Annotated in this window: 99 protein-coding genes (1 of these 99 only partly in view); 59 read left to right on the top strand and 40 right to left on the bottom strand. The window is 72.3% G+C overall.

Annotated features, from left to right (window positions below; all coding sequences use genetic code 11):
- The 5 genes from KBY32_RS25045 to KBY32_RS25025 all read right to left on the bottom strand — a co-directional run.
- On the bottom strand, window positions 1-1872 hold the 5' portion of the coding sequence (locus KBY32_RS25045; RefSeq protein WP_210981735.1) for an efflux RND transporter permease subunit. It extends 1263 nt beyond the left edge of the window; the window shows 1872 of its 3135 coding nt (coding positions 1-1872); its start codon is at window positions 1870-1872; the stop codon falls past the left edge of the window.
- A gap of 178 nt (window positions 1873-2050) precedes the next feature.
- Entirely contained in the window at window positions 2051-2728 is a 678-nt protein-coding gene (locus tag KBY32_RS25040; protein ID WP_210981734.1) for a response regulator transcription factor, read from the bottom strand.
- An 82-nt stretch (window positions 2729-2810) separates the two neighbouring features.
- On the bottom strand, window positions 2811-3983 hold the full coding sequence (locus KBY32_RS25035; RefSeq protein WP_210981733.1) for a sensor histidine kinase: 1173 nt from the start codon (window positions 3981-3983) through the stop codon (window positions 2811-2813).
- Window positions 3984-4125: 142 nt separating this feature from the next.
- Complete coding sequence (locus KBY32_RS25030; RefSeq protein WP_055624575.1) at window positions 4126-4404, bottom strand: hypothetical protein; 279 nt, start codon at window positions 4402-4404, stop codon at window positions 4126-4128.
- A 42-nt stretch (window positions 4405-4446) separates the two neighbouring features.
- On the bottom strand, window positions 4447-5232 hold the full coding sequence (locus KBY32_RS25025) for a PspA/IM30 family protein (RefSeq protein WP_079033842.1): 786 nt from the start codon (window positions 5230-5232) through the stop codon (window positions 4447-4449).
- A gap of 342 nt (window positions 5233-5574) precedes the next feature.
- Here KBY32_RS25025 and KBY32_RS25020 point away from each other — a divergent pair, with 342 nt between their 5' ends.
- The 3 genes from KBY32_RS25020 (at window position 5575) to KBY32_RS25010 (ending at window position 8096) form a co-directional block, all read left to right on the top strand.
- The gene (locus KBY32_RS25020) at window positions 5575-6174 is read left to right on the top strand and encodes a DUF3043 domain-containing protein (RefSeq protein ID WP_210981732.1); all 600 of its coding nucleotides are present in this window, start codon (window positions 5575-5577) and stop codon (window positions 6172-6174) included.
- 83 nt (window positions 6175-6257) lie between these two features.
- A complete protein-coding gene (locus tag KBY32_RS25015) occupies window positions 6258-6959 on the top strand; it encodes a bifunctional 2-polyprenyl-6-hydroxyphenol methylase/3-demethylubiquinol 3-O-methyltransferase UbiG (protein ID WP_210981803.1) in 702 nt (233 codons plus the stop codon).
- A 57-nt stretch (window positions 6960-7016) separates the two neighbouring features.
- Window positions 7017-8096, top strand: a complete 1080-nt coding sequence (locus KBY32_RS25010; RefSeq protein ID WP_210981731.1) for a S1C family serine protease — start codon at window positions 7017-7019, stop codon at window positions 8094-8096.
- A gap of 36 nt (window positions 8097-8132) precedes the next feature.
- On the opposite strand, the gene KBY32_RS25005 is transcribed toward KBY32_RS25010, so the two are convergent.
- Complete coding sequence (locus KBY32_RS25005; RefSeq protein WP_210981730.1) at window positions 8133-8372, bottom strand: hypothetical protein; 240 nt, start codon at window positions 8370-8372, stop codon at window positions 8133-8135.
- 112 nt (window positions 8373-8484) lie between these two features.
- On the opposite strand from KBY32_RS25005, the gene KBY32_RS25000 reads away from it, so the two are divergent.
- A complete protein-coding gene (locus KBY32_RS25000; RefSeq protein ID WP_210981729.1) occupies window positions 8485-9696 on the top strand; it encodes a bifunctional adenosylcobinamide kinase/adenosylcobinamide-phosphate guanylyltransferase in 1212 nt (403 codons plus the stop codon).
- Window positions 9697-9783: 87 nt separating this feature from the next.
- On the opposite strand, the gene KBY32_RS24995 is transcribed toward KBY32_RS25000, so the two are convergent.
- Window positions 9784-10590, bottom strand: a complete 807-nt coding sequence (locus KBY32_RS24995) for a class I SAM-dependent methyltransferase (protein ID WP_210981728.1) — start codon at window positions 10588-10590, stop codon at window positions 9784-9786.
- Window positions 10591-10794: 204 nt separating this feature from the next.
- Between KBY32_RS24995 and cobT the strand changes: the two genes are divergently transcribed.
- Together cobT and KBY32_RS24985 are read left to right on the top strand one after the other, a co-directional pair.
- The gene (gene cobT / locus KBY32_RS24990) at window positions 10795-11877 is read left to right on the top strand and encodes a nicotinate-nucleotide--dimethylbenzimidazole phosphoribosyltransferase (protein WP_210981727.1); all 1083 of its coding nucleotides are present in this window, start codon (window positions 10795-10797) and stop codon (window positions 11875-11877) included.
- Window positions 11878-11936: 59 nt separating this feature from the next.
- Window positions 11937-12641 carry a hypothetical protein gene (locus tag KBY32_RS24985; protein WP_210981726.1) on the top strand — a complete coding sequence of 235 codons (705 nt, stop codon included), beginning with the start codon at window positions 11937-11939 and terminating at the stop codon, window positions 12639-12641.
- Here KBY32_RS24985 and KBY32_RS24980 read toward each other — a convergent pair.
- Window positions 12581-13345 (bottom strand): hypothetical protein, encoded by a 765-nt coding sequence (locus tag KBY32_RS24980; RefSeq protein WP_210981725.1) that lies wholly within the window; start codon window positions 13343-13345, stop codon window positions 12581-12583. The genes KBY32_RS24985 and KBY32_RS24980 overlap by 61 nt on opposite strands.
- 73 nt (window positions 13346-13418) lie before the next feature.
- Between KBY32_RS24980 and KBY32_RS24975 the strand changes: the two genes are divergently transcribed.
- A complete protein-coding gene (locus tag KBY32_RS24975; protein WP_210981802.1) occupies window positions 13419-14198 on the top strand; it encodes an adenosylcobinamide-GDP ribazoletransferase in 780 nt (259 codons plus the stop codon).
- A 47-nt stretch (window positions 14199-14245) separates the two neighbouring features.
- Here the strand turns inward: KBY32_RS24975 and KBY32_RS24970 are convergent, their stop codons facing one another.
- Window positions 14246-16279 (bottom strand): hypothetical protein, encoded by a 2034-nt coding sequence (locus KBY32_RS24970; RefSeq protein WP_210981724.1) that lies wholly within the window; start codon window positions 16277-16279, stop codon window positions 14246-14248.
- 353 nt (window positions 16280-16632) lie between these two features.
- Here KBY32_RS24970 and KBY32_RS24965 point away from each other — a divergent pair, with 353 nt between their 5' ends.
- The 7 genes from KBY32_RS24965 to KBY32_RS24935 all read left to right on the top strand — a co-directional run bounded on the left by KBY32_RS24965 (window position 16633) and on the right by KBY32_RS24935 (window position 27214).
- The gene (locus KBY32_RS24965) at window positions 16633-18174 is read left to right on the top strand and encodes a leucyl aminopeptidase (RefSeq protein WP_210981723.1); all 1542 of its coding nucleotides are present in this window, start codon (window positions 16633-16635) and stop codon (window positions 18172-18174) included.
- A gap of 252 nt (window positions 18175-18426) precedes the next feature.
- Entirely contained in the window at window positions 18427-19815 is a 1389-nt protein-coding gene (lpdA, locus tag KBY32_RS24960; RefSeq protein ID WP_055624490.1) for a dihydrolipoyl dehydrogenase, read from the top strand.
- Between the two features lie 76 nt (window positions 19816-19891).
- Window positions 19892-21688, top strand: coding sequence for a 2-oxoglutarate dehydrogenase, E2 component, dihydrolipoamide succinyltransferase (sucB, locus tag KBY32_RS24955; protein ID WP_210981722.1), 1797 nt, complete (start codon window positions 19892-19894; stop codon window positions 21686-21688).
- Between the two features lie 279 nt (window positions 21689-21967).
- Window positions 21968-22591: a GntR family transcriptional regulator gene (locus KBY32_RS24950; protein ID WP_055620584.1), complete on the top strand. Its 624-nt coding sequence runs from the start codon at window positions 21968-21970 to the stop codon at window positions 22589-22591.
- Between the two features lie 261 nt (window positions 22592-22852).
- On the top strand, window positions 22853-25555 hold the full coding sequence (gene aceE / locus KBY32_RS24945) for a pyruvate dehydrogenase (acetyl-transferring), homodimeric type (protein ID WP_210981721.1): 2703 nt from the start codon (window positions 22853-22855) through the stop codon (window positions 25553-25555).
- 90 nt (window positions 25556-25645) lie between these two features.
- Window positions 25646-26623 carry a YafY family protein gene (locus tag KBY32_RS24940; protein WP_210981720.1) on the top strand — a complete coding sequence of 326 codons (978 nt, stop codon included), beginning with the start codon at window positions 25646-25648 and terminating at the stop codon, window positions 26621-26623.
- Between the two features lie 72 nt (window positions 26624-26695).
- Entirely contained in the window at window positions 26696-27214 is a 519-nt protein-coding gene (locus KBY32_RS24935) for a DUF4240 domain-containing protein (protein ID WP_055620587.1), read from the top strand.
- Window positions 27215-27227: 13 nt separating this feature from the next.
- Here the strand turns inward: KBY32_RS24935 and KBY32_RS24930 are convergent, their stop codons facing one another.
- On the bottom strand, window positions 27228-27965 hold the full coding sequence (locus KBY32_RS24930; RefSeq protein ID WP_308293793.1) for a peptidoglycan recognition protein: 738 nt from the start codon (window positions 27963-27965) through the stop codon (window positions 27228-27230).
- Between the two features lie 263 nt (window positions 27966-28228).
- Here KBY32_RS24930 and KBY32_RS24925 point away from each other — a divergent pair, with 263 nt between their 5' ends.
- On the top strand, window positions 28229-29410 hold the full coding sequence (locus tag KBY32_RS24925; protein WP_055620589.1) for a MarP family serine protease: 1182 nt from the start codon (window positions 28229-28231) through the stop codon (window positions 29408-29410).
- Window positions 29411-29422: 12 nt separating this feature from the next.
- On the opposite strand, the gene KBY32_RS24920 is transcribed toward KBY32_RS24925, so the two are convergent.
- On the bottom strand, window positions 29423-29923 hold the full coding sequence (locus KBY32_RS24920; protein ID WP_210981719.1) for a GNAT family N-acetyltransferase: 501 nt from the start codon (window positions 29921-29923) through the stop codon (window positions 29423-29425).
- 52 nt (window positions 29924-29975) lie between these two features.
- On the opposite strand from KBY32_RS24920, the gene KBY32_RS24915 reads away from it, so the two are divergent.
- Entirely contained in the window at window positions 29976-30881 is a 906-nt protein-coding gene (locus KBY32_RS24915) for a TIGR01777 family oxidoreductase (protein ID WP_210981718.1), read from the top strand.
- Between the two features lie 159 nt (window positions 30882-31040).
- Window positions 31041-32414, top strand: a complete 1374-nt coding sequence (locus tag KBY32_RS24910; RefSeq protein ID WP_210981717.1) for an NAD(P)/FAD-dependent oxidoreductase — start codon at window positions 31041-31043, stop codon at window positions 32412-32414.
- A 231-nt stretch (window positions 32415-32645) separates the two neighbouring features.
- On the opposite strand, the gene KBY32_RS24905 is transcribed toward KBY32_RS24910, so the two are convergent.
- Window positions 32646-34082, bottom strand: coding sequence for a regulator (locus KBY32_RS24905; RefSeq protein ID WP_115508973.1), 1437 nt, complete (start codon window positions 34080-34082; stop codon window positions 32646-32648).
- 280 nt (window positions 34083-34362) lie between these two features.
- Between KBY32_RS24905 and lipB the strand changes: the two genes are divergently transcribed.
- From lipB to KBY32_RS24885, 4 genes are all read left to right on the top strand, one after another.
- On the top strand, window positions 34363-35160 hold the full coding sequence (lipB, locus tag KBY32_RS24900; protein WP_210981716.1) for a lipoyl(octanoyl) transferase LipB: 798 nt from the start codon (window positions 34363-34365) through the stop codon (window positions 35158-35160).
- A gap of 105 nt (window positions 35161-35265) precedes the next feature.
- Window positions 35266-36231, top strand: coding sequence for a lipoyl synthase (lipA, locus tag KBY32_RS24895; protein ID WP_108706558.1), 966 nt, complete (start codon window positions 35266-35268; stop codon window positions 36229-36231).
- A 291-nt stretch (window positions 36232-36522) separates the two neighbouring features.
- Window positions 36523-36723 (top strand): hypothetical protein, encoded by a 201-nt coding sequence (locus KBY32_RS24890; protein WP_055620596.1) that lies wholly within the window; start codon window positions 36523-36525, stop codon window positions 36721-36723.
- 48 nt (window positions 36724-36771) lie between these two features.
- Complete coding sequence (locus KBY32_RS24885; RefSeq protein WP_108706560.1) at window positions 36772-37470, top strand: DUF4191 domain-containing protein; 699 nt, start codon at window positions 36772-36774, stop codon at window positions 37468-37470.
- 78 nt (window positions 37471-37548) lie between these two features.
- Here the strand turns inward: KBY32_RS24885 and KBY32_RS24880 are convergent, their stop codons facing one another.
- On the bottom strand, window positions 37549-38016 hold the full coding sequence (locus KBY32_RS24880) for an RDD family protein (RefSeq protein ID WP_210981715.1): 468 nt from the start codon (window positions 38014-38016) through the stop codon (window positions 37549-37551).
- Window positions 38017-38214: 198 nt separating this feature from the next.
- On the opposite strand from KBY32_RS24880, the gene glnA (KBY32_RS24875) reads away from it, so the two are divergent.
- From glnA (KBY32_RS24875) to KBY32_RS24860, 4 genes are all read left to right on the top strand, one after another.
- Window positions 38215-39624 carry a type I glutamate--ammonia ligase gene (gene glnA, locus KBY32_RS24875; protein ID WP_055620599.1) on the top strand — a complete coding sequence of 470 codons (1410 nt, stop codon included), beginning with the start codon at window positions 38215-38217 and terminating at the stop codon, window positions 39622-39624.
- Between the two features lie 111 nt (window positions 39625-39735).
- Entirely contained in the window at window positions 39736-40002 is a 267-nt protein-coding gene (locus tag KBY32_RS24870) for a hypothetical protein (RefSeq protein ID WP_055620614.1), read from the top strand.
- Window positions 40003-40074: 72 nt separating this feature from the next.
- Window positions 40075-40992 (top strand): zinc metalloprotease HtpX, encoded by a 918-nt coding sequence (gene htpX / locus KBY32_RS24865; protein WP_210981714.1) that lies wholly within the window; start codon window positions 40075-40077, stop codon window positions 40990-40992.
- A gap of 2 nt (window positions 40993-40994) precedes the next feature.
- Window positions 40995-41594, top strand: a complete 600-nt coding sequence (locus tag KBY32_RS24860; protein ID WP_210981713.1) for a hypothetical protein — start codon at window positions 40995-40997, stop codon at window positions 41592-41594.
- A 43-nt stretch (window positions 41595-41637) separates the two neighbouring features.
- On the opposite strand, the gene KBY32_RS24855 is transcribed toward KBY32_RS24860, so the two are convergent.
- The gene (locus KBY32_RS24855) at window positions 41638-41922 is read right to left on the bottom strand and encodes a hypothetical protein (protein ID WP_055620617.1); all 285 of its coding nucleotides are present in this window, start codon (window positions 41920-41922) and stop codon (window positions 41638-41640) included.
- Window positions 41923-42149: 227 nt separating this feature from the next.
- Between KBY32_RS24855 and KBY32_RS24850 the strand changes: the two genes are divergently transcribed.
- A complete protein-coding gene (locus tag KBY32_RS24850) occupies window positions 42150-42896 on the top strand; it encodes an alpha/beta hydrolase (protein ID WP_210981712.1) in 747 nt (248 codons plus the stop codon).
- Window positions 42897-42943: 47 nt separating this feature from the next.
- Here the strand turns inward: KBY32_RS24850 and KBY32_RS24845 are convergent, their stop codons facing one another.
- The gene (locus KBY32_RS24845; protein WP_210981711.1) at window positions 42944-44293 is read right to left on the bottom strand and encodes a DUF2252 domain-containing protein; all 1350 of its coding nucleotides are present in this window, start codon (window positions 44291-44293) and stop codon (window positions 42944-42946) included.
- A gap of 275 nt (window positions 44294-44568) precedes the next feature.
- Complete coding sequence (locus KBY32_RS24840) at window positions 44569-44895, bottom strand: hypothetical protein (protein WP_055620620.1); 327 nt, start codon at window positions 44893-44895, stop codon at window positions 44569-44571.
- Window positions 44896-45117: 222 nt separating this feature from the next.
- Between KBY32_RS24840 and KBY32_RS24835 the strand changes: the two genes are divergently transcribed.
- From KBY32_RS24835 to KBY32_RS24810, 6 genes are all read left to right on the top strand, one after another.
- Window positions 45118-45483: an arsenate reductase family protein gene (locus KBY32_RS24835; RefSeq protein WP_115508964.1), complete on the top strand. Its 366-nt coding sequence runs from the start codon at window positions 45118-45120 to the stop codon at window positions 45481-45483.
- Window positions 45484-45615: 132 nt separating this feature from the next.
- A complete protein-coding gene (locus KBY32_RS24830) occupies window positions 45616-46341 on the top strand; it encodes a hypothetical protein (protein ID WP_055620622.1) in 726 nt (241 codons plus the stop codon).
- 313 nt (window positions 46342-46654) lie between these two features.
- Window positions 46655-47683: a glutamine synthetase gene (glnII, locus tag KBY32_RS24825; RefSeq protein ID WP_108706571.1), complete on the top strand. Its 1029-nt coding sequence runs from the start codon at window positions 46655-46657 to the stop codon at window positions 47681-47683.
- A gap of 351 nt (window positions 47684-48034) precedes the next feature.
- Window positions 48035-48589, top strand: coding sequence for a winged helix-turn-helix domain-containing protein (locus tag KBY32_RS24820; RefSeq protein WP_055620624.1), 555 nt, complete (start codon window positions 48035-48037; stop codon window positions 48587-48589).
- Window positions 48590-48660: 71 nt separating this feature from the next.
- Window positions 48661-49680 carry an SDR family oxidoreductase gene (locus KBY32_RS24815; protein WP_210981710.1) on the top strand — a complete coding sequence of 340 codons (1020 nt, stop codon included), beginning with the start codon at window positions 48661-48663 and terminating at the stop codon, window positions 49678-49680.
- A gap of 207 nt (window positions 49681-49887) precedes the next feature.
- Entirely contained in the window at window positions 49888-51426 is a 1539-nt protein-coding gene (locus KBY32_RS24810) for a DUF1996 domain-containing protein (protein ID WP_210981709.1), read from the top strand.
- A gap of 74 nt (window positions 51427-51500) precedes the next feature.
- On the opposite strand, the gene KBY32_RS24805 is transcribed toward KBY32_RS24810, so the two are convergent.
- Entirely contained in the window at window positions 51501-51932 is a 432-nt protein-coding gene (locus KBY32_RS24805; RefSeq protein ID WP_107096694.1) for a hypothetical protein, read from the bottom strand.
- A 120-nt stretch (window positions 51933-52052) separates the two neighbouring features.
- Here KBY32_RS24805 and KBY32_RS24800 point away from each other — a divergent pair, with 120 nt between their 5' ends.
- From KBY32_RS24800 to KBY32_RS24790, 3 genes are all read left to right on the top strand, one after another.
- Window positions 52053-52562, top strand: coding sequence for a tetratricopeptide repeat protein (locus KBY32_RS24800; protein WP_210981708.1), 510 nt, complete (start codon window positions 52053-52055; stop codon window positions 52560-52562).
- A gap of 62 nt (window positions 52563-52624) precedes the next feature.
- The gene (locus KBY32_RS24795) at window positions 52625-54553 is read left to right on the top strand and encodes a hypothetical protein (protein WP_055620628.1); all 1929 of its coding nucleotides are present in this window, start codon (window positions 52625-52627) and stop codon (window positions 54551-54553) included.
- A 90-nt stretch (window positions 54554-54643) separates the two neighbouring features.
- Window positions 54644-55333 carry a TetR/AcrR family transcriptional regulator gene (locus KBY32_RS24790; RefSeq protein ID WP_210981707.1) on the top strand — a complete coding sequence of 230 codons (690 nt, stop codon included), beginning with the start codon at window positions 54644-54646 and terminating at the stop codon, window positions 55331-55333.
- 228 nt (window positions 55334-55561) lie between these two features.
- Here KBY32_RS24790 and KBY32_RS24785 read toward each other — a convergent pair whose 3' ends face one another.
- The 7 genes from KBY32_RS24785 to KBY32_RS24755 all read right to left on the bottom strand — a co-directional run bounded on the left by KBY32_RS24785 (window position 55562) and on the right by KBY32_RS24755 (window position 68205).
- Window positions 55562-55918, bottom strand: a complete 357-nt coding sequence (locus KBY32_RS24785; RefSeq protein WP_210981706.1) for a 5-carboxymethyl-2-hydroxymuconate Delta-isomerase — start codon at window positions 55916-55918, stop codon at window positions 55562-55564.
- Window positions 55919-56011: 93 nt separating this feature from the next.
- Entirely contained in the window at window positions 56012-61411 is a 5400-nt protein-coding gene (gene pulA, locus KBY32_RS24780; RefSeq protein WP_210981705.1) for a pullulanase-type alpha-1,6-glucosidase, read from the bottom strand.
- 115 nt (window positions 61412-61526) lie between these two features.
- The gene (locus KBY32_RS24775; protein ID WP_210981704.1) at window positions 61527-62912 is read right to left on the bottom strand and encodes an alpha-amylase family protein; all 1386 of its coding nucleotides are present in this window, start codon (window positions 62910-62912) and stop codon (window positions 61527-61529) included.
- 137 nt (window positions 62913-63049) lie between these two features.
- On the bottom strand, window positions 63050-64732 hold the full coding sequence (locus tag KBY32_RS24770) for a glycoside hydrolase family 13 protein (protein ID WP_210981703.1): 1683 nt from the start codon (window positions 64730-64732) through the stop codon (window positions 63050-63052).
- Window positions 64733-64892: 160 nt separating this feature from the next.
- Window positions 64893-65804 (bottom strand): sugar ABC transporter permease, encoded by a 912-nt coding sequence (locus KBY32_RS24765; RefSeq protein ID WP_210981702.1) that lies wholly within the window; start codon window positions 65802-65804, stop codon window positions 64893-64895.
- A gap of 14 nt (window positions 65805-65818) precedes the next feature.
- Window positions 65819-66823 (bottom strand): carbohydrate ABC transporter permease, encoded by a 1005-nt coding sequence (locus tag KBY32_RS24760; RefSeq protein ID WP_115508954.1) that lies wholly within the window; start codon window positions 66821-66823, stop codon window positions 65819-65821.
- 110 nt (window positions 66824-66933) lie between these two features.
- Window positions 66934-68205, bottom strand: coding sequence for an extracellular solute-binding protein (locus tag KBY32_RS24755; protein WP_055620636.1), 1272 nt, complete (start codon window positions 68203-68205; stop codon window positions 66934-66936).
- 381 nt (window positions 68206-68586) lie between these two features.
- Here KBY32_RS24755 and KBY32_RS24750 point away from each other — a divergent pair, with 381 nt between their 5' ends.
- Together KBY32_RS24750 and KBY32_RS24745 are read left to right on the top strand one after the other, a co-directional pair.
- Window positions 68587-69621, top strand: coding sequence for a LacI family DNA-binding transcriptional regulator (locus tag KBY32_RS24750; protein ID WP_055620637.1), 1035 nt, complete (start codon window positions 68587-68589; stop codon window positions 69619-69621).
- A 116-nt stretch (window positions 69622-69737) separates the two neighbouring features.
- Window positions 69738-70661, top strand: a complete 924-nt coding sequence (locus KBY32_RS24745; RefSeq protein ID WP_210981701.1) for a phosphatase PAP2 family protein — start codon at window positions 69738-69740, stop codon at window positions 70659-70661.
- Window position 70662: 1 nt separating this feature from the next.
- Here KBY32_RS24745 and KBY32_RS24740 read toward each other — a convergent pair whose 3' ends face one another.
- Window positions 70663-73662, bottom strand: coding sequence for a bifunctional [glutamine synthetase] adenylyltransferase/[glutamine synthetase]-adenylyl-L-tyrosine phosphorylase (locus KBY32_RS24740; protein ID WP_210981700.1), 3000 nt, complete (start codon window positions 73660-73662; stop codon window positions 70663-70665).
- Between the two features lie 235 nt (window positions 73663-73897).
- Here KBY32_RS24740 and KBY32_RS24735 point away from each other — a divergent pair, with 235 nt between their 5' ends.
- The 3 genes from KBY32_RS24735 (at window position 73898) to KBY32_RS24725 (ending at window position 76622) form a co-directional block, all read left to right on the top strand.
- A complete protein-coding gene (locus KBY32_RS24735; protein ID WP_055620640.1) occupies window positions 73898-74347 on the top strand; it encodes a VOC family protein in 450 nt (149 codons plus the stop codon).
- A gap of 134 nt (window positions 74348-74481) precedes the next feature.
- Window positions 74482-75174 (top strand): response regulator transcription factor, encoded by a 693-nt coding sequence (locus KBY32_RS24730; RefSeq protein WP_055620641.1) that lies wholly within the window; start codon window positions 74482-74484, stop codon window positions 75172-75174.
- Complete coding sequence (locus KBY32_RS24725; RefSeq protein ID WP_210981699.1) at window positions 75171-76622, top strand: HAMP domain-containing sensor histidine kinase; 1452 nt, start codon at window positions 75171-75173, stop codon at window positions 76620-76622. Before KBY32_RS24730 ends, KBY32_RS24725 begins: the two co-directional genes overlap by 4 nt.
- Before the next feature lie 71 nt (window positions 76623-76693).
- Here the strand turns inward: KBY32_RS24725 and KBY32_RS24720 are convergent, their stop codons facing one another.
- Both KBY32_RS24720 and glnA (KBY32_RS24715) read right to left on the bottom strand, forming a co-directional pair.
- The gene (locus KBY32_RS24720) at window positions 76694-78844 is read right to left on the bottom strand and encodes an MMPL family transporter (protein WP_210981698.1); all 2151 of its coding nucleotides are present in this window, start codon (window positions 78842-78844) and stop codon (window positions 76694-76696) included.
- Window positions 78845-79011: 167 nt separating this feature from the next.
- Window positions 79012-80373, bottom strand: a complete 1362-nt coding sequence (gene glnA / locus KBY32_RS24715) for a type I glutamate--ammonia ligase (RefSeq protein WP_055620935.1) — start codon at window positions 80371-80373, stop codon at window positions 79012-79014.
- 331 nt (window positions 80374-80704) lie between these two features.
- Between glnA (KBY32_RS24715) and KBY32_RS24710 the strand changes: the two genes are divergently transcribed.
- The gene (locus KBY32_RS24710) at window positions 80705-81898 is read left to right on the top strand and encodes a globin domain-containing protein (RefSeq protein WP_210981697.1); all 1194 of its coding nucleotides are present in this window, start codon (window positions 80705-80707) and stop codon (window positions 81896-81898) included.
- A 13-nt stretch (window positions 81899-81911) separates the two neighbouring features.
- Here the strand turns inward: KBY32_RS24710 and KBY32_RS24705 are convergent, their stop codons facing one another.
- Window positions 81912-82346 carry an Rrf2 family transcriptional regulator gene (locus tag KBY32_RS24705; protein WP_108706596.1) on the bottom strand — a complete coding sequence of 145 codons (435 nt, stop codon included), beginning with the start codon at window positions 82344-82346 and terminating at the stop codon, window positions 81912-81914.
- A 175-nt stretch (window positions 82347-82521) separates the two neighbouring features.
- Here KBY32_RS24705 and KBY32_RS24700 point away from each other — a divergent pair, with 175 nt between their 5' ends.
- Both KBY32_RS24700 and KBY32_RS24695 read left to right on the top strand, forming a co-directional pair.
- On the top strand, window positions 82522-83184 hold the full coding sequence (locus tag KBY32_RS24700; RefSeq protein WP_210981696.1) for a DUF3105 domain-containing protein: 663 nt from the start codon (window positions 82522-82524) through the stop codon (window positions 83182-83184).
- Between the two features lie 17 nt (window positions 83185-83201).
- Window positions 83202-83804 (top strand): DUF305 domain-containing protein, encoded by a 603-nt coding sequence (locus KBY32_RS24695; RefSeq protein WP_210981695.1) that lies wholly within the window; start codon window positions 83202-83204, stop codon window positions 83802-83804.
- A gap of 67 nt (window positions 83805-83871) precedes the next feature.
- On the opposite strand, the gene panB is transcribed toward KBY32_RS24695, so the two are convergent.
- Window positions 83872-84747 carry a 3-methyl-2-oxobutanoate hydroxymethyltransferase gene (panB, locus tag KBY32_RS24690; protein WP_055620652.1) on the bottom strand — a complete coding sequence of 292 codons (876 nt, stop codon included), beginning with the start codon at window positions 84745-84747 and terminating at the stop codon, window positions 83872-83874.
- A 201-nt stretch (window positions 84748-84948) separates the two neighbouring features.
- Here panB and KBY32_RS24685 point away from each other — a divergent pair, with 201 nt between their 5' ends.
- The 5 genes from KBY32_RS24685 to KBY32_RS24665 all read left to right on the top strand — a co-directional run bounded on the left by KBY32_RS24685 (window position 84949) and on the right by KBY32_RS24665 (window position 90421).
- Complete coding sequence (locus KBY32_RS24685; protein ID WP_210981694.1) at window positions 84949-86532, top strand: MFS transporter; 1584 nt, start codon at window positions 84949-84951, stop codon at window positions 86530-86532.
- 83 nt (window positions 86533-86615) lie between these two features.
- A complete protein-coding gene (locus tag KBY32_RS24680) occupies window positions 86616-87245 on the top strand; it encodes a TetR/AcrR family transcriptional regulator (RefSeq protein WP_055620654.1) in 630 nt (209 codons plus the stop codon).
- Window positions 87246-87433: 188 nt separating this feature from the next.
- Window positions 87434-88486 carry an endonuclease/exonuclease/phosphatase family protein gene (locus tag KBY32_RS24675; RefSeq protein WP_210981693.1) on the top strand — a complete coding sequence of 351 codons (1053 nt, stop codon included), beginning with the start codon at window positions 87434-87436 and terminating at the stop codon, window positions 88484-88486.
- An 88-nt stretch (window positions 88487-88574) separates the two neighbouring features.
- A complete protein-coding gene (locus KBY32_RS24670) occupies window positions 88575-89600 on the top strand; it encodes an ATP-binding cassette domain-containing protein (protein WP_055620656.1) in 1026 nt (341 codons plus the stop codon).
- Window positions 89597-90421 (top strand): ABC transporter permease, encoded by an 825-nt coding sequence (locus KBY32_RS24665; RefSeq protein WP_055620657.1) that lies wholly within the window; start codon window positions 89597-89599, stop codon window positions 90419-90421. Before KBY32_RS24670 ends, KBY32_RS24665 begins: the two co-directional genes overlap by 4 nt.
- 20 nt (window positions 90422-90441) lie before the next feature.
- Here KBY32_RS24665 and KBY32_RS24660 read toward each other — a convergent pair whose 3' ends face one another.
- Window positions 90442-93732: a BTAD domain-containing putative transcriptional regulator gene (locus KBY32_RS24660; RefSeq protein ID WP_210981692.1), complete on the bottom strand. Its 3291-nt coding sequence runs from the start codon at window positions 93730-93732 to the stop codon at window positions 90442-90444.
- Between the two features lie 173 nt (window positions 93733-93905).
- Here KBY32_RS24660 and KBY32_RS24655 point away from each other — a divergent pair, with 173 nt between their 5' ends.
- On the top strand, window positions 93906-94706 hold the full coding sequence (locus KBY32_RS24655) for a site-2 protease family protein (protein WP_210981691.1): 801 nt from the start codon (window positions 93906-93908) through the stop codon (window positions 94704-94706).
- Here the strand turns inward: KBY32_RS24655 and KBY32_RS24650 are convergent.
- Window positions 94696-94881, bottom strand: coding sequence for a hypothetical protein (locus KBY32_RS24650; protein WP_055620660.1), 186 nt, complete (start codon window positions 94879-94881; stop codon window positions 94696-94698). The two genes, KBY32_RS24655 and KBY32_RS24650, sit on opposite strands and share 11 nt — an antisense overlap.
- A 52-nt stretch (window positions 94882-94933) precedes the next feature.
- Entirely contained in the window at window positions 94934-95659 is a 726-nt protein-coding gene (gene npdG / locus KBY32_RS24645) for an NADPH-dependent F420 reductase (protein ID WP_108706606.1), read from the bottom strand.
- A gap of 148 nt (window positions 95660-95807) precedes the next feature.
- On the opposite strand from npdG, the gene KBY32_RS24640 reads away from it, so the two are divergent.
- Window positions 95808-96428, top strand: a complete 621-nt coding sequence (locus KBY32_RS24640) for a hypothetical protein (protein WP_210981690.1) — start codon at window positions 95808-95810, stop codon at window positions 96426-96428.
- Between the two features lie 183 nt (window positions 96429-96611).
- Here KBY32_RS24640 and KBY32_RS24635 read toward each other — a convergent pair whose 3' ends face one another.
- The gene (locus KBY32_RS24635) at window positions 96612-96842 is read right to left on the bottom strand and encodes a hypothetical protein (protein WP_055620663.1); all 231 of its coding nucleotides are present in this window, start codon (window positions 96840-96842) and stop codon (window positions 96612-96614) included.
- Window positions 96843-96900: 58 nt separating this feature from the next.
- Between KBY32_RS24635 and map the strand changes: the two genes are divergently transcribed.
- Window positions 96901-97758, top strand: a complete 858-nt coding sequence (map, locus tag KBY32_RS24630; protein ID WP_055620664.1) for a type I methionyl aminopeptidase — start codon at window positions 96901-96903, stop codon at window positions 97756-97758.
- A 119-nt stretch (window positions 97759-97877) separates the two neighbouring features.
- On the top strand, window positions 97878-98525 hold the full coding sequence (locus KBY32_RS24625; protein WP_210981689.1) for a heme oxygenase (biliverdin-producing): 648 nt from the start codon (window positions 97878-97880) through the stop codon (window positions 98523-98525).
- A gap of 6 nt (window positions 98526-98531) precedes the next feature.
- Here the strand turns inward: KBY32_RS24625 and KBY32_RS24620 are convergent, their stop codons facing one another.
- Window positions 98532-99176: a PhzF family phenazine biosynthesis protein gene (locus KBY32_RS24620; RefSeq protein ID WP_210981688.1), complete on the bottom strand. Its 645-nt coding sequence runs from the start codon at window positions 99174-99176 to the stop codon at window positions 98532-98534.
- Between the two features lie 267 nt (window positions 99177-99443).
- Between KBY32_RS24620 and efeO the strand changes: the two genes are divergently transcribed.
- The 4 genes from efeO to KBY32_RS24600 are packed head-to-tail and all read left to right on the top strand — an operon-like array spanning window position 99444 to window position 103697.
- Window positions 99444-100598, top strand: coding sequence for an iron uptake system protein EfeO (gene efeO / locus KBY32_RS24615; protein ID WP_210981687.1), 1155 nt, complete (start codon window positions 99444-99446; stop codon window positions 100596-100598).
- A gap of 10 nt (window positions 100599-100608) precedes the next feature.
- Entirely contained in the window at window positions 100609-101871 is a 1263-nt protein-coding gene (gene efeB / locus KBY32_RS24610) for an iron uptake transporter deferrochelatase/peroxidase subunit (protein WP_210981686.1), read from the top strand.
- 1 nt (window position 101872) lies between these two features.
- Window positions 101873-102745, top strand: coding sequence for an iron uptake transporter permease EfeU (gene efeU / locus KBY32_RS24605; RefSeq protein ID WP_210981685.1), 873 nt, complete (start codon window positions 101873-101875; stop codon window positions 102743-102745).
- The gene (locus KBY32_RS24600) at window positions 102705-103697 is read left to right on the top strand and encodes a hypothetical protein (RefSeq protein WP_210981684.1); all 993 of its coding nucleotides are present in this window, start codon (window positions 102705-102707) and stop codon (window positions 103695-103697) included. The genes efeU and KBY32_RS24600 overlap by 41 nt, the downstream gene beginning before the upstream one ends.
- Window positions 103698-103717: 20 nt before the next feature.
- On the opposite strand, the gene KBY32_RS24595 is transcribed toward KBY32_RS24600, so the two are convergent.
- Entirely contained in the window at window positions 103718-104449 is a 732-nt protein-coding gene (locus tag KBY32_RS24595) for a bifunctional DNA primase/polymerase (protein ID WP_210981683.1), read from the bottom strand.
- A 152-nt stretch (window positions 104450-104601) separates the two neighbouring features.
- Window positions 104602-105237, bottom strand: a complete 636-nt coding sequence (locus tag KBY32_RS24590) for a TetR/AcrR family transcriptional regulator (RefSeq protein WP_210981682.1) — start codon at window positions 105235-105237, stop codon at window positions 104602-104604.
- A gap of 135 nt (window positions 105238-105372) precedes the next feature.
- Between KBY32_RS24590 and KBY32_RS24585 the strand changes: the two genes are divergently transcribed.
- Entirely contained in the window at window positions 105373-105567 is a 195-nt protein-coding gene (locus KBY32_RS24585; protein ID WP_159039062.1) for a DUF6243 family protein, read from the top strand.
- A gap of 50 nt (window positions 105568-105617) precedes the next feature.
- Here the strand turns inward: KBY32_RS24585 and KBY32_RS24580 are convergent, their stop codons facing one another.
- Genes KBY32_RS24580 through KBY32_RS24570 form a run of 3 tightly spaced genes read right to left on the bottom strand, consistent with a single transcriptional unit; the run spans window position 105618 to window position 109128 of the window.
- Window positions 105618-106622: a small ribosomal subunit Rsm22 family protein gene (locus KBY32_RS24580; RefSeq protein ID WP_210981681.1), complete on the bottom strand. Its 1005-nt coding sequence runs from the start codon at window positions 106620-106622 to the stop codon at window positions 105618-105620.
- 32 nt (window positions 106623-106654) lie between these two features.
- Window positions 106655-107770, bottom strand: a complete 1116-nt coding sequence (locus KBY32_RS24575) for a serine hydrolase (RefSeq protein ID WP_247689963.1) — start codon at window positions 107768-107770, stop codon at window positions 106655-106657.
- An 11-nt stretch (window positions 107771-107781) separates the two neighbouring features.
- Window positions 107782-109128 carry a multidrug effflux MFS transporter gene (locus KBY32_RS24570; protein WP_210981680.1) on the bottom strand — a complete coding sequence of 449 codons (1347 nt, stop codon included), beginning with the start codon at window positions 109126-109128 and terminating at the stop codon, window positions 107782-107784.
- Window positions 109129-109216: 88 nt separating this feature from the next.
- On the opposite strand from KBY32_RS24570, the gene KBY32_RS24565 reads away from it, so the two are divergent.
- The gene (locus KBY32_RS24565) at window positions 109217-110251 is read left to right on the top strand and encodes a Gfo/Idh/MocA family protein (protein WP_210981679.1); all 1035 of its coding nucleotides are present in this window, start codon (window positions 109217-109219) and stop codon (window positions 110249-110251) included.
- Here KBY32_RS24565 and KBY32_RS24560 read toward each other — a convergent pair.
- The gene (locus KBY32_RS24560; RefSeq protein ID WP_210981678.1) at window positions 110238-111875 is read right to left on the bottom strand and encodes an alkaline phosphatase; all 1638 of its coding nucleotides are present in this window, start codon (window positions 111873-111875) and stop codon (window positions 110238-110240) included. The two genes, KBY32_RS24565 and KBY32_RS24560, sit on opposite strands and share 14 nt — an antisense overlap.
- A gap of 134 nt (window positions 111876-112009) precedes the next feature.
- Here KBY32_RS24560 and KBY32_RS24555 point away from each other — a divergent pair, with 134 nt between their 5' ends.
- Window positions 112010-112774, top strand: coding sequence for an SDR family oxidoreductase (locus tag KBY32_RS24555; protein ID WP_210981677.1), 765 nt, complete (start codon window positions 112010-112012; stop codon window positions 112772-112774).
- The last annotated feature ends 14 nt before the right edge of the window (window positions 112775-112788 follow it).

The following is a 112788-nucleotide window of genomic DNA, read 5'->3' as shown; positions in this document are numbered from 1 at the left end:
CTGGTACGACGCCTGGTTGGTGTCGGTGCCGCCGCCGAAGGCGGCCATGAAGCCGGACGAGCCGATGGTGACCTGGTAGTCCTTGACGCCCTTCGTGTCCGCGAGCAGCTTCTCGACCTTCTTGGCCTGCGCGTCGGTCGCGGCGAGGCTGGTGCCGGGCTCGAGCTCCTGCTTGACGGTGAGGACCTCCTGCTCGCCCTGGTCGAAGAAGTTCGTCTTCAGCAGCGGCGCCATGCCGAATGTGCCGAACAGGACGGCGACGGCGATGAGCACACTGGTCAGCCGGCGGCGGGTGGCGAAGCGCAGGACGGGCACGTAGATCCGCTGGAGCCGGCTGCGCGCCTCCTTCTCCTCGGCGGCGCGGCGGGCCTCGTCGGCGTCCTCGGGCGTGCCCTTCGGGGCGCGCAGGAACCAGTACGACAGCACCGGCACGACCGTGAGGGACACCAGCAGCGACGCCAGCAGGGCCGCCGTCACCGTCAGGCTGAACGAGCCGAACAGCTCGCCCACCATGCCACCGACCAGGCCGATCGGCAGGAAGACGGCCACCGTGGTGAGCGTCGAGGAGGTCACTGCGCCGGCGACCTCGCGGACCGCCTTGAGGATGGCCTCCTCGCGCTCCTCGCCGTAGCCGAGGTGCCGCTTGATGTTCTCCAGGACCACGATCGAGTCGTCGACGACCCGGCCGATCGCGATGGTCAGCGCGCCGAGCGTCAGCATGTTGAGCGAGAGGTCCCGCGTCCACAGGACGATCAGGGCGAGGACGACCGACAGCGGGATGGACACCGCGGTCACCAGCGTCGAGCGGATCGACGCGAGGAAGACCAGGATGACCAGGACCGCGAAGAGCAGACCGAGCGCACCCTCGGTGGTCAGTCCGTCGATGGACTTCTTCACCGCCGGGCCCTGGTCGCTGACCACGGTGAGCGTGGCGTCCGAGCCGAGGTCCGCGCGCAGCTTCGGCAGCTTGTCCGCCACGGCGTCGGAGATGGCGACGGCGCTGCCGTCACGGTCCATCGTCACGGCGACGGCCAGCGAGGGCTTGCCGTCGGTACGGGTGAGGGAGTCGGCCGGGGCCTGCTCCTGGGCGACGGTCGCCACGTCGGCGAGGCGTACGGGCTTGCCCTTGCCCTGGCCCTTGACCCGCAGGTCCTTGATCTGGTCGAGCGAGGTGAAGCCGCCGCCGACCTGCACGGTGCGGTTGGCGCCGTCCTCGTCGAAGGAGCCGGCGGGCAGGGTGGCGCCGCCGGCCTGGAGGGCCTTGGAGAGGTCCGCCGGGGTGAGCCCGGCCTTGGCGAGCTTGCCGTCGTCGGGGGTGACGGCGACCTGGAGGTCGCGCACTCCGTCGACGGTGACCTGGCCGACGCCGTCGATCTCCTTGAGTGCGGGCACCAGGGTCCGGTCGAGCCGATCGGCCAGGGCCTGCTGGTCCTTGCCGGAGGTGACGGCGAGGACGACGGTCGGGATGTCGTCGGTGGAGCCCGCGATGACCTGCGGGTCGACGGAGTCGGGCAGCTGGACGCGGGCCCGGTTGACGGCCTGCTGGACGTCGGCGACGAGCTGCTGGGTGCCGGGGCCGTAGTCGAAGGACGCCATGATGACGGCGTTGCCCTCGGCGGCGGTGGAGGTGACGCCGGTGATGCCGTCGACGGCTTCGAGGCTGTCCTCGATCGGCTCGACGACCTGCTTCTCGACCACGTCCGGGGACGCGCCCTGGTAGGGGGCGATCACGGACACCATGGGCAGTTCGATGGAGGGCAGCAGCTGCTGCTTGAGCTGGGGTATCGCGATCGCGCCGAAGACCAGCGCGATGATCGAGATCAGGCCGATCAGAGCTCGTTGCGCGAGGCTGAATCGGGACAGCCAGGACATGGGTGGAAGGTCTCTCTCCTGTGGGCGGAAGGCGTGGGCAGGCGGGCGGGCCGCGGTGGCGCGGCACACAGGTGGGCGCCCGCCCCTACACCCTGGGCCATCGCGGAAGCCCGTTCCCTAGCCCCCAGGTCCATTTCTCGCCCGGCGTCTACTCCGGGCGCAGTACACGGGCTGGAGTTCACTCCACCCTCGGACGTACCAGCCCCGACTCGTAGGCGATGACGACGAGCTGGGCCCGGTCGCGGGCGCCCAGCTTGGACATGGCCCGGTTGACGTGGGTCTTCACGGTGAGCGGGCTGACCTCCAGCCGCTCGGCGATCTCGTCGTTGGAGAGTCCGCCGGCGACCTGGACCAGCACCTCGCGCTCGCGGACGGTCAGGGCGTCGAGCCGCTCGCCGCGGGCGGGGTCGCGGCCGTCGCCGTCGCTGTGGGCGAGGAAGCGGGCGATCAGGCTCTTGGTGGCGGCCGGGGACAGCAGGGCCTCGCCGCCCGCGGCGACCCGGATCGCGGCGAGGAGCTCGTCGGGTTCGGAGCCCTTGCCGAGGAACCCGGAGGCGCCGGCCCGCAGCGACTGCACGACGTAGTCGTCGACCTCGAAGGTGGTCAGTATGACGACGCGGACATGGGCGAGGGCCGGGTCGGCGCTGATCATGCGGGTGGCGGCGAGGCCGTCGGTGCCGGGCATCCGGATGTCCATGAGGACGACGTCGGCGCGCTCCTGCTTCGCCAGCCGGACCGCCTCCTCGCCGTCGGAGGCCTCGCCGACGACCTCCATGTCCGGTTCGGAGTCGACCAGCACCCGGAAGGCGCTGCGCAGCAGGGCCTGGTCGTCGGCGAGCAGGACTCGGATCGGCATACGGCTTCCTCGGCGGGCGCTGGGGGGTGGTTCCGGTGTCACGACAACTGCCGGAGGGTCCCGGCGAGTTCCCGTCCGCCTGTCACACGGCGTCCTCCGTGGCCCGGACGCCCGCCCCGACCGGCAGGATCGCGTGGACCCGGAACCCTCCGCCGTAGCGGGGCCCGGTGGTCAGGGTGCCGCGCAGGGCGGAGACGCGTTCGCGCATCCCGAGCAGGCCGTGGCCGCCGCCCGCGGTGCCGTCGTCCTGGCCGGAGCCGTCGTCGAGGACGGTGACCTCGATGTTCGGGCCGACGCGGACGACGCTGACCTCGGCCCGGGCGCCGGACCCGGCGTGCTTCTGCACATTGGTCAGGGCCTCCTGGATGACACGGTAGGCGGCGAGGTCGACGGCGGCGGGGAGCGTGGTGTCCTGGTCGGCGCGGGCGACGTCCACCTGGAGTCCGGCGTTGCGGAAGGTACCGGCGAGGTCGTCGAGGCGGTCCAGGCCGGGCGCCGGTTCGGTGGGGGCCTCCGGGTCGCCGGACTGCCGCAGCAGGCCGACCGTGGCGCGCAGTTCGTCGAGGGCGGAGCGGCTGGCCTCCCGTACGTGGGCGAGGGCCTCCTTGGCCTGGTCGGGCCGCTTGTCCATGACATGGGCGGCGACGCCGGCCTGCACATTGACCAGGGCGATGTGGTGGGCGACGACGTCGTGCAGATCGCGGGCGATGCGCAGGCGCTCCTCGGCGACCCGGCGGCGGGCCTCCTCCTCGCGGGTGCGCTCGGCCCGCTCGGCGCGTTCGCGGATGGCGGTGACCACGGCCCGGCGGCTGCGGACCGCGTCTCCCGCGGTGGCGCCGATGCCGGTCCAGGCGAAGATGGCGAGGTTCTCCTGGGAGTACCAGGGCAGCGGCCCTGCGAGCATCGCGGAGCCGGTCAGGACGGTGACGGTGAGCAGGCCGATCCGCCAGGTCGTGGAGCGGTCGGTGGTGGAGGCGACGGTGTAGAGCGCGACGACCGCGGCCATGGCCACGGGGGCGCGCGGGTCGCCGGTGGCGAACTCCACGAGGGAGAGGCCGCCGGTCACGGCGAGGACCGTGATGGGGGCGCGGCGGCGCAGGACGAGGGCCGCCGCGCCGAGGGTCATCAGCAGCAGGCTGAGGGCGTCCGGGGTGCGCAGTCCCCAGGTGACGCCGTCCTCGCCGTGCGGGTCCACGAACGAGCCGGCCACCATGCAGGTCAGGACGGCGACGGCCAGCGCCGCGTCCAGGGCCATGGGGTGTGCCGTGAGGTGCCGGCGGACACGCTGCCCTGCGGAGCTCGTAACGGGGGCCAACTCGGTCTTCCTCAGGTGGGTGTGCCCAGTGTCCGGTGTCGCGGGTGCGGGCCGGCCACCCCGGTACGGCAGGGGTGACGGGTCAGCCGGGGATCAGTCCGTCGTCGCTGAGCAGCTCCCGGACCTCCTCCAGGGTGGCGTCCGGGGACGGCAGGATCAGGTCCGACGGCTCCAGGGCGTCGTCGGGCAGCGGGGTGCCCCGCCCGCGGACCTCGGCGAGCAGGGCGGTGAGGGTGCGACGGAAACCGGGGCCGTCGCCGCCCTCCATCTCCGCGAGGAGCTCGTCGTCCAGCTTGTTCAGCTCGGGCAGGTGGCTGTCGGAGAGACGCACCTGCCCCTCACCCATGATCCGGACGATCAGGTCGCCCATCTCGGCCTCCTCGGCGTGGACCCCGGCCGTCCGCTACTGCTTGTCGAAGCGCGGGGTGTCCTGCGGCTGCTGCTGGGACTGCTGCTGTCCGGTGCCGCCCTCGATGGCCTGCTGTCCGGCCGAGGAGCCTCCCGCCAGCTCCGCCTTCATACGCTGCAGCTCCAGCTCTACATCCGTACCACCGGAGAGCCGGTCCAGCTCGGCCTGGATGTCGTCCTTGTGCATACCGGACTGGTCGTCCAGGGCGCCGGAGGCCAGCAGCTCGTCGATGGCGCCGGCGCGGGCCTGGAGCTGGGCCGTCTTGTCCTCGGCCCGCTGGATCGCCAGGCCGACGTCGCCCATCTCCTCGGAGATGCCGGAGAACGCCTCGCCGATCCGGGTCTGGGCCTGGGCCGCGGTGTAGGTGGCCTTGATGGTCTCCTTCTTGGTGCGGAAGGCGTCCACCTTGGCCTGGAGCCGCTGGGCCGCGAGGGTGAGCTTCTCCTCCTCGCCCTGCAGGGTCGCGTGCTGGGTCTCCAGGTCCGTCACCTGCTGCTGGAGGGCGGCGCGCCGGGACAGCGCCTCGCGGGCCAGGTCCTCGCGGCCGAGCGCGAGCGCCTTGCGGCCCTGGTCCTCCAGCTTGGACGACTGGGACTGGAGCTGGTTGAGCTGGAGCTCCAGGCGCTTGCGGGAGGTGGCCACGTCGGCCACGCCCCGGCGCACCTTCTGGAGCAGCTCCAGCTGCTTCTGGTACGAGTAATCGAGGGTCTCGCGCGGGTCCTCGGCCCGGTCAAGGGCCTTGTTCGCCTTCGCGCGGAAGATCATCCCCATACGCTTCATGACACCGCTCATGGGCTTCGCGCGCCCCCTTCTGACGGACTCCAGCTCCAGCACCTGCGACAGAACCCACAGTACGGGCCCTGCATCCATTACCGCACTGTTCGGGGACGGATGCGCTCATCCCCAAGGACGACTGCGTACGCCTCCGCTCCGGCGTGAGGAGTAGGTGACCCCCGGGTGTGCCGTGACCGGCCGGCCCGGTGCCGCCGCGGGACTCCCCCCGTGACCGCCGGAGGGACCCGTCCACGACGTCCCCTCTGTCCCCGTACGACGACTGGTGTTGCCGGATCGTTCCCCACGGGGCTGGGGTCCAACCCCGTGCACCCCGTACCCTTGGGTTTTGTGTTCCGTAGCCGTGCCAAGGAAGAGAAGGCCCAGGACGCCGCCAAGGCGCCGGTGACCGACTCCACTCAGACCCGCCATCCCGAGGCCCCCAAGGGCCGCCCCACGCCCAAGCGCAGTTCGGCCCAGTCGCAGCGCCGCAGCGTGGCCAACACGTCGATGTCGCGCAAGGACGCCGCCAAGCGCCAGCGCGAGGAGCGCCGTGCCGCCCTGGAGCGCCAGCGCCAGGCGCTGGCCTCGGGCGACGAGCGTTACCTGCCCGCGCGTGACAAGGGCCCGGTCCGCCGGTTCGCGCGTGACTTCGTCGACTCGCGCTTCAACATCGCGGAGTTCTTCCTCCCGATGGCCGTGGTCATCCTCGTGCTGAGCATGGTGCGGGTGCCCGCGCTGCAGAACATCGCGCTGCTGCTGTGGCTCATCGTGATCGTGCTGATCGTGCTCGACTCGTTCGTCACCGCGTTCCGTCTGAAGAAGCGGCTCGCCGAGCGCTTCCCGAACGAGAGCCGCCGCGGCGCCGTCGCCTACGCGCTGATGCGCTCGCTCCAGATGCGCCGGCTCCGGCTGCCCAAGCCCCAGGTCAAGCGCGGAGAGCGGCCCTGAGCGCTGCCGACTTCTCCGGGGGTGCGGCCGACGCCTGGCTGAGCAAGGTGGGCGGTCTGCGTGAGGTCGTACGGCAGGAGCTGGTGACCCGGCAGCTCGACGAGCAGATAGCGGGCCGGTTCCCGGTCGGGAAGCGGCTGCGCGTCCTCGACGTGGGCATGGGCCAGGGCACGCAGGCGCTGCGGCTGGCCCGCGCCGGTCACCAGGTGACGGGCGTCGAGCGGGACGCGACGATGATCGCGGCGGCCCGCGCCCGGCTGGCCGGTGAGCCCGAGGGCATCCGGGAGCGGGTGCGTCTCGTCCAGAGCGACGGGCGCGACACCGGGGTGCACTTCCTGCCGGGCAGCTTCGACGTCGTGCTGTGCCACGGTGTGCTCATGTACGTCGACGAGCCCGATCCGCTGCTGGCCGGGCTGGCGCGGATGCTGGCGCCCGGCGGCCTGCTGTCGCTGCTCGTGCGCAACGGCGACGCGCTCGCCCTGCGCCCGGGACTGGCCGGCGACTGGGAGACGGCGCTGGCCGCCTTCGACACCAGCGCGTACAGGAACCGCCTCGGCCTGGACGTACGGGCGGACCGGCTGTCCGATCTGACGGCGACGCTCGCCGGGATCGGGGCGCCCCTGCACACCTGGTACGGCGTACGGGTGTGCACGGACACGGCCGCCGACGAGGCGGAGATCCCCGACGACCTCGGCACCCTCCTCGCCGTCGAGGAGCGGGCCGGGAAGACCGACCCGTACCGGGGTGTGGCCGCGCTGCTGCATCTGTGCGGGGTGCGGGGCTGAGCCCGTTCGGGTGCGCTCCACGGGCCGCCTGCGCGGGCCGGGGCGAGACTCGGGGCCATGGATGTTCGCCGTCCCCCCGCCCCGCGGCCGGCCGTCGCGGCGGCCCTGATGCTGAGCGCCGCGCTGCTCCTCGCCGGCTGCTCCGGGCCGTCGTCCCCGCGTGACCCGCGTGCCGCGACGAGCCAGGCCGCCGTGCCCCGGGCGAAGGCGGCCGCCGACGATCTGCAGGACGGCTATCTCCAGGTGATCCGGGACGTCCTGCCGTCGGTCGTGCAGATCCAGGCCGCCCATGACCTCGGGTCCGGGGTGGTCTACGACGACCAGGGGCACATCGTCACCAACGCGCATGTCGTCGGGAACGAGAAGACGTTCCGGGTGACGACCGCGGGCAGCGAGCGCGAGCTCACGGCGCGGCTCGTGGCGTCGTATCCGCCGCAGGACCTCGCCGTCGTCCGGCTGGACGACCCGCCGGACGGGCTGCGCCCGGCCGCGTTCGGGGACTCCTCGAAGGTGCGGGTCGGGCAGATCGTACTGGCGATGGGGTCGCCGCTCGGGCTGTCGTCCAGCGTGACCCAGGGCATCGTCTCGGCGACCGGACGGACCGTCACCGAGGGTGGTGACGACGGCGGGACGGGCGCGACGATCGCCAACATGGTGCAGACGTCGGCGGCCATCAACCCGGGCAACAGCGGCGGCGCCCTGGTGGACCTGGACAGCCGGGTCGTCGGCATCCCGACGCTCGCCGCCGTCGACCCGAACGCGGGCGGCGGCGCGGCGCCGGGCATCGGGTTCGCGATCCCGGCGTCGACGGTGCGGAAGATCGCCGATCAGATCATCGAGAACGGCCGGGTCACCGACTCGGGACGGGCGGCGCTCGGCATCACGGGGCGGACGCTCGTGGACGGGGATCTGGACCCGGTGGGGGTGGTCGTCGTCGAGGTGCAGTCGGGCGGCGCCGCCGACAAGGCCGGGCTCAGACGGGGCGATGTCATCACCCGGCTGGGTGACACGGACATCACCACCATCGCGTCGCTGTCGGAGGCGCTGGCCGCCGACGAGCCGGGGGAACGGACATCGGTGACGTTCCTGCGCGACGGGGACGAGGAGAAGGCGGACGTGACGCTGGGCGAGCAGTGACGGGGGCGGGGGCACACGGCCCCCGCCCCGGTCGCGTCACGCCTCGGCGTCCGCTTCGGCTTCGGCTTCGGCTTCGGCGTGCAGGCTCATCGGCCCGTAGATCTCGGTGGCGTCCTCGAACAGGCGGACCTGGTCCGCGCCGCCCTCCAGGAGCTCCTTCCAGTGCTCCCCGATCCAGGACTCGGCGTCCCCCTGGGTGGTGAACTCCTCGGGCTGCACCGCGGGCTGGACCTCCGCCCCGTCGGCCTTCTCGAACCGCCACGTCCATGCCGCCATCTACGCCTCCAAGGTGTCAGCACGTGCAAAGGGAGAGCCGGAACGAGGTCCGGCTCCTGCGCTGAGCCTAGTCGGCTGCGCGGGACCTGCGCGGACAGGTGAAAATCGGGGCGTGGAACTCACTCTTCTCGGCACCGGCGCCCCCGCGGGACTCCCCCGCCCCGACTGCCCGTGCGCGGCGTGCGCGCGCGCCCGCGGCGACGGCGCGCGCGCCGCCACCGCGCTCCTCGTGGACGGGGCGCTGATGCTCGATCTGACGCCGGGCGCGGCGTTCGCCGCGGCACGGGCCGGGCGGTCGCTGGGGTCCGTACGGCAGGTGCTGCTGACCCATCCGCACAACGGGCCCGCCGTGGAGGTGCCGGCGGGCGTCCCGCAGCCGGGCCGGGTGCCGGACGGGCGGGAGCTGGCGCTGCTGACGGGGCATCGGGTGCGGGCGGTGGCCATGGACGCGCCCGGCACCGGGTACGAGGTCACCGGGCCGGACGGCAAACGCCTGCTGTATCTGCCGCCGGGGGGCGCGCCGGCCGGTCTGGAGGAGGGGTCGGTGGGGCGGTACGACCTGGTGGCCGCCGATGTCGTGGGGCGGCCGGACGCCCTGGCGAAGCTGCGGGCGGTGGGGGCCGTCGGTCCGGGCACGGACGTCCTCGCCGTCCATCTGGACCACGACGTCCCGCCGGGTGACGAGCTGCGCCGGCGGCTCGCGGCGGCGGGTGCGCGGGCGGTGCCGGACGGGACGACGCTGGTGGTGGGGGCGTACGACGACGGGGCGGAGCTGCCCGACGTGCCGCGGCGGACGCTGGTGCTGGGCGGCGCGCGGTCCGGGAAGTCGGTGGAGGCGGAGCGGCGCCTGGAGTCCTTCCCGGACGTGCTGTACGTGGCGACCGGCGGTACGCGGGGCGGGGACACCGAGTGGGCGGAGCGGGTCGCCGCGCACCGGGAGCGGCGGCCGGGGTCGTGGCGGACGACCGAGACCTGCGATCTGGTGCCGCTGCTTGCGGAGGAGGGGGCGCCGCTGCTGGTGGACTGTCTGTCGCTGTGGCTGACGGACGCGATGGACGCGGTGGGGGCGTGGGACGACGCGGTGTGGGCGGACGGTGGGGAGAAGGCCCTGCGGGAGCGCGTGCGCTTGCTTGTCGAGGCGGTGCGGGGGGCGCGGCGGACCGTTGTGGCCGTGTCCAACGAGGTGGGGTCCGGGATTGTGCCGGCCACGGCGTCCGGGCGGCGGTATCGGGATGAACTGGGGCGGTTGAACGCGGCGGTGGCGGGTGAGTGTGAGGAGGTCGTCCTGGTGGTGGCGGGACAGGCGGTGGTGCTGCGCGGCTGAGGGGGTGCCTGGTTCTGTTGGGTGCCGGGTGCGGGTCGTACGTGGCTGGTCGCGCAGTTCCCCGCGCCCCTTCAGGGCGTCTTCAGCTCAGGTCTGGTGTTTGCGGGCGATGATTCTGTAGGCGTTTGTACGGGGGGTGTGGCGGAGGAGCGGGGCCAGGAGGTGGTCCAGGGTCCAGGCCAGGGCCACCAGGGGGGCGCCCAGGCGGTCCAGGGGGGACGGGAGCAGGCGGGAGAGGATCAGGGACGTCGTGGCCGCCAGGTCGTAGGGGAGGTGGGCGGCGCGGTGGTCCGTCGTCACCACCGTGCAGCCGTGGGACTCCAGTGCCTCGCGGAGCGCGTCGGCCGGCAGCAGGTGCAGATGGCCGGGGCGGCTGTGCGGGACCCAGGCCGGGCCGAGGAGCGCGGCGAACAGGCAGCGGGAGTTGGGGAGTTCCAGGATCAGGTGGCCGCCGGGGCGCAGTACGGCGAGGGCGGCGCGGAGTTCGGCGAGCGGGTCGGGGGCATGTTCCAGGTGCCGGAACATGCTGACGACGTCGTAGCGGGCGCGGAGCCGGTCCGTGATCCGGGGGTCCGTCAGATGCCCGACGTGGGCCTCCTCCACGCGTTCGGCGACGCGTGCCTGGAGGACCCGGTGGCTGGGGTCCAAGCCGTCGAACGCCGTGTAGGGGAAGACCTCCTTGGCGGTCTCGGGGAAGCGGCCGTATCCGGTGCCGACGTCGAGCCAGCTCTCCGGCTCGGGGAAGCCGAGCGCCGCACGGGCGGCGGCCCGTAGATGGCGCGGGCCGCGCCGGGTGAGCCCGAGGTGGCGGGGGACGAAGGTGTGCTCCCGGCACGCGGCGAGCGTGAACGCGCAGGCGGTCTCCGGGCGTTCGGCGGGTGCGGTCGCGGTCATGAGGGGCTCCCGGGCGTGGGGCGTACGGCGAGGGCGTACGGCGGAGACGGTGCGAGCATGCCCCGACAATCCACTGCAAAACGGAACGTATGGGATGCCGATGGTGGGTGCAACGACGTCACCCGGTCGTGGTGGGCGCGCGGCGCCGGCGCTGGAGGCGACAGGGCGCCGTTCTGTTCGAGCGGTGGCGGTACTGTTCGGCGAATGAGCTCGCTTCAACTCGACGACTTCAGTGATCTGATCGAGCGCCCCGACGCGGGGGTGCGCCGCGACGCCGAGGCGCGCCGGGAGCGCCAGGCCGTGCCGGCCGGGGCGCTGGGCCGCCTCGACGAGCTCGGCGAATGGCTGGCCGCCGCCCAGGCGGCGGTTCCGGTGCGGCCGGTCGAACGGCCCAAGGCCGTGCTGTTCGCCGGGGACCACGGGGTCGCCGGGCTCGGCGTGTCGGCGCGACCGGCGGGCACCGCCGCGGAGCTGGTGCGGGAGATCCTGGAGGGCGCCCGGCCGGTGTCCGTGCTGGCGCGGCGGCTCGGCGTCCCCGTCCGGGTGGTCGACATGGCGCTGGACTGCGACCCGGACTCGCTCCCGGAGGACGTCGTACGGCACCGGGTGCGGCGCGGCAGCGGCCGTATCGACATCGAGGACGCGCTGACGGCCGAGGAGGCCGAGGCGGCGTTCCGGGCGGGGATGGCGGTCGCCGACGAGGAGGCCGACTCCGGTACGGATCTGGTCGTGCTGGGCGACGTGAGCGTCGGCGGCACCACGGCGGCCGGGGTGCTGGTCGCCGCCCTGTGCGGGACGGACGCCTCGGTGGTCACCGGCCGGGGCGGGGTCGCCATCGACGACCTGGCGTGGATGCGCAAGTGCGCCGCGATCCGGGACGCCCTGCGCCGGGCGCGCCCGGTGCTCGGCGACCAACTGCAACTGCTGGCGACGGTCGGCGGGGCGGATCTCGCCGCGATCACCGGGTTCCTGCTGCAGAGCGCGGTGCGCAAGCTGCCGGTCCTGCTGGACGGCGTCGTGGTCGCCGCGTGCGCGCTGGTGGCGCAGCGGGTCGCGTTCCGGGCGCCGGACTGGTGGCTGGCCGCGCATGTCAGCGGGGAGCCGGGCCAGGCGAAGGCGCTGGACCGGATGGCCCTGGAGCCGCTGCTCGACCACGGCGTCCGGGTCGGCGAGGGCGCCGGCGGGCTGCTGGCACTGCCCCTCGTGCAGGCCGCCGCCGCCCTGGCGGCGGAGCTGCCGGAGACCCCGGCGAAGACGGAGGAGCCGCAGGAGGCCGCCGCCGAGTAGGGCGGCCCCGAGACGGCTGAGCAGGAAGCGGGGCGAACCGGGACATAGGATCACGGTTCGTGGGAGCTGACAGGCTCGGTCGCGCGGCCCGTGCCGAGTGGGGCCCGCTCTGCCGGGCCGTGCGGGCCGGATGGGCGCGGCGGCGCCGGCGGGGTGTGTCCCTGACGCTCGCCGCCGTCGGTCTCACCGCGCTCGTCCAGGTGGTCCAGAACCAGCCCTGGGGCGAGCCGGTCGTCCGGGACCTCGGGGACGTACGGGCCGAGGACCCGCTGTGGCAGGCACTCGCGCGCACTCCGCTGTCGCCGTTCGTGCCCGCGGCCGATCTCCCGGTGTGGGGTGCGCTCGCGCAGATCCTGGTCGTCTTCGGGATCGCCGAGCTGTGCCTGGGGCGGTGGCGGACGGTGGCCGTCGCCTACGCCGCGACGCTCGCCGGGACCCTGTACGCGCGCCTGGGTGTCGCGCTCGGGCCCGACCATCCGCTGGGGCTGCCCGCCTCGGACGCCCGGGTCGTGGACACCGGCCCGTCGGCCGCCGTGGTGGGGCTGGCGGTCTTCGTCGGCTGGCGGCACGGGGCGTATCTGACGGCGGGCGCGGTGGCGGCGGCGATGGTCGTCGAGGTCGTGCTGAAGGACAACCTCGCCGGGCGGGAGCATGTGGTGGCCGTCGTGGCGGCGGCGGTGCTGTGCGCGGTGGCGGCGGTGCGTCAGCGGCGTTCCAGGGCGCGGGCGGGCTCGATGTCGGGGGCGCCGCCGAGCCAGTCCTGAAACTTGCGGCTGGGGACGAGCCAGCGCCGGTCGTGGTGGTAGGAGCGCAGCAGGGACTTGGCGCGGGCGCGCGGCCGGCGGCGGTAGAAGCGTTTCGCCCAGGGGGACGTGGGCCGGGCGAGGCGGATGGCGCCGAACAGGGCGACGAACGGGATCACCACCCCGAAGAGGGCCATCTTGGCCTTGCCCTTGAACAGGGCGAGCAGGGCGATCAGGAAGTTCCCGCCGATGGTGCCGAGGACCGTCCCCCGGCTCTGCAGCTCGTCGTCGTCGAGGCCGTCGACCCCGAACGGCGCGAAGCCGAGCAGCAGCAGGCCGACGAGGGCGACGGTGAGCACGACCACTTCGACGCTCTTGCGGCCCTCCTCGCTCCAGTACACGTCGTCCAGGTGCAGGATCAGTGCGAACTCGTCCATGACCAGGCCCGCGCCCATCCCGAAGATCACGGCGGCGAGGGCCGAGCCGAAGCCGCGCTGCCCGCCCGCGACCGCGCAGAAGCCGCCGATCACCGTCAGGATGATCCCCGGAACGACGTGGTGGATGTGGACGGAGCCGGTGCTGATGTTCCGGAAAGGGCCCTTGCCCGCCCGGATGAGGCGAGTGATCAGCCGGGTGACGAGGAACGTCACCACGAACGCGGTCAGGGCCAGGAGCAGGGGAAGTTTCCCCGGTTCGACGATGTTGGTCTGCCACCAGTCACCCATGTTCCCAGTGTGGTCGGGACGGGGGTGGCCTGCCCGGCGGGACGGACGTCCGGGCTAGTCTGCGGGCGTGTCCATGACCCCGCCGCCCCTGCACGGCCTCCGTTTCGCCTTCGGCACACTGAGCGTGCTCCCGGTGCGGGTGGAGCGCTGGGACCGGGACGCGGCGCGCGGCGGGATGCTGTGCGCCCCGCTCGTCGGGGTGGTGCTGGGCTGCGGCGCGGCCGCAGTCGCCCTGGTGCTGCTGTTCCTGGGCGCCGGTCCCCTCCTCGCGGCGGTCGCGGCGGCCGCCGTCCCGGCCGTCCTCACCCGGGGGCTGCATCTGGACGGGCTCGCCGACACCGCGGACGGGCTCGGCAGCGCCAAGCCCGCCGAGGACGCGCTGCGGATCATGAAGCAGTCGGACGTCGGGCCGTTCGGTGTGATCACGCTGCTGTTCGTCCTGCTCGCGCAGGTCGCCGCGCTGGCGCGGCTGTACGACGACTCGTGGGCCCGGGGGGCTCTGGCCACCGTCGTCGCGGCCGTGGCCGCCCGGCTCACGCTCACCCTCGCCGCCCGCACGGGTGTACCGCCCGCCCGCCCGGAGGGGCTGGGGGCGGCGGTCGCGGGGGTCGTCCCGGTGCGGGCCGCCACCGGCGCCGTACTGGCCGTGACCGCCGTGGCCGTCGCTGCCGGGGCCCTGCTCGGTGCGGACGGTGCCGTACGTACCGCGGTCGCGGTCCTCGCCGGGCTGGGCTGCGCCGAGTTGCTGCTGCGGCACTGCGTCCGGCGCTTCGGCGGGGTCACCGGGGACGTCTTCGGCGGGCTCGCGGAGACGGCGGCCACCACCGCGCTGGTCGTGCTGTCGCTGGGCTGAGCCCGCGGGGACCCGCCGCCCGTCACCGGGTCCCCGCGGGCGGACCGCTACGGCAGCCTCAGCGCCACCGCCGTCTGGAGCAGCTCCGGTGTCGTCCACGCCGAGCGCAGCCCCGCGTACGGGGTGCCGAACACGGCGGTGCCGAGCAGGAGTTGCTTACGGGTGCCCTCCGGCACGGTCACCGGGATCTGCACACCGGAGGGCGCGCTGACGGTGACCTTGGAACCAAGCCGGTACGCGGTGACCCGGTTCTGGGAGAGGGCGCTCTGCCAGGCGTCGCGGCGCTTGAACTCGGTGCCGATGGCGCTCTGGCGGAGGTTCTCCAGCGGGGTGTTGTCCGCGAACAGGGCGCCGTGGTCGGCGAGCACCTTGTCCAGGACCGGGTAGAGGATCCGGTCCTCGGCCAGGTTGGACTGGTGGACGTAGTGCGGACGCGGGTCGTTGGAGATGGCGTGCCCGAGCGCGGCGCGGGCCTCCTGCGGCACGATGTGCTGGGCGTAGCCGGTGGCGACGTCCAGCGGCTCGTCGAGGCAGGTGGAGGCGGGGTTGGACTCGCAGATGCCGCTGCCGCCGTCGGCCTGCGAGGTGTAGATCCAGTTGTACTCGTCGGCCATCTCCTCCGCCGTACCCGTGTTGTAGTACACGTTCATCGGGTAGCGGGGGACGGTGAGGGCGGAGCCGACCGGGCGCTGGGCGGACTCGCGGGAGTTGTCCGAGGCGATCCACTTGACCCCGTTGTCGGCGAGGGCGCCGGCCAGGTTGGGGTTGTCGACGGGCTGCTGCGGCAGGTTCTTCAGGCCCGAGTGCTCGCCGGTGACCAGCTCGGTGCGGTCGAGCGGGAGGCCCTTGGTCACGCCCCAGGTGTGGTTGTCCCGGATCTGGGCGGAGATCTCGGACCGGCTCATGTACCGGATCGAGCCGTCGGCGTTCTTCGCGCAGCTCCACGGCACGGTCGAGGTGTCCTGGACGCAGCCGAGGAAGGGGTGCGTGTAGGTGTGGTTGATCCAGCGGTACTGGTTGCGGTCGGCGAGCAGCCGCGTGGCGAGGGCGTCGGTGCCGCCGTGCTCGGCCTTCCACTCCTCGCCCGAGCCCGCGTTGTAGACCATGTCGAGGCGGAAGCCGCTCTCGCGCTGCCACTGGGCGGCCCGGACCGCGTCCTGCTCGGTCATCCGGATCGGCGGGGCCTCCTCGCCGCCGCCCCCGACGCAGTCGATGTCGCCGGGGGTGCAGTTGCGCTCGGTGTCCCAGCGGGCGTCGGGCGCGAAGACGTCGTCGACGTGCACCGCGAGGTAGTTGCGGGCCTGGCCGAGGTGGACGCCCTGGGTCAGCCACTCCACGATGCCGCGCGCCAGCAGGCGGAACTGCTGCTGGTACTGGTTGTAGGCGAAGGTGACGACGAGCTGGCGGCGCCCGTCGGCGGCGTACTCGCCGACCAGGCTGCCCCGCCCCGGGCCCCCCGGCACCGGGACGTCGACATAGCTGGTGAAGCCGGCCCGGGGCCGGGCGGCGTAGCCGTAACTCTCCGAGATCGACGGGTCGTTGTCCTCGAAGGTGAAGGCGCCGTCGAGATAGCCGAAGGCGCCGGCGCGGCCCTGGGCGGTGACGGCGGCCTCGTGTCCGTCGAGGCTGCCCGCCCAGCCGCCCTCGGTGGTGTAGTCGAGGCCGACGCCCGGGTGGGCCCAGGTGTAGGCGTCCACCTGCGGGATGCCGAAGGTGCGCTCGAAGTCCTCCAGCGCGGTCTGCTCGGCCGAGCCCGCGCCGAAGGGCGCCTCGTGGGGCAGTACGACGCCCTGGTACTTGGCGCGCGGGGTGCCGCCGACGGTGTCGCTGAGGAACGCCGTGGTGACGGCGGGGCGGTTCGTGTCGTTCAGGTCGACGGTGGTGTACGGGATGCCGGTGCTCTTCAGCTGTGCGGTGATGGCCTGGACCGCGCTGCCGCCGTCGTCCACCACCAGCACCTTGAGGTCGACGCGCGGTTCGGCCGCGGCCGAGGCACCGGGCACGCCCACGCCCAGCGCCAGCAGACCGGCGGCCGCCGAGACGGCGGCCGTTTCTCTCCAACGATGCGCTCTCTGCGCCATGGTTGTCCTTCCCCCCAGAGGATCCCCGGGCACGCCGCGTGTGGGAGGCGCGGAGGATCCGTGGAAATCATGCGAAACGGCGAGCGGATCACTCGCCGGAAACCCCACGAGTGTGACTCAGCTCACCGGTGACGGGGATCGGGAAGCGACGCGACGCCACGGAAGGGTGAACGACCGCAGGAATGAGCGAACGCTCACGCGAGCGTAGGCTCAGCCGCAGTGTTCGTGCCGTACCGGGGAAGGCCCCGCTGACACCCGCACCGCCAGGTCGGAACTAGGGTCGGCCCTCGGGCCCGGCCGACCCACACTTTTCGGCCATCGCAACTTCACATCGGAAGCGAGAATTCACCACCGTGACTGCTCTCACTCTCAGCACCGCCGCGGCGCCCGGCCTGCGCGCCGACGCGCTCGTGATCGGTGTCGCCAAGAGCTCCGGCTCCAAGGGCGCGGGCCTGGTCGTCGCCCCCGGCGCCGAGGCCGTGGACCAGGCGTACGACGGCAAGCTGGCCGGCGTCCTGGAGACCCTCGGGGCCTCCGGCTCCGAGGGCGAGGTGACGAAGCTCCCCGCCCCCGCCGGCTTCAAGGCCCCGCTCGTCGTGGCGGTCGGCCTGGGCGCCGAGCCCGACGGCGAGGACGCGGACGCCGGCTTCGACGGCGAGACCCTGCGCAAGGCGGCCGGTGTGGCCGCGCGCGCCCTCGCCGGTTCCAAGAAGGCCGCGTTCGCGCTGCCGCTGGCCGACGCCGGCGACCTCGGCGCGATCGCCGAGGGCGTCCTGCTGGGCGCCTACTCCTTCGACGCCTACAAGGACAACGGCGGGCAGCGCAGGAACGGCAAGGCGCCCCTCGCCGAGGCCGCGCTGCTCGGCGCCAAGCCCCGCGACAAGGCGCACAAGGCCGCCCTCGAGCGCGCCACCGCCGTGTCCGAGGAGCTCAACCGCGCCCGCGACCTCATCAACACCCCGCCGAACGACCTGAACCCCGAGTCGTTCGCCGCGATCGCCACGGCGGCCGCCAAGGAGCACGGCATCAAGGTGCAGGTGCTCGACGAGAAGGCGCTCGCCAAGGGCGGCTACGGCGGCATCCTGGGCGTCGGCGCCGGTTCCGCCGCCGGTCCGCGCCTGGTGAAGCTGACGTACACGCACTCGCGCAACGCCAAGCACCTCGCGCTCGTCGGCAAGGGCATCACCTACGACTCGGGCGGCATCTCGCTGAAGCCGGCCGGTCACAACGAGACGATGAAGTGCGACATGAGCGGTGCCGCCGCCGTGTTCGCCGCCGTCGTCGCCGCCGCGCGGCTCGGCCTGGAGGTCAACGTCACCGGCTGGCTGGCGCTGGCCGAGAACATGCCCTCCGGCTCCGCCACCCGTCCCGGTGACGTGCTGCGCATGTTCAGCGGCAAGACCGTCGAGGTGCTCAACACCGACGCCGAGGGCCGGCTGGTGCTGGCCGACGCGCTGTGGGCGGCCTCCCAGGAGAAGCCGGACGCCATCGTCGACGTGGCGACGCTGACCGGTGCGATGGTGCTGGCGCTCGGCAACCGCACCTTCGGTGTGATGGCCAACGACGACGCGTTCCGCGCGGCGGTCGTGGAGGCCGCGGAGGAGGTCGGCGAGGCGTCCTGGCCGATGCCGCTGCCGGAGCACCTGCGCAAGGGCATGGACTCGCCGACCGCCGACATCGCCAACATGGGCGAGCGGATGGGCGGCGGCCTGGTCGCGGGCCTCTTCCTGCGCGAGTTCGTGGGCGAGGGCATCACCTGGGCGCACCTGGACATCGCGGGCCCGGCGTTCAACGAGAGCGGCCCGTTCGGGTACACCCCCAAGGGCGGTACGGGCTCCGCGGTGCGGACGCTGGTGCGGCTGGCCGAGCTGACGGCCGCCGGCGACCTGGGCTGACACCGGATACGGCCGACGGGGCCTCGCACGCGGGTAGGGCGAGGCCCCGGCGCCGTCCGGTCCCGGCCCGGCGAAGGGCCACGAGTGGGACGTCTCACACACCAGCCCGGCGTCTCGTTCGGTGTGGACAAGTGCGAAGATGGGGCTCGGCAGGACAGGGCCCCACCAAGGGCCGAAAGAACGAGCGGCCGGACACCAGCCGCCGACCGGTCACTGGAGACCGGCGTGGCGCACATGCATGGAGGACGTGACGTGGCGAACGACGCCAGCACCGTTTTCGACCTAGTGATCCTCGGCGGTGGTAGTGGCGGTTACGCCGCGGCCCTGCGCGGAGCGCAGCTGGGCCTGGACGTCGCCCTGATCGAGAAGGACAAGGTCGGCGGCACCTGCCTGCACCGGGGATGCATCCCCACCAAGGCCCTGCTGCACGCGGGCGAGATCGCCGACCAGGCCCGCGAGAGCGCGCAGTTCGGCGTGAAGGCGACCTTCGAGGGCATCGACATCGCCGGGGTCCACAAGTACAAGGACGGCGTGATCTCCGGCCTGTACAAGGGCCTCCAGGGTCTCGTGGCCTCCCGCAAGGTGACGTACATCGAGGGTGAGGGCCGGCTGTCCTCCCCGACCTCCGTCGACGTCGACGGCCGGCGTGTCCAGGGCCGCCACGTCCTGCTCGCGACCGGCTCCGTGCCGAAGTCGCTGCCGGGCCTGGAGATCGACGGCGACCGGATCATCTCCTCGGACCACGCCCTCGTCCTGGACCGCGTGCCCAAGTCCGCGATCATCCTGGGCGGCGGCGTCATCGGCGTCGAGTTCGCCTCGGCGTGGAAGTCGTTCGGCGCCGACGTCACCGTCATCGAGGGCCTCAAGCACCTCGTCCCGGTCGAGGACGAGAACAGCTCCAAGCTCCTGGAGCGCGCCTTCCGCAAGCGCGGCATCAAGTTCAACCTGGGCACCTTCTTCCAGAAGGCCGAGTACACCCAGGACGGCGTCAAGGTCACCCTCGCCGACGGCAAGGAGTTCGAGGCCGAGGTGCTGCTGGTGGCCGTCGGCCGCGGCCCGGTCTCGCAGGGCCTCGGCTACGAGGAGCAGGGCGTCGCGATGGACCGCGGCTACGTCCTCGTCGACGAGTACATGCGCACCAACGTGCCGACCATCTCGGCCGTCGGCGACCTGGTCCCGACCCTCCAGCTCGCGCACGTCGGCTTCGCCGAGGGCATCCTGGTGGCCGAGCGGCTGGCCGGTCTGAAGACCGTCCCGATCGACTACGACGGTGTCCCCCGCGTGACCTACTGCCACCCGGAGGTCGCGTCCGTCGGCATCACCGAGGCCAAGGCCAAGGAGATCTACGGCGCGGACAAGGTCGTCGCGCTGAAGTACAACCTCGCGGGCAACGGCAAGAGCAAGATCCTGAACACCGCGGGCGAGATCAAGCTCGTCCAGGTCAAGGACGGTGCCGTGGTCGGCGTCCACATGGTCGGCGACCGGATGGGCGAGCAGGTCGGCGAGGCCCAGCTCATCTACAACTGGGAGGCGCTGCCGGCCGAGGTCGCCCAGCTCATCCACGCCCACCCGACGCAGAACGAGGCGCTCGGCGAGGCGCACCTGGCCCTGGCGGGCAAGCCGCTGCACGCGCACGACTGACCCTCGGCCGACGAAGCGACTCCGCGTCCCCGCGACGCCCACAGACTTCCGCAATTCGTAAGGAGCAACCGAAACCATGGCGGTTTCCGTAACCCTTCCGGCGCTCGGCGAGAGCGTCACCGAGGGCACCGTCACCCGCTGGCTGAAGGCCGAGGGTGAGCGCGTCGAGGCCGACGAGCCGCTGCTCGAGGTCTCCACCGACAAGGTCGACACCGAGATCCCCTCCCCCGCGTCCGGCGTGCTGTCCTCCATCAAGGTCGCCGAGGACGAGACCGTCGAGGTCGGCGCCGAGCTGGCCGTGATCGACGACGGCACGGGCGCCCCCGCTGCCGCCCCGGCCCCGGCCGCCGAGCCCGAGCCCGCCGCGGCTCCGGAGCCGGCCGCCGCCGCGCCGTCCACCGAGCAGGCCGCCCCGGCGCCCGCTCCGACCGCCGAGGCCACGTCCGGCGGCGGCTCCGCCGAGGGCACGGACGTCGTCCTGCCCGCGCTCGGCGAGTCCGTCACCGAGGGCACCGTCACCCGCTGGCTGAAGTCGGTCGGCGACTCCGTCGAGGCCGACGAGCCGCTGCTCGAGGTCTCCACGGACAAGGTCGACACCGAGATCCCCGCCCCCGCTTCCGGCACCCTGCTGGAGATCGTGGTCGGCGAGGACGAGACGGCCGAGGTCGGCGCCAAGCTCGCCGTCATCGGTGCCGCGGGTGCCGCTCCGGCGGCCGCCCCGGCGCAGGAGGCCCCGGCCCCCGCCGCCGCCCCGGCTCCGGAGCCGGCTCAGCCCGCCGCGCCCGCCCCGGCCCCCGCGGCTCCGGCCGCGCCCGCCGCCGCAGCCCCGGCTCCGGCCCAGCCCGCCGCCCCGGCTCCCGCGCCCGCCGCCCCGGCTCCGGCCCCGGCTGCCCCGGCTCCGGCGAAGGCCGCCCCCGCTCCGGCCGCCCAGGCGACCGACGAGGGCGCCTACGTCACCCCGCTGGTGCGCAAGCTCGCCGCCGAGCACGGCGTCGACCTGGGCTCCGTCAAGGGCACCGGCGTCGGCGGACGTATCCGCAAGCAGGACGTCATCGCCGCCGCCGAGGCCGCGAGGGCCGCCGCCGCAGCCCCGGCTCCGGCCGCCGCCGCGGCCCCGGCCGCCAAGAAGGCGCCCACGCTGGAGGCCTCCCCCCTCCGTGGCCAGACCGTCAAGATGCCGCGCATCCGCAAGGTCATCGGCGACAACATGGTCAAGGCGCTGCACGAGCAGGCGCAGCTGTCCTCGGTCGTCGAGGTCGACGTCACCCGCCTGATGCGCCTGCGCGCCCAGGCCAAGGACTCCTTCGCCGCGCGCGAGGGCGTCAAGCTCTCCCCGATGCCGTTCTTCGTGAAGGCGGCGGCCCAGGCGCTGAAGGCCCACCCGGTCATCAACGCCAAGATCAACGAGGCCGAGGGCACGATCACCTACTTCGACACCGAGAACGTCGGTATCGCGGTGGACTCCGAGAAGGGCCTGATGACCCCGGTCATCAAGCACGCCGGCGACCTCAACATCGCGGGCATCGCCAAGGCCACGGCGGAGCTGGCGGGCAAGGTCCGCGGCAACAAGATCACGCCCGACGAGCTGTCCGGCGCGACCTTCACCATCTCCAACACCGGTTCGCGCGGTGCGCTCTTCGACACGATCATCGTGCCGCCGGGCCAGGTCGCGATCCTCGGCATCGGTGCCACGGTCAAGCGCCCGGCGGTCATCGAGACCGAGGAGGGCACGGTCATCGGCGTCCGCGACATGACGTACCTGACCCTGTCCTACGACCACCGCCTGGTGGACGGCGCCGACGCCGCCCGCTACCTGACGGCGGTCAAGGCGATCCTCGAGGCCGGCGAGTTCGAGGTCGAGCTCGGCCTCTGATCCTCGCTCTTCGGCAGTACGGCGCCCCGCCCGGACCTCTCCGGACGGGGCGCCGCTCTGTACCCGGACGCGAACGCCCCTCCAGGGGCGCGGGGAACCGCGCGACCAGCCCCGACACGCCCGCACCCGCCCGGCGGCACCCGGCACCGAGCTCGTGGGCGCCCCACCCATCACCGCGTGTGCGCCTCGTCTCACCTGCACCAAAGCACCGCCGTCGGTCCTCCCCGCGGAGCGCAACCGCCGTATTGTCTAAACGTCAACGCGCCTTAAGGAGCCCTCATGACCGCCCCCGTCATCCACTCGCTGCGCGAACAGATCCGCGAGCACATCCTCGAGGGGATCATCAGCGGGCGCTGGCAGCCGGGCGAGCGGATCGTCGAGCGGCGTATCGCCACCGAGCTCGAGGTGAGCCAGACCCCGGTCCGGGAGGCGCTGCGCGAGCTGGAGTCGCTGCGGCTGATCGAGTCCGCCCCCAACAAGGGCGTGCGGGTGCGCAATCTGACCGCCGGCGACCTGGAGGAGAGCTATCCGGTCCGCGCCGGCCTGGAGGCCATCGCCGCCGAGCTGGCCGCCGACCGCCTCGCCGAGGACTGCTCCGCGCTCGAGCCGCATGTGGCCGCCCTGTACGAGGCCGACCGGGACGCCGACGGCACCGGGCAGGTGCGGCACACGGTGGGCTTCCACCGCGAGCTGGTGCGGGCCGCGGGCAACTCGGTGCTGCTGCACACCTGGGAGGGCCTGGGCATCGAGGTCTTCACGGCACTGTCCATCCGCTGGCTCGGAACCGTTCAGCAGTCGTACGCGGAGGAGCACGAGGAGCTCGTCCAGGCGTTCCGCCGGCGGGACCCGAGGATCGCGGAACTCGTGAAGGCGCACGTGCTGGGCTGCGCCCCCAGGCCCTGATCGACAGGCGAGCATCACCCCGCTCACCTGCGGAAAGCCTTCGAAAACACGGCACCGCGTGCCATATGCCGAGGCACCGCATGCCTACTTTCCCCGGATCGCGATGTTTTACCCCGGAACCCTTTGATCGATCATCGATCAGGGAGTTATTGTCACCGCTGGACCTCCACCGAGGTCTTCCGCCCTGTCCTGCCAAAGACAAAGGGCAACCCCGAACCCTTGCCGATGAGGGAACCCCCTTCGACTGAGGAAGGCGGCGACATGACCGACCCCAACGCCATCCAGCCGAGCGCGCTCGACCAGCTCCCCGACCGTGACCCGGAGGAGACCGCCGAGTGGCAGGCCTCGCTGGACGCGGTCGCCGAGGCGGCCGGCCCGCACCGTGCGGCGTACCTGATGCGCCGCACCCTGGAGCGGGCCGAGGGCACCGGCATCGCGCTGCCCAAGCTCCTCGAGACGGACTACGTCAACACCATCCCCACCGCCGCCGAGCCGTCCGCGCCCGGTGACGAGGAGATGGAGCGGAAGATCACCGCGTGGAACCGCTGGAACGCGGCCGCGATGGTGACCCGCGGCTCCAAGCACGGCGTGGGCGGTCACATCGCCACCTTCGCCTCCGCCGCGTGGCTCTACGAGACCGGCTTCAACCACTTCTTCAAGGGCAAGGAGGGCGACGGCAGCGGCGACCAGCTCTACATCCAGGGCCACGCCTCGCCGGGCATCTACGCCCGCGCCTTCCTCGACGGCCGTCTCACCGAGCAACACCTGGACAACTTCCGCCAGGAGGCGGGCGGCAACGGCCTGCCGTCGTACCCGCACCCGCGCCGGCTGCCCTGGCTGTGGGAGTTCCCGACCGTCTCCATGGGTCTCGGCCCGCTGTCGGCGATCTACCAGGCCCGCTTCAACCGCTACCTCACGGCCCGCGGCGTCAAGGACGTCTCCGCGTCCCACGTATGGGCCTTCCTCGGCGACGGCGAGATGGACGAGCCGGAGTCGACGGCGGCACTCGCCCTGGCCTCCCGCGAGGGCCTGGACAACCTGACCTTCGTCATCAACTGCAACCTGCAGCGCCTCGACGGCCCGGTCCGCGCCAACTTCAAGATCGTGCAGGAGCTGGAGGCCCAGTTCCGCGGCGCCGGCTGGAACGTGATCAAGACCCTGTGGGGCACTGCCTGGGACGAGCTGTTCCAGCTCGACACCACGGGCGCGCTGGTCCGCCGGCTGCGCGAGGTGCCGGACGCGCAGGTGCAGACGTACCAGACGCGCGACGCCGCCTACATCCGCGAGGACTTCTTCGGCAAGGACCCGGCGCTCGCCGAGATGGCGAAGCTGCTCAGCGACGACAAGATCCTCGAGTGTTTCCACCTCTCCCGCGGTGGCCACGAGGCGCGCAAGGTGTACGCCGCATACAAGGCCGCCGTCGAGTTCAAGGGCGCGCCGACCGTGATCCTGGCCCAGACGGTCAAGGGCCACACCCTCGGCGAGGGCTTCGCGTCGAAGAACGCCAACCACCAGATGAAGAAGCTCTCGGTGGACGAGTTCAAGGCGATGCGCGACCTGCTCGAACTGCCCATCAAGGACAGCGACTTCGCCGACGGCGTGGTGCCCTACGGCCACCCGGGCGCCGACTCCCCCGAGGTCCGCTACCTCCAGGAGCGCCGCGCGGCCCTCGGCGGTCCCGCCCCGGCCCGCCGCGTCCACCCGGTGGCCCCGCTGCCGGCCCCCGCCGACAAGGCGTTCGCCGCCTTCGACAAGGGCTCCGGCTCGCAGAACGTCGCCACCACCATGGCGTTCGTCCGCCTGGTCAAGGACCTGGTCCGCGACAAGGAGACCGGTAGGCGCTGGGTGCCGATCGTCCCCGACGAGGCGCGCACCTTCGGCATGGAGAGCCTCTTCCCGTCCCTCGGCATCTACTCGCCGAAGGGCCAGACGTACGAGCCGGTCGACCGCGACCAGCTGATGTACTACAAGGAGGCGAAGAACGGGCAGATCCTCAACGAGGGGATCACCGAGGCCGGTTCGATGGCCGACTTCATCGCCGCGTCGACGTCGTACGCGACGCACGGCGAGACGATGATCCCGTTCTACATCTTCTACTCGATGTTCGGCTGGCAGCGCACGGCCGACCAGATGTGGCAGCTCGGCGACCAGCTCGGCCGCGGCTTCCTCGTCGGCGCGACGGCCGGCCGCACCACGCTGACCGGTGAGGGCCTGCAGCACGCCGACGGCCACTCCCCCGTCATCGCGGCGACCAACCCGGCGGCGCTGACGTACGACCCGGCCTTCGCCTACGAGGTCGCGGCCATCGTCAAGGACGGTCTGCGCCGGATGTACGGCGAGGCGGCCCCGGGCGAGGACCAGGACGTCTTCTACTACCTGACCGTCTACAACGAGCCGCTGCCGCAGCCCGCGAAGCCCGCGGTGGACGGCGTCGACCAGGGCATCGTCAAGGGCCTGTACCGCTTCAACACGGCGGAGTCGGCCGGTCTGTCCCCGGCGGCGAACGCCCCGCGCATCCAGCTCCTGGGCTCCGGCACCGCCATCCACTGGGCGCTGAAGGCGCAGAGGCTGCTCGCCGAGGAGTGGGGTGTGGCCGCCGACGTGTGGTCCGCGACCTCCTGGACGGAGCTGCGCCGTGACGCGCTGGAGGCCGACGCGGCCCTGCTGCGCGGCGAGGAGCGGGTGCCGTACGTCCGTCAGGCGTTGCAGGGCGCCGAGGGCCCGGTGCTCGCGGTCTCCGACTACATGCGTCAGGTCCCGGACCAGATCGCGCAGTGGGTCGAGCAGGACTGGTCCTCGCTGGGCGCCGACGGCTTCGGTCTGTCCGACACCCGTGACGCGGCCCGCCGCCACTTCGGGGTGGACGCCGAGTCGATCGTCGTCGCTGCCCTGGCCCAGCTCGCCCGGCGCGGCGAGGTCAAGGCCACCGCGGTGAAGGAAGCCCGCGAGAAGTACGGCCTGTAGCCGGGCCGGTGGTGAGCCAAGGGGCACGGCACTCGCCGTGCCCCTTGGCTGTATTCCTCGGCTGTCAGTGGGCCCCGGCATGATGACCGTATGCGTGCCGCTCGACTGATCAAGATGGTGCTGTTGCTCCAGTCCCGGCCCTCCATGACCGCCGGTGAGCTGGCGCGGGAGCTGGAGGTGTCCGAGCGGACGGTCACCCGGGACGCGCAGGCGCTGTCGGAGGCCGGGGTCCCGGTCTACGCCGAGCGGGGCCGGGCCGGCGGGTACCGGCTGGTCGGCGGGTACCGGACGCGGCTGACGGGGCTGGCGCGCGGGGAGGCCGAGGCGCTGTTCCTCAGCGGGGTGCCGGGGGCGCTGCGCGAGATGGGCCTGGAGGACGCCGCGTCGGCCGCGCGGCTGAAGGTGTCGGCGGCCCTGCTGCCGTCGCTGCGGGACGCCTCCCGTACGGCGGCCCAGCGCTTCCATCTGGACGCGCCGAACTGGTTCACCGAGCCGGCGCCCCCGGAGCTGCTGCCGGCGGTCGCGGACGCCGTGTGGGACGACCGCCGGATCGTCGCGCGCTACCGGCGGCGCGGCGACGAGGAGGTCGAGCGGGAGCTGGAACCGTACGGACTCGTGCTGAAGGCCGGTGTCTGGTACCTGTGCGCCCGGGTCCCCGGGGACGGTGCCCACCGGGTGTACCGGATCGAACGGTTCCTCGCGGTCGAGGCCGGTGACGGGCGGTTCGAGCGGGACGAGTCGTTCGATCTGCCCGGGTTCTGGGCGGAGCGGGCCGAGCAGTTCGCGCGGTCGATCCTGCGGACCGAGGTGGTGCTGCGGGTGTCGCCCGAGGGGGCGCGTGCCCTGCGGTTCGCCGTCGGGACGCCGGTCGCGCGGGAGGCGCTGGAGGCGGCGGGCGCCCCGGACGGGGACGGCTGGGTGACGGCGACCGTCCCGGTGGAGTCCGAGGAGGTCGCCCACGGCCAGCTCGCGGCGCTGGGCCCCGAGGTGGAGGTGCTGGCCCCGCGGTCGCTGCGGGAGCGGTTCGCCGCCGACGCGATACGCCTGGCGGCCCTGTACGCCGATTGAGTCACGCGCCCCATAACAATCCGTCGCACTCCACGTGCGCCCCACCGGTCCAGGGCCGATGCTTGACCCGTGATGGACGAGACGGAGTTCTGGGAGCTGGTGGACGCGACCCGTGAGGCCGCCGAGGGCGATCCCGAGGAGCAGGCCGACCTGCTCGTGGACCGGCTGGTCCAGCTGGATCCGGACGCCGTGCTCGACTTCGCCCGCCACTTCGAGGCCCGCTACAACCGTGCCTACACCTGGGATCTGTGGGGCGCCGCCTGGGTCCTGCTCGACGGGGCCAGCGACGACGCCTTCGACTTCTTCCGCTGCTGGCTGATCGGCCAGGGCCGCGAGGTGTACGAGGGCGCGGTGCACGACCCGGACTCCCTGGCCGAGCTGCTGGACGACTTCGACGAGGAGTTCGACGGCGACGGGGAGGAGCTGGGGTACGCCGCCGACGAGGCGTACGAGCAGCTCACCGGTGCCGTCGCCCCCGACCTGGGCCTGCCGCCCGCGCCCCCGGAGCCGTCCGGCACACCCGTGGACTTCGAGGACTCGCGGGCGCTGGCGGAGCGGTTTCCCCGGCTGTGGGAGCGGTTCAAGGGCTGAGCGTGTCCGCGCGCTAGGGGGCCCGGCCCTGGAGGCGGGCCGCCGTGGCCCTGATCTCCGGGAGGAGGGCGCTGAGGGCGGCGCCGGGGCAGCTCGTCGAGTAGCCGTCGTTGTGGCCGGCCACCGCCGGGAGCCTGGCGATGGTGCCGGAGGCGTAGCGGCTGAGGCTGTTGCTGGAGGTCAGCCGCACCTTCGTGCGGGGGTCGGTCCCGGAGAGCCCCAGCTTCCACGCCGCGACCGCGGCGATCGCGTCGGTCATCGCCTGCGGGACGGGTACCCCGTCCGTGAAGGTGCCGAGGGCGGCGACGCCCGCGGTGCGGTGGTTGAAACCCTGGGTGTGGGCGCCGGTGACGGGCCGGTCGGTGCCGCCGGCCCGGCCCTCGTAGATCGTGCCGCAGCGGTCGACGACGAAGTTGTAGCCGAGGTCGTCCCAGTGCCGTCCCCCGGTCTGCCCGGCGTACAGATGCTGGATGATCCGGGGCGAGTCGGCGCAGTCGTAGTCGTTCGGGGAGTCCGTGTGATGGACGAAGACGGCGACGACCTTGTCGTCGTAGCGCGGCGGCGGCTGGGTGTGGAGGGTCTCCTCGTCGAGCCAGACCTCCCGGGGCACGATGGGCGGCCTGGCCGCCTGGTACGAGGCCGGGCGCGCCGCGACGGGCCGCTTCTCCCGCTCGACGCTCTTCTCCACCCCGTCGGCGCACAGTACGAGCGCGAGCCCGGCGGCCACTCCCGGTACGAAACCGAGGGCCACGAGGACTCCCCGTCCCCCGGGGACACCTCGTACCCGTTCCGCCGTGACCCGTCGGATGGCACGCATGGTCCTACTGTCCGACGGATCCGGTCCGCCCGCGATGTGTGGTGTGACACCGGGTGGAACCATCATTCGGGTCCGGGGCGTTCCTCCTGGTGTACGCAGCGTGGCCGAATCCCCGTGACACGCCGCCGCGCGCTGATCAAGAAGCGCCCCGTGCGCGTACTAAGAGGTCCGGTCGAAGGTGAGGGAGAGGCGGCTCAGTGGACCTGCTCGACATCCTGCTGCTGCTCGTGATGGTGGCCTACGCGGCGTCCGGCTACCGGCGCGGGCTGGTGGCGGGCTGTGTCTCGCTGGCCGGCTTCGTGGGCGGCGCGGTGATCGGCGTGTGGCTTCTGCCGTGGGTGATGGACCTCGTCTCGCCGGGCACCACACGGGCGACGGTGGCCGCGGTGCTGACGGTGCTGCTGCCGGCCGTGCTGGTGCACGAGCTGGCGGGTCGGCTGGCCCTGCGGCTGCGCCGGGAGCTGGACCGCGGGCCGCTGCGGGTGGCGGACGGCATCGGCGGGGCGGTGGCCAACTCGGTGGCCGTGCTGATCGTGGCCTGGGTGGCGGCGAGCGTGCTGGCCGCGTCCTCCTCGCCGCTGCTGACGTCGGCGATCCGTGACTCGCGGCTGCTGGGGACCGTGCAGGACGCGATGCCGGACACCACCCCGGCCTGGTTCTCGCGGGCCACCTCCGCGCTGACCGAGGCGGGCTTCCCGCAGGTCTTCAACCCGTTCGAGAACGAGTCGACGGCCGAGGTCGCCAAGCCCACCGGCGACAGCGTCACCCCGGCCGCGACCGAGGCCGCCAAGCGCAGCACCGTCAAGATCGAGGGCACCGCGGGCACCCAGGGCCGCGAGGGCAGCGGCTTCGTGTACGCCCCGCAGCGTGTGATGACCAACGCCCATGTGGTGGCCGGCATCGACCGGCCGGACGTCCGCGTGGGCGGTGTCGGGCCGTCGTACGCCGCCCGGGTGGTGCTCTTCGATCCGCGGCGGGACGTGGCCGTGCTGTACGTGCCCCAGCTGCGCGCCCCGGTGCTGCGCTTCGACGACGCCACGCGCGGCGACTCGGCGGTGGTCGCGGGCTACCCGGAGGACGGCGCGCTGGATCTCCAGGCGGCGACGGTCGCCGGCCGCATACAGGCCACCGGGCAGAACATCTACAACGACGAGACCGTCACCCGCGAGATCTACTCGATCCGCTCGACCGTCCGGCCCGGCAACTCGGGCGGCCCGCTGCTGACCACCGAGGGCCGGGTGTTCGGGGTGGTCTTCGCCCGTTCCACCACCGACGACGAGACGGGTTATGTCCTGACGGCGGACGAGGTCGCCTCGGACGCCCGGCGCGCGGCGACCGCGACGGTCCCGGTGGACACCGGGGACCTGATCACCTCGTGACGCCGGGAGGCCTCACAGAGCACGTCCCATGAGCACGTCGTCGGCGTACCTCCCGTCGATGTGGAACTCCCCGGGCAGGACGCCTTCGACCACGAAGCCCTCGGAGGCGTAGAGCGCGCGGGCGGGGGTGTTGTGGCCGAGGACGCGCAGGGTGATGCGGCGGGCGCCCCGGCGCCGGGCGTCCTCGACGGCCGCCCGCACGAGCGCCCGCCCTACGCCCAGTCCCCTCACCTCGTCCGCGACGGCCAGCCCCTGGATCTGCCGGACGTGCGCGTTGCAGGCGAGCCGGGTCGGCGGGACCACGCGTATGTAGCCGACGGCCCGCCCGTCCAGCTCCGCGACGAGGACGTCCTCGGGGGCGTGGCGCTCGTCGAAGAAGGGCGGGTACGGCGGGCGCGGCCGGGGCAGGACGGCGTGCAGCGGTGACCAGGTGGAGCGGTCGAGCCGGGCCAGTTCCTCGTCGTCCTCGGGCCGGGCGGTACGGAGCACGGGTTGCGGGCGGGTCTCGGACATGACCGCCAGCCTATGAGAGGCATAGGGCCCTGTTCCGGGCAGGATGGTTTGCATGGATCAGTCGAGAATCGTGGTCGCCGGCTCCTCCGGCCTGATCGGCGCCGCCCTGGTGCGCTCGCTCGTCGCGGACGGCCATGAGGTGGTCCGGCTGGTGCGCCGGGCGCCCCGGGCGGCGGACGAGGTCCGCTGGGACCCCGACGGCGGTGAGGTGGCGGCGGCGGTGCTCGCCGGGTGCGACGCGGTGGTCAACCTGGCCGGCGCCAACGTGGGGGCGCGGCGCTGGACGGAGGCGTACAAGGAGAGCCTGCGGCGCGGCCGGGTCCTGGGCACGGAGGCGCTTGCCTCGGCGATGGCGGCGCTGAAGCCCGGTGAGCGGCCGCGGGTCTTCGTGAACGGCAGCGCGATCGGCTACTACGGCGAGACCGGCGAGGAGATCGTCGACGAGTCGAGCCCGCCCGGCGAGGGTTTCCTGCCGGAGCTGTGCGTGGAGTGGGAGGCCGCGGCGGCGCCCGCGCGGGAGGCCGGGGTGCGTACGGTGTTCGTGCGCACCGGCCTGGTGGTGGCCCGCGAGGGAGGGGCGTGGGGGCGGCTGTTCCCCCTGTTCAAGGCGGGCCTGGGCGGGCGGCTTGGGGACGGGCGGCAGTTCTGGTCGTTCGTGTCGCTGCACGACGAGGTGGCCGCGATCCGGTTTCTGCTGGACGCCGAGGAGCTGTCGGGGCCGTTCAATGTGACGGCACCCGAGCCGGTGACGAACCGTGAGATCTCGGCGGCCATGGGGCGGGTGCTGCACCGGCCCACGTTGTTCCAGGTGCCCGCGCCCGTCCTGCGGACCGTCCTCGGGGAGATGGCCGGGGATGTGCTGGGCAGTCAGCGGGTGGTGCCGGCGCGTCTGCTGGAGTCGGGCTTCACCTTCGCGTTCCCGGACGTCGAGGGCGCGATCCGGGCTGCGTTGAACTAGGACCCGGTGTCCGTATGCGACCGCCGTGCGACCGTGCTCTGTCGATGCGCGACTGTCCCTGACCGGTCACGTCCGTAACCTCGTGCCGAACTCGGGTATTTCCTGGGCCAGTTGGGGGCATGACGTCTCCACCGGCCGCGCAACCTCGAGGAGGGGCACGTGCTTGAGCCCGCGAACCAGGCGGACGTCGTCATCGTGGGAGCCGGGGTCGCCGGGCTCGCCGCGGCGCACCGGCTGACCAGCGCAGGAATCACCACCGCGGTCCTGGAGGCGGCCCCCTACCCGGGTGGCCGCATGTCGACCGAGAAGGTCGACGGCTTCCGGCTGGACCGGATCGGGCAGCTTCTGTCGACGTCGTATCCCGAGCTCCGCCGGACACCGGCCCTGGACGCGCTCGCGCTGCGGTCCTTCGCCCCGGGGGTGCTGCTGCACAGCGACGGACGCCGGCACCGCGCCGGCGCACTCACCGGCCCGGCGAGCGCCCGGCGCGCGAGGGGCGCACTCCACGCCGTACGCGCTATGGCGAGCGCCCCCAGGGGTTCCGCCGGACGCGGGGCGCCGGCGGTCCCCCGGGCGCGGGCGGGAGCCCCGCTGGGCACCGCCGTCGACCAGGCACGGCTGGGCGCCGCGCTGGCCCGGCTGGCCTCCGCACCCGTCGAACGGCTGCTCGCCCGCCCCGAGGCCCCGGCCGCACAGGCCCTCGCCGAGCGGGGCATCCCGGCGCGCACGATCGACGGCTTCCTGCGGCCGCTGCTGGCCGCCCTGCTGTACGACCAGGAGCTGACCACCTCCAGCCGGTGCGCGGACCTCGCGCTGCACGCCTTCGCGGGCGGCCGGCTCTGTCTGCCCGAGGGCGGCGCCGAGGCGCTGCCCGAGTTGCTGGCGCGCTCGCTGCCGCCGGGCACCGTGCACACCGGGGTGCGGGTCACCTCGATCGCCACGACGGCCGTGACGACCGCCGAGCACGGCGAGATCCGGTGCCGTGCGGTGCTGCTGGCCACCGACGCGCGGACCGCCGCCGAGCTGCTGCCGGGGCTGCGGGTGCCCGGCTTCCACCCGGTGACGGTCCTCCACCACACGATGGACGAGGCACCGGCGACCGGCGCCTCCCTGCTGCTCGACGCCGACCGGAGCGGTCCGGTGGCGCACACGGCGGTGATCAGCCGCGTCGACCCGAGCCGCGCCCCGGCCGGCCGCGCCCTCGTCACCTCGACGGTCCTCGGCACCCCACCGCCGGACGTCGACACCGCCGTACGCACGCATCTCGCGCGCCTGTACGGCACCTCGACGGCCCGCTGGGAGACGCTGGCCGTGCACCACACCCCCGAGGCCGTGCCCGCGATGACCGCGCCGCACGACCTGCGCCGGCCGGTACGCCTGCTCGCGGGCCTGTACGTGTGCGGCGACCACCGGGACACCAGCACGGTCCAGGGCGCCCTGCACTCGGCCCGCCGCGCCACCACGGCGATCCTGTCGGACCTGGGCGCGGCGGGCTCCCTGCACAGCGCGGAACCCCTGCGGACGGCGGCCTGACCGGCCCGGACGGCCGGGCCGGGCCGCGACCCGCCCGGACGGCCGCCCGACCCGCGCGGTCCCCTTACGGCCGGGCCACTCGGCTCGGTGGAGCCGCCGCCCTGCCTCCGGACAGCCAACTGGGGTGGGCCGCGTCGGCCCCGCAGGCGCCGGCCCAGCCCCCGAACCAGACGCCCCCACGAACCGGCCGCCCGGGCCGGGCGCACCGCCACGAGCTGCCGGGCCGCCCGGTCACAGCAGCGCGGCGACCCTGTCCCGGTAGCCCCGGACGGGGGCCGCGTCGCGGTACGGCTCCAGCCGGCGTTCGAAGTCCCTGACGTACTCGATCGCCCGGACGGACCGCATCTCGGCGGCCTGGCCGGCGGCCTCCGCACCTAGCGCGCACGCCTGGTCGAGTTCGCCGAGGCCGAGGCGGGCGCTGGCCAGGACCAGCCGGCAGAAGAGACGGCTGCGGGCGAAGGCCGGGGCACGGAGTTGCAGGGAGCGCTCGGCGTGCTGGGCCGCGGCCCGGAACTGCTGGAGGTCCCGGTGGCAGTGGCCGAACTCGTCGGCGAGCTGTGCCTCGTCGAAGAAGCGCGCCCAGTGCGGCACGTCGTCGCCGGGCCGGGCGGCCTCCAGGGCGCGTTCGGCCCGGACCAGCGAGGCCGTGCAGGCGCGCACCTCGCCGAGCACGCCGTGCCCGCGCGCCTCGCAGGCGTGCAGCAGGGCGAGGACGGCGGGCGGGGCGCCGGTGCCCACGCCCTGCTGGGCGACGCGCGCGAGCTGGACGGCCTCGCGGCCGTGCCCGAGGTAGACGGCCTGCCGGCTCATGGTCGCGAGGACGTAGGCCCCGAACGCCCGGTCGCCGGCCGCCTGCGCGAGCCGCAGCGCCTGTACGAAGTAGCGCTGCGCGAGGCCGTGCGCGGCGATGTCGAACGACGTCCAGCCCGCGAGCCGGGTGAGGTCGGCGGCGGCGGCGAACAGCCGGCGGCCGGTCTGCTCGCCGTAGGTGCCGCGCAGCATCGGCTCGCACTCGTGCTCCAGGTAGCGCACGAGGGCCTGCCGGGCGTGGCCGCCGCCGTACATGTCGTCCAGGGAGCGGAACAGGTCGCCGACCGAGCGCAGCGCGGCGATGTCGCCGCCGGTGACCTTCTGCCCGGGCCCGCGCTCGGCCTGGCCGCGCTGGCGGGGCACCACCGGCCGGCCGGGGACCGGCACCCGCGGCACCGGCTCGCCGCGCGCGACCTTCTCGTCGGCCCGCCCGATCAGCCAGTCCCGGCTGGGCACGACGAGGCCGGCCGGGGTGAACGCGATCTTGCGCAGCTCGGCATGGCTGCCGGAGTCCTTGCGCCACAGGCCGCTGACGATGTCGACGGCCTCCTCGGGGGTCGCCGCGAACTCCAGCCCGGCGTACACGGGCGCGCAGGCGTCCAGGCCGAGGTCTTGGGCGGTGAGCCGGCGGCCGAGGCGCCGGGTGAAGACCTCGGCGATCAGCGCCGGGGTGGTGCCGCGCGGCTGCTGTCCGCGCAGCCAGCGGGTGACCGATGTCTTGTCGTATCTCAGGTCAAGCCCGTGTTCGAGTCCGAGCTGGTCCACCCGGCGGGCGAGACCCGCGTTGGAGAATCCCGCTTCTGCGATGAGCGCGGCGAGCTGTCGATTGGGAGTGCGCTGCGCGGGTCGTTCCGTCATCTGCGGTGCGGTCTCCTGCCTTTCGGGCGTCGTGTGGCCGTACGGCCGCCGAACGCCCGGAATTGCCGTGAGCAGCCCTTTTGGCCTCTCGAACGGCGCGAATGTAGCGGAGAGTAAACAGCCGATCGCACATTACGCCGCCCATTCATCCGATCGTGTGAGGATTGCGCCAGCGGGCTGACGTGGGCCTCCGGAGCCCACTCGAACGGACCGGTCGTACAGTGGCGTAGGCACGCTTCGTGCCTTACGACTTTCCGGTGCTTCTAGGGAGGCGCTTGCCGTGAGTGAGTTGCGGTTCGTCCGCTTGGGGTTCGGGGCGGATGCCGTCGAGTACCAGGAGGCGTGGGACGAGCAGCGCCGCGTGCACGCGGCCCGGTTCGCCGACGAGATCGACGACACCGTCCTGCTGCTCGAACACCCCCCGGTCTACACGGCGGGCCGGCGCACCGCCGACAACGAGCGCCCGCTCGACGGCACGCCCGTCATCGACGTGGACCGCGGCGGCAAGATCACCTGGCACGGTCCCGGCCAGCTGGTCGGCTACCCCATCCAGAAGCTCCCCCGCCCGGTCGACGTCGTGGCGCACGTACGGCGGCTGGAGGAGGCCCTGATCCGCACCTGCGCGGAGTTCGGCCTGGAGACCACCCGGGTCGAGGGCCGCAGCGGCGTCTGGGTCCTCGGCGACCCGGTCGAGCAGCGCCCCTCCCTCGGAGGGCTCTCCCTGGACTTCGACCCCCGCCTCACGGACGACGAGTTCGACCCGCGGCTCAACGGCCCGGAGTACGCCCCGTCCAACGCCGGCCAGCGCCGCGAGGACCGCAAGATCGCCGCCATCGGCATCCGGGTCGCCAAGGGCGTCACCATGCACGGCTTCGCACTGAACGTGAACCCGGACAACAAGTGGTTCGACAAGATCATCCCGTGTGGCATCCGGGACGCGGGCGTCGCCTCGCTGGCGGCGGAGCTCGGCCGGGACATCACCATCGAGGACGTGCTCCCGGTCGTCGAGCGCCATCTGAAGGACGTCCTGGAGAACGCCGACCTCAGACCCCGCGAGATCGAGAAGGCGACCGTCTGAGACTGGGAATCAGGCCTGCGGTCATGAGGTTGGCCTGACAGCAGAGCCCGGTAAGCACGGGCGTACCCTGGTGTACGCCGAAGAATCGAAGCACAGGGAGCCGACGTGTCCGCAGTCTCACCGGACGGACGCAAGATGCTGCGCCTGGAGGTCCGCAACAGCCAGACCCCCATCGAGCGCAAGCCCGAGTGGATCAAGACCCGGGCGAAAATGGGCCCCGAGTACACGAAGATGCAGAGCCTCGTGAAGAGCGAGGGGCTGCACACGGTCTGCCAGGAAGCCGGCTGCCCGAACATCTACGAGTGCTGGGAGGACCGCGAGGCCACCTTCCTCATCGGCGGCGACCAGTGCACCCGGCGCTGCGACTTCTGCCAGATCGACACCGGCAAGCCCGAGGCGCTCGACCGCGACGAGCCGCGCCGCGTCGGCGAGTCCGTGGTCACCATGGACCTGAACTACGCCACCATCACCGGCGTCGCGCGTGACGACCTCCCCGACGGCGGCGCCTGGCTGTACGCCGAGACGGTCCGCCAGATCCACGAGCAGACCGCCGCCCGCGAGGCCGGCCGCACCAAGGTCGAGCTGCTCGCCCCCGACTTCAACGCGGTCCCGGAGCTGCTGCAGGAGGTCTTCGCCTCCCGCCCCGAGGTCTTCGCGCACAACGTCGAGACGGTGCCGCGCATCTTCAAGCGCATCCGCCCCGGCTTCCGCTACGAGCGCTCCCTCAAGGTCATCACCGACGCCCGCGACTACGGCCTGGTCACCAAGTCGAACCTGATCCTGGGCATGGGCGAGACCCGCGAGGAGGTCAGCGAGGCGCTCAAGCAGCTGCACGACGCCGGCTGCGAGCTGATCACCATCACGCAGTACCTGCGCCCGAGCGTGCGCCACCACCCCGTGGAGCGCTGGGTCAAGCCGCAGGAGTTCGTGGAGCTTAAGGAGGAGGCCGAGGAGATCGGCTTCTCCGGTGTGATGTCGGGCCCGCTGGTGCGCTCCTCGTACCGGGCCGGCCGCCTCTACCAGATGGCCGTCGAGAAGCGCGGCGCGTACGTCGCCTCCCAGGCCGTCTGACGGCACGGGTCGTCGGATGGCCCAGGCCGCCCGATGGCACGGAGTGTCACTGTGCGCATGTGAATCCGCGCACAGGTGAACGCTCCCCGACTTCGTCCTTCCGACGCGGTCCGGTACGTCGTCGCAGATCGCGACCAGGTCCGGACCGCGTTCGGTCGTTCCGGCCCCCCATTCGGCCTTCATCGGTGTTTGACCGGTCGGTCACGCCCTGGTAACACCAATCAGTGACCCTGGTTGCACACGCTGTGCACCGCTCACCGGAGCATTCATTCCCGAGGGGGGACCTCTGCCATGCAGGCCGCGCCCGTTCGCGCCACCGCCATCCCGTCGTTCACCGATGCACTGCGTGCCGTCGAGTCGCTGCTGATGGGCAGCGGCCAGCGCACGGCCCGTCGCAACGCCTGGACCTCCGTCCTGGAGGACCGCCGCCGCGCGAAGGACCGCGTCGAGGCGGAGCGCGTCCTGGAGCGGACCCCCGCTCCCCGCCTCTGAGGACACGCGCCGTCGAAGGCGCTCCCGCGGCCACGTAGACTTCGTGGCATGGCGAGGAAGGACACGGCAGCGGACGCTGCGAACCCCGGGCGACTCAAGCAGATCGCTCTGACCTACAAGATGACCCGCAGGGCCGACAAGAAGATCGGTCTTGTACTCGCGGCTGTCGGAATCGTCACCTTCGGTGTCTTCCTCGCGATCGGTTTCTTGATCGGGCACCCCATCTATCTCGGCATCCTGGGCCTCCTGCTCGCCTTCCTCGCGACGGCGATCGTGTTCGGGCGCCGGGCCGAGCGGGCGGCCTTCGGCCAGATGGAGGGCCAGCCGGGCGCTGCGGCGGCCGTCCTGGACAACATCGGACGGGGGTGGACGACGACCCCCGCGGTGGCGATGAACCGCAGCCAGGACGTGGTCCACCGGGCCGTCGGCAAGGCCGGCATCGTGCTGGTCGCCGAGGGCAACCCGAACCGGGTGAAGAGCCTGCTGGCCGCCGAGAAGCGCAAGATGAACCGCATCGTCGCGGACGTCCCGGTGCACGACCTGCTGGTCGGCACGGGCGAGGGCCAGGTCGAGCTGAAGAAGCTGCGGACCACGATGCTCAAGCTGCCCCGCGTGCTCACCGGCCCCCAGGTGACGGCCACCAACGACCGGCTGCGCGCCATGGGCGACCTGATGAGCAACATGCCGCTGCCGAAGGGCCCGATGCCCAAGGGCATGAAGCTGCCGAAGGGCAACTTCCGCCGCTGATCCCTGAACGACGAAGGGGCGCCCGGATCGATTCCGGGCGCCCCTTCGTCGTACGCGGACGTTTATGAAGGCCGCACGCTAGAGGCGGACCTCGACGGTGCCCGCCAGCCGGTCGTGCAGCCCGCGCCCGTCGCGGTCCCAGATCAGGGCCGGGAGGGCGAGGCAGAGCAGGGCGGTGCGCGCCAGGGCCCGCAGCGGGTTGACGGTGCCGCTGTCGAGGGCGACCACACGCAGGCCGAAGAGGCGCTTGCCGGCGGTGGAGCCGAGGGTGCCGACCGTGAGCACGCCCATCACGAAGAAGACGAGCAGAGCCCAGTTGCCGGTCGCCTGGCCGTAGCCATCGGTGAGAAGGCCGTATGCGATCAGGACGCACAGCCCCCAGTCCACGGCCAGGGCGCCGAGCCGCCGTCCGGGGCGGGCGATGGAGCCCGGGCCGTCCTGTGGAAGGCCGAGTTGCTCCCCCCTGTATCCGAAGTCGACACCGGCTTCCTCGGCGGCCGCGCGGGGGCCGGAGAGCCAGGATCCGATTGCTTGCCTCTTGTCCACGTCACCACGGTACTGGGCCCGTTCTGGGATGTGGACAGGTGGGGTGAGAAGGGGGATGTCCGGTTAACGTGTGCGAAACAAATGGGTCACGCCCGAGAAATCACCCATCCCTAGGGTCGAGTGCAGCGTGTGCCACCCGCACTGGCCGCACGAACGATCTACCACCCCGGCGGGACGGTCGGGAGTAGGAGGAGCTGGATGTTCCAGAACGCCGACGAGGCCAAGAAGTTCATCGCGGACGAGGACGTCAAGTTCATCGACGTCCGATTCTGCGACCTGCCGGGCGTCATGCAGCACTTCTCGCTGCCCGTCGAGGCGTTCGACCCCGACGAGGAGCTGGCGTTCGACGGTTCGTCGATCCGCGGCTTCCAGGCCATCCACGAGTCCGACATGGCGCTGCGCGCCGACCTGTCGACCGCGCGGGTGGACCCCTTCCGCCGCGACAAGACCCTCAACATCAACTTCTTCATCCACGACCCGATCACGGGCGAGCAGTACTCCCGTGACCCGCGCAACGTGGCGAAGAAGGCCGAGGCCTACCTGGCGTCGACGGGTATCGCCGACACCGCGTTCTTCGGCCCCGAGGCGGAGTTCTACGTCTTCGACAGCGTGCGTTTCCGCACGTCGGAGAACGAGTCCTTCTACCACATCGACTCCGAGGCGGGCGCCTGGAACACCGGCGCCATCGAGGACAACCGCGGCTACAAGGTCCGCTACAAGGGCGGCTACTTCCCGGTCCCGCCGGTCGACCACTTCGCCGACCTGCGCGCCGAGATCTCCCTGGAGCTGGCCAAGGCCGGCCTGCAGGTCGAGCGCCAGCACCACGAGGTGGGCACCGCCGGCCAGGCCGAGATCAACTACAAGTTCAACACGCTGCTCGCCGCGGCCGACGACCTGCAGCTCTTCAAGTACATCGTGAAGAACGTGGCCTGGCGCAACGGCAAGACCGCGACCTTCATGCCGAAGCCGATCTTCGGTGACAACGGCTCGGGCATGCACGTGCACCAGTCCCTGTGGCAGGGCGGCTCCCCGCTCTTCTACGACGAGGCCGGCTACGCGGGCCTGTCGGACATGGCGCGCTACTACATCGGCGGCATCCTCAAGCACGCCCCGTCGCTGCTCGCCTTCACCAACCCGACGGTGAACTCGTACCACCGCCTGGTCCCGGGCTTCGAGGCGCCGATCAACCTGGTGTACTCGCAGCGCAACCGCTCCGCCGCGATGCGCATCCCGATCACGGGCTCCAACCCGAAGGCCAAGCGCGTCGAGTTCCGCGCGCCCGACTCCTCCGGCAACCCGTACCTGGCCTTCTCGGCCCTGCTCCTCGCGGGCCTCGACGGCATCAAGAACAAGATCGAGCCGGCCGAGCCGATCGACAAGGACCTCTACGAGCTGGCTCCCGAGGAGCACGCCAACGTGGCCCAGGTCCCGACCTCGCTCCCGGCCGTCCTGGACTCGCTCGAGGCCGACCACGAGTTCCTGCTCCAGGGTGACGTCTTCACCCCGGACCTGATCGAGACGTGGATCGACTTCAAGCGCACCAACGAGATCGCCCCGCTCCAGCTCCGCCCGCACCCGCACGAGTTCGAGCTGTACTTCGACGTGTGATCGAGCCTGGGCTCGGTGACTGAACGCCCGCGCCCCCGCCGTCCCGATGGACGGTGGGGGCGCGGGCGTGTGTTCTATTCTGGGGGGTGGGATCGCACGGGGGTGGAGGCCATGGCTGATTCGCAGCAGGACGATCACGAGCGGGAGTTCGACATCCGGTGGGCCGACGCCGCCGAGCACAAGGAGCCGTCGGCGCGGGCCCGGATGCTCGCCGCGCGGTGGAAGCACGATCCGCCCGGTCCGGTGCCGTTCCGGCCGGAACCTGATCATGTGGCCCGGCGGCACCGCCGTTCCGGCTGGGTGTCCACGGTCGTCGTCCTCGGCAGCGTCGCCGCCGTCATCCTGCTGCTCGGCTACTTCCGGTTCACGGCGCCGTAGCGGCTGCGCGGGGCCCGAACGGGCGGTGCACACTGGCAGGGGGACGAGTGCCTGAGTGCGGGATGGTGCACCATGCGAAGCCGCTTCCGCAGTGACCGGCGGTTGACCGCCCGGATGGGCGTCACGCTGTTTCTGCTCGGGTTGCTGTACGTGGCGTTCGTCGCCGCGCTGATCGTGCTGCTGAAGTCCTGGGTGCTGGTGGTGGTGATCGCCGCCGCGATGCTGGGTGCCCAGTACTGGTTCTCCGACCGGGTCGCGTTGTTCGCGATGCGCGGGCGGCCCGTGGAGCGCGAGGAGTACCCCGGGCTGCACGGTGTCGTCGACCGGCTGTGCGCCATGGCCGACATGCCGAAGCCGGTGGTCGCGGTGTCCGACATGGAGATGCCCAACGCCTTCGCGACCGGCCGCAACGCCGATCACGCCGTGGTCTGTGTGACGACGGGGCTGCTGCGCCGGCTGGAGCGGGACGAGCTGGAGGGCGTGCTCGCGCACGAGCTGGCGCATGTCGCGCACAAGGACGTTGCGGTGATCACCATCGCCTCGTTCCTCGGGGTGATCGCCGGGCTGGTCGTGCGGTTCGCCTTCTACTCGCAGCTCTTCGGGGGCGGGCGCCGCGACCAGAACACCGCGGTCGTCCTCGCCGCCGTCATGGGTGTGTCGGCCGCCGTGTACGCGCTCAGCTTTCTGCTGATCCGGGCCCTGTCCCGGTACCGCGAGCTGGCCGCCGACCGGGCCGCGGCCCTGCTGACGGGACGGCCCTCGGTGCTGGCCTCCGCGCTGACCAAGGTCTCCGGGGACCTCGCCCGCATCCCGACGAAGGACCTGCGGACGGCCCAGGCGTTCAACGCCTTCTACTTCACCCCGGCACTGGGCCGGGAGCCCAGTCTGGCGAGGATCCTCTCCACCCACCCGAGCCTGGAGCAGCGGCTCGAACAGCTGGGGCGGATCTCCGCCGAGCTGGGTGAGCCGGCGGCTCCCGGAGGCGCGTGACCATGGGGCTGCTGGACATCCTGCTGGGCCGCAGCAAGCCGGCGGCACCCGATCTCGACCAGCTGTTCGGGCTGCCGTCGGCGGCCGTGACGCTGGAGGCGGCGACCGGCTTCCGGCCGACCGGCAGCGGCGCGGTGTGCTTCGCGACGGTGGAGGGCCCGGCGTTCACGCAGACGCACCGGGAGGTGCGGGCGCTGCTGGACGCGGACGCCGGGCGGGAGGGGCCTCCGGTGGAGCTGACCCGGGACGACTACGGCTACTCGTGGCTGGTCTCGCGCCGCTCCCCCGACGAGCTGCCGGACCTGGTCAACGATCTGCACGCGGTGAACAGCGCGATGGAGGCCGACGGGTTCGGCCCGCAGCTGCTGTGCTCACTGGTGGGCTTCGAGGGGACGGAGGGAGACGGCGACCGGAGTCGCCGTCTCGCCCTCGTCTATCTGTACAAGCGCGGCACCTTCTACCCGTTCGCCCCGCTGCCCGGCAGGCCGGAGCGGCGGGACAACGCGCTGGAGCTGCGGGTGAAGGCCGCCCTGACGGGCGACCTGCGGATGGAGGAGGACCTCGGCCGCTGGTTCCCGGTCTGGGGCGCCCCCGGGCTGTGAACGGGGGCGCCCCGACCGGCCGCGGTCACCACCGCGGGTGGTCTCAGTTGGCCTTCTCGCGCGCCTGACGGCGGGCCTCGAAGGGGCGCTCGCGACGGTAGCGGCGCTCCCACTTGGCCTGGGTGTCACGGCGCTCGCGGTAGCTGCGGTAGTCGGCCGGTGCGCTGCCGCCGGCCGCGCCTCCCCCGGCTCCGCCGCTCGGGGCGGAGGAGCCACGCCCGTACTGGACGTAGAGGAAGAGCACGGCGACCGCGGCCAGCCAGTAGACGTGGTTTCCGAATCCGAGGATCACCAGGACGACGGTCCCGGACATGACGATGGTGCCCATCACGGGCCTCCGTGGGCGTGGGTGGATCTGAGCGGTGATCGGCGGGGCGCTGGGGAGGGCGGCCGTCCGTCGGTGCCGTAGAGAGTAGCCCCGAGTCCCCGGACGGGCGCCCGTCCTGCGGGAAACGGCGAAGGCTGCTCCGTTACGCGTGTCCAGGGTAGGGATCCGGTCACAGGCCGTGCACGTCCTTTTCCCGGGGGCGCGTGCGCCGTGAATGAATGGGGCGCATGACCGAGCTCTCCTCCTTCACATGCGCCCATGACGGTGAACGGCTCAGCGGGGTGTACGGCGGTCCCGTCGCCGGCCCCGGGGTGCCGGCGGTCGTGCTGCTGCACGGCGCGGGTCCCGGCACCAAGGAGCGGCTGCTGCCGCTGCTCGCGGACGTCGCCGCCCGGGGCTGTCACGGCCTGGCCTTCGAGTTCTCGGGGCACGGCGAAAGCACCGGTGAGCAGAAGGAGTTGAGCCTGCGCCGGCGTCTGGAGCAGGCGGTCGCCGTGATCGACGCGCGGGTCCCGGCGGACGCGCCGCTGGTCGTGGTCGGGTTCAGCATGAGCGGGCAGACCGCCGCGGACGTCGTCGCGCACTACGGGGAGCGGGTGGCGGCGGTGGGGCTGTGCGCGCCCGCGGTGTACGCCGCCGAGGCGTGGGACGTGCCGTTCGGCTCGGGGGACGGGCGGTTCAGCGAGATCATCCGCAGGCCCGGCGGCTGGCGCGGGGCGCCCGCGCTCGACGTGCTGCGGGCGTACGCCGGACGGGCCGTGCTCGCGGTCCCGGAGACGGACACGGTGATTCCGGCGGAGGTGACGGGGGCGGTACGGGATGCGCTGAGCGCCCGTGCCCGGTTCACCCGGTTCGACGTACGGGGCGCGGAGCACATGCTGGGGCTGTGGTTCGAGACGCACGCGGAGGACCGCCGGACGTTCGTGGACGCCCTCCTGGACGACTGGCCGGTCCCGGCGGGGCCGCACGCCTGAGGCGCCGCCCGGCCGCCCGGCGTACCGATCGACCGTTCGGCGGGGGGTCATACGCCCGGCGCCGCCGCGACCACCCCCGCCGCGATCGCCGCGCCCAGCGTGGTGTGGTCGGTGACGGTCTGGTCGGCGTAGGCGACGGCGAAGTCGGTCACCGCGCGGTCGAAGGTGTCGGAGCCGCCGAGGTAGGCCGCGATGGCGATGCGGTCGCCGGAGCGGGCGTGGGCGCGGGCCAGGGCGGTGCCGCACAGCCGGGCGTAGGCCAGCAGGTCCCCCGGGCTCATGCCGGCCACGTCCGCGGAGCCCTTCATGTCCCGCAGCTGCCGCCAGTAGAAGGCGCGTCCCTGCGGCCCCGACATCCAGCCGAGGAAGATGTCGCTCGCGGCCTGCAGCAGCCGTTGCCCGGCGACGACCCGGTGTCCCGGATGGGTGTACGGGCCGCCCGGCAGATGCTCCTCCAGGACCGACTGCCGGGCCTCCTTGATCTGGAGGAAGAGCGGGTCGTCGGCGTCCCGTCCGGTGAGCAGCACGATGAAGCAGCGCAGTCCGACACTGCCGACGCCGACGACCTTGCGGGCTGCGTCGACGAACCGGTAGCGGTCCAGGAGCAGCCGGCGCTCCTCGGAGAGGGTCGAGCGGTAGTCGCTGAAGACCTTGCGCAGGGAGGCCATGTCGGCGACGCCGGCGGGCTCGAGGAGCGGCGGGTCGTGGATGATGCGCCGGCGTCCGTCGACGACCTCGGTGAGCTTGCCGTAGGCGCGCAGGCTGGTGCGCCTACGGGCGCGGCCGAGGGTGGCCTCGGCGCGGTGCCGGTCGTGGGCGGAGCGGACCAGCGGCAGGAGCTGTTCGGTGTCGATGCGCATGTACCAGACGTCGAGTTCGCCGAGCCGGGCGAGCCGGCGCATGGCCATGCGGTACGCGGCGACGGCCTCGCGGGCGGCGCGCCCGGCCTTGGTGTCCGGGTGGCCGTTCTCGCGGGCGGCGACCACGACCGAGGCGGCGAGGCGTTTGACGTCCCACTCGAAGGGGCCGGGGAACGTCTCGTCGAAGTCGTTGAGGTCGAACAGCAGGGAGCGTTCGGGTGAGGCGTACAGGCCGAAGTTGAGCAGGTGGGCGTCGCCGCACAGCTGGACGGTCAGGCCGGTGTGCGGGGTGGCGGCGAGGTCGGCCGCCATCACGGCGGCGGCGCCGCGCAGGAACGCGAAGGGCGTGGCGGCCATCCTCCCGTACCGGATGGGCAGCAGCTCGGCCAGCCGGTCGCGCCCCTGGCGTTCCAGTACGGCGACCGGGTCGGGCCGGTCGAGGGACGCGGTCCAGCGGGCGTGCTCGGAGCGGCGGACGCGCTGCCGGGCGGCCCGGCCCTGTTCGGCCCGGCCGGCGGGTGTGCCGGGGGCGGTCATACGCGGCCCACGCGCGCGTGCCGGGGCTCGCGGGGCAGGCGGGACCGGGTGGCCGCCCCCGGGGACCTCGCGCACCCTCCCGGGGCCCGGTGGGTCAGCCGCCGTACGCCGTCCCTGTCCATCGTGCCTCCCGCTGCCGCCCTCGCTGCTGGACGCGGTCGCCGTGACCCCTGTTGGCAGTGAAGGCGGGGCGGGAGGCGTACGCATGCCGGATACGGCGAACGGGTGAACACGCGCCGGGTGTCCCCGTCACAGGAGCACCCGGCGCCCGGGGTCTAGCGGGCGTACCTCATCAGGGCCCGGACCATGTGGCAGGTGGTCTCGGACGGCGGGTGGACGCCGATCGTCTCCGCGGCGCTGCGGATCCGGTCGTTGCGCGCCTGGTCGGGCAGGTAGACGCCCATATCGAGGAGCGCTATCGCGAGGCGCATCGCCTTGAGCCGGCGGTTGTGCGTGACGTACCACTCGCGGGGGCGGCCCGGCGGCAGCGCCCGCTTCTCGACGGGTGCGTACGGCGAGTCGAGCAGGACCGGACGGCGGGCGGTGGACTGGGTGCGCGTCGGCTTACGGGTGGGCTTCGGCTTCAGTGCGGCAGCGGGCACAGGCATCCTCCTGTCGCGGACGAGCGCCGCCCGGACGGGTCCGGTGACGCTCTCGAACACTGACTCCAGTCTACTGGCCGCCACTGACAGTCGGGAGCTCCAGACGTCCAGGAAATCTCCTGGTCAGTACGGAAGTTGTCGTTCCCTCAGGCCCTTGGTGAGCGATCTGCGCACATCGGCCAGAAAATCGAACAGCGGGGGTCGCGGGATACCCTGTGCGGCATGGAGATCTGGATCAACCCGGCCTGTTCCAAGTGCCGCGGCGCGCTGAGCCTGCTGGACGCCGAGGGCGCCGACTACACCGTCCGCCGCTATCTGGAGGACGTCCCCACCGAGGACGAGATCCGGGACGTCCTCGGCCGGCTCGGTCTCGAGCCGTGGGACATCACCCGCACCCAGGAGGCCGACGCCAAGGAGCTCGGACTCAAGGACTGGCCCCGGGACGCCGACGCGCGGGACCGGTGGGTGAAGGCGCTCGCCGAGCACCCCCGGCTGATCCAGCGCCCCATCATCACCGCGCAGGACGGCACGGCCGTGGTCGGCCGTTCCGAAGAGGCGGTCCGGGACGCGCTGTCCCGCGAGGGCTGACCCCTCGGCCGTAGACCCAACTCCGGCCGGTGTGACGCACGTTACTTCAGTTCCTCGGGTAACCGCTGAGTAACGGCGTTCGGTATCTCGTACATAGCGGCGTACGCTCCCCCAACCTCCCAGGAGGCGCGGATGTCGCGCAGGAGAACTGTCAGCACGAAGAAGAAGATCGCCCTGCTGGTGAGTGCGGCGACGGTGGCGGGAGGCGGTGCCTTCGTCATGGCGAGCACCTCGAACGCCTCCCAGGCGCCGTCGGCGACCGTCAAGTCCGCCGCGGACTCGACGGTCTGCCAGGGCCTCGCCACGGCGCTCGGCAACAACCAGCGGTTCATCGACGGGCAGCGGGCCAACCCGGACGCCCAGTCGGAGGCCCGTATCGCCAACCGCGAGGCCGTCATCAAGCAGATCAAGGTCCAGCAGGAGGCGTCCGGGTGCGCCGTCGGGGAGTCGGCTCAGGGCTCCCAGGCGGCACAGCCGAGCGCTCCGGCGGGCGGTGCGGCCGGCAACGGCGGCGAGGCGGCCGGGAACGCGGGCGCCGGGCAGAACGCCGGGAACGCGGGCAACGGCCAGAACGCGGGGAACGGCAACGCCGGTGGCGGTGCCGCCGCGGGCCAGCAGGTCTGCAACGGCTCGACCGTGACGCTGTCCGGCGAGGGCGGCGCTCCGGCCGCGTCCAGCAACCAGTTCCCGGCGGGCACCAAGCTGAAGGTGACCAACCTGGACAACAACAAGTCCACGACGGTGGAGGTCACCTCCGTCTCGGGCAGCTGTGTGCTGCTGAACAACGCGGCCTTCGAGCAGGTGCGTGAGCCCGGCAAGTTCCTGATCCGCCGGGCCGTGATCGAGAAGGTGGGGTGACGGCCGGACCACCACGCCGTACGTGTCAGGGGCCCCGCCGCTCGCGGCCACGAGCGGCGGGGCCCCGCGGCATCGCATACGAGTGCGGGCCGGCGCCCCTCCCCCGGCGCCGGACGCCGCCCGGCCCGTCTCCCGCGGCGGCTCACCGCGTGAATCGGGCCACACGGGCACCCGGTAACACGGGGTTCACACATGGGCAATGGCCGGGAAATCGCCTGTTGACAAGCTCCCGGACATCGAGAGCGGCGCCCCAGTGCCGCAGCGCCGCAGCACCCGCAGTACGCGCCCTGACCCACCCCGAAGGAAGTGGCCCGTGACCTTCAAGGCTGAGTACATCTGGATCGACGGCACCGAGCCGACGGCCAAGCTCCGTTCCAAGACGAAGATCCTGGCGGACGACGCCAAGGGTGCCGAGCTGCCGATCTGGGGCTTCGACGGGTCCTCCACCAACCAGGCCGAGGGGCACGCCTCGGACCGTGTGCTGAAGCCGGTCTTCACCTGTCCGGACCCGATCCGCGGCGGCGACGACGTCCTCGTGCTGTGCGAGGTCCTGAACATCGACATGACGCCGCACGAGTCCAACACCCGTGCCGCGCTCACCGAGGTCGCGGAGAAGTTCGCCGCGCAGGAGCCGATCTTCGGCATCGAGCAGGAGTACACGTTCTTCAAGGACGGCTACCCGCTCGGCTTCCCCAAGGGCGGCTTCCCGGCCCCGCAGGGCGGCTACTACTGCGGTGTCGGCGCCGACGAGATCTTCGGCCGTGACGTCGTCGAGGCGCACCTGGACAACTGCCTCAAGGCGGGCCTGGGCATCTCCGGCATCAACGCCGAGGTCATGCCCGGCCAGTGGGAGTTCCAGGTCGGCCCGCTGTCCCCGCTGGAGGTCTCCGACCAGCTGTGGGTGGCCCGCTGGCTGCTGTACCGCACGGCGGAGGACTTCGGTGTCGCGGCGACCCTCGATCCGAAGCCGGTGAAGGGCGACTGGAACGGCGCCGGCGCGCACACCAACTTCTCCACCAAGGCGATGCGCGAGGGCTACGACGCCATCATCACCGCCTGCGAGTCCCTCGGCGAGGGCTCCAAGCCGCTGGACCACGTCAAGAACTACGGCGCCGGCATCGACGACCGCCTGACCGGTCTGCACGAGACCGCCCCGTGGAACGAGTACTCCTACGGCGTCTCCAACCGCGGTGCCTCGGTCCGTATCCCGTGGCAGGTCGAGAAGGACGGCAAGGGCTACATCGAGGACCGCCGCCCGAACGCCAACGTCGACCCGTACACGGTGACCCGTCTGCTGGTCGACACCTGCTGCTCGGCGCTGGAGAAGGCCGGCCAGGTCTGATCCGCCGCCGCCCGGCTGTGCGCAGGGGCGTCCACCCTCACCGGTGGGCGCCCCTTTCGCGTGCCCGAACGTCCGCGTCGTCCACGCGTGGAGTCCAAGGACCGGGACGAAGGATCCCCTCGGGGGCGGGTGTCTGCTTCAATGGGTACATGGCCGGCTTCCAGAAGTTCCCCGCGACGGGTCGTCACGACCTCGAGCCCTTCTGGCCTTCCCGTCAGCACCACGACTTCGACCGGGTGTGTTGCCGCGCGCTGACCGCGCGGGCCCGGTAGAGCCGTTCCCCGGCCCTCGGCCAGCGCGACACGACGTACGTCTTCCCACGGACCTCTCGCGCGAAAGAGCTGACCTCCCATGGCGACCACCCGTTCCCTGTCCTCCTCCGCCACGCTCGCCTCCTCCCCCCAGCCGACCGGTGTCCGGCAGCATCTGCGTGCCGTCGACCGGGACGAGGTGATCGACGTCGCGGCCCTTCTGCCGCCGGGCGCCACCTGGCTGCCCGCCCCACAGCACTCCCTGCCCGCCCTGCCGGGCCAGCCGCCGATGGTCGGCTATCTGGTGCTCGTCCCCGCCGACCGGCAGCCGCCGCTCGTGCCGGCCGCCGAGCCCGTCGACGACCCGCTGGTCTCCATCGACCCGGTACGGCGCACCGCGGCCGTCGACGGACGTGAACTCGACCTGACCTACCTGGAGTTCGAGCTCCTGGCCCATCTGGTGGCGCATCCGCACCGGGTGCACACCCGCGACCAGCTGGTCACCACGGTGTGGGGGTACGGCCATGTCGGCGACGGGCGGACCGTCGACGTCCATATCGCCCGGCTGCGCCGCAAGCTGGGCGCCGAGCACCGCGACACCATCCGCACGATCCGCCGGGTCGGCTACAAGTACGCCCCGCCGGCCGGGCGCTGACCGCCCACCGGGCCTCTGCCCTCGGCAGAACGCCGTTCCGTCCCGTGCCCCCGGCGGGCAGAGTCGGCCGTATGAGACTTCTGGTGCTGGGTGGTACGGAGTTCGCGGGACGCGCGGTCGTGGAGGCGGCGCTGGGGCGTGGCTGGGAGGTGACCGTCCTCAACCGGGGGCGGCACGACTCCCCGGCCGGGGTGCGGTCCCTGTGGGGTGACCGCACCGCGGCCGGCGGGCTCGACGCCCTCGCCGGGGACGAGACGTGGGACGCCGTGGTCGACACCTGGTCGGGGGCGCCGCGCCCGGTCCTGGACGCGGCACGGCTGCTGCGGGACCGCGCCGGGCGGTATGTGTACGTGTCGAGCTGCTCGGTGTACGCGTGGGCACCGCCCGCCGGGTACACCGAGGAGGCGCCGCTGGTCGAGGGCGCCGAGGCGGGCGCCGGGCAGACCGACTACGCGCGGGACAAGCGGGGCGGTGAACTGGCCGCCGTCGAGGGCTTCGGCGCCGACCGCTCGCTGCTGGTGCGGGCGGGGCTGATCCTCGGGCCGTACGAGAACGTCGGCCGGCTGCCGTGGTGGCTGAACCGGATGGCGCGCGGCGGCCCGGTCCTGGCGCCCGGGCCGCGGGACCTGCCGCTGCAGTACGTCGACGTCCGCGACCTCGCGGAGTGGATCCTCGGCGCGGTGGAGGCCGGGCTGAGCGGGCCGTACAACCTGATGAGCCCGCAGGGGCACAGCACCATGGGCGAGTTCCTGGAGGCGTGCGCGGCGGTGGCCGGGCCGGACGCCGAGCTGCGCTGGGTCGAGCCGGAGGTCGTCCTCGGCGCGGGCATCGAGCCCTGGACGCAGCTGCCGGTGTGGGTGCCGCCGGGCTCCGACCTGCACGACGCGCTGCACGCGGCGGACGTGTCGCCGGCCGTCGCGGCGGGGCTGCGGTGCCGGCCGGTCGCCGAGACGGTGGCCGACACCTGGCGGTGGCTCCAGGGCCTCGGCGGGACCGCGCCGCAGCGCCCGGACCGCTCCCTGAAGGGGGTCGACCCGGAGGTGGAGGCGAAGGCCCTCGCGGCCGCGGCGGACGGCGCGTCCGGCACCTGACCGGTTCCTCACCGTCTTCCTCACGCGTCGTACGGGATCAGCAACTCGCGGTGTTCCAGGGGCTGTTGAAACCACGTCGAACCCATGAATCTCTCAACGATTTCCGGGACGGGTGAACACCCGTGGGGCGCCCTCCGTATGTGAGGGCGCCGCTTCACTCCTGTCGGGCGCCTCGATGCCCCCGAAAAAGGAAGTCAGAGGAGTTCCATGGGACGCAACACAAGAAAACGCCGTACGCCACTGGCCAACAAGGCCATTGCCGCATCGGCGGCCCTAGCGCTCGGTGGGGGCGGGCTTGTCTGGGCCAACTTCTATGCATCTGCGCACGAGGACGGCAACTCCGGGTGGAACCGGACCAAGTCCACGTCCTCGCGGGTCGCGACGATCAACTGCCCGGACGTCGGCCAGCGGCTGACCAAGGTGCCGAGAAGCGCCCGCAGGACCGTCGCCAAGGAGCTGGCGCTGCTCGACCGGCAGATCACCGCCGCCTACACGCGCCTCGCGGAGACGCGGCAGGCGCAGGCGGGTGACGCCAACTACGTCAGCAACGCCATCCTCAGCCCGCTGAAGTCCAAGCGGACCGCCACGCTCGACCGGATCCGGATCACCATCAACCGGGGCGGCGGCAAGGCCCCCCGCGATCTGAGCCGGTGGGCGCAGTGCCAGGGCGTCCCGGCGGAGCCGACCGACGGCGGACAGCAGGACGACGGTGGCCAGCAGGACGGCGGCGGACAGAACGACGGCGGTCAGCAGGACGGCGGCCAGAACGACGGCGGACAGGACAACGGCGGCGGCCAGCAGGACAACGGCGGGCAGGCCGGCAACGGCCCCGTCGCGGACGACTTCATCAACATCGAGGACGTCCAGCCCAACTCGCGGAACCTGCCCAACGGTCTGCCCGCGAACGGCGACTCCGGCTCGACCGGCAGCTTCACCACCCGGTGCGGCACCAACGAGAACGAGAACCGCAACTCGGACAACGTGATCGTGGCGCCCGGTGTCAGCAACGGTGCCCAGCACCAGCACGACTACGTGGGCAACCAGAACAACAACGCGTTCGCGAGCGACCAGGACCTGGCCAACGCCGACACCACGTGCCAGAACCAGGGCGACAAGTCGTCGTACTTCTGGCCGGTCATCCGGATCCAGGACGGTTCGCAGGACATCGACGCCGGTCAGCCCGGCGGCGGTCAGGACGGCAACGTCGGCAAGATCGTCGAGCCGGCCGCGGCCGAGCTGAAGTTCGTGGGCAACCGCACGAGCGACGTCGTCGCGATGCCGAAGGCCCTGCGCATCATCACCGGTGACGCCAAGTCCTTCGTCAACGGCCTCAACAACGCCAACACGGCGTGGAGCTGCACCGGGTTCGAGGACCGCCAGGTGACGGACAAGTACCCGATCTGCCCCGAGGGCAGCAACGTGGTGCGCACGTCCAACTTCCAGAGCTGCTGGGACGGCCAGAACATCGACAGCGCCAACCACCGCACGCACGTCGCGTTCGTGCAGGCGGACGGCACCTGCGCCAACGGGTTCCAGGCCATCCCCCAGCTCCAGGTCCGCCTGGAGTACGACATCCAGGCCCCGCAGATCCAGAACGGGCAGGTGCAGAACGCGTTCGCGGTCGACTCCTTCCCGGACCAGCTGCACAAGCCGATCACCGACCACAACGACTTCATCAACTTCTTCGACGAGAACCTGATGAACCAGGTGGTGGAGTGCATCAACAACGGCCAGGACTGCGACTAGTCCCCGGCTCGCGAAATTAGAGAAGGCCGGCGGCGGGAACTCCCGTCGCCGGCCTTTTTCGTGTCCGCTGCCGGTCAGCTGTGGTGACCGCCCTTGTTGTGGCTGCCTCCCGGATTCATGTGCTCGGAGCCCTCCTCCATGGTGCCGCCGAGCTTTCCCTGGAGGGCCGTCACCGTCTTCTCCTGGCCGACGGCGACCCATTTGCGGCCGACGAGGTAGTAGCCGCCGTAGTCCTTGGCGCCGCTCAGCCACTCGGCCTGGCCGCGGTCGGTGGCGAAGGTGGCGAGGATGTACTTGTCCTTGCCCGTCGTGCAGATGGCCTGCCGGATCTCGTCGGCGTCGGTCTGCATGTTCGGGTCGCACTTCGCCTTGGCGGCCAGCTGCTCCAGGCTGCCGGTCGCCGTCTCGGGTGCCTTCGCCTCGTCGTCGCCGCCGGCGCCGCACGCGGACAGCGCGAGCACCGCCACCGCGCCGGTCAGCGCGAGCATCGGTCGGGTCAGTCTCATCTCGTCCTCCGGTCCATGCCGCACGGAGCCCCGGCCGGGCCCTCGTCTCCCATACGGCTGCGGTGTGCGATGCGCTCAAAACAGGAGACTCTCACGGAACAGGTGTGCGAGGGTGATCCGATGGACCAGGACTGGGAGGACCGCGTCGGCGCGGCATGGGCGACCTTCGACGACTACCCCGAGGAGCGCGCGGCCGAGTTCCGCGCCCTCATCGACGCACTGGTGGCCGAGCTGCCGGAGGACAGTCCTCTGGGGCCGTTCGAGCAGGCGTGCGCCTGGGACTCCACGGGGCACTCGGACCGCGCGGTGCCGCTGTACCGGGAGGCCCTGGCGCGCGGTCTGAGCGGGTACAAGGGGCGCCGGGCGAAGATCCAGATGTCCAGCTCGCTGCGGAACGTCGGGCGGGCCGAGGAGGGCGTCGCGCTGTTGACGCCGGAGCTGGACGGCCCCTCCGACGAGCTGGACGACGCCGTGCGCGCGACGCTGGCGCTGTGCCTGTCGAGCCTCGGCCGGGACCGCGAGGGGCTCGCGCTGGTGCTGGGCGCCCTCGCCCCGCATCTGCCGCGCTACCAGCGGTCGATGGCGAACTACGCGCGTGCGCTGACGGAGACGCAGCCGCGGGAGGCCTGACCGGGGCCGTGCGCGCGCCCCGGTCACGGTGACCAACCGCCGATTCGCTCGTTCTGCTGAACGTGCAGTCACAGGATGTCGCCTCGCGCCCCGCAGCCAGTTCCGACGGCCCGGTCGTGGACGTCGAGCGGGCCGAGGCCGCGCTCGTCGAGCACTACCCGCGTCTGGTCCGCCTCGCCTATCTGGTGCTGCCGCCGGGCCTCGGCCGCAACCGGCGCGTCCTGACCGCGCACTCCCTCACCCAGCGGGCGCTCCCCCGCGGCCGTTCGGCGCCGTCCCCGGTGATCCCGGCCCAGTCGAGCGGCCGGGACGGCGATCCCGGCTACGCGTATCTGCGGGCGCGGCTGGTGCGCACGGCCCTGGAGGCGGGGCGTCCGCTCCGCCGGGCGGCCTGGCCCCGGCGCTCCCAGCTGCCCCCGCTGCTGCCCCAGGTGTGGGGTCTGCGGCTGTTCCCGCGGTCGGGCGGCGCCGACGAACTGGCCCTGGACCAGCAGCTGTCGGCGCTGTCCGGGCCGGCCCGCGCCGCCTACGTCCTGCGCGGCCTGGAGAAGCTCCCCGACGGCGACGTACGAGCCGTCCTGGAGGCGGCCGGGGTCGAGGACCCGGAGGACGCGCTCGACGAGGCCGACGGCGTGGAGGCGCGGTACGCGCTGCTGGATTCCCCGGAGTTCGACCCCTGCTCGCTGCAGGCCCGGCCCACCGATCTGATGCGGCGCCGCCAGCATCTGCGGGCCGCGCTCGCCGCGGGCGCCGCCCTGCTGGTGTGCGGGGCGCTGCTCGGCCTGCCGGGCGAGGGCTGGGCCCCCGACGGCCCGGCCGCCCCGCCGTACGCGCGCAACCCGTCGGCGGAGGCGGCCCTGGACCCGGCCCAGCTGACGAAGGTGCCCGCGCGGGCCTGGCAGTCGTCCGCCCGCACCGACTTCTCGGTGTGGCCGGCGCGCGGCGACCTCACCGGCGACTCCGCCCTGTTGCGCCGCGCCCTTGCGGTGTGGGCCCGCCCCGGTGAGACGGTCACGGTCTCGGCGACCCCCGGCACCCCGGCGGGCGGCCCGCCCGGGGCACCGCAGCTGCTGTACGCGGGCACCGTCGACGGGGTGCGCGTGGTGCTGCTGTACGACGGTCTGCGCGTGGCCCGGTACGCCGAGCCGGTGGACGGCACGGCGGGCGCCGCGCTGGACTTCTCGCGGGTGGACGGCGCGACCCGGGCGGAGGCGAGCGCGCTGGTGCTGAGCCGGGCCGACGGCAACGTCCGCTATCTGCTGGCGCCCTGGGTGCGGAAGGCGGCCGAGCGGGATCTGGTGAAGCCGGGCTCCGGGGCGATGGCCCTGACGGTGACGGGCGGGGTCACCTCGCCGATGGCGAGCCCGGCGGCCCGGCAGGGCGGCGGCTCCTGCACCTCGTGGAACGTGCTGCAGGTGACGGACGGCACCGGCACCCGGCTGCTGACCGATCTCGCCGAGCTGGTCCCGGCGCGGCTGACCGCCGGGCGGCCCGGGCAGGCGGGGGACGTCACCGGGGCGCGGGCGCTGCGGGCCTGGGCGCCGAACGCGTGCTGGCTGAGCGCCCTGGGCTCGGCCGGTGTGCGGTCGGTGAACACCTGGCCGTACGCGCGCCAGCCGTTGCCGGACGGCAGCGGTGCCGCGGACTGGGTGTGCACACGCGCGGAGACCTGGCGGGGCGGCGGTGAGCGGGTGCTGGCGCAGTTCCGTACGCCGGGCACCGCGCAGGCGGCGGTGGTCGCGAAGGCGCAGAACGTCGCGGCATGCGGGGCCCGGGATCCGCAGGTGCTGGCCGGGGTGCTGTGGAAGGCGCAGTCCGGCGGCTGGTATCTGCTGGCGGCCGGTGCCCGCGGCACGGAGTCGATCCGGGCGTCGGGCGGGGTGCGGGGTGCGTCGGAAGGCAGCCTGCTGGTCCTGCCCGCGCGGCAGGGCGCGCGGGCGGAGCTGAAGGGCACGCTGGAGGACGGCCGGACGATCGGCGGCCTCAAGTGAGGGATGTCACGGACCCGTCGGTGCCCTGAGATGAACACCCCTGGTCGCTCGGGCCCGTTCAGGGCCGGAATCGATCGGTAAGGTGTTCGTATGACTACCGGGGTACGCCGAAGAATGGGAGTCGACGAGCGACGGCAGCAGTTGATCGGCGTCGCCCTCGAACTGTTCAGCCAGCGCTCGCCCGACGAGGTCTCCATCGACGAGATAGCGTCGGCGGCCGGGATCTCCCGGCCGTTGGTCTACCACTACTTCCCCGGCAAACTCAGCCTGTACGAGGCCGCGTTGAAGCGTGCGGCGGACGATCTGGCGGGCCGGTTCGTGGAGCCCCGGGAGGGCCCGCTGGGCGCCCGGCTGCTGCGGGTGATGCGCCGCTACTTCGACTTCGTCGACGAGCACGGGCCCGGTTTCTCGGCGCTGATGCGGGGCGGTCCCGCGGTCGGCTCTACGACGACGAACGCGCTCATCGACGCGGTGCGGCAGGCCGCGTATGTCCAGATCCTGTCGCACCTGGGCGTGACGGATCCGCCCGCGCGGCTGGAGCTGGTGGTCCGCTCGTGGATCTCGCTCGCCGAGTCCACGGCCCTGATCTGGCTGGACGGCCGGCGCATCCCGCGCCGTGAGCTGGAGATCCAGCTGGTGCACGACTTCGCGGCGCTGGCCGCGGTGAGCGCCGCCCACGACGAGGAGATGGGCGCGCTGCTGCGCGGCGCGCTGGCGGACGAGCCGGCCGACGGCCCGTTCACGGACCTGGTCGGCCGGCTGGTCGCGCTGGCGTCGTAGGGCGAAACACGCCCTAGGTCGTGTCCGTAAAGTCGCGTCGTCCGCCCGTAGGGCGGGCCGAGCGGCGTCCGGTGCGTGCTCTCGGCGTGCCGGGCGGGCTCCCGCGTACTGGTTGTACGCGGGTGGCCGGCCGGTGCGGCGAGTGGGGGTCCCCCCTGCTCGAAGAGCTTGGGGGAGCGTGCCGGGCGTCGAACGGCAGGCGGGACTTTGCGGACACGACCTAAGGGCTCAGCTCTCGTACTTGCGGTACGACGGGTCGAGGTCGCGGACCTCGGCGGAGGCGTGCAGCGCGAGCCCGCCGACGGGCTTCACATGGGTGCGCAGCAGGTCGAGGACGGTCTCGGTGAGCCGGGCCTTGGTCTCGTCGCTGCGGCCCGCGAGCAGGCCCAGGGTGACATGGACGACGGCGTGCCCGGCGGTGTCGTCGCCGACCGTGGTGTCCTCGGTGCGGCGGAACTGCGTCTTGCACGCGGGCGGCTTGGCGGCCGCGATCTCGACGACGGCGGTGTGCAGCGCCCGCGCGAACGCGGGGCGGTCGAAGTCGTCGGCCAGTTCCTGCGAGTAGTCGACGGTGATCTGCGGCATGGGCGCTCCTGTCCTGGTCGGCGGCCCCCACCCTAACCTCGGCACGCGAAGGGGCGGCCCGGTGACCGGACCGCCCCTTCGTTCAGCCCGGTGTCACCTGGTGCGGGTGAACACCGCGACCGTGCGGGCCGGGACGTCGAACGTGCCGGAGCCCGCCGTGTAGTCCGCGGTCCGGACGACCGGGTCGCCGCCCTTGGCCTGCACCGGGTGCAGCCGGTAGCCGGTGCCCGCGAGCGAGGCGACCTTCTGCTTCTGCCGCTCGGGCGTGGCGTTGAAGACGACGACGAGGTCACCGAGGCGCATGGTGATCACGCCGGGCGTCTCGTCCTTGCCGGAGAGCGGGAAGGACAGCTTCGCCTGCACCTGGTCGGCGGTGCCGAGGGAGAAGGCGCTCTCCGTCGAACGGATCCGCAGCAGGTCGCGGTAGGCCGCCGAGGTGCCCTCGATCTGCGGGCAGCCGGCCTTGACGGTGCTCAGCAGCGGCTTGGCGTACGGCCACTTCGAGGCGTTGTCGGCCGCGGGCGGCAGGCCCCGGCCGAAGCCGTTGCCGTCCGCGCAGTCCCAGTGGATGGCGTTGAACCAGTCGCCGCTGTCGTAGGAGTTGCGGTCCAGCGACTTGGAGCGCAGCAGGTCGGTGCCGGCCTGGCTGAGCGCCGGGCCCTGCGACAGGGTGGCCGTGGCCATGGCGAGGACCTGCATCCGGGCGCGGTCGGCGGCGCTGACCGTGGCGGGCAGCTTGAAGGCGAGCGCGTCGAACAGCGACTCGTTGTCGTGCGCGTCCGCGTAGGCGAGGGCGTCGCCGGGGGCGGCCGCGTAGCCGGCGGGGGCGCCGTTGTAGTCGACCTCGGAGCCCTCGACCTCCTTGCCGCTGGTGTCGGTGAAGCGGTACCCGGCGAGGTTGCCGGACAGACCGACCTTGATCAGGTCCTGGTAGTGCAGCAGGCGGGCCTTCTGCTCGGCCTCGGTGCCGTTGGCCTTCGACGTGTTGGGCTCGGTGTAGAGCCCGGACGCGAAGCCCTGGACGCCGGGGTCCTCGTCGAAGGGGCCGCCGCCGCGGACGGCGTCACGGGCGCGGTCGGAGAAGGTGGCGATGCCGGTGCCGGCCATGTTCTTCTGCGTGGCCTGGACGAACCGGGCGTCGTCGGCGACCTCGCCGAAGTTCCAGCCCTCGCCGTACAGGATGATCTTCTTGCCGTCGACGCCGTCCTTCTTGAGGGTGAGCGCGTCGAGGGCCTTGCGGACCGCGAGGATGTTGGCCTTCGGGTGGTGGCCCATGAGGTCGAAGCGGAAGCCGTCGACCTTGTACTCCTTGGCCCAGGTGACGATCGAGTCGACGACGAGCTTGCCCATCATGGCGTTCTCGGTGGCCGTGTTGGCGCAGCAGGTGCTGTTGGCGACCGAGCCGTCGGGCAGGAGCCGCTGGTAGTAGCCGGGGACGATCCGGTCCAGGACGGAGGTGTCCGCCTGGCCGCTCGCCGCCGTGTGGTTGTAGACGACGTCCATGACGACGCGCAGGCCGTCCTCGTTGAGCGCCTTCACCATCCGGCGGAACTCGACGTTGCGGGTGGTGCCGTCCGGGTCCGAGGCGTACGAGCCCTCCGGGACCGTGTAGTGGTACGGGTCGTAGCCCCAGTTGTAGGCGTCCTTCGCGGCGGCCTTCGCCACGCACTCCTGCTGCTTGTCGGAGTCGGCCGCGAACGAGGCCAGGTCGCAGTCGGGGCCGGCCTGGTCCTCGCGGCGCTCGGGGATGGTGGCGATGTCGAAGACCGGCAGCAGATGGACGTACGAGGTGCCGGCCTCGGCGAGCTTCCTCAGGTGGCCGGAGCCGTCGCTGAGCTTGTGCTCGAACGCGCGGTAGGTGCCGCGGTCCTTCGCGGGGACGGTCGGGTCGGCCACCGAGAAGTCCCGGACGTGCAGCTCCTGGATCTGGGCGTCCTTCAGCGGCACCGCCTTGGGCTTGGTGTAGGTGGTCCAGCCGCGCGGTGCCAGGGAGCGGTCGTCGAGGTCGACGAGGAGGCTGCGCTGGGAGTTGGTGGTGAGGGCGACCGAGTAGGGGTCGGTGACCTTGTTGGTGACGACCTTGCGGACGCTGGGCGCCCACACCTCGACGACGTACCGGTAGGGCTTGTTCTTCCAGGACGCGGGTCCGGTGACGGACCAGACGCCGGTGCCGTCGGCGCGGTGCATGGCGACGGTGGAGCCGCCGATCTCCAGCTTCACCGACTGGGCGGTGGGCGCCCAGACGGACAGCGTCGGACGGCCCTTGTGGAACACCGGACCCAGGTCGGCCTTCGTGGCGTCGTACAGGTCGTCCAGGACGCCGGCGAGCTGGACTCCGGTCGCGGCGAGCACGGCGCCGTTGGCGGCGCGCTGGGAGGCGACGACCTGGCCGCGCAGCGCCTCGCGGACCCGGTCGCGGTCACGCGGGTCGACGGACCAGGCGGTGTACGACTTCAGGTGCGGGAACTCCGCCTTCTGGGCGTCGGTCAGCGTGGCCTTGTCGAGCCGGAGCCAGCGCTGGTCGTCGCCGGTCAGGGCGCCGTCCTCGACGGTGACGGAACCGGTGCGGGAGTAGACCAGCTGGGTGGAGGCCGCGGCCTCGGAGCCGTTCCAGGCGACGGTGTTCCGGTCGATCCAGACGGCCTTGGAGGTGGTCAGGTCGAGCGCGGCCGCGCTGCCCGCGGGCTGCGGCAGGAGGTACTTCTCCTGGCCGCTCAGCAGCCACACCTCGTGGCCGTTGGCCTTGAGGTCCAGCGACTGGTCGGAGGGCAGGTCCTTCTCGTCGCCCTTGTGCATGATGTAGCTGAGGCTGCTCGCGCCCTCGGCGAGGGGCACCTCGAAGACCGCGCCATAGGCATCGGTCCTCACCGGCTTCAGGGGGTTCGACCACTCGGTGGGGTTCGCGGCACCGGTCCAGGTGTGCAGGCCCCAACCGTCGTAGTCGCCGTCGGCGCGGTGGTAGTGCAGGACGGCCTTGGACTTGTCCTGGGCCGGGTACTCCGGCCGCTCGGTCAGGGCCTCCTCCTTGCCCTGCTCGATCCAGATCTCGCCGGTCTTGGTGACGTCGATCGTGCGGTCGGTGGAGACGTCCTTGTTTCCGTCCTTGTCGATCACCAGGTAGCCGACGCTGGACGCGCCCGGCTTGAGCTTGACGTAGGCGAAGGCGCCGTAGGCGTCCCGGCCGATGAAGGGGTGGCTCTTGGGCCACTCGGTGGCCTCGCCGTCGGCGATGTCGCCCCAGGCGTACACGCCCCAGTCCGTGTAGTCGCCGTCCGCGCGCTTGTAGTGGACGACCGCGTAGTCACGGGAGGCGGCGGTGGGCTTCTCCTCGGCGGGCGGGGTGCCGGTGGTGGAGCCGGCGGTGGCGCTCGCGGTACGGCCGGCGGAGTCGATCACCACGGCCTTGTAGCGCAGGGCGGTGCCGGCCGCCACATCCGCGCCGATGACCTGGCGGACCTTGTAGGGGGCGTGGTCGGCGGAGCCGAGGACACGCCACTTGCCGTTGCCGCTCTGCGCGGCGAAGACGACGCGGTTGAGCTGTCCGCCGTCGACGTCGGCGGAGATCTCCACGGTGCCGGTGGCACCCGCGGCGGGGGCCTTCAGCGTGAGGGACGGCTTCGCCGCGGGCTGCGCGGGACGGCCGGTGGCCTTCAGGACGATCGCCGCGCCCGCCGGGACGGTGACGGTGACCTTCTTGTCGGCGCCGGAGCGGACGGAGTCCTTGGTGCCGTACAGGGCGCTGTACGTGGTGTCGGCCGAGCCGACGGCGAACGTCTCCGTGCGGGCGTCGTCCGCGTTGTTGAAGGCGACGAGGTACTCGGTGCCCTTGCGGGCGTCGGTGCGGGAGAAGGCGTAGACGCCGGGGCCGTCGGCCGCGTGGCGCTCGGTCTGGATGCCGTCGGCGAGAGCGGGGTTGGCCTTGCGCAGCTCGGCGAGGGCGCTGATCTGCCGGTACAGCGGGGCCTTGGTGTCGTAGGCGTCGTCGGCGTGGGTGCGGTCGGTGCCGATCTGGTCGTCGTCGAGGTAGTCGGCGGTCTTCGAGGCGAACAGGGTCTGGCGGGCGTCCTTGTCGCCGCCGGCGCCGGTGAAGCCCTGCTCGTCGCCGTAGTAGACGACCGGGTTGCCGCGGCTGAGGAACATCAGCTCGTTGGCGAGCCGGTCCTTCTTCAGCAGCTCGGCGTCGGTGGCCTTCGGGTTGTCCTGCTTGAGGAAGGTCCCGATGCGGCCCATGTCGTGGTTGCCGAGGAAGGTGACCTGTTCGTAGGCGTTGGCCTTGTCGGTCGTGTACTTGTAGTCGTCGCCGAAGACGGACGCGAGCTTGCGCGCGCTGCCGCCCTGGGAGGCGTACTGGCGTGCCGCCTCCTGGAAGGGGAAGTCGAGCGTGGCGTCGAGGCGGCCCTGGGTGACGTAGGGCGCGGTGATGTCCGTGTCGGAGGTGTACACCTCGCCGAACATGAAGAAGTCGTCGCGGCCCTGCTTGGCGGCGTAGGAGTCCAGGGCGGTGGCCCACTGGGTCCAGAACTCCATGTTGACGTGCTTGACCGTGTCGATCCGGAAGCCGTCGATGTCGAAGTCGCGGACCCAGCGCTGGTAGATCTTCTCCATGCCGCCGACGACCTCGGGACGCTCGGTCCACAGGTCGTCCAGGCCGGAGAAGTCACCGTGCTCGGAGCTCTCCCCGGCGAAGGTGGAGTCGCCGCGGTTGTGGTACATCGTCGGGTCGTCGAGCCACGACGGAACCTTCTTCGTCGCGCCGGTGACGGGCGTCCGCGGGAAGGAGTCGGCGTCCACGGCGGGGAAGCGCCGGGTGCCGTCCGCGTAGTCGGCGTCGTCGAAGGGCCTGCCGTCCTTCGTCAGATACGGGAAGGCGCCCTGGGAGAGGTACTCGTAGGACTTCTCCTTGTAGTCCACGACGTCGGCGGTGTGGTTGGTGATGACGTCGAAGAAGACCTTCATGCCCTTGGCGTGCGCCTTGGCGATGAGGGTCTCGAGGTCCTTGTTGCTGCCGAAGTGCGGGTCGACCTGGGTGAAGTCGGTGATCCAGTACCCGTGGTAGCCGGCGGAGGCGTCCTTGCCGGTGCCCTGCACGGGACGGTTCTTGAAGATCGGTGCCATCCAGATGGCGGTGGTGCCCAGGCCCTTGATGTAGTCCAGGCGCTGGGTCAGACCCTTCAGGTCGCCGCCCTGGTAGAAGCCCTTGTCGGTGGGGTCGTACCCGGTGGACAGACGGGAGCCGGTCAGGCCGCCCTTGTCGTTGCCGGTGTCGCCGTTGGCGAAACGGTCCGGCAGGACGAAGTAGAACTGCTCGCGGGTGGCGTCGTGCCGGGCGGGCTCGGCGGCGAGCTTCGCGTCGGACGGCGGCGCCGGCGGGGTCGCCGCCTTCGCGGCGAGTGGCTGGACGAGCGCTGCGGCCAGCGCGGTCACGGTGACCGCAGCGACCCGTCCGGCGTGGGTGGTTCGGCGCCTCCACGGCGACGGCCATCTCGGTATCACAGAGGGGCTCCTTGCGATTGCGGCTCTTCGGGTCCGACCCCGCGCGACCGTATCGCCGCCGCAACGCTTACAGCAAGAGGCTTGAAACCACCGGTAAAAACTTTCAGTTGTCCGCTCAGCAGCTCGACTTGCCGGCGTATACGGCCAGAGCCGTGTTCGCGCCCAGCGTGGCGGTCAGCTGACCGGCGGAGTTCACCGTCACGGTGCTGTTGTTCTGCACGTTGCAGTACGTGCCGGCGGGCAGGGACGTCTGGTACGTACGACTGAGGGAGCCCGACTCGTGGTTGATGGCCACGAAGCCCTTGGAGCCCCGGCCGAACGCGATGGCGTCACCGCCGTTGTCCCACCAGTCGGTGACGGCCTGGCCGCGGGTGGCGTTGCGGAACGCGACCATGGACTTGATCTCCGGCCAGTTGTGCTGGCACTTCCAGCCGTTCTGCCAGCAGGCGTTCACCGTGCCGCCGTTGGGCGGGCCGGCGTCGTGGTCGGTGAACTCGTAGCCGGAGTTGATGTCCGGGGCGCCGTAGGGCCAGGCCAGCATGAAGACGTTGGCCAGCGTGTAGTTGGCGTTGTCCTTGTAGCTGAGCGTGGAGCCGTTGCGCTCGGTGTCGTGGTTGTCGACGAAGACACCGGCGGACGAGCTGCTCAGATAGCCCCAGCCCTCGCCGTAGTTCTTCAGGTAGGCGAGGTTCTCGTTGTTGAAGACCCGCTTGAGGTCGTAGGCGTAGCGGAACTCCTGGACGTCGCCGTTGCGGGTGTACTCGCCCGGCTGGACGGCTTCGCCGGAGCCGTGGATGACCTCCTGCTTCCAGTAGGCGTTGGGGTTGCTGAGCCGCGACTTGATGTTCGCCAGGTCGGCGGTGTCGATGTGCTTGGCCGCGTCGATGCGGAAGCCGTCGACGCCGAGCGACAGCAGGTCGTTCATGTACTTCGCCAGGGCGCCGCGGACGTAGTCCTCGCCGGTGTCGAGGTCGGCGAGGCCGACGAGCTCGCAGTGCTGGACGTTCCAGCGGTCCTGGTAGTTGCTGATCTGCGCGGTGCAGTCGTCGAAGTCGTACGACGAGTACAGGCCCGGGTAGTCGTATTTCGTGTACGACGAGCCGCCCGTGCCGGTGCCGTTGCCGGCGGCCATGTGGTTGACGACCGTGTCGACGACGACCTTCACACCGGCCGCGTGGCAGGTGTTGATCATGCTCTGGAAGGCGGCGCGGTCGCCGAGCCGGCCGGCGATCTTGTAGCTCACCGGCTGGTACGACGTCCACCACTGCGAGCCCTGTATGTGCTCGGCCGGTGGGGAGACCTGCACGTAGCCGTAGCCGGCGGGGCCGAGGGTGGTGGTGCACTCCTTCGCCACGGAGGCGAACTTCCACTCGAAGAGGACGGCGGTGACGTCCTTGCTCCCGGGCGGCGAGGCCGCTGCCTCGGTCGGGTGCATGACAAGGGAGGAGGTGGTGAGGGCCGCCGCGAGCGCGGCCGCCACGGAGAGGGTTCTGCGTGCCATGTGGGGATTTCCTTCACCGTTGAAGGCTCTTGCTGAAAAATTTCAACTACCTTGCGGTGACGGGAATGTTAAAGGCCCGCCGCCTGAAAAGGCAGCGGGCCGGACCAACTTGCTTGAAATTTCTTGCAGGAAGGCCGTCAGGAGGCCGTGGACCACCACACCGTGGTGTCGGCCGGCAGCTTCGCCTCACCGTCCGTCTCGGTGATCTCACCGCTGGCGAGCAGCAGCCGCCCGTACGCCGGGATGGTCACCGACTCGGTGCCGGTGTTCGCCACGCAGACGAACTCCCCGCGCCGGAAGGCGAGGACGCCCTCGGGCGCCCGCAGCCACTCCACCTCGTCCCCGGCGCCGAGGTCGGGGTGGGCGCGGCGGGCGGCCAGCGCGGCCCGGTACAGCTCCAGGGTGGAGTCCGGGTCGCCGGTCTGGGCCTCGACGCTCAGCTCGCCCCAGCCGGCCGGCTGCGGCAGCCAGCTGCCGCCCGCGCCGAAGCCGTACGACGATCCGTCACGCGTCCACGGGATCGGCACCCGGCAGCCGTCGCGGAAGCCGTCCTGGCCCTCGCCGCGGAAGTACGCCGGGTCCTGGCGCACGTCGTCCGGCAGGTCGACGACGTCCGGCAGGCCGAGCTCCTCGCCCTGGTAGACGTACGCGGAGCCGGGCAGGGCCAGCATCAGCAGGGTGGCGGCGCGGGCGCGGCGCAGGCCCAGGTCGCGGTCGCCGGCGGTGCGGATCTGGGTGCCGAGGCCGGGCGGGTTGGCGAAGCGGGTGGCGTGCCGGGTGACGTCGTGGTTGGACAGCACCCAGGTGGCGGGGGCGCCGACCGGGCGCATGGCCTCCAGGGTGCGGTCGACGACCTCGCGCAGCTCGCGCGCGTCCCAGGCGGCCGACAGGTACTGGAAGTTGAACGCCTGGTGCAGCTCGTCGGGGCGGACGTAGTTGGCCGTGCGCTCGACGGTCGGGGTCCACGCCTCGGCGACGAAGATGCGCTCGCCGGAGTACTCGTCGAGGATGAGCCGCCACTGGCGGTAGATGTCGTGGACGCCGTCCTGGTCGAAGAACGGCATGACATCGTTGCCCAGCAGCTTGAGCTGATCGTGGTTTCCAAGGTCGGGCAGGCCTTCGGCCTTCACCATGCCGTGGGCGACGTCGATCCGGAAGCCGTCGACGCCCATGTCCAGCCAGAAGCGCAGGATCGAGCGGAACTCGTCGGAGACCGCCGGGTGCTCCCAGTTGAAGTCGGGCTGCTCGGGCGCGAAGAGGTGCAGGTACCACTCGCCGGGGGTGCCGTCGGGCTCGGTGACCCGGGTCCAGGCGGGGCCGCCGAAGATGGACTCCCAGTCGTTCGGCGGGAGTTCGCCGTTCGCGCCCTTGCCGGGGCGGAAGTGGTAGCGGTCGCGCAGCGGCGAGCCGGGGCCGTCGGCGAGGGCGCGCTTGAACCACTCGTGCTGGTCCGAGGAGTGGTTGGGGACCAGGTCGACGATGATCCGCAGGCCCAGCTCACGGGCGTCGCGGATCAGCGCGTCGGCGTCCAGCAGATTGCCGAACATGGGGTCGACCGCCCGGTAGTCGGCGACGTCGTAGCCGGCGTCGGCCTGCGGGGAGGCGTAGAAGGGGCTGAGCCATACGGCGTCGACGCCGAGGTCGCGCAGGTACGGCAGACGGGAACGGACGCCTTCCAGGTCGCCCATGCCGTCGCCGTTGCTGTCGGCGAAGCTGCGCGGGTAGACCTGGTAGATCACCGCGTCGCGCCACCAGTCACGGCGCTTGGCGACGGTGGCGACGGCAGCGGTCTCGGCCGGGGCTGTGGGGTACTGGCTCATGGCTTCCTTGATGCGGTGGGGGTCTCACGCCCGGACGGTGCCACGGGCGGAGAAGGAGTCAGTCGGTCTGGGTCGTGCGCGCGGCGGCGGACGACGAGGCGGCCGCAGTGACAGCGGGGTCGGATGGACACGGCGGCCGCCTCGGGTTCTCGGGGCCGGCTCAGCCCTTCGTGCCACCGGCGGTGAGGCCGGTGACCAGGTTCTTCTGCACGAGGTAGAAGAAGAGGGAGACCGGTATCGCGACGAGCACCGCCGTGGCCGCCATGAGGTTGCGCTGGGCGTCGTGCTCGCTGACGAAGCTCTGCAGACCGACGGCGAGCGTGTACTTCTCGTCGTCGAGCAGGAAGGTGGTCGCGAAGGCCACCTCGCCGAAGGCGGTGATGAAGCTGTAGAACGCGGCGACCGCGAGGCCCGGCTTGGCGAGCGGCAGGATCAGCCGCGCGAAGGTGCCGAACGGGGTGAGGCCGTCGACGCGCCCGGCCTCGTCGATCTCGAACGGGATGGTGTCGAAGTAGCCCTTGAGCAGCCAGGCGCAGTACGGCACCGCGGTCGAGCAGTAGACGATGATCAGGCCGAGGTAGGTGTCGATGAGGCCCAGGTCCGAGAGGATCTGGTACATCGGCACGATCAGCACGGCGATCGGGAACATCTGGGTGACCAGCAGCACCCACATGAACTTCCGGTAGCCCGGGAAGCGCATACGGGAGACCGCGTAGCCGGTGGTGGCGGCGATCAGGACGCCGATCACGGTGGTGCCCAGCGACACGATCAGCGAACTCTTCAGCCAGTCGAAGAAGTTCGTGTGCTGCAGGACGAACGCGTAGTTGTCGAACGTCATCTTGGACCAGATGCGCTCGGGGTGCAGATAGTCGTCCTTGTCCGGTCCCAGTGACAGGAACACCAGCCACAGGACGGGGAACAGGGCGATCAGGCTCGCGACGGTGAGCATGCCGTGGGAGGCGAGGGAGCCGGCGAAGCCCGTCTCACCGCGCCGCCGGGTGCGCCGGGGCGGCTTGGCCGGGCTCTGCGGTTCGGTCACCGCGGCGGAGGTCTGGGCTGTGGTGGTACTCATGAAGAACTCCTGCCTCAGATCGCGAGCTGCTGCTCGTTGCGGTTCAGCCAGCGGCGGTAGAACGAGGTGAAGACGATCAGGATGCCCAGCAGCAGGATGCCGTAGGCGGCGGACTGGGCGAAGTCGCGCGGTTGCTGTCCGAAGCCGAGGTAGTAGGCCCAGGTGACCAGGATCTGCGCGTCCGGCGCGGTGTTGCCGAAGAGCAGGAAGATCACGGCGAACTGGTTGAACGTCCAGATGATGCCGAGCAGGACGACGGTGGAGCTGACCGTCCGCAGGCCGGGCAGGGTGACGTAGCGGAAGCGCTGCCAGGCGCTGGCGCCGTCCATCTCCGCGGCCTCGTAGAGGGAGGCGTCGATGGACTGCAGGCCGCCGAGCAGGGAGACCATCATGAACGGCACACCGCACCAGGTGTTGACCATGATCGCCGCGAACCGCTGCCAGAAGGTGTCCTCCAGCCACAGCGGCGTCGGCAGGTGCAGGGACTCCAGCGCGGCGTTGATGATGCCGCCGTCCGCGAGCATGAACCGCCAGCCGAACACGGTGACGAAGGTCGGCACGGCCCACGGCAGGACCAGGATCAGGCGGTAGAGGGTACGGCCGCGCAGCTTCTGGTTGAGCAGCAGCGCGAGGCCGAGGCCGATCGTGTAGTGCAGGGCCACACAGGCGGCCGTCCACACGATCGTCCAGATGAAGTGCGACCAGAAGCGGTCGTAGGAGGTCTCGCCCCAGAGGATGTCGGCGTAGTTGTCGAAGCCGATGAACTTGTACGTCGCCTCGATCTCGTTGGCGCCGATCGTGCGCGCCGTGTTGAGGCTGTTGGCGTCGGTCAGCGTCAGGTACAGACCGTAGGCCAGCGGGTACAGCACGAGGATGCCGAGCACGACGACCACCGGGGTGATCATCGCGTACGCGTACCAGTGCTTCTGGTAGCTGTTCCTCAGGCGCTGCCCGCGCCCTGGCCGGGGCGCACGGTCACCGCGGCGCTTGCCGGTCGCGCGGTCGATGGCGACTGTCATGGTTCGACACCTTCTGGGAGTTCAGGAAGTCCGCGGTCGGGACCCGTGGGACGGCCGGGCGGCCGCCGGATCGCCTGCCCCAACAGGGCGGTCCGGCGGCCGCGCGGAGCTCACTTGCTGAAGTCGGGCACCAGCTTGGCGATGGACGTCTCGGCCGTGCTCAGGCCCTTGTCCAGGGACACCTTGCCACCCGCGATCTTGGGCAGTTCGGTGTCGAGCGGACCCCACAGGGAGCTGTACTCCGGCAGCGCGGGACGCGGCTGGGCGGCGGACAGCACGCCCTGGTAGCCGGCGATGCCCGGGTCGGCCTTGACCTGCTCGGTGTAGGCGTCGTCACGGGTGGGAAGCGTGCTGTTCTTCAGCGCGATGGTCTCCTGCGACTTCGCCGACGTCATGAACTTGACGAACTTCAGCGCGGCCTTCTGGTGGGCCTCGTCGGAGCCGGCGTAGACCGACAGGTTGTGGCCGCCGGTCGGGGCGCCCGCCTTGCCGGAGGAGCCGGCCGGGACGGTGGCGATGCCGAGGTTCGACTTGTCCTTGAACGCCGAGCCCTTGTAGAAGTTCGTGATCTCCCAGGGGCCCTGGACGATCGCGGCGACCTTGCCGTTGACGAACGCGTCCTGGATGTGGGCGTACGCGTCGGCGGTCGTGTCGGCCTTGTGCAGGCCCTTGCCGTCGAACAGGCTCAGCCAGGTGCCGTAGGCCTTCTTCGCCTCGGGCGAGTTGACGGTGATCTTCTTGGCGTCGGCGTCGACGGTGTCGGTGCCCTCGCCGTAGAGGAAGGACTGGGCGTAGTAGGCCTGGGTCGAGCCCCAGTAGCCGTCGACGCCGGTCTTGCCCTTGATCGTGGCGGCGGCCTTCTTGAGGTCGTCCCAGGTCTTGGGGGCCTCGGTGATGCCGGCCTTCTCGAACAGCGCCTTGTTGTAGACGAGCGCGAGCGTGTCCGTGACGAAGGGGACGCCGTACGTCTTGCCCTCGTACTTGGCCTGCTCCAGCAGGTTGGACTTGAACTTGTCCTGCTCGGCGAGGGCCTCGGTGCCGTCCAGCGGCAGGAAGAAGCTCTTCTTCGCGAAGGCCGGGGTCCAGCCGACCTCGGACCGCAGGATGTCCGGCGCGCCCTTCGAACCGGCGGCGGTGTCGAACTTGTTCTGCGCCTGGTCGAAGGGGACGTTGACGTACTTGACCTTGACGTCCTTGTTGGCGGCCTCGAACTCCTTGACCAAGGCCTGGTACGTCGGCGCCTCGTTGGTGGCGTTGGAGGTGTCCCACCAGGTGATGGTCACCGGACCGCTCGAGTCGCTGCCGCTGTCGTCCCCGCCGCAGGCCGTCGCCGCGAGGGCGAGGGACGCCACCAGCGCGGTGGCCGCTATGCCACGCCGCATGAGTTCTCCTTGAGGGTGAAAGCCCGTGTGATGCGGGGGCGGCCCCGTCTGCCGGCCCCTGCTGTCGTGCCGACTGCGCCTTTGCGGCCGCCGGGCGACGTGAACGTAACAGCGATGCAATCCTTGCGAAAGACCTTGCAGCAAAAAAGTGCAAGGGAACACGGAAGTTATCCCGGCGTGACCGTCCAGCGACCGCTGTGAGACGCTTCCTTACAGGGGTGGAGCGGTACGCGGTCCACTTGTGCAAGACTCTGCAAGCTCTTGCCATGACTTCCACGAGGGAGCGCGATGACGCAGCAGCCCCGCACGGGCCGGCCAACGGGTCGCCCTCGGCGTCCGATTGGTGTGCAAGGCGGCATACGACAGGTACAGTCCAGTGCCGTGACCACGAGGCTTGCCGACATCGCTGCTCAGGCGGGGGTGAGCGAAGCGACCGTCAGCCGCGTCCTCAACGGGAAGCCCGGCGTCGCCGCCACCACTCGCCAGTCCGTGCTGGCCGCACTCGACGTGCTCGGCTACGAGCGTCCGGTGCGGCTCCGCCAGCGCAGCGAGGGCCTGGTCGGCCTGATCACACCCGAGCTGGAGAACCCGATATTCCCGGCGCTCGCCCAGGTCATCGGCCAGGCGCTGACGCGGCAGGGCTATACGCCCGTGCTGGCGACGCAGACGCCCGGCGGGTCCACGGAGGACGAGCTCACCGAGATGCTCGTGGACCGCGGGGTCGCGGGCATCATCTATGTCTCCGGTCTGCACGCGGACACCACCGCGGACATGCAGCGCTACGAGCGGCTGCGTGCGCAGGGCGTCCCCTTCGTCCTCGTCGACGGCTTCTCCCCCAAGGTGCAGGCGCCGTTCATCTCCCCGGACGACCGGGCGGCGATGGCGCTGGCGGTGACCCACCTCGTCTCCCTCGGGCACACCCGGATCGGGCTGGCCCTCGGCCCGAAGCGGTTCGTGCCGGTGCAGCGGAAGATCGAGGGGTTCGTCCGGACCGTCCAGGACCAGCTGAACCTGCCGCCGGACGTCGTGGAGCGCGACCTGGTGCAGCACTCGCTGTACACCCTGGAGGGCGGGCAGGCCGCCGCCACCGCACTCATCGCGCGTGACTGCACGGCCGTCGTCTGCGCCAGCGACATGATGGCGCTGGGCGCGATACGCGCGGCCCGGCAGCAGGGCCTCGAGGTCCCCACCGACATCTCGGTCGTGGGCTTCGACGACTCCCCGCTGATCGCCTTCACCGACCCGCCGCTCACCACGGTCCGCAAGCCGGTCCCGGCCATGGGCCAGGCCGCCGTCCGCACACTGCTCGAGGAGATCGGCGGAACCCCGGCCCCGCACAGCGAGTTCGTGTTCATGCCGGAGCTGGTCGTACGCGGTTCGACGGCGTCGGCGCCCGGCGACCGGACGCGCCCCTAGGGGGACCGAGACGCGCGGCCTACTCCTGCGGGAGGAGAAAAGCCGCAGAACGTGCGTCACGGACCCGACCGGAGGATGATCGGTCGGAGAGGTCTTTTCTGGCAGACTCTGTGCCTATGGGTGACGCTACGGTGACGACACGCGAAGGCCCTGAAGAAGCCGTCCCGCACTCCGTCGCGGAGAGGACGGGGCCGGGACTCCTGCGCCGCCTGCGCACCCCCCGCCGGCCGCGGCTGTGGTTCGAGATCCTGCTCATCGCGGTGAGTTACTGGACCTACTCCCTGATCCGCAACGCCGTCCCGGAGCAGCGCACCGAGGCCCTGCGCAACGCCGACTGGCTGTGGCGGCTCGAGCACAGTCTGGGCATCGCCGTCGAGGAGTCCGTCAACCGCGCGATCAACGGCGTGACTTGGCTGATCGTCGGGATGAACTACTACTACGCCACGCTGCACTTCGTGGTGACGCTCGCGGTGCTGGTCTGGCTGTACCGCAGACACTCCGGCCGCTACGCGGCGACCCGGCTGGTCCTCTTCGCGACCACGGGTGTGGCCCTGGTCGGTTACTACCTGTATCCGCTCGCTCCCCCGCGGCTGATGACGAACACGGGGTTCATCGACACGGTCCTGGCCCACGACACCTGGGGCTCGATGGCCTCGGGCGACCTGAAGAACATGTCGAACCAGTACGCCGCGATGCCGTCCATGCACATCGGCTGGTCGGTGTGGAGCGGGCTGACGATCTTCGCCCTGGCGCGCACCCCCTGGGTCAAGGTCCTCGGGCTGCTCTACCCGGCGGCGACCCTCGTCGTGATCGTCGCGACGGCCAACCACTTCTGGCTCGACGCGGTGGGCGGCCTCATCTGCCTGGCCTTCGGCTACGGCGTGGCCCGCCTCTGGTACGGCGCGCTGCCCTACCGGCTGCCCCGCGTGGTCCCGGCACGCACCGGAGCGGTCGCGCCGGGGGCCGGCGCACGCCCCGCCCCGGTGCCCGCCGAGGAGGAGAACGAGCCGGTGCCGGCCCGTACATCACCAGGGCCGTAGCTCAGCCCCCGTAGAACAGTTCGTCCACGACGCCGCGGGCCCGGCGGGCGGTGCGGCGGTAGTCGTCCAGCATGTCGCCCACGTGACCGGGCTCGTACCCCAGGTAGCGGCCCACCGCGCCCAGTTCGCGCGGGTCCGAGGGGAAGGTGTCGCCGGCGCGGCCGCGGACCAGCATCACCGCGTTGCGGACCCGGGTCGCCAGCACCCACGCCTCGTCGAGGATCTCCGCGTCCTCGTCGCCGATGAGCCCGGCGGCACGGGCCGCGGCCAGCGCCTCGCGGGTACGGGTGGTCCGCAGTCCGGGCTCATCGGCCCCGTGCCGCAGCTGGAGCAGCTGCACGGTCCACTCGACGTCCGACAGCCCGCCGGGCCCGAGCTTGGTGTGCAGCTTCGGGTCGGCGCCGCGCGGCAGGCGCTCGGACTCCATGCGCGCCTTCAGCCGCCGGATCTCCCGTACGGCGTCCTCCTCGAGGCCCCGGGCGGGATAGCGCAGCGGGTCGATCAGCTCGATGAACCGGGCGCCCAGCTCGTCGTCCCCGGCGACCGGCTCGGCCCGCAGCAGCGCCTGCGACTCCCAGCCCAGCGACCAGCGCCGGTAGTAGGCGGCGTACGAGTTGAGGGTGCGCACCAGCGGCCCGGACTTGCCCTCCGGGCGCAGATCGGCGTCGATCAGCAGCGGCGGGTCGGCGCTGGGGATCTGGAGCAGCCGCCGCATCTCCGCCACCACGCGGTTGGCCGCCGCGGCGGCCTCCTGGTCGTCGACGCCCTCGCGCGGCTCGTGCACGAAGAGGACGTCCGCGTCGCTGCCGTAGCCCAGCTCGTGTCCGCCGAAGCGGCCCATGCCGATGATCGCGAACCGGGTGGGCAGGGTGTCGCCCCAGCCCTCGCGGACCACCGCGCGCAGGGTGCCGGCCAGCGTGGCCGCCGTGAGGTCGGAGACCGCGGCGCCGACCCGGTCCACCAGGGCGCCCTGGTCGGCCTCGGCGGGCTTGGTCTCGGTGCCGTAGGAGTCCACGATGTCGGCGGCGGCCGTACGGAACAGCTCGCGGCGCCGCATGCCGCGGGCCGCGGTGACGGCCTGGACGGCGTTGTCGGCGCGGCGCACCGCGGCGAGGACCTCCTGCTCCAGATGGGCCCGCGAGCGGGGCTCCAGACCGCTGCCGCCGTCGCCGTCGCCGAGCAGCGCGACGGCCTCCGGGGCCCGCATCAGCAGGTCGGGGGCGAGCCGGCCCGCCGACAGGACCCGGGCGAGGTTCTCGGCGGCGGCGCCCTCGTCGCGCAGCAGCCGCAGGTACCAGGGAGTCTTGCCGAGCGCGTCGGAGACCTTGCGGAAGTTCAGCAGGCCGGAGTCCGGGTCGGCCGAGTCGGCGAACCAGCCCAGCAGGACGGGCAGCAGGGTGCGCTGGATCGCCGCCGCGCGGGTCACGCCGGAGGCCAGCGCCTCCAGGTGCCGCAGCGCCGAGGCGGGGTCGGCGTAGCCGAGGGCGATGAGCCGTTCCCGGGCGGCGCCCGCGCTGAGCCGGGCCTCGCCGGGGGCGAGCTGGGCGACGGCGTCCAGCAGCGGCCGGTAGAAGAGCTTCTCGTGCAGCCGCCGTACGACGCTGCTGTGCCGCTTCCACTCGCGGGTCAGCTCGGCGACCGGGTCGGCGCGCAGCCCGAGGGAGCGGCCGATGCGGCGCAGATCGGCGTCGTCCTCGGGGACCAGGTGGGTGCGGCGCAGCCGGTACAGCTGGATGCGGTGCTCCATGGAGCGCAGGAAGCGGTAGGCGGCGTCGAGCTGGGCGGCGTCGGTCCGGCCGACGTAGCCGCCGGCGGCGAGGGCCTGGAGGGCGTCCAGGGTGGTGCCGCTGCGCAGGGCGGCGTCCTCGCGGCCGTGCACGAGCTGCAGCAGCTGGACGGCGAACTCGACGTCCCGCAGGCCGCCGGGGCCGAGCTTCAGCTGGCGGTCGACCTCGGAGACGGGGATGTTCTCGACGACGCGGCGGCGCATCTTCTGCACGTCGGCGACGAAGTTCTCCCGCTCGGCGGCCTTCCACACCAGGGGCCGCAGCGCGGCGACGTACTCGGCGCCCAGTTCGAGGTCGCCGGCGACCGGGCGGGCCTTGAGCAGGGCCTGGAACTCCCAGGTCTTGGCCCAGCGCTGGTAGTAGGCGACATGGCTGCTGAGGGTGCGCACGAGGGGGCCGTTGCGGCCCTCGGGGCGCAGATTGGCGTCGACGGGCCAGATGGAGCCCTCGACGGTGGTCTCGGAGCAGATCCGCATCATGTGCGAGGCGAGCCGGGTGGCGGCCTGCAGGGCCTTGCCCTCGTCGGCGCCGTCGGCGCTCTCACCGACGAAGATGACGTCGACGTCGGAGACGTAGTTCAGCTCGTGGCCGCCGCACTTGCCCATGGCGATCACCGCGAGCCGGCACTGCTCGGCGTCCTGCGGGGCCTCGGCTGCGGCGAGGGCGAGCGCGGCGCGCAGGGTCGCGGTGGCGAGGTCGGCGAGCTCGGCGGCGGTCTGGGCGAGGTCGGTGGTGCCGCACACGTCGCGGGCGGCGATGGACAGCAGGCAGCGCCGGTAGGCGACGCGCAGGCTGACGGGGTCGGTGGCCTCGGCGAGGGCCCGTTCGAACTCCTCGACCTCGGGGTGCAGGTCGCGCGGCTCGTAGGTGACCAGCACCTGCCAGTCGCCGGGGTGGCGGGCGAGGTGTTCGGCGAGGGCGGCGGAGGCGCCGAGCACGCCGAGCAGCCGGTCGCGCAGCGGCTTGGCCGCTATCAGCGTGTCGAGCAGCTCGCGCCGGTCGGCGTCACCGGGCTGGGCCTCGGTCAGCCGGACGAGGCCGGTCAGCGCGAGGTCGGGGTCGGCGGTGGCGCCCAGGGCCTCCAGGAGGACCGGGTCGTTCCTGAGGGGGGTGAGGTCGGGGCTGTCCAGGAGGCGTTCGGCGGCCGACGGGTCGGTGAAACCGTGCCGCAGCAGCCGAGTGAACGTACTGCTCCTGCGTCCCGGCGCCGTCATCCTCGCCCTCCCGTTCCGATCAGGGGTGTACACGTTCCCGGTGGTACCCGATCAAGGTCGTACGCGATCGAGCCTAGCCGCAGTCCCGGCGGTCGGCGCCGACGCGTCGTGGGCGGTGGCCGGCGGGTGGATGTGCCCACTGTGGGCGTTTCGGTGGCGCCCCGTACCGATTTCGGCTTCGGTAAGGGTGAGCCGTTCAGGCAGACCGAGCCACCGTCGACCCTGGAGACCGCTGATGGACTTCACCCTCGAAGTGATCCCGCTGCCCGTGAGCGACATCGACCGGGCCCGTGACTTCTACCGCGACAAGGTCGGCTTCCACGTCGACATCGACCAGGAGGTCATGCCGGGTATGCGCATCGTCCAGCTGACCCCGCCGGGCTCCGGCTGTTCGATCGCGCTGGGCGACAGCATCTGGGACCTGACCAAGGGCGAGACCGTACCGGAGCCGGGCTCCTACCAGGGCCTGCAGCTCTGCGTGGCCGACATCAAGGCGGCGTACGCGGAGCTGCGCGAGCGGGGCCTGGAGGTGTCCGAGCCGGTGCAGTACTCCCCCGACGACGGCGCCACCTTCATGTACTTCAAGGACCCCGACGGCAACGGCTGGTCCGTCCAGGAGTACCGCCGCCGCGCGACCCAGCCCCTGCACGCGGTCCTGTCGGAACAGGCGGCGCAGTCCGAGTAGCACGCCGGGGCCGGCGGCCGGCCCGTCCACGGTGCCTCTTGGGGCTCCACTTCTGTTCGGAGCTCTAAGCCTGGTCTCAGGTCGAGCGGCGACAATGAGCCGCAAAAACTTCGACCGGAAGGGGGCGGGCCGGCGTGCGCATCATGATCGCCGATGATGAGGCGGCCATCCGTGAGTCGCTGGAGCGGGTGCTCCAGGTCGAGGGGTACGACACCCGCACCGTCGCCAACGGCCTCGCCGTGCTCGACGGGATGGACGGGGCCGACGGCGACACGATGGACCTGCTGATCCTCGACGTGATGATGCCCCGCCTCGGCGGGCTGGAGACCTGCCGGCGCCTGCGGGCCGCGGGCCGGGATCTGCCGGTGCTGATGCTGACCGCCCGCGACCAGGTCTCCGACCGGGTCACGGGGCTGGACGCGGGCGCCGACGACTACCTGCCCAAGCCGTTCGCCACAGAGGAGCTGCTGGCCCGGGTGCGGGCCCTGCTGCGGCGGCGCGCGCCGGCCGACGGGGAGTCGCAGATCCTGTCGTTCGCCGACGTCCGGCTCGACCCCGACCGGTTCGAGGCGTGGCGGGGCGGGCGGGCGCTGCGCCTGACCCGGACCGAGTTCTCCCTCCTGCAGGTCCTGATGCGCAACGCGACCCGGGTCCTGACCCGCGACGCGCTGTTCGAGGCGATCTGGGGCTTCGACATGAGCGCCACCGCCAACAACCTCCAGGTGTACGTGAGCTATCTGCGCCGCAAGATGGAGGCCGAGGGCGAGCCGCGATTGCTCTACACGCTGCGCGGCCTGGGCTACACGTTGCGGGAGACTCCCCCGTGAGCGGGCCCGCCGGCCGGGTACCGCGCCGGTTGACCCGGTGGTGGCGCCGGCGGTCCCTGCGGACCAGGCTGACGGTGATCTCGGCGACGGCCATCGCGGTCAGCGTGTTCCTGGCCTTCCAGGTGGCCAGCGAACTGCTGGACCGGGAGCTGCGGAACACCGTCGAGGAGCAGCTGCGCGCCGACTCCCGGGTCCTGGCGGCGGACACGGAGCGCGCCGGTCCCGCGCGGGTCCGGCTGCCGCCGTATGCCGGAGGTGGCCGGCTGGTGCGGGTCGTCCTGTCCGACGGCTCGGTCCGCACACCGGCCGGCCAGCCCCCGCTGCCCCCGGTCAGCGAGCAGGCCGGGCGCGTGGCGCGAGGCCTGTCGGCCGACCTGATGGAGTCGGACGACAGCGACGAGGACGGCTACCTCGTCTTCACGCTGCGGGCGGGCGACGGCGCCGTCCAGGTGGCCCGTGCCGCCGACGACACCCCGGTCAACCGGTTCGGGTTCGGCATGCTGCTGATCGGGCTGCTCTGCGTGGCCGGCGGTGCCGTCGTCGGGCGGGCCGTGGCGCGGGCCGGGCTGACCCCGATCGACCGGCTGACCGCCGCCGCCGTACGTGTCGCGCACACCCGGGATCTCGACGCCGGCATCCCGGACGAGGGCGGCGGGGAGATCCGGCGGCTGATCCAGTCGATCAACGAGATGCTCGCCGCGCTACGGGACTCCCGGCGGGCCCAGCGGCTGCTCGCCGAGGACGCCGCCCATGAGCTGAAGACCCCGCTCACCAGCCTGCGCCTCAACGTCGAACTGCTGATCCGGCTCGACCGGCGCGGCACCCTGGACAGCGCGCTGTCCGCGGAGAGCCGGACCCGGCTGCTCGACGATCTCGGCGCGCAGGTGGCCGAGTTGGGCACCCTTGTCGCCGAGCTGACCGACCTGGCGCGCGGTGACGTCAGCGACGAGAACACCGAACTGCTCGACCTGGCCGACGTGGTGGGGGCCGCCGCGACCCGGGCGCGGTCCCGCGTGCCCGACATCGAGGTGGCGCTCGACGTGACCTCCGTGTGGGTGAGCGGGCGTCCCGCCGCGCTCGAGCGGGCGGTGCTCAACCTCATCGACAACGCCGGAAAGTGGTCCCCCGCGGACCGGCCGGTCCAGGTGCGGCTCCGTGCCGAGGGCGCGTCGGCGGTGCTCGAGGTCGACGATGCCGGGCCCGGCATCGACGCCGCCGACGTACCGCGGGTGTTCGACCGGTTCTACCGTGCCGACAGCGCACGGGCGTTGCCGGGATCGGGTCTGGGGTTGTCGATCGTGCAGCGGGTCGTCGACGCCCATGGCGGCCGGGTCACCGTCGCCCGCTCCGCACGCGGGGGCGCGCTGCTTCGCGTCGGCCTTCCGGCCGCGGCCCCGCCCGCCCCGGTCGCGCGGCCCACCGCCGGGGAGGACACCACGGTGGCCTGACGGACGGCGGCCCTCCGGCCCATGGAGAGATCCGGGACGGGCCTGGACGCCCGTCCCGGATCTCGTCGAGCTCACCGTCGCAGCGCGGACTCCGCTCGGCCGTCGACCGGCTGCCGACCGTCCGGCGGCTCCGCCGCCGGCCGGGACAGCCGGCTCGGCCACCACATCCGCCGGCCGATCAGCAGGGTGAGGGCGGGCACCAGGACCGACCGCACCAGCAGGGCGTCGAGCAGCACGCCGAAGGCGACCAGGAACCCGACCTCGACCAGCATCACCAGCGGAAGGGTGACGAGGACCGCGAACGTGGCCGCCAGGACCAGGCCGGCCGAGGTGATGACGCCACCGGTGGCGGAGAGGGCCTTGAGCATGCCCTCGCGGGTGCCGAGCCGCAGGGTCTCCTCCCGGGCCCGGCTGGCCAGGAAGATGTTGTAGTCGACGCCGAGGGCCACCAGGAACAGGAAGGCCAGCAGCGGCACCGAGTAGTCGACGCCCTTGAACCCGAGGATCGTGTCGAAGACGAACACGCTGCCGCCGAAGGCCGCGGCGAACGAGACGACCACGGTGGCCATCAGGACCAGCGGTGCCAGGATCGCGCGAAGCAGCAGCGCGAGGACGATCAGGACGACGACGAGCACCAGCGGGATCACCAGCTTCTCGTCGCGCTCGGTGGTCACCTCGGTGTCGAGGTTCTCCGCGCTCGGCCCGCCGACGATCGCCTCCGCCCCGTCCACCGCGTGCACGGCGGCGCGCACCCGCTCGATGGTGTCGTACTCGGCGGCGGTGTCCGGCGCGTCCTCCGGGAACACGGAGATGCCGGCCCAGCCCCCGCTGCTCTCCTCCGGGACGGCCGAGGCGACACCGGGAGTGTCCTCGACGACGTCGAGCACCTGCTCCTGGTGCGTCGGCCGGGTGAAGACCGTCATCGGCTGGCCGCCGAGCTCCGGGAAGTGCTCGCGGAGCACGGTGAAGCCGGTGACGGACTCGGGCGCGGACAGGAACTGGTCCTGCTCCCGCAGGGCGCCGGTGTTGCCCGCAAGGCCGAGCGCGAGGACGCCGAGGACTCCGAGCGAGCCGAGCGCCGCGACCCATCGGCGGCGGCTGATGGCGGTGCCGAGCCGTCCCCACAGCCCCGGCCTCTCCTCCACGGCCGTGCTGAACCGCGGGACGGCCGGCCAGAAGATCCGCCTGCCGAGCACGACGAGCACCGCCGGGAACAGCGTCAGCATGGCCACCAGCGCGCACAGGATGCCGGCCGCACCGATCGGGCCCAGCCCGCTGGTGCTGTTGAGGTCCGCGACGAGCAGGCAGAGCAGACCGGCGACCACGGTGGCCGCGGACGCGACGATGGCCGGCGCCGCGGAGCGCAGCGCGTGGACCATCGCGACCCGGACGTTCTCGTGGTGGTGCAGCGCCTCCCGGTACCGGGCGATGAGCAGCAGCGCGTAGTCCGTGCCGACGCCGAACACCAGGATCGTCAGCAGCGCCGAGTTCTGGTCGTCGACGACGATGCCGAAGCCCTTGACGAGCAGGTAGACGGTCCCCATCGAGGTCAGCGCGGCCGCGCCGACGGACACCAGCGGGATGATCCACAGCACCGGGCTGCGGTAGGTGAGGATCAGCAGGAGCGTGACGACGGCGATGGTGGTGAGGAGGACCTGCTCGTCGATGCCGTCGAAGACGGCGTCCATGTCGCCGTCGATCGCGCCGGGGCCGGTCACGTCGAGTTCGAGGCCGGAGGGGCGGTCCTTCGCGGCGTCCCGCAACGGGCCGACGATCTCCTCCGGTGGGCCGTGGGCCGTGCTCACCTCAAGGGTGAACGTCATCGCCTCGCCGTCGGTGGAGAGACTCGTCGGCGTGGCCTCGTCGTCCTCGTCGGCCGCCTCCGTCGCCTTCGGCGGATATCGCTCGGCGAGGCTGTCGTAGTGCCGCTCGACCGTCGCGCGGTCGGCTTCGGTCATTCCGCCGGCGCGGTGGTACACGAAGACGAACGTGTTGTCGTCACCGTCGGGAAGGCTGTCCTCCAGTACCGCGACCCTGGTGGACTCGGCACCGGCCGGCAGGGTGTCCGCGGCGCTGTCGGTGGTGACCGAACTCAGCTTCCCGCTCAACGGCACGGCGAACGCCGCCAGCACCAACCACAAGCCGATCACCAACCACGGCACCCACCGGCCTGCCAACCGGCCGGCCGGCACGTCCCCGGACGGCGCTGCGTCGACTGCCATCTCTGGCCTCCTGCATAGGGGTTGCATCGCTCATCTGACGCCTCCTTCCTATGGAGCGAGGCTTAGACGACCCTTAGAACCCCTAACAAAACGCGCAGCGCGAGAACGGCAGCCGGCGAGGAAATGGATCGGCGGAGGCATCCCCCGCCGATCCAGAAACGACCGCCTTACAGCACCGGCAGGTTCTTCCGCAGCTCGAAGGCGGTTACCTCGCTGCGGTACTCCTCCCACTCCGACTTCTTGTTACGGAGGAAGAAGTCGAAGACGTGTTCGCCGAGGGTTTCGGCGACCAGGTCGCTGTTCTCCATGAGGGTCAGGGCCTCGCCGAGGTTCTGCGGGAGGGGTTCGATGCCCATCGCGCGGCGCTCGGCGTTGGAGAGGGCCCAGACGTCGTCCTCGGCGCCGGGCGGGAGTTCGTAGCCCTCCTCGATGCCCTTGAGGCCGGCGGCCAGGAGGACCGCGTAGGCGAGGTACGGGTTGGTGCCGGCGTCCAGGGAGCGGACCTCGACACGGGCCGAACCGGTCTTGCCGGGCTTGTACATCGGGACGCGGACCAGCGCCGAGCGGTTGTTGTGGCCCCAGCAGATGTACGACGGGGCCTCGCCGCCGGCGCCCGCCGTGCGCTCGGAGCCGCCCCAGATGCGCTTGTAGGAGTTCACCCACTGGTTGGTGACCGCGGAGATCTCGGCGGCGTGGCGGAGCAGGCCCGCGATGAAGGAGCGGCCGACCTTCGAGAGCTGGTACTCGGCGCCCGACTCGTAGAACGCGTTCCTGTCGCCTTCGAACAGCGACAGGTGGGTGTGCATGCCGGAGCCCGGGTGCTCGGAGAACGGCTTGGGCATGAACGTCGCCTGGACGCCCTGCTCCAGCGCCACCTGCTTCATGACCAGGCGGAACGTCATGATGTTGTCCGCCGTGGAGAGCGCGTCGGCGTAGCGGAGGTCGATCTCCTGCTGGCCGGGGGCGCCCTCGTGGTGGGAGAACTCCACCGAGATGCCCATGGACTCCAGCATGGTGATCGCCTGGCGGCGGAAGTCCATGCCGATGTTCTGCGGGGTGTGGTCGAAGTAGCCGGAGTTGTCGGCCGGGGTGGGGCGGGTGCCGTCGACCGGCTTGTCCTTCAGCAGGAAGAACTCGATCTCCGGGTGGGTGTAGAACGTGAAGCCCAGGTCGGAGGTGCGGGCGAGGGCGCGCTTGAGGACGTAGCGCGGGTCCGCGAAGGACGGGGAACCGTCCGGCATGAGGATGTCGCAGAACATCCGGGCGGTGCCGGGGGCCTCCGCGCGCCAGGGGAGGATCTGGAACGTCGACGGATCGGGCTTGGCGATCATGTCGGACTCGTAGACCCGGGCGAAGCCCTCGATCGCGGAGCCGTCGAAGCCGATGCCCTCGTCGAAGGCCTGTTCCAGCTCGGCGGGGGCCACGGCCACGGACTTGAGGAAGCCCAGCACGTCCGTGAACCACAGCCGTACGAACCGGATGTCGCGCTCCTCCAACGTCCGGAGCACGAACTCCTGCTGCTTGTCCATCTTCCGCTTCCCCATCCTTGCTGGTCAGGCCGCCTGTCTCCGGTGCTGCGGGAGGCGGTCGGGCACCTGAGCATCCCACCACACCACCGTTTCCGGCGCGTTGCGGACCTTGATCGTCGAACCGACGCCGGCCCGAACGCCCGGCGGTCGGCAAGGGTGCCGCCGCGGTGTCGGGTGAACCGCTCTGCCGCCCATATTGCCTGCTCGCCCCGACATTCGTAATGGCCGCCCCCGCCGGACCGACCCCGCTTTAATTTGCATCTTGGATGCAAGTTTTAATGAGGGCGGGCGGTCGCCCTCGCACCGCCCGGTCGAGCCTTGAGGAGACCCGATGCTGTCCGAGCAGTCCGCCGCCACCGTGCGCGCCACCCTCCCCGTCGTCGGCGGGGCCATCGGTGAGATCACCGAGCGCTTCTACGCCCGCCTCTTCGCCGCCCGCCCCGAGCTGCTGCGCGACCTGTTCAACCGCGGCAACCAGGCGGCCGGCACCCAGCGGCAGGCGCTGGCGGGGTCGATCGCCGCGTTCGCGACGCACCTGGTGGACCACCCCGACCAGCGGCCGGACGCGATGCTGAGCCGTATCGCGCACAAGCACGCCTCCCTCGGGGTGGCGCCCGAGCAGTACGCGCTCGTCCACGAGCACCTGTTCGCCGCGATCGCCGAGGTGCTCGGCGAGGCCGTCACCCCCGAGGTCGCGGCCGCCTGGGACGAGGTGTACTGGCTGATGGCGAACGCCCTGACCGCGATCGAGAAGCGGCTGTACGAGGAGAGCGGCGGGGCCGGATGGCACTCCTGGGAGGTCGTGGAGCGCGTCGAGGAGACCGAGGACGTGGCCACCTTCCGGGTGCGCCCGGCCGACGGCGGCCCGGTGCCGGACTTCCGGGCGGGCCAGTACGTCTCCGTCCAGGTCGAGCTGGCGGACGGGGCCCGGCAGATCCGCCAGTACAGCCTCTCGGCGGCTCCGGGCTCGCCGTTGCGCCAGTTCAGCGTCAAGCGGGTGCGGGGCGAGGCCGGCCCGGACGGCGAGGTCTCGGGGCACCTGCACGCGCGGGTGCGGCCCGGCGACCGGCTGGACCTCTCGGCGCCGTACGGCGATCTCGTGCTGGCCGGCACCGAGGCGCCGCTGCTGCTGGCCTCCGCCGGTATCGGCGTGACCCCGATGGTCGCGATACTCGGCGAGCTGGCGGACGCCGGGCACGAGGGCCCGGTGCTGGTCGTGCACGGCGACCGCTCCCCCGGCGCGCACGCCCTGCGCGCCGACCACGAGGCGTACGCCGGGAAGCTCGCGGACGCCACGGTCCACTTCTGGTACGAGACCGGCGCCGACCCCGCCGAGGCGTCCCACCGCGCCGGGCTGGTCGACCTGGCCGAGGTGACCGTGCCCGAGGGCACGCAGGCCTATCTGTGCGGCCCGCTGCCGTTCATGCGGGCGATGCGGGCGCAGCTGCTCGGCAAGGGTGTGGCGGCGGCGGACATCCACTACGAGGTGTTCGGGCCGGACCTCTGGCTGGCGCAGGCGGGCTGAGCGGGCCCGGGCGTCAGGCGGGGCGGCCGATCTGGAGCAGCAGGGGGCCCGTGGGGTCCGCGGTGACGTCGGCGAGGGTGAGCGGGTCCAGCGAGGCGTAGAACGCCTCCTGGGCCTGCCGCAGCGCCCCGCGCAGCCGGCATCCGGGGCTGAGCGGGCAGGGGTTGTCGCCCTCGCACTCGACGACGTCGCCGTCCCCCTCGAAGGCCCGCACGACCGCGCCGACGGACGCGGTGCGACCGCGCTCGCTGAGCGTGAGCCCGCCGCCGCGGCCCCGGCGGGCGTCGACGAGGCCCAGGTGCTGGAGTTCGGCGACCACCTTGGCGGCGTGCGTGTAGGGCACCTCCATGTCGGCGGCGACCTCGCGGGTCGTCGGCATGGCGTCCCCGAGGACGGCGAGCCGCATCAGCAGGCGCAGGGCCAGATCGGTGGAGCGCAACAGCCGCATCCGGGCAGCGTAGATAATGCGTATGCGCGATTCCAAATATCGCCCGCGCATCGTTCGCACATCCCCCGCGCGGGACCGCGATCCGGTCGTTGTCGTCCCCTCTCTACGAGAGGTCACTCCTTCCCCATTACGATCAGCGGACCCGACCGCCCCTTTCGCCGAAGGACATGACCTCATGGGCTCCGCCAAGAACCGGAACAGCGCCGAGCGCAAGGCGCGGATAGAGGAGATGCGGCGGGCCGAGCAGGCGCGTGAGCGCCGCGGCCGCATCATCACCATCGGCGTCTCCACCGTGATCGTCGCCGCCCTCGTCGTCGGCGGGGTCGTCCTCGTCCGGTCGCAGACGGGCGACGACGAGGCCGCGAAGCCCGACAAGACGACGGGCAAGTTCGTCGCCGGGGACGACGGGGTGAACACCTGGAAGGGCAAGCTGGCCAGCACGCACGTCGAGACGAGCGTGGACTACCCGATGGAGCCCCCGGTCGGCGGCAACCACCACCGCGCCTGGATGAACTGCAACGGCGACGTCTACACCGAGGAGCTGCGGCGGGAGAACGCCGTGCACTCGCTGGAGCACGGCGCGGTCTGGGTGACGTACACATCCAAGGCGCCCAAGGGCGACGTCGACGCGCTGGCGGCGAAGGTGAAGCAGACGCCGTACACGCTGATGAGCCCGGACGAGAAGCAGAAGGACCCGATAATGCTGAGCGCCTGGGGGCACCAGCGCACGGTGAAGAGCGCGGACGACCCGGCCGTCGGGAAGTTCTTCGAGACGTACGTCCAGGGCAAGCAGACGCCCGAGCCAGGTGCCGCCTGCACGGGCGGTCTCGCGGAGTGAGGCGGGACATCGGCTGGATGGCGGGGACCGCGGCGGCCGTCCTCGTCGCCGCCGGCGCGCTGACCTACGCGGCCGCCGGGGACGGCTCCGGGGACCCGGTCCCGGGAGCCGCCTCGGCGGACGCGGGCTTCGCGCGCGACATGTCCGTGCACCACCAGCAGGCCGTGGAGATGGCGTACGTGGTGCGCGACCGCACCGAGGACGAGGACGTGCGGCGGCTGGCGTACGACATCGCGCAGACGCAGGCCAACCAGCGCGGCATGCTGCTGGGCTGGCTGGATCTGTGGGATCTGCCGAAGGTGTCCGCGGACCCCCCGATGACCTGGATGGGAATGGGCGACGCGCCCTCCGCCGGGGAGGGGTCGCTGATGCCGGGCATGGCGACCGACGCGGAGATGAAGAAGCTCGGCACGCTGAACGGCGAGAAGGCGGAGGTCTTCTTCCTCCAGCTGATGACGGCCCACCACAAGGGCGGCATCCACATGGCCGAGGGCTGCCTGGACAAGTGCGCGGTCGGCGTCGAGAAGAGGCTCGCGCGGACGATGGTCAACGGGCAGCAGGCGGAGATCGACCTGATGGCCGACATGCTGCGCGAGCGGGGCGCGAAGCCGCGCGCATAGCGGAAAGCGCCCCGCCGACGGGGGAAGATCGGCGGGGCGCTCGGTGCCGCAGTGGTTCGGGGGTCCGTCAGTGGACGGAGTGCTCCTCGCGCGGGAAGGATCCGCCGACGACGTCCTCGGCGAAGGCCTTGGCGGCGTCGCCCATGACCCGGCGCAGATCGGCGTACTGCCGCACGAACTTCGGGACGCGGCCGCCGGTCAGGCCCATCATGTCGGTCCACACGAGGACCTGCGCGTCGGTCTCGGGTCCGGCGCCGATGCCGACGGTCGGGATGTGCAGGACGCGGGTGACCTCGGCGGCCAGCTCGGCCGGTACCAGCTCCAGGACGACCGCGAAGGCGCCGGCGTCCTGGACGGCCTTGGCGTCCCGCAGGAGCTGCGCGGCCGCCTCCTCGCCGCGGCCCTGGACGCGGTAGCCCATGGCGTTGACGGACTGCGGAGTCAGGCCGATGTGGGCCATCACCGGGATGCCGGACTCGACCAGGAGCTCGATCTGGCGGTGCGAACGCTCGCCGCCCTCCAGCTTGACCGCGCCGACGCCCGCCTCCTTGACCAGCCGGGTCGCCGAGCGCAGCGCCTGCACCGGGCCCTCCTGGTAGGAGCCGAAGGGCAGGTCGCCGACGATCAGGGCGCGGGAGGTACCCCGGACGACGGCCGCCGAGAGCACGGTCATCTCGTCGAGGGTGACGGGCACGGTGGTCTCGTAACCGAGGTGGCAGTTGCCCGCCGAGTCGCCGACGAGCATGACCGGGATGCCGGCCTCGTCGAACACGGACGCGGTCATCGCGTCGTACGCGGTGAGCATGGGCCACTTCTCGCCCCGCTCCTTGGCGAGGGCGATGTCGCGGACGGTGATGCGGCGGGTGCTCTTGCCTCCGTACAGCGCCTTTCCGGCGTCGGAGGGCTTCGCCTGAGGCGTCTGGGCAGCCGAGAGCTGCGTCATGGCAACGGCTCCTTCATGTCATCTCGAGGCGCCCTGACGGCGTCCCCGGATCAGGTCCATGGTGGCACTTCGTGCCGGGCGGGGCCAGACCGCCGGATGTGAGTTCCGCCCCGCGCCCGTGGCCGTTTCGTCACGTAAGGTTCCGGTAAGAATTTACGATACGAGACGGTCTCGTATCGTTATAGCGGTACGGTCGGCCCCATGACTTCTCCCGCCCCAGCCACCCGCATACCGGAGGCGGTGCACCGGCGCCGCTGGGCGATCCTCGGTGTGCTGATGCTCAGCCTCCTGATCGTCGTGCTGGACAACTCCATCCTGAACGTCGCCATCAAGACCATCTCGACGCCCGCGCCGACCGGCCTCGGCGCCACGCAGAGCGAGCTGGAGTGGGCGATCAACGCCTACACGCTCGTCTTCGCCGGCCTGCTGTTCAGCGCGGGCATCCTCGGGGACCGGGTCGGCCGCAAGAAGGTGCTGCTCGGCGGTCTCGCCGTGTTCGGTGTCGGCTCGGCGCTCGCCGCGTTCTCCGGCTCGCCCGGCGAGCTGATCACCTTCCGCGCCGTCATGGGCCTCGGCGCCGCGTTCGTCATGCCGGCCACGCTCGCCGTGCTGATGAACGTCTTCGAGCGGGACGAGCAGCCCAAGGCCATCGGCATCTGGGCCGGTGGCGTCGGTCTCGCCATCGCCATCGGGCCGATCACCGGCGGTCTGCTCCTCGACCACTTCTGGTGGGGTTCGGTCTTCCTCATCAACGTGCCGATCGTGCTGCTCGCGCTCGCGCTGATGCTGTGGCTCGTCCCCGACTCCCGCGACCCGCGGCCCGGCCGGATCGACCCCATCGGCGTGGTGCTGTCCGTGGCCGGCCTGGTCCTGCTCGTCTACGGCATCATCAAGGGCGGCCAGCTCGCCGACTTCACCGACCCCGCGGTCCTGCTGACGATCGGCGCCGGCCTCGCGGTCCTCGCCGCGTTCGTCGTCTTCGAGAAGCGCAGCGACCACCCGTCGATCGACGTCGGCTACTTCCGCGACAAGGTCTTCTCGGCCGCGATCGGCGTCATCGCGCTGGTCTTCTTCGCCCTCATGGGCGTGACGTTCTTCTCGGTCTTCTACACGCAGAGCGTGCGCGGCTACTCGCCGCTGGAGACCGGTCTGCTGATGCTGCCGCTCGCCGCCGCCCAGATGATCTTCGCCCCGCGCGCCCGGCTCCTCGTCGACCGGTTCGGCAACCGGGCCACCACCACCGGCGCCATGGTCCTCATCGCCGCCACGCTGGCCGCCTTCGCCACCTTCGAGGCGGACACCCCGATCTGGCTCCTGGAGGTCGTCTTCTTCCTGATGGGTGCCGCGATGGCGCACATCATGACGCCGATCAGCGTCGTCATCATGCAGGCCCTGCCGCGCGAGAAGGCCGGTTCGGCCTCCGCGCTCAGCAACACCTTCCGCCAGGTCGGCGGCGCCCTCGGCATCGCGGTGCTCGGCTCGGTGCTGTCCACCGCCTACCGGGGCGGCATCGAGGACCGGCTCACCGCGCTCCCGGCGGACGTACGGCACACCGCGGGCGAGTCCATCGAGGCCACCCTCGGGGTCGCCGAGAAGCTGGGCCCGCGCGGCGACGCCCTCGTCGGCCCGGCCCACGACGCGTTCCTGCACGCCATGCACATCACGGCGCTGTGGGGAGCGGGCATCGCGGTGCTCGGCGCGGTCGTCGTGGCCGTGTGCCTGCCCGGGCGGCCCGCCGGACCCCGTGCGGGCGAGGACGAGAAGGAGCTGGTGGCGTCCGAATAGCGCCGACGCGCGGACGCCGTCGTTCCGGCGGCGTCCGCATCCGGGGGGAGAATCGGCACAGCCCACGGAAAGGAGCGAACCCAGTGAGCCTCGCCGACCATCGTCCCCGGCAGGACGGTCCCACCCGGGGCCGGCCCCGCAGCGAGGCCGTGGAGCGGTCCATCACCGAGGGCGTGCTGAAGCTCCTGGAGGACGGCGTGCCGCTCGCGGAGCTGTCCATCGAGCGCATCGCGCGCACCGCGGGCGTGGGCAAGGCCGCCATCTACCGGCGCTGGAGCGGCAAGGAGGAGCTGTTCGTCGACATCGTGCGGGCCGCCGAGCCGCCGGACCCCGAGCTGCCCGGCACCTCGGTGCGCGACGACGTGGTGGCCCTGCTCGAACAGACCAGGCAGCGCGGCCTGATGACCCGCTCGTCGGTGCTGCTGCACAACGTCATCGCCCAGATGAAGAGCAGCCCGAAGATCTGGGACGCCTACCACGCGAACGTCATCGAGCCGCGGCGCCGCAAGCAGTACGCGATCCTGCGGCGCGGCCAGGAGAGCGGCGAACTGCGCACGGACATCGACATCGACGTGATGAACGACATGGTGTTCGGGCCGATGCTGGTGCGGGCCGTGATGCGCCCGGACGCCGACCTCCCGGAGGGCCTCGCGGAGCAGATCGCCGACGTCGCGCTCACCGGCCTACGGCCCGTCAGCACCTCAACGACGTAGGGCCGTGTGCGCGTTTCGTCACAGAGGGCGCATTCCCCCCGGCGAAGCGGAACTGCCGGGGCCGCCTTCCACGTCCTCGCCCCCGTACGGCCGTCACGGGACGGCGGGATCGGAGCCGATCATCCCCTAGGGTTTTCTCTGGGCGCGGGGGGACGACGGTGTTGCACGGCAGGTAGTGAGGCGACGGTATGGCGCAACAGGCGTACGTGACGGAGACGGACAACGGCGGCCCGGGGTCCGAGCGCCGCAGGCCCGGGCTTCGACGCCTGACGCAGCGCCTGACCGCGGACTGGTGGCGTGACCCGGGTGTCTGGCGGCGCGGTCTGGTGCCGGCCGTGCTCGCCCTCGCGCTCGGCCTGGTGATGCTGCTGCACGCGCAGATCCCCAACGCCATCGGGAACCTCGGCAGCCTCACCGAGACGTTCCTGCCCTGGCTCGGGGTGTTCGTCCCGCTGCTGCTCGTGCTCGGGGTGGTGCGCCGGTCCGCGACCGCGCTGATCGCCGTGCTGGTCCCGGCGATCATCTGGGTCAGCCTCTTCGGCGGGCAGCTCACCGACAAGACCGGCACCGGCGGCGATCTGACGGTCGCCACGCACAACGTCAACGCCGACAACCCCGACCCGTCCGGCACGGCCCGGGACGTCGCCGCGTCCGGCGCGGACGTGGTGGCCCTGGAGGAGCTGACGGCCTCGGCGGTCCCGACGTACGAGAAGGCGCTCGCGGAGACGTACCGGTACCACTCGGTGCAGGGCACGGTCGGGCTGTGGAGCAAGTACCCGCTGTCCGGGGTGCGGCCGGTCGACATCCGGCTGGGCTGGACCCGTGCCATGCGCGGCGTGGTGGACACGCCCTCGGGCGAGGTCGCCGTCTACGTCGCCCATCTGCCGTCGGTGCGCGTGAAGATGGAGGCCGGCTTCACCGCCCGGCAGCGCGACAAGAGCGCCGACGCGCTGGGCGAGGCCATCGCCGGCGAGCGGATCGGCAAGGTCGTCCTGCTCGGCGATCTGAACGGCACGATGAACGACCGCGCGCTCAACGCCGTCACCGCCCAGATGCGCTCCACGCAGGGCGCGTCCGGCACCGGGATGGGCTTCAGCTGGCCGGCGCGGTTCCCGATGGCCCGGATCGACCAGATCATGGTGAAGGGCGTGGAGCCGTCGAGTTCCTGGACGCTGCCGGAGACCGGGAGCGACCATCTGCCGGTGGCGGCGCGCGTCGAGGTCGACCCGACCACGTCCTGACCTGGCCCGGGGCCGCCGACAGCGCGGCGCCCGGAGATGTCGGCGGGCTGTCGGCGGTTTGTCGGCGGCGTCTGTCACCGTCTGTGCCATGACGCGAATCGACAACACCTCGGGCGGCGCGAGCGGCGCCGTCTCCGTACGGGGGATGGTCAAGCACTACGGCGAGACCAAGGCCCTGGACGGTGTGGACCTGGAGGTCCGGGAGGGCACCGTGATGGGCGTGCTGGGGCCGAACGGCGCCGGCAAGACGACCCTCGTCCGCATCCTCTCCACCCTGCTGACCCCGGACGCCGGGCAGGCCACCGTCGCCGGCTACGACGTCGTACGGCAGCCCCGGCAGCTGCGCCGGGTCATCGGCCTGACCGGGCAGTACGCCTCGGTGGACGAGAAGCTCCCCGGCTGGGAGAACCTGTACATGATCGGGCGGCTGCTGGACCTGCCGCGCAAGGAGGCCCGCGCCCGCGCCGACGCGCTGCTGGAGCGCTTCTCCCTGACCGAGGCCGCCAAGCGGCCCGCCTCCACCTACTCGGGGGGTATGCGCCGCCGGCTCGACCTGGCCGCCTCCATGATCGGCCGGCCGGCCGTGCTGTTCCTCGACGAGCCGACGACGGGCCTCGACCCGCGCACCCGCAACGAGGTGTGGGACGAGGTCAAGGCGATGGTCGGGGACGGTGTGACCGTCCTGCTGACCACCCAGTACATGGAGGAGGCCGAGCAGCTCGCCTCGGAGCTGACGGTCGTGGACCGCGGCAAGGTCATCGCGGGCGGCGCCATCGACGCGCTGAAGGCGAAGGTCGGGGGCCGCACCCTGCGGATCCGCCCGGCCGACCCGCTCGAACTGCGGCCGCTCGCCGGGTATCTGGACGACCTCGGCATCACCGGGCTCGCGGCGAGCACCGTCGACCCCGAGACGGGCACCCTGCTGGTCCCCGTGCTCAGCGACGAGCAGCTCACCGCGATCGTCGGCGCCGTCACCGCGCGCGGGGTCACGCTCGCCTCCATCACCACCGAACTGCCCAGCCTGGACGAGGTGTTCCTCTCGCTCACCGGCCACCGCGCCAGTGCGCCGCAGGACACCGTGCCCGCCGACGACCGCGAGGAGGTCGCCGTATGAGCGCCGCCACCCTGACCGACGCCGCCCCCGCCAAGGACGACGCGCGGATCCCGCTGCGCGGGCATCTGCGGCACACGGGCGCGCTGGTGCGCCGCAATCTGCTGTGGATCCGGCAGGACCCGGAGTCCATGGCCGACGCGCTGCTGATGCCGGTCATCTTCACCCTGCTGTTCGTGTTCGTCTTCGGCGGCTCGATCGGGCAGGCGCTGGGCGGCGGGCAGGACCAGTACGTCCAATACGTGATCCCCGGCATGATCGCGATGATGAGCATGACGCTGTCGCAGGGCGTCGGCACCGGGTTCAGCCAGGACTTCAACTCCGGTGTCATGGACCGTTTCCGGTCGCTGCCGATCGGGCGCGGCTCGGTGCTGTTCGCGAAGATCTCCGTGGAGCTGCTGCGGATGCTGTTCGCGACGGCGGTGCTGATGATCGTCTCGGTGCTGGTCGGGTTCGAGATCAACCACTGGCCGGGGCTGTTCGCGGCCGTCGCGCTGTCGACGGTGTTCGCCTCGTCGATCATGTGGGTGTTCCTCACCCTGGGCGTGGTGATGAAGAGCGCGCAGTCCGTGCAGGCGATGGGCTTCCTGGTGCTGTTCCCGCTGCAGTTCGGCTCGTCGATCTTCGCGCCGACGACGTCGATGCCGGGCTGGCTGCAGGCGTTCACCGACTACAACCCGCTGTCCACGCTCGCCGACGCGGCGCGCGGGCTGATGGTGGGCGGGCCGGTCGCGCACGACCTGTGGGTGACGCTCGGCTGGTCGGTGGCGATCACTGCGGTGATGGCGCCGGTCGCGATCCACAAGTTCCGCACCAAGACCTGACGCGGTCCGCGTCGGACGCGTCACACGAGGGCGGCGGCCTCCTGCGGGGAGAGGCCGCCGCCCTCGGCGTACGCCGCCTCGAACGCGGTGTCGCCGAGCGCGGCCCGCGCGGCCGTCACCGCCCGCTGGCGCACCTCCCGCTCCTGGCAGCTCGGGACGTGCCGGTCCGGCTGGAGCGCGTCGGCGGCGGCGAGGCAGCGGGCGGCGTCCGCGGCCCGGCGGCCGCCGTCGGCGCGGGCGAGGGCGAACGCGGCGGTGGTCAGGTAGGCGGCCCGCATCTGGGGCGCGATGGCCTGGGCGAGGGGGTCCTCGGCGCGTTCCAGCGCCTTCCTGACCGTCGCCAGGGCCACCTCGCTCCGCTCCTCGAGGGCGTCCAGCCAGGCCTCGGAACCGAGGATGAACGCGTCGAAGACGATGAAGTGGGCGATCTTGAACTCCTCGCGCAGCGTCCGCAGCTGCTCCCGGGCCTCGGGGATCCGGCCGGTGATGCTCAGCCGGCCGGCCAGGATGAGCCGGGCGAACGGCATGGCGTGCTCGCTCACCCCGCTCCCCTGCTCGATGACCCCGCGCAGCAGGCTCTCCCCCCGCTCCCCCTGCCCCGCCTCGATCAGGGCGCTGCCGAGCCGGGCCTTGAGCACGCCCACCTGGGCGTGGGCGCCCAGCCGCTCGGCGTGGCCGATGCCCGCCTCGTAGTCGGCGGCGGCCCGCAGGTAGGCGCCCCGGCGCTCATGGGCCTCGGCGCGCGCCGAGTACGCCTCGGCGGTCCCCCACAGGTCTCCGAGGCCCTTGAAGATCTCCAGCGCCTCGTCGGCGTCGGCGATGGCGTCGCCCGCCCAGTCGGCGCGGCCGGCCAGCAGGTTGGCCCGCATCTGCAGGTTGGCGGCGAGGTCCCACCGGTAGCCGGGCCGGGCGCGGCAGGTGCGGATCGCGGCGTCGACGACGGTCCGCAGCCGGTCCATGTCGCCGGTGAGCATGACGGCGAAGAACCACAGGCTGCCCGGCGAGTGGCAGACCTGCGGGAGGCCCGGCTCGTAGGAACCGGCGATGGTCCTCAGCTTGGCCTGCGCCTCGGGGGTCTGCCAGGCGTCCAGCTCGGTGTCCATGCACGCGAGGTGGATCAGATGCAGCCCCCGCCGGGCCTCCTCGAGGACCTGGTCGGTCCAGGGCGGCGGGGCGTCGGTGCAGCGCTCCCACAGGGGTTCGGCGCGGCGGACCGGTTCGGCGAACGGGTCGGGCCCGAGGTCCTGCACCTCGCGCGACCAGTTGCGGGCGACGATCCGCAGGTCGCGCATCTGCCAGTACCAGGCCATGGAGAGCACCAGGCACAGGGCCTCCTGCTCGTCCCGGGCGGCGACCGCGTGGTGCAGGGCGGCCCGGATGTTCTCGCTCTCGCGCTCCAGCCGGCGGATGGCGGCGAGCTGGCCGCGGCCGCGCAGCCCCGGCTCGGTGGTGCGGGCGAGCTCGCGGTAGTACGTCAGATGCGCGCGTTCGGCGTCGGCCCGCCGGCCGGTCTCGTCGAGCCGTTCGGCGGCGTACTCGGCGACGGTCTCCAGCAGCCGGTAGCGCATGTCGCCGTCGTCGCCCGCGGCGGCCACCACGAGGGACTTGTCGACCAGTGAGCCCAGCGCCTCCAGGGCGCCGGGGCCGCACACCGCCTCGGCGGCGGCCAGGTCGCAGCCGCCCGCGAACACCGACAGCCGGCCCAGCACCTCGCGTTCGCCGTCGTCCAGCAGCTCCCAGGACCAGTCGACGACGGCCCGCAGGGTCTGCTGGCGGGGCAGCACGGTACGGCTGCCGGAGGTGAGCAGCCGGAAGCGGTCGTCGAGCCGGTCGGCGATCTGCCGGGGGGTGAGCACGCGCAGCCGGGCGGCGGCGAGCTCGATCGCGAGCGGCAGGCCGTCCAGACGCCGGCAGATCTCGGCGCAGGCCGCGGCGGTCTCCTCGTCGGCCTCGGGGCGGAAGCCGGGCCGGGCGGCGGCGCCCCGGTCGGCGAGCAGGCGCAGCGCGAACGGCTCGGGGAGCGGTTCGACGGGACGCAGCACCTCGCCCGGCACGCCGAGGGGCTCACGGCTGGTGGCGAGCACCGTCAGCCCGGGGCAGCGCTCCAGCAGCCGCTCCACGAGGCGGGCGGCGGCGTCGACGACGTGCTCGCAGTTGTCGAGGATCAGCAGCATCCGGCGTTTGGCGCAGTACTCGGAGAGCCGGTCGACGGGGTCGTCGTGCCGTTCGGTGCCGGCCCGCATGGCCTCGGCGCCGGCGCCGTACAGGACGGTCTCGCGGGCGCCGAGCGCGGTGAGGACGGCCTCGGGGACGGCCTGCGGGTCGTCGACCGGGGCGAGTTCGGCCAGCCACACCCCGTCCGGGGCGCCGTCCCGCACGCTCTCCGCGGCCTCCTGGGAGAGCCGCGTCTTCCCGGCGCCGCCGGGGCCGAGCAGGGTGACGAGCCGGGCGGCTGCCAGGTCGCCGCGGATGGCCGCGATGTCGGGCTCGCGTCCGACGAAGGAGGTGAGCCGGGCGCGGAGGTTGCCAGCGGGGGCGGCCTGCGCGGCCGGGCGCGGCGCGGCGGGGGTCCCGGCCTCCGGCCGCGGGCGCAGCAACTCGGCGTGCAGGGCGCGCAGTTCCGGCCCGGGGTCCGAGCCGAGGCGGTCCGACAGCAGCCGTCGTACGTCGTCGTAGGCGGCCAGGGCCTCGGCGGGGCGGCCGGTGTCGCGCAGGGCGCGCAGCCGCAGTGCCTGGAGGGGTTCGTCCAGAGGGTGCGCGTCGGACAGGGCGGTCAGTTCGGGCAGGGCCTGTTCGGCGCGGCCGAGGGCGAGGGCCGCGGTGTGCCGGGCGCGCAGCGCGTCGAGATGCCGGGTGCCGATCCGGGCCGCCTCGGCGGTGCGGTCGGGCAGGTCGGCGAGGGCGGGGCCCCGCCAGAGGGCGAGGGCGTCGTCGAGGACGCCGGCGGCCTTGGCGGGGTCGCCGTCGGCGAGGGCGCGGGTGCCCTCGCCGGTGAGCCGTTCGAACCGGTGCAGGTCGACGTCGTCGGGTGCGGCGGCGAGCCGGTAGCCGCCGTCCTCGGACCGTACGGCGTCGGCGCCCAGGGCCCGCCGCAGCCGGCCCACGAGCGCCTGGAGCGCCCCGGTGGCGTCGGCGGGCGGTTCGGCGCCCCACACCTCGTCGGCCAGCAGCCCCACGGGCACGGTCCGGCCGGCGCGCAGCGCGAGCACGGTGAGCAGGGCCCGCAGCCGGGCCCCGCCGAGCGGGACGGCCCGGCCGTCGGGGCGGAGTGCCTGGGTGGTGCCGAGGATGCGATAGCGCACGGGGTCCATTGTCTCTGGTGGGCTGGGGCCGGTCACGGGGCCGTCGGACGAGGCGTGGCGGCCCCGGGGTGCGGGGGCCGGGGTCCAGCCTCCCTGGAACCAGCGCCCCACCGCGAGACGTTTTCCATGTGGCCCGGGTACGGTCGGGCAGGCCCGCACGTCCGAGACATACAGGGAGCCCCATGACCACCGCGCTCAGCCGTCACAGCGAACGGCGGATCAGCCCCGTGTTCCTCGGGATCGTCGCCGTGACCGCGGTGACGGGGTGGGCCACCTGGACGGGGTTCGCGGAGCAGCCGGGCCTCGCGGTGTTCCTGTTCGTGACGGCCGCCTGGATCGTGTCGCTGTGTCTGCACGAGTACGCGCACGCGCGCACCGCGCTGCACAGCGGCGACATCTCGGTCGGCGCGAAGGGCTACCTCACGCTGAACCCGATGAAGTACACGCACGCCCTGCTCAGCATCGTCCTGCCCGTCGTCTTCGTGATCATGGGCGGTATCGGTCTGCCCGGCGGCGCGGTGTTCATCGAGCGCGGGCGGATCAGGGGCCGCTGGCGGCACAGCCTGATCTCGGCGGCCGGGCCGCTGACGAACGTGCTGTTCGCCGTCGTGTGCACGGCCCCGTTCTGGCTGGGCGCGCTGGACGGCGTCCCCAGCGACTTCCGGTTCGCGCTGGCGTTCCTGGCGCTGCTCCAGGTGACGGCGGCGATCCTGAACTTCCTGCCGGTGCCGGGCCTGGACGGCTACGGCGTGATCGAGCCCTGGCTGTCGCACAATGTCCGGCGCCAGGTGGAGCCGTTCGCCCCGTTCGGCCTGCTGTTCGTCTTCGCGCTGCTGTGGGTGCCCGAGGTCAACGGCGTGTTCTTCGACATGATCGACGCCGTGCTGCGCGGCCTGGGCATCGGCGAGATCGACACCTCCTGCGGCTACGACCTGTTCCGCTTCTGGCGGGACGGGAACGAGCTGTGCCAGGTCATCCGGTGACGGAGTCCCGCCGGGCGTCCCGGGCGCGCTTCACGTAGTACCAGGTCATGTTCGACGACAGCCCCGCCAGCAGGATCCACACGATTCCGAGCCAGCTGCCCTGGGCGAAGGCGACGGCCGCCGCGGCCACGGAGAGGACGCAGACGGCGAGGGTGTAGTAGGCGAGGCGGGGCATGGGGTCGGCTCCTGGTCGGGGGACACTGCTGTGCCCAGTGTCCCCCATCGCCTCATACGTCCGTGACGCGGAGCCCCGCGTGCGCCTTGTAGCGGCGGTTCACCGAGATCAGGTTCGCGACGAGCGACTCCACCTGGTGGGCGTTGCGCAGCCGGCCCGCGAAGACGCCGCGCATCCCGGGGATACGGCCGGCGAGCGCCTGGACGATCTCCACGTCGGCCCGCTCCTCGCCGAGGACCATCACATCCGTGTCGATGCGGTCGATCTCCGGGTCCTGCAGCAGGACGGCCGACAGATGGTGGAAGGCCGCGGTGACCCGGGAGTCCGGCAGCAGGGCGGCGGCCTGCTCGGCGGCGCTGCCCTCCTCGGGCTTGAGGGCGTAGGCGCCCTTCTTGTCGAAGCCGAGCGGATTGACGCAGTCGACGACGAGCTTGCCGGTCAGCTCCTCGCGCAGGGACTCCAGGGTCTTGCCGTGGCCGTCCCACGGCACGGCGACGATCACGATGTCGCTGCGGCGCGCGGTCTCGGCGTTGTCGGCGCCCTCGACGCCGTGTCCGAGCTCCTCGGCGGCGGCCTGGGCGCGCTCGGCGGCCCGCGAGCCGATGATCACCTTCTGGCCGGCCTGGGCGAGCCGGTACGCGAGGCCCTTGCCCTGCGGTCCGGTGCCGCCGAGCACACCGACGACGAGCCCGGAGACGTCGGGGAGGTCCCAGGGGTCCTTGGCCGGTGCCTTCGCGGGGGTTCCGGCGGACTGCTGTGCGCTGTCGCTAGAGGTCATGGGCCGACTTTACGTCCGTGCTGGGGTCCGCGGCGGGCGAGGGCGGTGCGGCGGGGTCGGGCAGATGTGCGGGCGGATGCCCCCGGGTCGGGCGAATTCGGGGTGAACGGCGGGCCGCGCGGGGCCCACTGGGGCAGGATGCGGGCCCATGGATGCCGTACGGGTCGCGTTGCTGCGGGAAGTGCTCGCCGGGACCGAGTGGTTGGGGGCCACGCGGCGGTTCGCCGGGACGCTGCGGACGTCGGCGGTGGCGCACGGCGGCGGGCTGCTGCTGGTCGGCACCCGGGAGTACGAGCCGTGGCATCTGGCGGCGCACCTGGTGGACGAGGCCGCGTGGTCGGGGACGCCCGAGCTGGCGCCGACGCTGGTGCGGCACGACGCCCGCGCCTCGGACCCGGCGCATCTGGCGGTCGGGCTGGGCCGGCTGGCGGCGGCGCGGCGCGGGGAGACCCTGCTGGTGGTGGCGCCCGGTGCGGACGGGCCCGGTCCCGGGCCGGAAGCGCCGCTGCTCGAGCGGGTGTACGACGCGCGGCGGGCGGGTGCGACGGTGCTGGTGCTCGGCACCGGCGAGGGCGAGCTGACCGAGATCTCCCACGAGCGGCTGATCGTGCCGCGGGGGGCGGAGCTGGACCTGGACACCGTGCAGCACCTGGTGAGCGCGGCGGCCGGGGAGAACCCCCTGCCGTCCCGCCGGGGGCGCCGCCGCCTGCGGGACCGCCTGTCACGCCTAGCGGACGCCCTGACAGCACCGCCGCCCCCGCGCTGGTGAGAACCGTCCGCCCGGCGGCGCTGGTGATGACCTGCCGCCCGGGCGCTGGTGGCCGAAGCTGATGACGTACGACGCGCGGACGAACGAGCACGCGGTACGGCAGCGCGGGCGGCGGGCCGAAGCGGCGGCGGCCCCACCGGTGCCGGCGGAGCGTTGACCCCACCGGTACCGGCGGAGCGTCGATCAGCCGCCGTCCGTCTGCCCCGACCGCGAGTCGTGCCAGCGGGGGTCGTTCTCCCACTCCAGGTTGCGCTCGCGCGCGAGGTCCATGGCGTGCTGGGCCTCCTCGCGCGAGGTGTAGGGCCCGAACCGGTCCTTGGCCGGGCAGTCCGGCCCCTCCTCGACCCGCTTGTGGACCAGGCAGTAGTACCACTCGCCGGGCTTGCCGACCGTGCGCTTCTTGAACAAGGCCATGACCAGCTCCTCTCGCCACCGACATGTTCCCCCATGCCCGCTGGTTAGACTCGCTGGCATGTCTGGCCAGTCGCTGCTCGTTCCCGGGGAGCTCTCCCCCACCCGTTCCGTACCCGGCGCCATCCGCCGCCCCGAGTACGTCGGCAAGCCCGCGCCCACCCCGTACACGGGGCCGGAGGTGCAGACGCCGGAGACCATCGAGGCGATGCGCGTCGCCGGGCGGATCGCCGCCCGAGCGATGGCCGAGGCGGCGAAGCTGATCGCCCCCGGCGTGACGACGGACGAGCTGGACAAGGTGGCGCACGAGTACATGTGCGATCACGGCGCCTACCCCTCCACGCTCGGCTACCGCGGCTTCCCCAAGTCGCTGTGCACGTCCGTCAACGAGGTCATCTGCCACGGCATCCCGGACTCGACGGTGCTGCGCGACGGCGACATCGTCAACCTCGACGTGACGGCGTACATCGGCGGCGTCCACGGCGACAACAACGCCACGTACCTGGTGGGTGACGTGGACGAGGAGAGCCGGCTGCTGGTGGAGCGCACCCGCGAGTCGCTGAACCGCGCGATCAAGGCGGTCAAGCCGGGCCGTCAGATCAACATCATCGGCCGCGTCATCGAGTCCTACGCCAAGCGCTTCGGCTACGGCGTGGTGCGGGACTTCACCGGCCACGGCATCAACTCGTCGTTCCACTCGGGCCTGATCATCCCGCACTACGACAGCCCGCACGCGACGACGGTCATCCAGCCGGGGATGACGTTCACGATCGAGCCGATGCTGACGCTGGGCACCCACGAGTACGACATGTGGGACGACGGCTGGACCGTGGTCACGAAGGACCGCAAGCGCACCGCGCAGTTCGAGCACACGCTGGTGGTGACCGAGACGGGCACGGAGATCCTCACCCTGCCCTGACCGCCCGACCCCCTGAGAACCCGTCCTCTGCGGAGGGCGGGTTTTCTCGGTAGGCTTTTACCGACACAGCGTCGGCAAACCTCTTGACTTAGGTTAGCCTAACCTCAGAGGATGCCCCCATGGACTCCTTCTCCACCGTCATCCGCACCGCGTCCCAAGAGCAGCACACCGAGGCCGAGACCTCGACGTTCATGAGCGACCTGCTCGGCGGGAAACTCGGCGTGGACGCGTACGCGCGGTACACGGAACAGCTGTGGTTCGTCTACGAGGCACTGGAGACGGGCGCCGGCGGACTGGCGGCGGACCCGGTGGCCGGCCCCTTCGTCCGGCCGGAGCTGTTCCGGCTGGCGGCCCTGGAGCGGGACCTGGCGCATCTGCGGGGCCCGCGGTGGCGGGCGGGCCTGACGGCGCTCCCGGCGACGCGGGCCTACGCGGACCGGGTGCGCTCCTGTGTGGAGGGGTGGCCGGGCGGCTACCTCGCCCACCACTACACCCGCTACCTCGGCGACCTCTCGGGCGGGCAGATCATCCGCGACCGGGCGGAGCGCACCTGGGGCTTCGCCCGCAAGGGCGACGGGGTCCGGTTCTACGTCTTCGAGGGGATCGCGAACCCCGCCGCGTTCAAGCGGGAGTACCGCGCGCTGCTGGACTGCGTCCCGGTGGACGACCTGGAGAGGCAGCGGATCGTCGCCGAGTGCAAGAAGGCGTTCGCGCTGAACACCGCGATGTTCCAGGCGCTCGGCGAGGAGTTCCCGCTGAGCGCCTGAGGCGGGTCAGCGTTCCAGGACGACCCTGCCGCCCAGCTCGATCCAGTCCCCCGGCTGGGGCGCGGTCAGCAGCTGGGAGCCGGCGCCCTGGGTGATGTTGAGGGCGCGGCCGAGGCGATGGGTGAGCTGCATCGCGGCCGCGCCCGTCGCCTCGTCCTCGTCGACGCCGTCGCCCCGGCCGGGGAAGCCGCGGGCACGGATCCGCCCGGCGGCCTCGTCCTCCCAGGCCCAGGCGTAGATCCACTCCCCCGGCGGCGGCACCTCCAGGTCGTCGACCTCGGCGGCGGAGGCGTACTGCCGCAGGGTGCGCGGCGGCGCCCACTCGGGGCGGGCCTCGATCCAGCAGAACTCCCCGTCGATCCGGGTGCCCACGACCCCGGCGGGCGTGACCAGTTCGGGCACGTCCAGCAGCCAGGCGGCGCCGACGCAGGGGTAGCCGGCGAAGGGCAGCCGGGTGGACGGCGTGTAGATGTCGACGACCCCGCGCTCGGGGTCGTCCACGAACACCGTCTCGCTGAACCCGAGTTTCGCGGCCAGCGCCTGCCGGTCCCGGCCGTCCGGAATCACCGAGCCGTCGCGCACGACGCCGAGTTCGTTGCCGTATCCGCCCCTGGGTCCGCAGAACACGCGGAGGACGTCGTAGTCAGTCACGGGGAAATTGAAGCACCGCCCCGCGAGCGGGACGCCGGGCGCCTCCAGGGTCCGGGGTCCGGGGCCAGCCGGTCGACGTGTTGTCGCACCCTCGAACAGGAGCCGTCCTGGTGACGCCGCATCGGAACCTTTGACTTTCCTTTGACCTCTCTATGGGCACGATTTTGGCCACTTAGGCGATCCTTAGGTCCGTTAGGTGAGCCTCACCTTGCTGGGCTGTGAGGCACGTCATGCGTCCTTTCCGGCCACCCCTTCTTTGGAGCCTTCATGCGACCCGCCAGACTCTCCGCCGTCGCCGCCGCCACGACCGTGGCCGCACTGACCGCCGTCACCGGGTGCACCGAGAAAGGCAGTTCCGCGGGCTCCGACCGGGTCGTGCGGGTGACCGCGACGGACGACAAGTGCGAGGTGTCGAAGAAGGAGTTCCCGGCCGGGCACGTCGAGCTCGCCGTGGAGAACAAGGGCTCCAAGGTCACCGAGGTCTACATCCTCTTCCCGGACGACCGCATCGTCACCGAGCGCGAGAACATAGGCCCCGGCACCAAGCAGACCGTCACCGCCGAGGTGAAGGCCGGTGACTACACCATCGCCTGCAAGCCCGGTATGAAGGGCGACGGCATCCGGCAGTCCGTCAAGGTCACCGGCGGTTCGGCCGCCAAGCGCGACCCGCGGCTGGACAAGGCCGTGGCCGCCTACCGCGAGTACGTCCAGCAGCAGGCCGACGAGACGCTGCCGCTCGCCGAGAAGTTCGCCGCGGCCGTGAAGGCCGGGGACGTCGAGGCCGCCAAGAAGGCGTACGCCTCGTCCCGCATCGGCTGGGAGCGCACCGAGCCGGTCGCCGAGTCGTTCGGCGACATCGACCCGAAGGTCGACGTCCGCGAGGACGGCCTGGAGGACGGCCAGGACCCGGCCACCGACTGGACCGGCTGGCACCGCCTGGAGAAGGCGCTGTGGAAGGACAAGAAGATCGGCGACCGGGAGAAGGAGCTGGCCGGCCGACTGATCACCGATCTGAAGGACTGGCAGAACCGGGTCGGCAAGGCGGAGATCACCCCGACCTCCATGGCCAACGGCGCCAAGGAGCTCCTCGACGAGGTCGCCACCGGCAAGGTCACCGGCGAGGAGGAGCGCTACTCGCACACCGACCTGGTCGACTTCAAGGCCAACGTCGAGGGCGCGCAGAAGGCGTACGAGCTGCTGAAGCCGGTCGCCCAGGCCAACGAGCCGGCGCTGGCCACCGAGCTGGACCGGCAGTTCGCCGAGCTGAACGCCCGCCTCGACAAGTTCCGCGCCGACAAGGAGTCGTACGAGTTCACCTCCTACGACAAGGTCGGTGACGCCGACCGCAAGCAGCTCTCGGACGGGGTCAACGCCCTGGCGGAGCCGCTGTCCAAGCTCGCCGCCGCCGTCGTCGTCAAGTAGGGGCGCCGTCATGACGGAACCGTCCGAGAACAACACCCCCTCCCGGCGCGCGCTGCTCGGCTGGGGCGGCGCCGGGCTCGCGCTCGGTGCCGTCGCGGCCGGCGGGGCCGTCGCCGCTACCCGCGCCGGCGACGACGCCGAGCCGGCCGGCACCGACACCGGTGCCGCGATCCCGTTCCACGGGGAGCGGCAGGCCGGTATCGCCACCCCGGTCCAGGACCGGCTGCACTTCGCCGCGTTCGACGTCCGCACCGAGGACCGGGACGCGTTCGTCCGGATGCTGAAGGACTGGACGGAGGCCGCGCGCCGGATGACCGCCGGGCAGGCCGTCGGCGACGGCGCGTACGGCGGTCTCGCCGAGGCCCCGCCGGACGACACCGGCGAGGCGCTCGGGCTGAAGCCGTCCCGGCTCACCCTGACGATCGGCTTCGGGCCGTCCTTCTTCGACAAGTTCGGGGAGCGGTTCGGCATCGCGGACGCGCGCCCCGAAGCCCTCAGCGAGCTGCCGAAGTTCGCGGGCGACAACCTGGACCGCGACCGCAGCGGCGGCGATCTGTGCGTCCAGGCGTGCGCCGACGACCCGCAGGTCGCCGTGCACGCCATCCGCAACCTGGCCCGTATCGGCTTCGGCAAGGTCGTGGTGCGCTGGTCGCAGCTCGGCTTCGGCAAGACCTCGTCGACGACGCCCGACGCGCAGACCCCGCGCAACCTGTTCGGCTTCAAGGACGGCACCCGCAACATCTCGGGCACCGAGACGGACCGCCTGGACCGGCACGTGTGGGTCGGCGAGAAGGACGGGCCCGCCTGGATGACCGGCGGCTCCTACCTCGTCGCCCGGCGCATCCGCATGCACATCGAGACCTGGGACCGCACCCCGCTGCAGGAGCAGGAGGACATCTTCGGCCGGAGCAAGGGCGAGGGCGCCCCGGTCGGCAAGGCCAAGGAGCGCGACAAGCCGTTCCTGAAGGCGATGCTCCCCGACGCGCACGTACGGCTCGCGCACCCCGACTCCAACGGCGGGGCGACGATCCTGCGCCGCGGCTACTCCTTCACGGACGGCACCGACGGCCTCGGCCGCCTGGACGCCGGCCTGTTCTTCCTCGCCTACCAGCGCGACCCGCGCACCGGGTTCGTCCGCATCCAGCGCAACCTGGCGAAGGACGCGCTCAACGAGTACATCCAGCACGTGGGTTCGGCGCTGTTCGCGGTCCCGCCCGGCGTCCGCGACAAGGACGACTGGTGGGGCAGCACGCTGTTCGGCAAGGAGGCGTGAGGTGTTCTCCAACTATCTGATCGGGCTGCGCGAGGGGCTGGAGGCCAGCCTCGTCGTCTGCATCCTCATCGCCTACCTGGTGAAGACGGACCGCCGGGACGCCCTGCGGCCCATCTGGGCCGGCATCGGTGTCGCGGTCGCCCTCGCGCTGGGCTTCGGCTGCGCCCTCGAATTCGGCTCGCAGGAGCTGACGTTCGAGGCACAGGAGGCTCTCGGCGGCTCCCTGTCGATCCTCGCGGTCTGCCTGGTGACCTGGATGGTCTTCTGGATGCGGCGCACCGCCCGGCATCTGCGGAGCGAACTGCACGGCAAGCTGGACGCGGCCCTGCGGATGGGCACCGGCGCGCTGGTCGCCACCGCCTTCCTCGCCGTCGGCCGGGAGGGCCTGGAGACGGCCCTGTTCGTGTGGGCGTCGGTGCGGGCGGCCGGGGACGGCACCCCGCGCCCGCTGGTCGGCGTCGCGCTCGGCATCGCCACGGCGGTCGTGCTGGGCTGGCTGTTCTACCGCGGGGCCCTGCGCATCAACCTGTCGAAGTTCTTCACCTGGACCGGCGGCATGCTGGTCGTCGTCGCGGCCGGTGTGCTGGCGTACGGGATGCACGATCTGCAGGAGGCGCGCTGGCTGCCGGGCCTGAGCGACAAGGCGTTCGACGTCAGCGACACCGTCGATCCGGCGAGCTGGTACGGCACCCTGCTGAAGGGCGTGTTCAACTTCCAGCCCGATCCGACCGTGCTCCAGGTCACGGTGTGGCTGCTGTACCTGGTCCCGACGCTCGCGCTGTTCCTCGCCCCGGTAGGGTTCGCCTCCGGGAAGGGGAAGGTGAAGGAACCGGATGAGCAGGGATCGCGGCCCTCGAAGGCTCCGCAGGCTTGACCGGAGCGCGCTGATTGCGGCCTCGTTGACCGCTTTGTCGTTGACGGCGAGCGGATGTGTGGTGGTGCACGGGGAGAAGGAGGTCCGTCCCTCGGCCACCAAGGCGGAGGCCGCGAAGGCACTGAAGGAGTTCACCACCGCGTACAACGCGGCCGACAAGGCCTACGACAGCGCTCTGGACGAGGGCCGGGTCACGGGTGCCCTGGGGGCCATCGACGCGGCCCGGCTGAAGGCGGGCCGGGCGACCAGCCCCGGCGGCAACCCGGCGCACAGCCCGCTGGAGCTGTCGGACACCAGGTTCGCCATTCCCAAGAAGGCGGGCTGGCCCCGCTGGTTCGTCGCCGACGCGGCCGCCAACAAGGGCGGGCAGGCCCGCTGGGTCTTCGTGTTCACCCGGCACGACCTGGACCAGCCGTGGAAGGCCGCCTATCTGACGCTGATGGCGCCCCGGGACGTGCCCGAGTTCAAGACGGACGAGGACGGTTTCGCCGAGGCCGTCCCGGCCGACTCGAAGCAACTCGCCATACCGCCCGGCGATCTGAGCGACCGCTATGTGTCCTATCTGAAGGACGGTGGGACCGCCTTCGCGGACGGCGGGCAGACCAGCCGGTGGCGTGCCCTGCGCAAGAAGCAGGCCGAACGCCCGGGTCTGGTCCGGCAGTTCATCGACGAGCCGCTGACGAACGGCGACTTCGCCCCGCTGGCGCTGCGTACGGCCGACGGTGACGCGCTGGCGTTCTTCGCCTCGCGGCACTTCGAGAAGCAGACGGCGGCGCCGGGCGCGTCCGTGCCGGTGCCGAGCAAGTCGGTGGAGGCCCTGACGGAGGGCGAGATCAAGCAGTCGCTGACGCTGGAGTTCGTCTCCAACGAGGTGGCGCTGGTCCCGAAGGGCTCGGGCAAGGTGGACGTCCTCGGCCGGATCCAGGGGATGACGGCCGCGAAGGGCGAGTAGCCCCGCCGCGGGACGCGGAGTCAGCGGCGCAGGGGCCAGGACGCGGAGACGTGGTCGGGCTCCTCGCCCACATGGCGGGCGGTGGCGTCGGTGAGGACCTCGAGGATGCTGAGCGGGTCGGGCAGCGGATGCTCAGGGCCGCGGACCCAGTGCACGGACCGGCCGTCGCCGGGCAGCCGGGACGGCGGCATCAGGACGTAGGAGCCGCGGCAGTGCCAGCGCAGTCCGGGGTGCTCGTCCATGGTCTCGGGGTGGCAGTCCAGCTCACAGGGCCACCACTCGTCCTCGTCCTCGGGGGTGCCCCGGGTGAGGGTGAAGAACAGCAGCCGCCCGTCGTCGCTCTCGGCGACCGGGCCGACCTCGATACCGGCGGCGAGGAGCCGCTCCAGCGCCTCACGGCCGGGCTCCGCGGGGACGTCCAGGACGTCGTGGACCATGCCGGTCGCGGTGATGAAGTTGGCCTGCGGATGATGGCGGGCCCAGCGCTCGATCTGGCCGCGGTCGGTGGTGGACTGCGTCTGCCAGGCGAAGGACACCGGGTGCCGGGCGGGGGTGGGACAGCCGACGCGGTCGCAGGAGCAGCGGTATCCGGCCGGGTGCGCGGCGGGCGCGAGGGGCAGTCCCGCCGCCGCGGCGGCGAGCAGCAGGGCCTCCCGGCCGCCGTCGCCGGCGGTGTCCTTCGGGCGGCGTCCCCGCAGCCACTGGGAGATTCTGCCCTGAAGGCCGGACCGGCCGCCCAACTCCGCGCTCATCTATCCCCTCGCCTCGCTGTCGTGCGGAACAGCATGCCCTATGGTCCCACCCTCGTGCGCTCCGGGGGGCCGTAGCGGACAACCGTGCCAGGTGGGGCGAGCCGCACACAACGCCGTGATCAGGGGTAATGGGGTCGCGGATGCGTTTTTCGTCACGCCTGGGGGCGGGGGGCGAGGCCGTACAGCGCGTAGTCGACCAGGGTGTCGGTGTAGTCGTGGGAGATCGGGCCGGTGTACTGGAGCCAGCGCTGGGCGAGCGGGGAGACGAACAGCTCCAGGGCGATGCGCGGGTCGACGTCGGGGCGGACCTGGCCGGCCTTCTGGGCGGAGCGCAGCCGCTCGACGTAGAGCTGGAGCGAGGGTTCCAGCAGCTTGGCCACGTACTGCCGGCCTAGCTCCTCGTTGACCAGGCCCTCGGCGGCGAGGGCGCGTGAGGGCGCGTCGAAGGCGGGGTCCTGGAGCTCGTCGACGGTGGCGCGCAGGACCGCCTTCAGATCGGCGGCGAGGTCGCCGGTGTCGGGGATGGAGTACGGCTGCTCGCCGGCCTCCCGCGCGGTGCGCTCGGCGAGATCGAGGAACGCCTCCATGAGCACGTCGGCCTTGGAGGGCCACCAGCGGTAGATCGTCTGCTTGCCGACGCCGGCCCGGGCGGCGATGCCCTCGATGGTGGTGCGGGGGTAGCCGACCTCGACGACCAGGGCGAGGGCGGCGTCGTAGATGGCCCTCCGGGACCGCTCGCTGCGGCGGCCGGCGTTGGGTGCGGGCGGGGCTGATTCGCGTGCTGCCATGGCTCGAACTTATCAGTTGACAAGACGCTGCGTCTCGCCAGATGCTGGGGCGGCCAGGCATCGAGACGATACGTCTCGTTCACATCCACTGGACGTCAGTCGCCAGTGATCGGTCATCACGAAGGGAGCCTCGCCATGACTCGAGGCGGAGCCGGAAACATGCTGGGCGTCGGCGGGGCCCGTCGCCACCTGGGCCGTACGGCGCTGCGCGGCGGCGCCCGGAGCGGCCGTGTCGGCGGCGGGACGGACCCGGTGGCGCAGAAGCGGGAGCTGTTGCGCAGGTTGCAGGAGAGGCGGACCGAGGAGGCCCGCACGGAGGAGTCGTCTTAGGAGACCTGTACGGAGGGGACCTTCCAGGAGACCCGTACGGAGGGGACCTGCTAGGAGGTCTCCTCCTCGGGGGCCGGCGGCCAGGCGTCGCCCCAGTCCGTGTCGCGGGCCGCCCGGTAGAGGTCGCCGTGCCGCTTGGTGACCGTCGTCCGGCGCAGCCCCGGCTCGGTCTCGCACAGGTCGAGCAGCACCTGCCCCTTGCGGATCTGGGGCTTGCGCACGACCCGGGCGGGGGCCGGGGCGGCCGGCAGCCGGGTGGCGGCGACGTAGCTGAACTTCTCGTCCTCGTAGGCGAGGGAGCCGCCCTTGATCTGGCGGTGCAGCGAGGAGCGGCTGACCCGCGCCGAAAAATGGCACCAGTCCGTGCCGGGCACGATGGGGCAGGCGGCGCTGTGCGGGCAGGGCGCGGCGATCCGGAACCCGGCCCCGATGAGGCGGTCCCGGGCCTCGATGATCCGGGCGTAGCCGTCGGGGGTGCCTGGTTCGACGATCACGACCGTCTGGGCGGCCCCCGCCACGGTGTCGACGAGGGTGCTTCGGTCGGCGGCGGTGAGTTCGTTGAGCACGTAGGAGACGGTGACGAGGTCGGCGGCGCCGAGGCTGAGCCCCGCGCCGATCCGGGCGCGCTGCCAGCGGGTGTCGCGCAGCGCCGGGGCGGCCTCGGCGATCTCCCGGCCGACGGCCAGGGCGGGCTCGGCCCAGTCCAGGACGGTGACCTCGCGCGGGCCGGGCCAGGTGGCGCCGACCGCCCAGGTCGCCGCGCCGGTGCCGCCGCCGACGTCGAGGTGCCGCTCCGGCGCCCAGCCGGGGACCGTACGCGCGAACGCCTCGAGGGCCGTGCGGACGGCCGCGTAGGTGGCGGGCATCCGGTACGCGGCGTAGGCGGCCACGTCGGCGCGGTCGCGCAGGATCGGGCTGTCGGTGGGGGTGGCGCCCCGGTACGTGGCGATCAGCCGGTCGACGGCCTGCGCGGCCCGGCGCGGCGGGAGCCCGTCGAGCAGGGCGGCCAGGGCGGCGCGCAGGGTCTCGGCGGACGGGGAGACGGGGGCGTTCACCCGGAGATTCTACGAGGCCGCGAGGGGTGTCCTCACCGGCCCCGCAGGGCCCGGGCCACCCGGGTGCCCGCCGCCGCCCTCGGCCCGCTGTCGGGGCGCTGGCGGCGCGGGTGGACGGTGTTGGCCAGCAGGATCAGGAAGGTGTCCCGGGCCGGGTCGATCACCAGCGACGTGCCCGTGAACCCGGTGTGCCCGGCCGCGCCCCGCCCGGCCAGCTCCCCCATGAACCACGGCTGGTCGACCGCGAAGCCCAGGCCGGGCGGCGTCAGCAGCAGCTCCACGAAGTCCGGGCCGAGGATGCGGGCGGGTCCGTAGGCGCCGCCGGACAGCAGGGCGCGGCAGAAGACGGCGAGGTCGCGGCCGGTGGAGAACAGTCCGGCGTGCCCGGCGACCCCGCCCAGCGCCCAGGCGTTCTCGTCGTGGACGACGCCCCGCAGCATCCCCCGGTCCGCCTTCGCCCAGGGCCGCCGCTGGTCCTCGGTCGCGGCGGCGCCCGGGCAGGGGCCGAACCGGGTCGCGGTCATGCCCAGCGGGCGGGTGATGCCGTCGTGGATCAGGACGTCGAGGGGGCGGCTCGTGATGCGTTCCAGGACGTGCTGGAGCAGCAGCATGTTGAGGTCGGAGTAGCAGTACGTGCCGGGGACCCCGATGGGTGCCTCGGCACGCAGCCGGTCCAGGCGCTCGGCGTCGTCCGCGCAGTCGTACAGCGGCAGTTCGGGGCGGAGCCCTGAGGTGTGCGTGAGCAGTTGCCGCACGGTGATGTCGTGCCGTGCGGCGGCCCGGAAGTCCGGCAGGTACGCGCCGACGCGCGCGTCGATGCCGAGGGTGCCGCGCTCGATCTGCTGCACGGCGGCCACCGAGGTGAACAGCTTGGTGAGGGAGGCCAGGTCGAACGGGGTGGCCGTGGTCATCGGCACTCCGGCCCCGGGCGGCAGTTCCACGCCGGAGTCGGTGCGCTCGTCGTAGGCGGCGTAGCGCACGGCCCAGCCGGCCGCCTCCTCGACGGCCAGGTAGGGGCCCCGTCCGACGACGAGGACCGTCCCGGCGGCCCAGGGGCGCGGGCCGGCGGTGAGGTCACGGACCTCGCTGACGAGCTGTCGGATCTCCTCGGGGTCGAGACCGGCCCTCTCCGGTGCGTCCCCGCGCAGTCTCGGCGCGCTCAGCTGTCCTCCCCCGTGCTCGCGGCCGCGCCGGACCCGGGCGAAGCCCCGTCCCGTACGCCCGGACCTGGTGGTGTCCTCCAGGGACGGCACATTCCCATGAAGCAGGCCAGCGCCACCAGGCCCGCGGCCAGTTGGACGACGGCCATCGGGACGGCGGTGTCCTCCCCGGCGACGCCCACCAGGGGTGAGGCGATCGCGCCGATGAGGAAGGAGGTGGTGCCGAGCAGTGCGGAGGCGGACCCGGCGGAGCGCTTGGTGCGCTGCAGGGCCTGCGCCTGGGTGTTGGGCAGCGTCACGCCCATCGCGGACATCAGCACGAACAGCGCGGCGGCCACCGGCACGAGGCCGGTCTCGCCGAAGACGCCCAGGGACATCAGCAGCAGCGCGCCGGCGGCGAGGACGACGACCACGAGGCCGATGCCGAGCACCCGGTCGAGGCTGACCCGGCCCACCAGCACCTTGCCGTTGAGCTGGCCGACGGCGACCAGGCCGATGGAGTTGAGGCCGAACAGCAGGCTGAACGTCTGCGGCGAGGCGCCGTGGATCTCCTGGATCACGAAGGGCGAGGCGGAGATGTAGGCGAACAGCGCGGCGAAGGCGAAGCCGCCGGTGAGCGCGTACCCGGTGAAGGCGCGGTCGGCGAGCAGCCCGCGCATCGCGTGCAGGGTCTCGCCGACGCCTCCCGCGTGCCGGTCCCGCGGCGGCAGGGTCTCGGGGAGCCGGAACCAGACGAGGGCGCCCAGCAGTATCCCGACCACGGTGAGGACGACGAACACGCCCCGCCAGTCGGTGATCCGCAGGATCTGCCCGCCGATGAGCGGGGCCACGATGGGCGCGACCCCCGAGATCAGCATGAGGGTGGAGAAGAAGCGGGCCATGGCCACGCCGTCGTGCAGATCGCGGACGACGGCCCGGGCGATGACGATGCCGGCGGCCCCGGCGAGGCCCTGCGCGAGCCGGCAGGCGACGAGCGCCTCCACGGTGGGCGCGAAGGCGCAGAGCGCGGTGGCGACGACGTACACGGCGAGGCCCGCGAGGAGCGGGCGCCTGCGGCCCCAGCGGTCGCTCATCGGGCCGACCAGCAGTTGTCCGAGCGCCATGCCGGCCAGGCACGCGGTGAGGGTGAGCTGGACGGTGGCGGCGGGCGCGTGCAGCGAGCGGGTGACCTCCGGCAGCGCCGGGAGGTACATGTCCATCGCCAGCGGGGGCGTCGCCGTCAGCCCGCCGAGCACGAAGGTGACGAGCAGGCCGGTGCGGCGCCGCGCGACGACCGGTGATGACGGCCGCGCGGACGGCGCCGGCGGCCGGGCCGTGTCCCGTGCCGGTCCCCCCTGGTCGCTCATGAGCCCCTCCCTCTCCGAGTGATCCGCCCTCTATGCTCTCAGCTCGAACACAGTGCCGATGGTCGGATGAGCGAGGGGCGGGGCCGCAGTGGCGGACGACAGCGTGCGGTGGGGGATTCTGGCGACCGGTGGGATCGCGGCCGCGTTCACGGCGGACCTGGTGGATCTGCCGGACGCCGAGGTGGTGGCGGTGGCCTCGCGGACCCGTGCCTCCGCCGACGCGTTCGCCGAGCGCTTCGGCATCCCGCGCGCCTACGGCGACTGGGCGTCCCTGGCCCAGGACGAGGACATCGATGTCGTGTACGTGGCGACCCCGCACGCGGCGCACCGCGAGGCCGCCGGGCTCTGTCTGGAGGCGGGCCGCAACGTCCTCTGTGAGAAGCCGTTCACGCTGAACGTCCGCGAGGCCGGCGAACTGGTCGCGCTGGCCAGGAAGCACGGCAGCTTCCTCATGGAGGCCATGTGGATGTACTGCAACCCGCTGGTCCGGCGTCTGAAGGCCCTGGTCGACGACGGCGCGATCGGCGAGATCCGGCACGTCCAGGCCGACTTCGGGCTGGCCGGGCCGTTCCCGCCCGCGCACCGGCTGCGCGACCCGGCGCAGGGCGGCGGCGCCCTGCTGGACCTCGGCGTGTACCCGGTGGCGTTCGCGCAGCTGCTGCTCGGGGAGCCGTCGGACGTGACGGCCCGCGCGACGCTGTCCCCGGAGGGCGTCGACCTGCAGACCGGTGCCCTGCTGTCGTGGGACGGCGGCGCGCTCGCCTCCCTGCACTGCTCGATCTCGGGCGGTACGCCGACGGTGGCGTCCGTGACCGGTTCCGCGGGCCGGATCGACGTACCGGAGGGCTTCTTCCACCCGGAGCGGTTCGTGCTGCACCGCGACGGCCGTGACCCCGAGGAGTTCACGGCCGACCCGGCGGACGGGCCCCGTACCTCCATGCGGCACGAGGCGATCGAGGTGATGCGGGCCGTGCGCGCCGGGGAGACCGAGTCCCCGCTGGTCCCGCTGGAGGGCACCCTCGCGGTGATGCGGACGCTGGACGCGATCCGGGACCGGGTGGGCGTCCGCTACCCCGGCGAGATCCTCGGCGAGGACCCGGCGTCGGCGCTCACGCCGGCGTGAGCCCCTGGTCGCCGACGGCGGTGACGAAGGACGCGGCCGTCGTGACCGGCGCCCCCGGCGTGGTCACGTACGGCACGGTCCGGAAGTCGGCGCGTGCCAGCGACTCCCCCAGCGCGACCCGCGCATAGCCGCGCCGGCCGTTGTAGAACCGCAGATGCGGGTTGGCCGTCATGTACGTCTCCCAGTTGGCGGGCCGGTCGGTGCCGTCGCGGCCGCTGGCGACGGACGTGGCCACGATCTCGGTGCCCAGGGTGGCGGACGCGGGGTCGTCGAAGTCGTCCTTGATGTCGAAGGCGTAGCCGACGTGGACGTCCCCGGTGAGCACCATCAGGTTCCGCACCCCGGCGGCCTTGGCGCCGTCCAGCACCCGGCGCCGCGAGGCGCGGTAGCCGTCCCAGGCGTCCATGGACACCCGTGACGGCGTGGTCAGGTCGAATCTGCGCTGCGAGAACGTCACCTGCTGCGGCACGACGTTCCACACGGCGGTGGAGGCGTTCCACCCGTCGAGCAGCCACCGCTCCTGAGTGGCGCCGGTCATCGTGCGCGCCGGGTCGTCGATCTCCGGTCCGGGGACCTGGGCGCCGTCGCCGTACGCCTGGTTGGAGCGGTACTGGCGGGTGTCGAGCACGTCGAACTGGGCCATGCGGCCCCAGTGCAGCCGCCGGTAGAGCTGCATGTCGGGGCCGGTGGGCCGCTGCGGGAGACGCAGGGGCTGGTTCTCCCAGTAGGCGCGGTAGGCGGAGGCCCGGCGCAGCAGGAACTCGGAGGGCGGGACGCTGTTCTCCGGGGTGTCGCCGGCGTAGTTGTTCTCGGTCTCGTGGTCGTCCCAGGTGACGACGAAGGGGTGCGCGGCGTGCGCGGCCCTGAGGTCCGGGTCGGACTTGAACAGGGCGTAGCGCAGCCGGTAGTCCTCCAGGGTGACGGTCTCCCGGTTGAACAGCGCGGGCAGCGTGCGGTCGGTGTAGTTGCGGTAGCCGCCGACGGAGTTGACGGCGTACTCGTACAGGTAGTCGCCGAGGTGGAGGACGACGTCCACGTCGTCCTGCGCGAGATGCCGGTACGCCGTGTAGTAGCCGTCGGCGTACGCCTGGCAGGAGACGGCGGCGAAGGTCAGCGCGGTCGTCGCCGAGGCCGCCGGGGCGGTGCGGGTGCGGCCGGTCTCGCTGATCCAGGTGCCGGTGCGGAAGCGGTAGTGGTAGACGCGGCCGGCCTCCAGGCCCCGCACGTCGACGTGGACGGAGTGGTGGTACTCGGGGTGGGCGACGGTCTCGCCGCTCGCGGCGAGCCGCGTGAACGCCTCGTCGTGCGCCACCTCCCAGCCCACGGTGACCGGCTCGGCGGGCATCCCGCCGTCCGCCTGGTACGGCACGGGCGCGAGCCGGGTCCACAGGACGACGGAGTCGGGCAGCGGGTCGCCGGAGGCGACGCCGAGGGTGAAGGGGTCGTCGGCGATCCGGCGGGCGCCGTGCGCGGCGGCGCTCGCGGCGACCGGGGCGGGCAGCTGCACGGAGAAGGCCAGCGCGGCGGCCGCGCCGGTCAGGGTCAGGAAGCGGCGGCGGCCGATGTGCCGGGCCGCCGCGCGCAGTTCGGGGCTGTGCTGGGACAGGTCGTTCGTGATGGTCATCCGGTCCTCCCCTGTCCGATGGAGGCACGGGGCGGGGAGGCGGACGGCGACGACACGAGCTTGGCGCGTACACAACACTCGGATGGCGGACAGGCGGGTTCCGAATGGCGGACCGTCCCCTACGCTGCCGCCCCATGGACGACAAGGAGACGCAGACGAGGACCGCCGTGGTGACCGGCGCCGGCTCGGGCATCGGCCGCGCGGTCGCCGTGGAACTGCTGCGCACGGGCTGGTCGGTGGCGCTGGCCGGACGGCACGCCGAGACGCTTCGGGGAACGGCGGAACTGGTGCCGGAGGCCGCCTCGATGGCCGTACGCACGGACGTGGCCCGCCCGGAGGACGTCACCGCACTCTTCGCGGCCACCGTGGAGCGGTTCGGACGGGTGGACCTGCTGTTCAACAACGCGGGCACGTTCGGCCCCGGCGGGGTGCCGGTCGAGGAGCTGCCGTACGAGGCCTGGCGGCATGTGGTGGACACCAACCTCAACGGGGCGTTCCTGTGCGCGCAGGCGGCGTACCGGCAGATGAAGGAGCAGACCCCGCAGGGCGGCCGGATCATCAACAACGGCTCGATCTCGGCCCACACACCCCGCCCGCAGTCGGTGGCGTACACGGCGACCAAGCACGCGCTGACCGGCCTGACGAAGTCGCTGGCGCTGGACGGACGGCCGTACGGGATCGCGGTGGGCCAGATCGACATCGGCAACGCGGCGACCGACATGACGGCGGCGATGCGGCGGGGTGCGCTGCAGGCGGACGGTTCGGTGGTGCCGGAGCCGGTGATGGACGTGGCGGACGTGGCCCGCACGGTCCGGCACATGGCGGAGCTGCCGCTGGAGGCGAACATCCAGTTCGCGACGGTGCTGGCTACGGGGATGCCGTATGTGGGGCGGGGCTGAGGGGAGCCGGGGCG

The organism is Streptomyces sp. RK62, from assembly GCF_018070255.1.
In the GTDB taxonomy this organism is placed as follows: Bacteria; Actinomycetota; Actinomycetes; order Streptomycetales; family Streptomycetaceae; genus Streptomyces; species Streptomyces nigra.
This window is presented reverse-complemented; position numbering and strand designations above follow the sequence as displayed.

What these genes read in the sequence shown, in the direction of transcription:
- KBY32_RS25040 (WP_210981734.1), bottom strand. Translation starts at nt 2,728, where the DNA reads ATGCCGATCCGAGTCCTGCTCGCCGACGACCAGGCCCTGCTGCGCAGC.
- KBY32_RS25035 (WP_210981733.1), bottom strand. Translation starts at nt 3,983, where the DNA reads ATGGCCCTGGACGCGGCGCTGGCCGTCGCCGTCCTGACCTGCATGGTG.
- KBY32_RS25025 (WP_079033842.1), bottom strand. Translation starts at nt 5,232, where the DNA reads ATGAAGCGTATGGGGATGATCTTCCGCGCGAAGGCGAACAAGGCCCTT.
- KBY32_RS25010 (WP_210981731.1), top strand. Translation starts at nt 7,017, where the DNA reads ATGGATGTTCGCCGTCCCCCCGCCCCGCGGCCGGCCGTCGCGGCGGCC.
- KBY32_RS25005 (WP_210981730.1), bottom strand. Translation starts at nt 8,372, where the DNA reads ATGGCGGCATGGACGTGGCGGTTCGAGAAGGCCGACGGGGCGGAGGTC.
- KBY32_RS24995 (WP_210981728.1), bottom strand. Translation starts at nt 10,590, where the DNA reads ATGACCGCGACCGCACCCGCCGAACGCCCGGAGACCGCCTGCGCGTTC.
- cobT (WP_210981727.1), top strand. Translation starts at nt 10,795, where the DNA reads ATGAGCTCGCTTCAACTCGACGACTTCAGTGATCTGATCGAGCGCCCC.
- KBY32_RS24980 (WP_210981725.1), bottom strand. Translation starts at nt 13,345, where the DNA reads ATGGGTGACTGGTGGCAGACCAACATCGTCGAACCGGGGAAACTTCCC.
- KBY32_RS24975 (WP_210981802.1), top strand. Translation starts at nt 13,419, where the DNA reads ATGACCCCGCCGCCCCTGCACGGCCTCCGTTTCGCCTTCGGCACACTG.
- KBY32_RS24970 (WP_210981724.1), bottom strand. Translation starts at nt 16,279, where the DNA reads ATGGCGCAGAGAGCGCATCGTTGGAGAGAAACGGCCGCCGTCTCGGCG.
- sucB (WP_210981722.1), top strand. Translation starts at nt 19,892, where the DNA reads ATGGCGGTTTCCGTAACCCTTCCGGCGCTCGGCGAGAGCGTCACCGAG.
- KBY32_RS24950 (WP_055620584.1), top strand. Translation starts at nt 21,968, where the DNA reads ATGACCGCCCCCGTCATCCACTCGCTGCGCGAACAGATCCGCGAGCAC.
- aceE (WP_210981721.1), top strand. Translation starts at nt 22,853, where the DNA reads ATGACCGACCCCAACGCCATCCAGCCGAGCGCGCTCGACCAGCTCCCC.
- KBY32_RS24940 (WP_210981720.1), top strand. Translation starts at nt 25,646, where the DNA reads ATGCGTGCCGCTCGACTGATCAAGATGGTGCTGTTGCTCCAGTCCCGG.
- KBY32_RS24935 (WP_055620587.1), top strand. Translation starts at nt 26,696, where the DNA reads ATGGACGAGACGGAGTTCTGGGAGCTGGTGGACGCGACCCGTGAGGCC.
- KBY32_RS24920 (WP_210981719.1), bottom strand. Translation starts at nt 29,923, where the DNA reads ATGTCCGAGACCCGCCCGCAACCCGTGCTCCGTACCGCCCGGCCCGAG.
- KBY32_RS24915 (WP_210981718.1), top strand. Translation starts at nt 29,976, where the DNA reads ATGGATCAGTCGAGAATCGTGGTCGCCGGCTCCTCCGGCCTGATCGGC.
- KBY32_RS24905 (WP_115508973.1), bottom strand. Translation starts at nt 34,082, where the DNA reads ATGACGGAACGACCCGCGCAGCGCACTCCCAATCGACAGCTCGCCGCG.
- KBY32_RS24890 (WP_055620596.1), top strand. Translation starts at nt 36,523, where the DNA reads ATGCAGGCCGCGCCCGTTCGCGCCACCGCCATCCCGTCGTTCACCGAT.
- KBY32_RS24885 (WP_108706560.1), top strand. Translation starts at nt 36,772, where the DNA reads ATGGCGAGGAAGGACACGGCAGCGGACGCTGCGAACCCCGGGCGACTC.
- glnA (WP_055620599.1), top strand. Translation starts at nt 38,215, where the DNA reads ATGTTCCAGAACGCCGACGAGGCCAAGAAGTTCATCGCGGACGAGGAC.
- KBY32_RS24870 (WP_055620614.1), top strand. Translation starts at nt 39,736, where the DNA reads ATGGCTGATTCGCAGCAGGACGATCACGAGCGGGAGTTCGACATCCGG.
- htpX (WP_210981714.1), top strand. Translation starts at nt 40,075, where the DNA reads ATGCGAAGCCGCTTCCGCAGTGACCGGCGGTTGACCGCCCGGATGGGC.
- KBY32_RS24860 (WP_210981713.1), top strand. Translation starts at nt 40,995, where the DNA reads ATGGGGCTGCTGGACATCCTGCTGGGCCGCAGCAAGCCGGCGGCACCC.
- KBY32_RS24855 (WP_055620617.1), bottom strand. Translation starts at nt 41,922, where the DNA reads ATGGGCACCATCGTCATGTCCGGGACCGTCGTCCTGGTGATCCTCGGA.
- KBY32_RS24850 (WP_210981712.1), top strand. Translation starts at nt 42,150, where the DNA reads ATGACCGAGCTCTCCTCCTTCACATGCGCCCATGACGGTGAACGGCTC.
- KBY32_RS24845 (WP_210981711.1), bottom strand. Translation starts at nt 44,293, where the DNA reads ATGACCGCCCCCGGCACACCCGCCGGCCGGGCCGAACAGGGCCGGGCC.
- KBY32_RS24835 (WP_115508964.1), top strand. Translation starts at nt 45,118, where the DNA reads ATGGAGATCTGGATCAACCCGGCCTGTTCCAAGTGCCGCGGCGCGCTG.
- KBY32_RS24830 (WP_055620622.1), top strand. Translation starts at nt 45,616, where the DNA reads ATGTCGCGCAGGAGAACTGTCAGCACGAAGAAGAAGATCGCCCTGCTG.
- KBY32_RS24820 (WP_055620624.1), top strand. Translation starts at nt 48,035, where the DNA reads ATGGCGACCACCCGTTCCCTGTCCTCCTCCGCCACGCTCGCCTCCTCC.
- KBY32_RS24815 (WP_210981710.1), top strand. Translation starts at nt 48,661, where the DNA reads ATGAGACTTCTGGTGCTGGGTGGTACGGAGTTCGCGGGACGCGCGGTC.
- KBY32_RS24810 (WP_210981709.1), top strand. Translation starts at nt 49,888, where the DNA reads ATGGGACGCAACACAAGAAAACGCCGTACGCCACTGGCCAACAAGGCC.
- KBY32_RS24805 (WP_107096694.1), bottom strand. Translation starts at nt 51,932, where the DNA reads ATGAGACTGACCCGACCGATGCTCGCGCTGACCGGCGCGGTGGCGGTG.
- KBY32_RS24800 (WP_210981708.1), top strand. Translation starts at nt 52,053, where the DNA reads ATGGACCAGGACTGGGAGGACCGCGTCGGCGCGGCATGGGCGACCTTC.
- KBY32_RS24790 (WP_210981707.1), top strand. Translation starts at nt 54,644, where the DNA reads ATGACTACCGGGGTACGCCGAAGAATGGGAGTCGACGAGCGACGGCAG.
- KBY32_RS24785 (WP_210981706.1), bottom strand. Translation starts at nt 55,918, where the DNA reads ATGCCGCAGATCACCGTCGACTACTCGCAGGAACTGGCCGACGACTTC.
- KBY32_RS24775 (WP_210981704.1), bottom strand. Translation starts at nt 62,912, where the DNA reads ATGGCACGCAGAACCCTCTCCGTGGCGGCCGCGCTCGCGGCGGCCCTC.
- KBY32_RS24770 (WP_210981703.1), bottom strand. Translation starts at nt 64,732, where the DNA reads ATGAGCCAGTACCCCACAGCCCCGGCCGAGACCGCTGCCGTCGCCACC.
- KBY32_RS24765 (WP_210981702.1), bottom strand. Translation starts at nt 65,804, where the DNA reads ATGAGTACCACCACAGCCCAGACCTCCGCCGCGGTGACCGAACCGCAG.
- KBY32_RS24760 (WP_115508954.1), bottom strand. Translation starts at nt 66,823, where the DNA reads ATGACAGTCGCCATCGACCGCGCGACCGGCAAGCGCCGCGGTGACCGT.
- KBY32_RS24755 (WP_055620636.1), bottom strand. Translation starts at nt 68,205, where the DNA reads ATGCGGCGTGGCATAGCGGCCACCGCGCTGGTGGCGTCCCTCGCCCTC.
- KBY32_RS24745 (WP_210981701.1), top strand. Translation starts at nt 69,738, where the DNA reads ATGGGTGACGCTACGGTGACGACACGCGAAGGCCCTGAAGAAGCCGTC.
- KBY32_RS24740 (WP_210981700.1), bottom strand. Translation starts at nt 73,662, where the DNA reads ATGACGGCGCCGGGACGCAGGAGCAGTACGTTCACTCGGCTGCTGCGG.
- KBY32_RS24735 (WP_055620640.1), top strand. Translation starts at nt 73,898, where the DNA reads ATGGACTTCACCCTCGAAGTGATCCCGCTGCCCGTGAGCGACATCGAC.
- KBY32_RS24720 (WP_210981698.1), bottom strand. Translation starts at nt 78,844, where the DNA reads ATGGCAGTCGACGCAGCGCCGTCCGGGGACGTGCCGGCCGGCCGGTTG.
- glnA (WP_055620935.1), bottom strand. Translation starts at nt 80,373, where the DNA reads ATGGACAAGCAGCAGGAGTTCGTGCTCCGGACGTTGGAGGAGCGCGAC.
- KBY32_RS24710 (WP_210981697.1), top strand. Translation starts at nt 80,705, where the DNA reads ATGCTGTCCGAGCAGTCCGCCGCCACCGTGCGCGCCACCCTCCCCGTC.
- KBY32_RS24705 (WP_108706596.1), bottom strand. Translation starts at nt 82,346, where the DNA reads ATGCGGCTGTTGCGCTCCACCGATCTGGCCCTGCGCCTGCTGATGCGG.
- KBY32_RS24700 (WP_210981696.1), top strand. Translation starts at nt 82,522, where the DNA reads ATGGGCTCCGCCAAGAACCGGAACAGCGCCGAGCGCAAGGCGCGGATA.
- KBY32_RS24695 (WP_210981695.1), top strand. Translation starts at nt 83,202, where the DNA reads ATGGCGGGGACCGCGGCGGCCGTCCTCGTCGCCGCCGGCGCGCTGACC.
- panB (WP_055620652.1), bottom strand. Translation starts at nt 84,747, where the DNA reads ATGACGCAGCTCTCGGCTGCCCAGACGCCTCAGGCGAAGCCCTCCGAC.
- KBY32_RS24685 (WP_210981694.1), top strand. Translation starts at nt 84,949, where the DNA reads ATGACTTCTCCCGCCCCAGCCACCCGCATACCGGAGGCGGTGCACCGG.
- KBY32_RS24675 (WP_210981693.1), top strand. Translation starts at nt 87,434, where the DNA reads ATGGCGCAACAGGCGTACGTGACGGAGACGGACAACGGCGGCCCGGGG.
- KBY32_RS24670 (WP_055620656.1), top strand. Translation starts at nt 88,575, where the DNA reads ATGACGCGAATCGACAACACCTCGGGCGGCGCGAGCGGCGCCGTCTCC.
- KBY32_RS24665 (WP_055620657.1), top strand. Translation starts at nt 89,597, where the DNA reads ATGAGCGCCGCCACCCTGACCGACGCCGCCCCCGCCAAGGACGACGCG.
- KBY32_RS24660 (WP_210981692.1), bottom strand. Translation starts at nt 93,732, where the DNA reads ATGGACCCCGTGCGCTATCGCATCCTCGGCACCACCCAGGCACTCCGC.
- KBY32_RS24655 (WP_210981691.1), top strand. Translation starts at nt 93,906, where the DNA reads ATGACCACCGCGCTCAGCCGTCACAGCGAACGGCGGATCAGCCCCGTG.
- KBY32_RS24650 (WP_055620660.1), bottom strand. Translation starts at nt 94,881, where the DNA reads ATGCCCCGCCTCGCCTACTACACCCTCGCCGTCTGCGTCCTCTCCGTG.
- npdG (WP_108706606.1), bottom strand. Translation starts at nt 95,659, where the DNA reads ATGACCTCTAGCGACAGCGCACAGCAGTCCGCCGGAACCCCCGCGAAG.
- KBY32_RS24640 (WP_210981690.1), top strand. Translation starts at nt 95,808, where the DNA reads ATGGATGCCGTACGGGTCGCGTTGCTGCGGGAAGTGCTCGCCGGGACC.
- KBY32_RS24635 (WP_055620663.1), bottom strand. Translation starts at nt 96,842, where the DNA reads ATGGCCTTGTTCAAGAAGCGCACGGTCGGCAAGCCCGGCGAGTGGTAC.
- map (WP_055620664.1), top strand. Translation starts at nt 96,901, where the DNA reads ATGTCTGGCCAGTCGCTGCTCGTTCCCGGGGAGCTCTCCCCCACCCGT.
- KBY32_RS24625 (WP_210981689.1), top strand. Translation starts at nt 97,878, where the DNA reads ATGGACTCCTTCTCCACCGTCATCCGCACCGCGTCCCAAGAGCAGCAC.
- efeO (WP_210981687.1), top strand. Translation starts at nt 99,444, where the DNA reads ATGCGACCCGCCAGACTCTCCGCCGTCGCCGCCGCCACGACCGTGGCC.
- efeB (WP_210981686.1), top strand. Translation starts at nt 100,609, where the DNA reads ATGACGGAACCGTCCGAGAACAACACCCCCTCCCGGCGCGCGCTGCTC.
- KBY32_RS24600 (WP_210981684.1), top strand. Translation starts at nt 102,705, where the DNA reads ATGAGCAGGGATCGCGGCCCTCGAAGGCTCCGCAGGCTTGACCGGAGC.
- KBY32_RS24595 (WP_210981683.1), bottom strand. Translation starts at nt 104,449, where the DNA reads ATGAGCGCGGAGTTGGGCGGCCGGTCCGGCCTTCAGGGCAGAATCTCC.
- KBY32_RS24590 (WP_210981682.1), bottom strand. Translation starts at nt 105,237, where the DNA reads ATGGCAGCACGCGAATCAGCCCCGCCCGCACCCAACGCCGGCCGCCGC.
- KBY32_RS24585 (WP_159039062.1), top strand. Translation starts at nt 105,373, where the DNA reads ATGACTCGAGGCGGAGCCGGAAACATGCTGGGCGTCGGCGGGGCCCGT.
- KBY32_RS24570 (WP_210981680.1), bottom strand. Translation starts at nt 109,128, where the DNA reads ATGAGCGACCAGGGGGGACCGGCACGGGACACGGCCCGGCCGCCGGCG.
- KBY32_RS24560 (WP_210981678.1), bottom strand. Translation starts at nt 111,875, where the DNA reads ATGACCATCACGAACGACCTGTCCCAGCACAGCCCCGAACTGCGCGCG.
- KBY32_RS24555 (WP_210981677.1), top strand. Translation starts at nt 112,010, where the DNA reads ATGGACGACAAGGAGACGCAGACGAGGACCGCCGTGGTGACCGGCGCC.